The sequence below is a fragment of the Acinetobacter pittii genome (assembly GCF_034067285.1).
Taxonomy (GTDB): domain Bacteria; phylum Pseudomonadota; class Gammaproteobacteria; order Pseudomonadales; family Moraxellaceae; genus Acinetobacter; species Acinetobacter pittii_E.
The window spans coordinates 2,710,565-2,825,907 of the sequence record NZ_CP139286.1 but is presented as its reverse complement, the minus strand read 5'-3'; the positions used below and the strand labels follow the sequence as shown (position 1 = coordinate 2,825,907).

Here is a 115,343-nt window from a genome sequence, read left to right as displayed (position 1 = left end):
CTTGCCGGTGGTTTATATCTGTGTTGGTTGGGTTATCAGATGCTACGGTCAGCTTTTTCAAAAAATCAGCAAGAGGGCAATGTTGCTGTTGAACTTCCCAAAGCACCTTACTTATTTTTTATTAAAGGTTTGATAACCAATCTCTCAAATCCGAAAGCTGTTATTTATTTTGGTAGTGTTTTCTCTTTATTTTTAGCCAATCCTCAACTTGATCAGGTCCACTGGCTACTCTTTATTATTGTCACAGTCGAAACAATTTTATGGTTTTGCTTTGTGACCTTTATTTTCTCGTTACCGAGTTTTAGAGCAGCTTATCGTAATTTTTCAAAATGGATTGATGGTATTTCAGGTGGTATTTTCACCGTATTTGGTATTTTCCTGATCGGTAATCGATAAGTTTAGATAAGAAAAAAGCCTCTTTTAAAGGCTTTTTTAATTGTTAGATTTGAGTATTGTTAAAATGGTAATAATCTAAATTTAAGATCACTTATATAGGAATAATATAGCAAAACTAAAAAGAATCAGCAGCCACATGATAGATCCTATAATAATTAGAATAATTTGAGGTGTATTGAATTTTTCTTGTTCAATTGTCGTTTCTAATTGTTTTTGTGCATAGTTAAGCGCTTTAAATGCTGGTATTAAAAATATAATACTGCAGAGAGAAATGAGCCAGTAAGGATCAGGTAGGCTAACTAATAAGGATGTAATTAGATATGCTAAAAACATCCAACCTGAAGAGAAATTATTAGTATACCCTTGTTCTTTTGCATAGATTTTTATGTGATTAAATAGTGAATATAAAAACAATATAGAAAAAATTGCACGAGCAGCGGGCATAATATTTAAATTATCTTTGATTAGAAAAAATCGCCATGCTTTAAACATCCACCAAATTGGGTATAAGCCAAAGGAAATTATGGATAGAAAGATAAACTTATTAACACTAATAATTTTTAAATTTTCTATATGATTTGATTGGATGGGTTGAGTTTGTTTTAAATTAACAGATTCTGGGTTCATAAATTTATATTTAGAATTAAATGGTGTTGATGACTTTAAGATTATTTGTAATAAATGTAAATAATTTAGGTAATTGAATAAACCACATAATCTATTTCTTAAGTTTTACTAAAATAAATTATGCAGTTTTATTCAATAGAAAAACTAAGCAAACTTTGCCAGAACTTCTAAAAATGGTGCCGATTGACGCGGAAACTTAGCAATTACGTCGTGGATGCGTTGGCCTTCAGGGTCTTTGGCATTAATATCACGTCCGTCTGCAATAAATTGCGTTAATAGACGCTCATAGTCTGTTGGACGCATATGTTTGAAAGCATGGTAGAGCACATGAAAATCTGCATTCACACCACTTGGAGGAAGTTGGTTGAGGTAGGCAAAAACACGCTCATCGGACCATTCTTCATTGAAAGTTGCTGGCTGTGATAATGCCATGACAATCTCCTCATTTTAAAAAAGGCAAAATAACTTGCGTTATTTTGCCTTGATTCTGATTTATTGAATAGTCAGAAATAGAATTATCGTTCTTCAGGTAAATTGATATTCATTTCTAACATTTCAATATTAGCTTCAGAGCGAACCTGCATTTGAATATGCTGTTCACCTACACCGCTAACATAACGACTAACCACTTGCATGATTTCTTTTTTCATCTGATCAATCTTGTCTTGGCTTAAACGACGGCCTAAACCTTGTTCAGAAGCAACAATAACTTTCAAACGATCTTTGGCAGTTTGAGCACTTGATGGTTTTTCTTCACTGCTAAATAATTTACTCCAGAATCCTGCCATATCTACGCTCCAAATAGTCGTGCTAACCAGCCTTTAGGTTGAGCTGTGATGTGTCGATAAGGACGGTCTTCGCCAAGGAAGCGTGCAACCAAATCATCATACCCCTGACCAGCTTTAGTTTCTGAATACAGAATAACTGGCTTACCCTCGTTTGATGCTTGTAATACACTTGGACATTCTGGAATAACACCTAATGTCGGTACGCGTAAAATATCTTTAGAAATATCATCAATTGTCAGCATTTCCTGACGGTCAGCACGTTCCGGGTTAAAACGTGTAATACATAAATGTTTACGTATACGCCCTTCGTTGTGTTCAACTTTCTTGGTTTTGCTATCTAACATACCAATAATACGGTCAGAGTCACGTACTGAAGAGATTTCAGGGTTTGTTACAATGATTGCTTCATCTGCATGATACATGGCTAAAATCGCACCACGTTCGATCCCCGCAGGTGAATCACAAATAATGTAATCAAATTCTTGAGATAGCTCATCAATAACACGAGCAACACCATCGTCGCTCAACGCATCTTTATCACGTGTTTGTGAAGCCGGTAAAATATAAAGGTTTTCGATATCTTTATCGCGAATAAGGGCTTGTTGCAGACGTGCTTCATTATTAATAACATTAACGAAATCATATACAACACGACGCTCACAACCCATAATCAAATCAAGGTTACGTAAGCCTACATCAAAATCAATCACAACAGTTTTATGACCACGAAGGGCTAAACCTGTTGCAAAAGATGCGCTCGTTGTAGTTTTACCTACACCACCTTTGCCTGATGTTACGACAACAATTTTGGCCACCGAATCCACTCCTATTATGGTCATACACCCTTAAAAGGGCTGTTTTTTGGTGATTTGCTTAATAAATTAAAGTTCTAGAGCTTCAAATTCAAGCTCTTGCTTTTCATTTAAATAAATATGTACTGGCTTTTTTACCACATGTTTAGGGATATCATCTGCGACGCAATACGTTCCGGCAATGGAAACGAGCTCAGCCTCTAAAGATTGGCAAAAAATGCGTGCAGCTGCGTGCCCGCCCGCACCAGCAATGACTCTACCACGAACTGTGCCATAAATATGTATATTTCCTGATGCAATCACCTCGGAACCACTATTCATGCCAGCCTTTAAAATAATATCGCCGTTATCTTGTACAAGGGATTGGCCTGTACGCAAAATTTCATCATGATAAGAGGTAATATGAGCGACCGCTATCTTGTTTAGTGGTTTTTTTGTTTCTTCTGAAGACGAGGCAGGGGCGGTAGCAGGTTTTTCCACAATAGCAACTTGTTCAGCTGTCGCTTTAATGCGCTGTAAGGGTTGATCTGCCGGTAAAACAGGGAATTGAATAGCGCGAGCTTCATCTCCTAAAATACCGTCGATTACCGCCATTGGCTGTAAACCTAAGCTCACCAGAAGTTGAATTAATGCAATTAATTCTTGCTCAACTGTACTGTCAATAATCACTAAAGTTCCCTGATAGGAACCTTCATTTAAAATATTTGATAATTGCTGGCGGATCACATCATGATCATTGGTATCGAAGGTTATCCTGCTAAAGTTAACCATTCTGCCGGTAATCCGTATATCAGCCATAAGTCTTCCTTCAAGGCGTTAAACGAGCTGTAATATCGTTAAGTTTATTGTAAATAGGGCAAATGCTAGAACAATTTGTGCCAATTCTCTAGCGTGATTCATAAAAAATTAAATAAATGCTTATTCTTTGATTCGATCATACTCCGCAAGCGTTTGTTGCCACTGTTTGACCTTGACTTGTTTTCGTACAGACTCCAGTGTCTCGAATACGACAGATTCAACCAATTGCTCAAGCTGACGATTATTAATATTTATCTCACTTACTCTTTGAGAAATTAATTGATAAGTAGGGTTCGGATTATTTGGTGATCCCTCAATTAAAGGCTCAATTAGACCTGCGCTAATATTCTCACCCAATCTTTGACCAATGCTTTGGATTTGCTGTTCAATGCGACCGCCGACTAAAGGAATTAAGCGTAATAATTGAGTTAGCTCGGGCGTATCTACTATGGCCTGATCTACAATTTTCCCAACGCCTTTTGTAATGGCAGGCTTTTGTTCTTTTAAAGCAGTCGCTAAAGATTCTTGTAATAATGCTGTTAGGGTAGCAGTAAATTGTTCACGATGATGATTAACTAAGTCGTGAATAATCTGTTTATGGCTAGAACTGGTTTCAAGTTCATATCTAATACCATCAATCACGGTAATTACAACACGGTCGGACAACTCTTCCATTACAACGCGATAGTAAAATAAACCAGTTTTTCGCCAGCTTTCCGGAACAACTGGATAACCTAACTCATGTAAGCGATAGGCAATAATCCCAGCACGGAATAAACGTAAAAAACGGAGCTGAGGAATAATGGCTAAAATTTCATACCAGTGAATAAACGGGAAAAAGAACCAACGCTTATGGTGTTTATTGATGATCGCAATGGCCCAGCGGACAAGCAACTCAACAATTAAAAAACCAATAAACCACGCTTCTGATGTGATCACCCACGGATGGAGTGAAGTACGATAAAAGCTGAGTACTTGGGGCAAGTGAATATGTTCAAAGAACCATGCCCCAATGCTGCTCATTAAAAAGAAATTACTAGCAAGACAGAACAGGTTAAAAATGATAATAAACACCATAAAGATGTCATAGACCAAAAACAGCTTAAAGGACAGGCTGCTTGGGTCTACATGATGGTATTTGGTTTTTTTCCCAGAACTGTTTTGCATAATAACGAGTGCTTTCTTAAATATTTGCAGTGGTATATTGAGATTTCATTTGCTCAATAAGTTGATCTTTTTCGGTCCAAATTTCATGAACCCATTGCTGGAAACGTTCACGATAAGCTGCGTCATCTTCGTAGTTGCCGCCAAGCACCCATTCTGGAATTTCAATTTTACGTAAGTTGACCGCAATTTTTGAAACGTCCCCGAGCCAGAAATCGCTATATCCCGGTACGCCATCAGGATAGACAATAGTCATATCAACCAAGGCATCGATTTTGTCGCCTAAAATATTTAAGGCAAGTGCTAAGCCACCTGCTTTTGGTTTAAGCAAATGCTTATATGGCGATTTTTGTTGGTCGTGTTTTTCTTGGGTAAAGCGCGTACCTTCCAAATAATTTAATAATGTAAATGGCTGACTTAAAAGCTGTTCGCAAGCTTTACGTGCTTCCATCATGTCACGATCTTTAAGTTCAGGATTTTTGGCAATTTGTTCTTTGGTGTGACGCTTCATCATCGGGAAGCCTAAAATTTTAAATGCTTGCCCAACAAAAGGAATAAAGATGAGTTCCCATTTGGTAAAGAAACGGGTGAGGGGCATACGGGTTAAACCAAAATATTGGTTTACAGTCGTGTCTACCCAACTTTGATGATTGCAGGTCATTAGATAACGACCTTGCATATTCAGGTCAAGCCCTTCATCAATGGTAATGTCCCATTTTAGATTTGGTAAAATATGATCAATGAGCCAATTATTTACCCCTAACCAGCTATTTGTAATTTGAATATTAGTTTCGTCTACTTTTGATGACTTTTTTAATAGCTTGGTTAGACCTAGTGCAAGAACAGGTGGGCCATGAAAAAAAGTACTTCCTGTAATGACTGTACCTACAGTGAGTCCACGTGTAATTTTTTTTAGCGCAGATTGCTTATTGGGTGCAGTTGACATATAAATGACCCCGAATGTCTAAAATCCATAGAAAAGTTGTTTAACTATAACTATCGTAATATGAAATACAACGACATCTTAGACAACAATGAAGAAATTGTGATGAGCTGGCATCTGAAAGTGCATCAAAATATTACAAAAAAATAACTAAACTGTTTATTATTAACAAAATATCAATGTTTTATACTCCCTTTTTGTTTCATTATTCATTCAGACAACAAAACACACAAAGTGAGGAGGCATGCAATGCGTGCATTAGTTATTTCAACAGTGGTAGGGGCAGCAGTAGTACTTTCTGGTTGTCAAACAACTGGTAATAATCTTGGTGGCATTGAATACGATAAAGCTGCATTAGGTACTTTAATTGGTGCAGCAGCTGGTTATGGTATTTCTAAATCAAATGCAAACTCTAGCCGTCAAAATAACCGTGCTGCAGCAATTGGTGCAGTTCTTGGTGCGGCTGGTGGTGTATATCTTGATCAAAAAGAGAAAAAACTACGTCAACAAATGGCGGGTACTGGTGTAGACGTTGGCCGTAACCCAGATGGTTCTGTTCAATTGATCATGCCTGGTAGCATCACTTTTGATACAAACAAATCAAACATCAAGCCAAACTTCTATGCAACTTTAGACAAAGTAGCTCAAACATTGGCTGAAGATAACAAGAGCGCGATTTTGGTAACGGGTTATACAGATAATACTGGTAATGACTCTATCAACATTCCATTATCTCAATCACGTGCACAATCAGTTAAAAACTATTTAGCTGGCCGCGGTGTTCCATCTAGCCGTATCGATGCACAAGGTTATGGTTCTTCTAACCCGATCGCAGACAACTCAACTGCATCTGGCCGTGAACAAAACCGCCGTGTAGAAATCAGCATTTATGCTAAACAATAAGATTTAAATTATTGTGTTAAAAACCACCTTCGGGTGGTTTTTTTATGGGTGCAGTACAAGAAATAATCACGACATTCTGCGGCGCACAAATTGCATTATTAGACATCATTTATACATATCCATAGATTTACTATTGGGATTCTAAAACAGAGATGACTATAATCATGCTCGAAAAATTAAGAGGTAATACGCGATGTCATCTGCCAGTCAATTGAACAACAAGCAAGAAGAAGCCATGAAATATACTCAGGGCCCTTTATTGGTGCTTGCTGGCGCTGGTTCAGGTAAAACATCGGTAATTACTCGTAAAATTGCCTATTTGGTGCAACACTGCCGTATTCCAGCGCATCGTATAACCGCGATGACCTTCACAAACAAAGCTGCACGTGAAATGAAAGAGCGTGTGACCAAGCTTTTGTCGCGTGAAGAAGCAAAAGGTTTATCCGTCTCTACTTTCCATACTTTTGGTTTAAACCTTTTACGTTTAGAACTTAAAAATTTACCTTTAAAAGCTAATTTTTCGATTTTGGATGCAGATGACTGTAAACGTATTTTGATGGATTTGATGCATCGCGATAATTTGTCGGGTGCAGAGAGTAAAGAGTTAATTGCCAAGGCAATGAAAAAAATTTCAGATTGGAAAAATGATCTGATTTTGCCAGAACAAGCACACTCAACTTGTGAAACACCAGAAGACGTACAGTTTGCACATCTCTATCAACTTTATGAACGTAATTTACGCGCATACAATGCCGTTGATTTTGATGACTTGATTGTTATGCCAACACGCTTATTGCAAGAAAACGCTGAAGTACGTGATAAATGGCAAAACCGTGTACGCTATTTATTGGTCGATGAATATCAAGATACCAACACGGCTCAGTATATTCTGGTCAAACTGTTAGTTGGGGTAATGGGGCAGTTCACCGCGGTGGGTGACGATGACCAATCGATCTACGCATGGCGTGGTGCTAAGCCTGAAAATATGGCTTTGCTTAAACAGGATTTCCCTAATCTACATATCATTAAATTAGAACAAAATTATCGATCGACCAGTCGTATTTTAAAAGCAGCGAACTGTGTGATTCAAAATAACCCACATATTTTTGATAAGAAATTGTGGAGTGATAAAGGACATGGTGAAGTCATCCGAATCATTACATGTCGTAATGATGACGATGAAGCAGAGCGCGTGGTTAAAGACCTACTGACTCATAAACTGATGAACGGTAAGAACTGGAAAGATTATGCTGTGTTGTATCGCGGGAACTTTCAGGCTCGTGTACTAGAAACCCAACTTCGCCAAATGCAAATTCCATATAAACTTTCTGGCGGTACATCGTTCTTCGCGCGTGCAGAAATTAAAGATGTGATGAGTTATTTACGTCTTATTATTAATCCAGAAGATGATAGTGCTTTCTTACGTATTATTAATACGCCTAAACGTGCAATTGGACCAGTTACTCTTGAGAAGTTAGGTTTATTCTCACAAGAAAATAATTTGTCTTTACTCGGTGCTTCTGCTGACCAGCGTTTAAGCATGGTGCTGCCTAAAAAGGCGGAAACACAACTTCATGAGTTTGCCGATTTTATTGCGACATTTACTCGTGAACTCTTGGAAGATGACGAACCTGTGCCTAAAGTTCGTCAAATGATGAATGAAGCGGGTTATATGGATTACGTTCGTGAACAGTCCGCTACACCTGCACAAGAGAAAAGTAAGCTCGATAACATCGAGAACTTATTTACCAGTATTCAAAATCTGATTAACCGTGCAGAAGATGTTGATGAAAAGAACATTGAAAGCGTTATTCGCAAACTGGTTTTACTTGATCTGTTAGAACAACAGCAGGAAGAAGAAGATACAGACAAAGTTAACCTACTAACTTTGCATGCAGCAAAAGGTCTGGAATTCCCATATGTTTATATTATGGGTCTTGAAGAAGAGCTATTGCCGCATAAAAACTCGATTGCAGCAGAAACCATTGAGGAAGAGCGCCGTCTCATGTACGTGGGAATTACCCGTGCACGCCAAGGTTTAACATTAACCTTGGCCGAGCAGCGTAAAAATGGCGGGCAGATGAAACAGATGACGCCTAGTCGTTTCCTTGATGAACTTCCGCAAGATGAGCTCGAGTGGTTAGGGCGTAAAAAGAAAATTGCGGCTAATGTTGATCCTAAAGAACAGGCTCAACAATATCTGGCAAATTTAAAAGCTTTATTAAAGCGTTAATTTTTTTAATTTTTAGGAAATCCCATGAAAGTTCAAGTGAAATTGCTCGATCCGCGTTTAGGTAAAGAATGGTCTTTACCTTCATATGCTACAGCAGGTTCAGCGGGTTTAGATTTACGTGCCTGTTTAGATGAAGCAATTGATATTGAACCAGGACAAACTGTTTTAGTTAAAACAGGTATGGCAATTTATATTCATGATGTCAATTTTGCTGGTTTAATTTTACCGCGTTCAGGTCTAGGTCATAAACACGGTATCGTGCTTGGTAACTTGGTTGGTTTGATTGATTCGGATTATCAAGGTGAATTGATGGTTTCAGTTTGGAACCGAGGTCAAACGACATTCCGTTTAGAACCTGGTGAGCGCTTGGCACAGTATGTTTTAGTGCCAGTCGTACAAGCTGAATTTGAACAAGTAGAAGAATTTGAAGAAACTTTACGTGGGGCTGGTGGCTTTGGTCACACAGGTAAACAATAAGTTTTTTGAGAATATTAACGAAAATCAAACGCCTGCTGGTCAGGCGTTTCTTTTTGCATCTTGAATGTTACAATAGATTATATTACAACACGCTTTACTAATATTCTTTTAACTTTTTTAGCAAACAAACCTTTCAAAAATTTTGAATAATCTATGTTTTTGCGATAGATCGAATTGATCTTTAAATAGAAGATACGCTATGAATGTAAGACACTCATTTCCTAAAAGTATTTTTCGTGCTTACGATATTAGAGGCAAACTTTCTTATTTAACCACGGACGTTGTCCGTTCAATTGCCTACGGATTGGCACAGCAATACAAACAAGCAAAACAAACTCAATTAGTAATTGGCTATGATGCCCGTCTCACTAGCCCGGCTTATGCGCACTTAATTGAAGAAATTTTAATAGAACAAGGCTTAAACGTTACCAATATCGGCTGCTGCTCATCCCCGATGATGTACTACATTGCTAGAGATTTTGGTGGCAACGGTATTATGGTGACCGCAAGTCATAATCCAAAATCGGATAATGGTATTAAGTGGATTTTAAAAGGTGAACCACCGTCTCCAGAAATGATTCAGCAGGTGGGTGAAGAAGCCCAAACTTATGTACCCAACCATTCAATTTCTGTACTTGAGCTAACCTTACCTCAATTTAAAGCTGAATTTTGCCAAAAATACCAACAAGCTATTTTTAAAGATATTCATTTAAAACGCCCTTTAAAAGTTGTTTTAGATGGTTTACATGGTTCAGCTGGGCATTGTTCAAAGCTAATCTTGGAAAAAATGGGTTGTGAAGTCATTGCTTTACGTACCGATCCAAATGGAGAATTTCCAGATCATGCACCAGATCCGTCACATGCAGCTCATTTAACTAGCTTGCGAAAAGCTGTAGTTGAGCAACAGGCTGATATTGGTATTGCTTTGGATGGTGATGGAGACCGTGTTGTTTTAGTCGATGAAAAAGCCCAAATATTGACAGCAGACCGTTTATTGTCGCTTTTCGCGCAAATGTGCCTTGAGCAGCACCCAGAGCAAGAAATTGTTTTTGATGTGAAATGTTCACGTATGGTTCAAGAGACTGTCGAAAAACTCGGTGGAAAAGCAAAAATGATCCGTACGGGAAGTAGTTTCCTGCGGGCTTATTTGTCTCAGTCGGGTGGACGTGCCATTTTTGGTGGAGAATATGCAGGTCATTATGTGTTTAATGATGGCCGTGGTTTTGGCTACGACGATGGTTTGTATGCTGCATTACGTGTAATGGAATATTTTACCCAATCAAGTGCTACAACCATTTCTGAATTATTTGCCTCATATCCAGAAAGATGTTGTACAGAAGATACTTATATTGGTACGTATCAGTCCGATCCAAAGTATGTATTACAAGATATTGAGATTTTAAGTCATCGTTTAGGGGCACGTATTAGTAAAATCGATGGCGTACGTCTTGATTTTGATGATGGTTTTGGCATTATTCGAGCATCAAATACTGGTGAATACTTCACAGTACGATTTGATGCGGATAATCCTTTACGATTAAAGGAAATCCAGCAAAAATTTGTAGATATGTTACAAGAACACTATCCGCAAATTGCACAAGAACTTTCAGAGGCCTAAGTAAGGAGAGGCGTAATGCCACAACATCAGCATATCGGTGTCGACAAAGCAAAAATCTTGATTGAAGCTTTGCCGTATATTCAACGCTTTACTGGTAAAACGCTGGTGGTGAAATACGGTGGCAACGCAATGACTGATCCGGAGCTCGAAAGTTCATTTGCCCGAGATATCGTTTTACTTAAAACAGTGGGACTAAACCCGATTGTTGTTCACGGTGGTGGACCACAAGTAGACTCATTTTTAAAGCAGTTAGGCCGTGAATCTGACCGTATTGACGGTATGCGTGTAACTGATGCTGCAACCATGGAAGTGGTTGAAATGGTATTGGGCGGTAGCGTAAATAAATCAATTGTTAACCTGATTAATAAACACGGTGGACGTGCAATTGGTTTAACGGGTAAAGATGGCAATTTACTCCGTGCCCGTAAATTGCTTATGGAAAAGCAAGAAGAAGATGGTTCTATCAAACATATCGATTTGGGTATGGTAGGTGAAGTCACTGGTGTGAAAACAGATGTATTGGAAATGTTCACTCAAAGTGACTTTATTCCAGTTATTGCACCACTTGGTGTAGACGAAGAAGGCAATACTTATAATATTAATGCTGATTTAGTTGCAGGTAAGGTTGCAGAAGCACTAGGCGCTGAAAAATTAATTTTGCTTACTAATATTAGTGGTGTGCTTGATGAAAATAAAAAGCTGTTAACTGGCCTTACGACGCAAGAAGTTGATCGCCTCATTGAAACAGGTGTGATCTATGGCGGTATGATTCCTAAAGTAGGCTGTGCGCTTGATGCTGTTAAAGGCGGTGTTGTGAGTGCGCATATTGTTGATGGTCGTGTGCCACATGCATCTTTACTTGAAATCTTCACTGATCATGGCGTGGGAACACTGATTTCTAACCGCACTAAAACATCTTAAGAAATCCGTTATTCTTAATAAAAAGATCACTCTAGGTGGTCTTTTTTTATACTATTTTAATTTGGTCATTTTTTTGTCATGAGCTTTGACTAGTGTAGGGGATGTCACTAGGAGCGTTCATTATGCTGGAAAAATTTAATCAATATCGCCAAACCTGGACTTTACCTTTAAATCGTCATAAAGCAATAAATCAGACGCAATTTCGTTTTGAATGGGTTGATAATTTAAAAGAATTACAAGATGTACAACGGTTTCGTGCACAGCAATTTAGCCAACAATTCGGAATCAAGTTTGAAGATAATTTAGACCAAGATATTTACGATTTTGGTTGTGAACATGCGGTCTTGCGTGAAAAATGGACTGGAGAAATTGTAGCGTATACTCGTTTAAAGCTATTTCAAGGCCACGAAATAGCACAAAGCTACAGTGCCCATGAGTTTGATATTGTTCCTCAGTTATCCCATCTTCCAAATGTGTTAGAAATAGGCCGTACTTGTGTACATCCTCGCTTTCGTAATGGTAAAGCATTGTCAATGTTATGGTTAAACCTTGCACCGAAAGTGCTCTGGTCAATGCGCGCTAAATATTTAATGGGCTGTGTCAGTATTCATTTGCAAGATAATTTAGCTAGAGCGTATTACACACATCGCCAGATTCAACAGTTATCTGAAAACAAAACAATTGATATTCGGTCTAAAAAAATCTATGAACCTGAATATCCGGAGTTTAGTTTTCCACAAGATGAACGTATGCCAAAACTATTTCAAATGTATTTGAGCATGCAGTCAAAACTATCGAAACAGGCATTTTTTGATGAAGAATTTAACTGTTTAGATTATTTTGTATTTCTTGAAGTGAATAAAGTCGCGACCTCATTTGTAATGAATAAAATGGTGCAGCGTTAATCATATTTCCTATTTTGTAATAGCCAGCACATATTGAGATTTGCAAGCCATTTTACTCTCATGCACAATAGAGCAGATGGGGTAATTAAAAGTAGTTTAAAAGCGATATGTGCCAGCTATTAGGAATGAATTGTGCAACACCAACGGATATTACTTTTTCTTTCCGTGGTTTTTCACAACGTGCAGGAATTACCTCAGATCATAGCGATGGATTTGGTATTGCATTTTTCGAAGATAAGGCGTGCCGTTTATTCGTTGATAACCAGTCGGCAGTTGAATCTCCAATTGCCGATCTTATTCGTAATTATCCTATTAAATCACGCAATGTGATTGCACACATTCGCAAAGCTACTCAAGGCAAAATCACTTTAGAAAATTCGCATCCCTTTATTCGTGAGTTGTGGGGGCGACACTGGATTTTTGCTCATAATGGCGATTTACATGACTTTAATCCGCCGTTAAGTGGACGTTTCACACCAGTAGGCAATACGGATAGTGAGCGTGCATTTTGCTACTTGCTCGATCAACTCGTGGAAGTATTTGGTTATGAAGAGCCAAGTCTTGAACAAATCTTTGAAGTATTAGAAAAAATTTCGCCACAAATTGCGGAATACGGCACATTTAATTATTGTCTATCTAATGGCAAAGCATTATTTAGTTATGCCATTACTAAATTACATTGGTTGGTTCGTGAATATCCATTTAATCATGCTCACTTAATTGATTTAGATGTTGAAGTTGACTTTAGTCAGGTAACAACACCTGAAGATCGTGTGGCAGTTATAACGACTGAACCTTTAACACATAATGAAAATTGGACAGCGTATCAACCTGGTGAAATGATTTTATTTCAACATGGTAAACCAATTAAAAAGGCAATTACTTTTGTAGAAAGATTAAAACGTGAACAGGAAAATCCTGAACTTAAACGTATTACGCGTGCAGATCAGTATTAATATAAAATACATTTAAAATATATGAATAAGGAAGTTTATATATTTTAATCAGTTAATAATAAAATATTTTGTTTAAAAAATACTTTATTATTTTAGTTGGTTAATTTTAATTAAAATATATAAAAACAATAACTTGTGTTAAATATAATTTTTATATGCTAAAGCCGACAAAATAGGTTTGTTTTTATTTATATTCTTTAAATATATCATGCAGTTTATGCAACAATCATTAAGCATCATTGGGGAGATGTATGAAAATGAAATGGGCTTCAGAATATAATACGGGTATTGATGTTATTGATGAGCAACATAAACGAATACTTGATTATATTAATGAGATTGATGATGTAAAAGATGAAGAGGATAGACGTCGTATTAAAGATGTTTTAGATAATATTATCGATTATACACAATCACATTTTACTTTCGAAGAAAGTTTGCAAGAGGAAGCTGATTATAAATATCGTGTACCTCATAAACGAGTACATGACTTATTTATTAAAAAAATAGAGTTATATCGTGAACGTTTTGAAATGGGTCACACGATTGAAGCGGAATTACAAGAAATTTTAGCTAAATGGTTAATTAACCATATTCAACATGATGATGCCGATTATGTGGGGGCAGTAAAAGAAAATATGATGGGAATTATTAGAGAAAAAGAAAAAAAGAAAGGGAAAAACTGGTTTGCTCGGTTTTTCTCATAACCTGAAATAAAAATAACTTATAATTTCAGTTAGCGCGGCAAACTATCGATTCGGTAGTTTGCTTTTTTTATTGAGCAAACTTTGATTTTCAAGCATGACACGGGCAAAATATCTATAGTCTTTTTCAAGGAATGCATAATGCAGGACATACCTATGTCACGATGGTTATCGCCCCTGATGGCGTTTTGCTTATCTTTCATCATTATGGCGACATTGGCACCCACAATGGGCATCCAGATTGATCGTCAACTCGATTTCTGGTTATTGTGGTTAGGCACAATGTTGCTATTGGCACTCCCAGTTTGTTATTTGGAAATTGCTTTAGCAAAACGGTCGAAGACTACAGCCTTAAATGCGTTATCAAGTTTAACTCGTGAAGCAGATAGTTCCCCGAAATGGCGTTTGGTTGGCTGGCTTGCAGTTATTTTTATTCCATTTTTAGCGGGTAATGTATTAAGTACCGCTGGCAATTTACTCGCTACACAACTTAATAATAGCGTTTCTGGGCAGCTTGTTTTCGCAGGTCTTGCTGTTGTGAGCTTAATTTTATCCTTTATTCCACGTCAGATTTTAGTTTTGCTCATGACGATTGGGGTAATTGCTTCTCTTGTTTTAGCTAACACACTGGGAACGACTTTACAGCCTTGGCACTGGACAAATGTTGAGTTTAAAGAGTGGGGTAATGCGACTGTTCTTGCGCTTGTTGCGAGTGGGCTAGGTTTAGGGCTTTACTGGCAAAATAGTGTAGGTGCTGTGCAGACGCAAGAAGGCGCAACCAAAACGGTTCTTCCAATCTGGTTAGCTCAGCTCATCGCTGTGATTGCCTTTGGTTTCTTTTCTTTACAAGCGCAGCTCCCTGTTTTTACTTGGATCTTTACCGCAGTCATGACCACAGCGTTATTTGTACAATTGGCTAGAGAACAGCTTGCTCAGCGTCAGCTTATGCCTGTTTTACAGTGGGTGATTATTGTTGTAGCGATTGCGGTTTGGGCTGTACCTGAGCTTCATAGTATCTTTACACTGATTTTGATGCTTTGGGGATTACTCATTTGCCTGATCTATGCCATTTTTGCTGGCTGGATTATGAAAATTAGCCATTTGCGTAAATCGATGAATTTTAGCAATGAGTTATTTTATAACTTATGGCGTATTGCGGTGCGTATTGTATTACCGCTTTCAATTATCATTGCCATGGTTGCGGTAATTGGACAAATGATCTGATGGAAAAAGCTCAGCAAGTGTGGGTTGCTTTTGCAGCCCCAGAGCAACAGTTTTTAGTTGCTATTCCATTTGAAGCTGGTATGACTGCATTACAAGCAGTTGAGGCGAGTGGGTTGCAAGCGCAAGTGAGTTTGCCTGAGCCATTACAACTTGGCATCTTCGGTGCAAAAGTTGAGGCACATGCGATTTTACAAGCGGGTGATCGAGTTGAGGTTTATCGACCTTTAACCATTAATCCTAAAGATATACGCCGTAAACGCGCCGAGAAAAACCCTGTGGGGCGATATATTAAAAGTAATCGCTTTAAGCAATAAGCCCCATAAACAAAACCCCTCAAAGTATTTCACTTGAGGGGTTTATTTTTATTAGAAAAAACGATTATAGTGGTGGTGCAGTTAAAATCGCTTCTTTAGAAGCAGGTAAACCTGGTTGCGATTCTGGAATAGTTTCTAAACCTTCAATTTTAGTTACTGTGCCAGTTCCATCAAAGTAAATTTTTAAATGCTGACCATGTGCTGCGGGGATTTTTGCTTTTTTCGCATAAGTTCCCGGGATATAGTTGTAAATGTAGTCCCAACGTAGAGGATTGAGGGGATCAGTCACAGTTGGACTACCAAGCAAAAAACGCACTTGCTGGAAATTCATGCCGACTTGTACTTGAGAGGCCTGAGCTTTGGTCAATGGAGTCCCTTGAGGAATATCAACCTTATATACACCAAAGATTGAACAACCGGCAAGGAGTGAAGTGACTAATAACGTCAGCACGAGTTTTTGCATTTTGCTACACTATCCCAATAAATTATGATGCATTTGATCAAAGGATAGATCATACTTCATCTAAATTCTATTGCCTATTCCAACTTGAGATTTGTTGAGAGACCTTTTTTCATGCCTATTTCCAATCAAGATTTGCGCAAAGCTGGACTTAAAGTTACCCTTCCACGAATTAAGATTTTGGAATTATTAGAAAATTCAAAACAACATCATCTTAGCGCTGAAGATATTTACAAGACTTTGTTAGAACAAGGGGAAGATGTCGGTCTTGCGACAGTTTACCGTGTGTTAACACAATTTGAAGCTGCAGGTATCATTCAGCGCCATCATTTCGAAAATAATCATTCTGTTTTCGAAATTATGCAAGAAGATCATCACGATCATTTGGTTTGCCATAATTGCAACAAAGTTATTGAATTTACTAATGATATTATCGAGAAGGAACAGCATGCTGTAGCAGAGCAACATGGGTTTACTTTAACGGGTCACTCATTAAACCTCTACGGTTACTGTAACGAACCTGAGTGTCAGGAAGTACTGCGTAAGAAATAATCGTTTTCACACAAAGAAAACAAATAAAAAAGGAAGGTTACGTTTAACCTTCCTTTTTTTATGAAGAAATTACTGTTTGTCGAAGGTTAAATGCTGATTTGTGCCTGCAATTTGATCAGGACCTTCTTCGGCAAGCTTAATTGTTAAACGTAAATCGTTTGGTGAGTCAGCATGTTTTAATGCATCTTTATAGGTAATTTGGCCTGACTTATAAAGATCAAAGAGTGCTTGATCAAAGGTTTGCATACCAAGTTCACGTGAGCGTTTCATTAAATCTTTAATTTCATGAATTTCGCCTTTACGAATATAGTCTGAAATTAATGGTGAGTTAATTAGAATCTCAATTGCGGCACGGCGTGAATTACCATCTGGCGTTGGAATAAGTTGCTGTGCAATCATGGCCTTTAAGTTGAGCGATAAGTCCATGTAAAGCTGGCTATGGCGGTCACTTTCAAAGAAGTGAATAATACGATCAAGTGCTTGGTTGGCGTTGTTGGCATGCATTGTGGCTAAGACCAAATGACCCGTTTCGGCGAAGCCAATTGCATAGTCCATCACTTCACGCGTACGAATCTCACCAATCAAGATTACATCGGGTGCTTGTCGCAAAGTATTCTTTAAAGCTACTTCAAATGAATCAGTATCGATCCCGACTTCGCGTTGGGTAATGATGCAGCCAGCGTGTTCATGAATAAACTCGATAGGGTCTTCAATGGTAATGATGTGACCTTTAGAGTTATGGTTACGATAGCTAATCATTGAAGCCAGCGAGGTTGATTTACCTGTACCTGTTGCACCTACAAAAATAATGATACCGCGTTTGGTCATTGATAAATCTTTAAGTACAGGCGGTAACTGCAAGTCATCAATTGAAGGAATTTTAGTTTCAATTCGACGGAGTACCATACCCGGCATGTCACGTTGCTGAAAAGCACTCACACGAAAGCGGGCAGTTTTATCACGGTTCATAATGGCAAAGTTACATTCACGAGTGTCTGCAAATTCTTCGCGCTGTTTTTCACTCATGATGGAATGTAATAGTTGACCAATAATTTCACCTGAAAGACTATTTTTTGAAATGGGAACAATTTGCCCGTTAATCTTCATCGATGGTGCAACGCCATCTGTAATAAAGAGGTCGGATGATTTTTTTTCAACCATCAGGTTGAGCAGGTCATTAAAATCCATATTTATTCTCTAGTTATTTTTATAGGAATGATTCAGGCTGTTTAGCAGCAGTACGAGCCGTTTGTGGGCTGATTACACCGCGAGCGACTAAACCTTTTAAGCTTTGGTCGAGGGTGGTCATGCCATGATTCGCACCAGTCTGAATAGCTGAGTACATTTGCGCGACTTTATTTTCACGAATTAAGTTACGAATGGCAGGAATACCAATCATGATTTCATGGGCTGCCACACGACCGCCGCCATTCTTTTTAAGCAGAGTTTGTGAAATAACAGCCTGTAAAGATTCTGATAACATGGCACGAACCATGTCTTTTTCTTCGGCTGGGAATACATCAATCACACGGTCAATGGTTTTCGCAGCAGAAGTGGTATGGAGCGTACCAAACACCAAATGGCCTGTTTCGGCAGCAGTAAGCGCTAAACGAATAGTCTCAAGGTCACGCATCTCACCGACCAAAATAATATCTGGGTCTTCACGCAGTGCTGAACGTAGCGCTTCATTAAAGCCGTGTGTATCACGATGCACTTCACGTTGGTTGATGAGACATTTCTTAGACTGGTGTACAAATTCGATAGGGTCTTCAACCGTTAAAATGTGGTCATAACGGTTTTCATTAATGTAGTCCATCATCGCTGCAAGTGTGGTGGATTTACCTGAACCTGTTGGGCCTGTAACCAGTACAATGCCGCGTGGATAGTCACAAATATCTTTAAAGATTTGACCTAAGCCTAAATCTTCCATGGTAAGTACTTTGGAAGGAATGGTACGAAACACTGCACCAGCACCACGGTTTTGATTAAATGCGTTAACACGGAAACGCGCAACATTAGGCACTTCAAAAGAAAAGTCGGTTTCAAGTTTTTCTTCGTAGTCACGACGCTGTTTATCATTCATGATGTCATAGACCAGACGGTGAACATCTTTATGATCTAGAGCTGGTAAGTTAATGCGACGAACCTCACCATCAACGCGAATCATTGGTGGCATGCCAGCAGACAAGTGTAAATCGGACGCGCCATTTTTCACAGAGAAGGCGAGTAGCTCTGTAATATCCATAATTTCCCCAAGTAAATCAAAATATGTCATTATTTTGTAGAATAATATACGGCTTTCACCGAGGCTTACCAACACCTCGCTTTAGGTGAAAAGCAAAAAAGTTTTTTGAAAATGAGAACCTTGTCAATGAATTACCCGCAAGATGCGCGGCAGCACGTATTACAGCAAATCCAAACTGCTTGTGAGAATGCTCAACGTGCGCCTGAAACCGTGCAACTTTTAGCCGTATCAAAAACACATCCAAGTGAAAGTTTGCGTGAAATGTATGCAGCAGGGCAAAGAGCATTTGGCGAAAACTATTTGCAAGAAGCTTTAGAAAAAATTGAAGCTTTACAAGACTTAGACATTGAATGGCATTTTATTGGTCATGTTCAACGTAATAAGACTAAACATTTGGCCGAGAAATTTGATTGGGTACATGGTGTAGATCGTTTAATTATTGCTGAGCGGCTATCTAACCAACGTGGCGATGATCAATCTGCTCTGAATATTTGTTTGCAAGTGAATATTGATGGGCAAGACAGTAAAGATGGTTGTGCACCAGATGAAGTTGCCGAGCTGGTTGCCCAAATCAGTCAATTACCAAAAATCAAATTACGCGGTTTAATGGTCATTCCAGCCCCTGACAATACTGCCGCTTTTGCAGATGCTAAAGCCTTGTTTGATGCGGTGAAAGAAAAGCATGCCCACCCAAAAGATTGGGATACTTTAAGCATGGGAATGTCGAGTGATTTAGAAGCTGCAATTGCTGCTGGTTCAACGATGGTTCGTATAGGAACAGCATTGTTTGGTGCTAGAGACTATTCGCAGAAAGGGTGATGTAAGCTTTATCTTACAGAAATTGCGGCCTTTTGCGGCTATGGCAGACAACGCTTTTTTCGTACTATGAACTCATCAGGAAACAGGATGTTTCTAAGAATAACAATAAACAGTGATGAATGGATGCATACAGGTACGACAGGAGTTATACCAACGCAGAATCTAAAAAAGCCCCGATAGGATGTCGGGGCTTTTTAGTTTTAACCTACCACTTCAATCGTACTTGCACCTGCACCGAGTGGTTTTACCTGAATTTGTACAGGAATACGCTCATGCATTTCTTGAATGTGTGAGATGAGAATGACCTGACGTCCCTGATTTTGCAGTTGATCTAAAGCATTCATGACCATATGCAAAGAAGAAGCATCCAAAGTACCAAAGCCTTCATCAATAAATAGCGATTCAATTTTCATTGAACCCGAAGCCATATTGGCAATCGCTAAAGACAAAGCAAGGGCAGTTAAGAATGACTCACCGCCAGACAAAGAGGCAACAGAGCGAGTTTCTCCATCCATATCGTGGTCAATAATGGCAAGGCTTAAGGACTGATCAAGACGTTTTAGCGTATAACGCTGAGACAGCATCGCCAGTTGCTGGTTTGCATGTTCTACTAAAATATCTAAATGATATTGCTGGGCGTAGTCGCGGAACTCTTTACCTTTAGCATCGCCAATCAAACCTGAAATTTTGCTCCAGCGATGTTCTTCTTGCTGAATATTCTGAATTTGCTCGGCATATTGTTGCTGCTTCGCAAGGTTTTGTTGATGTACTTCGAGCTTAAGTTTAAGCCGATCACGTACTTCAAGTTGTGCTTTAAGCTCTGCAATATTGTCTTGAATAAGGTTAACAAGCTTTTCATATTCAATATCTGGCTGAGTTTGTAAGTGCTCACTCAATTGCTCTTGCATGGTTTTAAGTGCAGACGAGGCTTCACTTAATAAACGCTCGGCATGATTAAGTCGGTTACGAATGTCTTGCTCTTGGGCTGAATTGATCTGTATGAGCGCCGTAAGATCATGTGGCTCAAAATCAGTATGGGTTTTTAACCAGTTTTGAATTTGTTCATCAATCTGCTGCTGATGCCCCGCAGTGTGTTGATGTTGATGCTTAAGCTGATCGAGCGCCTGTTTTTGCTGCTCAAAGTGCTGTCTGGTTTGTTCAAAACGCTGTTTAGCCTCATGATACGCCGTCTGTTGTTGCTGACGTTTAGCGTCATGCTCAATTAGCCATTCGTGCGGTTTAATATCGGCACGGCCCGTCATTTGCTGAATGAGCGACACCGCTTTTTCATTATTTTGTTGGCCTTTGAGCGTAATTTCTTGGAGATTTTGGTCAATCTCATCAATTTGCTTCGCTATTTGTTCAAGGTTAGCAGTCAACATTTTAAGGTCTTGTTGCTGCTGTTCAAAACGTTGTGCAAGCTGTTCTTGTTGCTCAAGCTGCTTAGCGCGTGCATCAAGAATAGTCCAAGTTTGCTTAGCTGTTTGGCTACTCGATTGCTGCCACGCTTGCTGTTCTGTTTCAGATAAGCACTCAACAATATGTTGAACCTGTTGTTGCCATTGCTGTGCAGTATTAAGCAAGCTTTCATTACGCTGAATAGACTGAACGAGTTGACTATGTTGTTTAATCGCTTGGACTAAACGCAAGTTTTCTGAGTCAAATGAACTTATAGCAGTTTGCGCGGCTTGTCTGAGTTCGTTCAGCGTTTGCAAGATCTGCTCAGGAGCTTGATTAAGCTCAATATGTAATTGATTGAGCTTAAACGTTTGCTCAAGCTCTTGCTGCAAGCTTGATTGTTTTGTTTGAAGTTGAGCTAGATATTTGTGAACTTGCTCAAGCTCAGCACGGCACTGGGTAAGTGCATGTTGCTGGGTTTGCCATGCATTAAACTTAGTTTGCTCTAGTGCAACAGCTTGCTGCTCTTGTTGTTGCTGCAAATCGAATAAAGCTTTAGAGACTGCACTGTTGTCAACACGATAGGGGTGATGTGTACTTCCGCATACTAAACACGCATCGCCGTCTTTAAGATTGGCTCGTAATTGTTCAATATTTTCAGTATGTAATAAACGTTGCTGTTGCAGGATGTGCTGTAACTTTTCACGCTCAGTTTTTGCTGTTTGGTATTCTTGTTCAGCTAACTGGCAAACGGTTTTAAGTTGCTGTTCTTGGGCTGATACTTGAGTTTGTTTTTCAGTGAATTGCTGAAGCTCAGCATATAACTCATGATAAATTTTAACTTTCTGTTGAGTCAGATCTAGCTGAGTGATTTGAGCAAGCTTTTGTTCTTTGTCTTTACGTTGCTGTTCAAGCTTTAACTCAATTTGTTCAACTGTGCCGAGTGAAGCTGTCAGTTGTTCGAGTTCACTTTTAGCTTCCGATAATTTTTGGCGAGCAAGGGTAGGATTGCCAAGCTGTTGTTCAATTGCTTCATAGTTTTGAATAAATTGCCCGAGCTGATGTAGATGTGCTGAGAGGCCTTTGTCTAATACAGCGTATTGCTGAGTATGGGTAAGCTGCTGTTGTAGATGAACTTGGTCTTGTTGAAGCTGTGTAATATGCTGCTGCACAATGTTTTGCTGTTGTTGCAATGGACCGAGTTTTTGCTCAAATACATTTTTCTTTTCTTTGCACTTTTTATATTCATCGGCGATAAAGGCACGTTCTTGAATGGACTGTCGAACTTGATTTAAAGCTTGTTGATGCTGCTGCTCAAAATCGAGTGTCTGTTTGAGCTGTTGTTCTGCAAGTTGATATTGTTTTTGACCCGTTTCGAACACTTGCAACAACTCATTAAACTTGCTTTGAGCTTGCTGAATTTGAGGCTCAAGTTGTTGTAGGGTTTGTAAATTTTGGGCTTGCTGAAAAACTTGTGGGCGTATTTCAGAGAAAATTTCGAGTCGTTTTAATTGCTCACGTTCACCAGCCAATTGTTGATGGTGATTTTGCTGGGTTTGAAACTGTTGCTGTTTAGCTTGAACTTCTTGCTCAAGTTTCGCTTTGCGTTCAAACCATTGTTGCTGTTTGTCTAAGACATTTTTATGTTGTTCCAACTTTTGATGGTTTTGTTCGGCCTGCTGATAATGTTCGGTAAATGCCGCAATTTCTTCATCAGACAAAATTTCAATATGGCCTAAGAACTCTTCAAGCTGTTTACGCTGCTTTGCAATATCGGCAGTTTTACGAAAGGCCAATTCACCGATTTTGGCGAAAATGCTGGAGTTGGTCAGGTACTCAAGTAACTCACCGCGTTCGCTGTCTCGTGCTTTTAAAAATGCAGTTACTTCTGACTGGGCAAGTAACACGGCACGAGTAAACTGTTCAAAAGAAAGCTGGGTAATTTGTTTAACTTTTTCATCAACCGCTTTGGCTTTGTCGGCAAGTACGACACCGTCGGTCAGGCATTTTAAATGGCGCTGCACACTTTGTAATTTGCCATTTGGGTTTTCACGTGCACGTTTAATTTCCCAACGTGCCAAATAGCGTTTTTGGTCTTGTGCGACAAAGCAAAGTTCAGCGAAACCATGTCCTGTACCACGGCGTAAGACAGTGAGTGGTGAATTGGTCAGTAACTCAGAACCATCGACATCTTTTAATTTACCATCGCTGTCTTTAAGGCGAGGAACCCGATTAAACAAAGCCAGACACATGGCATCTAAAATGGTCGACTTACCAGCACCAGTTTTCCCTACAATCGCAATGAGACCTGCATGGGCAAGAGGCGCACTTTCAAAATCAATAAAATGTTCATCAGAAAGAGATGCCAGATTTTTTATTCGAATGGATAAAATTTTCATGACATATCCTTAAGGGGTTGCATCATTTTCAAGATGTTTTTGTGCTTCTTGTACTAGGCTTAGAAAATCTTTTAAGACTGCATCATCGGCGTTGTAACCTTGTTTTTCCCAGATATTTTGAAAGAGTTTTTCTGGTGTTGGTGGTTCAAGTGCGATTTTCTGAGTAGTATTTGAGTCGGTCGAGTCTTTATTCACATATTGACGTGAAATACGTACTAAACGATAGCGGTCAGGTGGTAGGGCCGCTTCAAACTGCTGACGTAGATTAGGCTGTGGCGGCGTTAAGCTATAATATTCAATATCGACATATTCACGGTGGTCAATATTTTCAATCACGCCATGAGGCAAGGCTTTAAGTTGTTGTAGCACTTCATTTAACTCACCACGAATGCGGTGCAATTGTATGCAACGCGGAATTTCTACAGCTTCAAACTGCAAACGGCTGTCTGCCTCTTGAGTCGGGTCAATTTTGACCTCAACCACTTGGTGTTTATAGTTAATTTCACTAAAAGACAGTGGAATAGGCGAGCCACTATAACGAATGTGCGGCTGACCCACTTTTTGTGGTTTATGTAAGTGCCCTAAAGCGACATAGTCGACAGCATCTTCAAATAAATTTGTTGAAAGTGCCTCTTCGTTACCAATAATGATTGGGCGTTCAGAGTCAGATGTTTCTCCACCTTGCATATGCGCATGTGACATCAAAATCAATGCTTGGTCTGGCGTTTTACGACGTTTGGCTTCTGCAATGAGTTGCTGGTGCAAATAGGCAATAGCATTTTTGCTATTGGTGGTATGTTCATTAAAGCCCGTAATTTCGGCCGAGCGTAAAAAAGGTAGGGCAAGGCACCACGCCACAATATCCTGATTTTGATTATAAATAGGTAAAAGTAGTCGATCGAAATCTAAAGTTTTATCTTCATTCCAGCGAACTACGCCCACGGTTTTTGCATTGTATTTTTCTAAAAGAGGTTCGACCTGTTCAATACGGTAGCCTGAGTCATGGTTACCCGCAATCATGAGCGTTTGCATGTGCGGTGCGATGCGATGTGCATCTGCTAAAAATTGGTAGAGTTGTTTTTGTGCCTGAGAACCTGGGTTAATGACATCAAAAATATCGCCAGCAATGAGCAGGGCATGCGGTTGTTTTTCTTGGATTTGAGTGAGCAACCAGCTTAAAAATTGTTGGTGTTCATAGTGTCGTGAGTGATTATAAAAAAACTGCCCCAAATGCCAGTCAGAAGTATGTAAAAAATGTACGGACATAGAAACAGACATCAAGCCAAAATAAACACAGATACGTTAGCATAAATTGGCAGGAGATTTTATCAAGACATTTTAAAGTGCTCGTTATTTAAGCCTAAGTTGAAACTTAAATTAATTTTTCACTTTAAACTTTGCTTTGTTACTATCAAGTCAAACAGTGAACTTTGAGAATAAAATGACCCTTCATGAATACGAAGTAAAAATACAGTGGGAAGGCAATACAGGTACAGGCACTTCATCTTATCGTTCATATAAACGAGACTTTAGTATTCAGCATCCGCAAAAAGCCACAATTCAAGGTTCATCAGACCCTGCCTATTTAGGTGATGTGACCAGATGGAACCCAGAAGATTTATTGATCGCATCTGCTTCAGCTTGTCATAAGCTTTGGTATTTACACCTGTGTGCAGTCAATCATATTCACGTTGTGAGTTATGTCGATCACGCACTGGGCTTTATGGAAGATACAGATCCAGTCAAACGTGGTCACTTTACTCAAATTAATTTAAGACCAGAAATTGTTTTAGAAAAAGGTGCCGATCAAGAACTTGCAGCAAAATTACATGAAGAAGCACATCACGAATGCATGATTGCCAATTCGGTGAATTTCCCAATTACATGTGAAGCCACTTTTAGCTTTGCCGAATAATCAATATGAAATAGCCACCGATAAAAAGACGGTGGCTATACATTAAAAAATAAATAGAGTCGTTAAATAAAATCTTTAAGCTGCATTTTCATCGACTTGGAAAATACCAAAAACGTTATGGTCTAAATCGACAAAATAACCATGCCACGCGCGGCCGGGAATGGCGAATTTATCCATCGCGACAATGCCCCCTTGCGCTAAAATTTTTGCAGCCACTTCATCGAAGTTTTCGACTTGAACCGAACAGGTAAATGCATTGGTGCCATATTCCATTGGCGGCGTTTGGGCTGGGCGTTTTAATAGTCCACCCATGATTGAAGGCGTTTCGATACGGTAATATTCAATCGGTAGGCTTTCATCGAGTTTAAATTGCCAGCCAAACACAGCTTGATAAAACTGCGCATCGCGGGCAGGGTTTGAAGACTGGATTTCAAAATAGGCAATATTGTTCATATTATTTAAATCATTTTTATGGTGCAAAAAGTATACGCATAGCCTTTATAGCCACGAAAGAACTATTGTGTATGGTGAGCGTAAAATAAATAAAAGTGCTAAAAAATAAAAACCGACGATTCGAGTGATGAGAGAATCGTCGGTCAAAAGCTTCATCAAGGGTTTCGGCTGCTAACAAAACCTAATCCGAAGGAAGGAAAGAGTCGTAATGAAAGGTCACCGAAACAATTTTGCGGATGCCGTGCAAAGGAAGTATTCGGTTGCTGCGACCTTATTACCCTATATAACGTCAAGAGATCAGGATTGGTTGACAGAAAAATGAAAAAAAATCGAAAAAAATTTATAATTATTTTTTGAACCCATAAATTAGGCAAAAATATGACCAAATTACGTTCTTACTATCTCTGGTTTTTTGCTTTATGCATTGTGCTTACCTTAATTGTAGGTGTGGTTGCAGCAGTATTACCAGCGAGTGTAGGCGGTATTTTAACAGCCGTTCCATATTTAGGCGCAATGATTTTTGTCTTATTTAAATTTTTAAAGAAAGAACGCCGTGCTCCGACTGTACAAGAAAAAAAGAAATTTACTTTAGGTTTTAGTCTGATTTTTTGGGGCTATAACTTGTGTGGTGTTTTATTTGGCCTATTTTTATTTGCCAGAAAAGACCCTGAGATTTTGCAAAACTTTATGCTTTACCTCAAACAGCCTCAGTTCTTAAGTATTATGGTGATCATGCTTTTAATGTTAGCTATTCCGCTTTATTTAATTACTTACTGGTTTTATGGCAAACAGGCACAGCGCATGGCTGACAAAATGTTTAACGTGCAATAGATCACTATGAAAACTCATACGTTTAAATATAAATGAGTCTTATACAATTAAATAAAACTTGAATCCTCAGCCTAGGAGGAAATATGAATAAGAATGTATTAATTACGGGTGCCAGCGGTTTTATTGGCACGCATTTAATTAGGTTCCTACTACAAAAAAATTATAACGTGATTGCTGTGACACGGCAGGCTGGAAAGGAATCTGACCATCCTGCCTTGCAATGGGTACAACAGTTTGAAGATATTTCGACACGTCAAATTGACTATGTGGTGAATTTGGCCGGTGCAAATATTGGCGAAAAACGTTGGACCGAGTCACGTAAAAAACAACTCATTGAAAGCCGAGTAAACACGACCCGAAAACTGTATGCATGGCTCAAGCAGTCTGAAATTTTTCCGGAAGTGATTGTGTCTGGTTCAGCCATTGGTTATTACGGGATTGATGACCAGGAAAAGTGGACAGAAGTGTGCACTGAACAAAGCACGCCACAGCCTATTTTTATGTCCGAGCTTTGCCAAGAGTGGGAACACGCAGCTTTGGCAGATCCTCAGCAAAATACTAAAATTATTCGCTTAGGCGTAGTGTTTGGGCAGGGCGGTGGCATTTTGCCTAAAATGTTGCTTCCGATTCGACTCAATTTAGTGGGTCAAATTGGTCATGGGCGTCAGCCAGTAGTATGGGTACATATTGAAGATGTATTAAACGCTATCGAGTTTATATTTCAGCATCCTCAATCTGCTCAAATTCATAATGTCGTAGCGCCTGAAAACGTGACTCAAAAAGCTTTTGTTGAACAAGCTGGCGCGGTGCTCAATAAGAAACCACTATTGTCGGCACCAAGCACAGTTTTTCGCTGTTTGTTAGGGGAGCAGTCGCAATTGATCTTAAATGGTCAATTTGTTAAGCCCGCAGCCCTGCAAGCAGAAGGATTTGAGTTTGCTTATCCACAATTAAAAATGGCTTTAGAGAATATATTGGCGTCAGGCTAAGATTTTATTTTGCAAACGCTCTGGTGAATATGCTTTGGCATCAACTAAGGTCGGTTGACCCAGCATAAGCTGACGGAGCAATTGCGCAGAGCCTGCGCCCATACATAAGCCATTTCTAAAATGACCAAAGTTTGCCCATAGGTTATCCATTTCAGGCATTTTGCCAATATAGGGAACACCATTTGGTGAACTTGGTCTGAGGCCTGCCCAGCGTTGTACGATCGGGAAATCGGCCAGTTCAGGCACCATTTCCAAACATGCTTCTAAAATATTGTGCTGGGTGGTTTCATCGGTAGAGGTGTCGAAACCACGATGTGCCATGCTTGACCCACAAACAATATGACCGTCCATACGAGGAATAAGATACATCACTCGATTCATGCACATGGTTGGTAGCCAGTGAGCAGGGGTTTTAAATAGCAGCATTTGACCTTGAACAGGTTCGACTGGAATTTCGAGTTGTAATTGTGAGTTCCAGTAATGGCTCCAAGCACCCGAAGTTATTACAAAATGATCTGCTGTATGTTTGCGACCATCCTCGGTTTGTAGAGCTTGTATCACATCACCTTGTTGAATCAGTTTTTTAACAGCCGAGTGCTCAAAAAAATCAACATTTGGATGTTGTTTTAAATAGCTAATGAGGGATTGTAATACGCGCGGGTTGCGAATATTAGACAGTTCAGGGAAATAAATCGCTTCTTGAAACTGATCAGAAATATGCGGGTTGACTTGCTCTAGCGCATCTCGCTGTAAATATTCACAGCGCTGCATCGGTTCTTGATGCTGCTCGGCGTAGGAAAGCCCAACGTCAAAATCTTCTTCATCAAAAATCAGCATACCTGTGTCATGAATTTCAAAATCAATCCCTGTAACAGGGTAGAGCTTTTGGTTCCATGCTTGATAAGAGGCTTTACCAAATTGAGCAAGTTGGTTCACTGCATGCACATAGCGCCACGGATACATCGGAGAGAGAATACCTCCGCCAGCCCAAGAGGCTGCTTGTCCCGCTTGTTGTTGATCAAAAATGCTGACTGTGCAGCCTTGTTCAACCAACTCCAGCGCAGACATTAATCCACTTATGCCCGCGCCAATGATTGCAATATGCATGCAGTGTTATCCTTTCTCTGCGAACTTAGTTCATTTCCTTGAGTTTTTCGGCAGCGGTTTCTGCAAAGTAAGTCCAGATCCCGTCTGCACCTGCGCGGCGGCAGCACATGAGTGATTCTAAAATCACTGAGTCTGATAACCAGCCATTTTGAATTGCGCCCGCTAACATGGCGTATTCGCCACTCACTTGGTAAATGAATGTTGGAATACCAAAGGTATCTTTCACTTCACGTACCACATCCAGATATGGCATGCCCGGTTTTACAATCACCATGTCGGCGCCTTCTTGAATATCAAGTGCGATTTCATGTAACGCCTCGGCACGGTTGGCAAAGTCCATCTGGTAGTTATATTTATTACCACCTTTTAGGTTGGATGCAGAGCCAACAGCATCACGGAACGGACCATAGAAGCTAGATGCATATTTTGCAGAGTAGGCCATGATGTTGGTGTAGATGTGACCATTGGCTTCTAAAGCCTGACGAATTGCGCCAATGCGGCCATCCATCATGTCACTTGGTGCAACTACATCAGCACCTGCTTCTGCATGACTTAAAGCTTGTTTAATCAAGCATTCTACAGTCTCGTCATTAAGCACATAGCCAGTTTCATCAATAATGCCGTCTTGACCATGCGTGGTGTATGGGTCGAGAGCACCATCAGTAATTAACACCATTTCTGGTAATTCTTTTTTAAGCAAACGGCAGGTGGTTTGTACTAAACCATCTTCATACCATGCTGCTTCTGCGGTGAGGCTTTTGTCTTCTTGCGGGGTAACTGGAAAAAGAGCCAGTTTTGATACGCCTAATTCCAGAAGTCTTTCAGCTTTTTTCAGTAACAAATCTGCCGACAAACGCTGAATGTTAGGCATACTTGGAATATCTTGGGTTTGATTTTGTCCCGGTAATACAAATACTGGATAAATCAAGTGATTGGTAGTGAGCTGTGTTTCGCTGACCATCGCACGCAACTGGTCATTTTTACGGATACGGCGCATGCGAGTAGCTGGAAATGCAGGACGATTGAACGTATAAGTCATAACAATCTCGATGTTCGGTATTACACTAGGATAGGTTGGCGGATATTCCATTACTGTCAACCGACTGCTGTATTGTAGCCCCATAATGCTGGATTTGTACAAAATTATGGGTGTTTATCATGCTTTTAAATTGAGCCACGGCGCTTTTTTTAGAGGTTAAAAAGCAGAAATTTTCACAAAAACCTTGAGATAAACATTAATTTAATTAGAACGAACGCATTAGTTATATTTTTTTATTCTCATATCATGAGGTTTTAGCGTTAAAATTAGCTCCTTTGACAATGCGGTATGTCTTGTTCATAGAAAAATAAAAACTCTATAACAAGGTGTAGTGCGAGATTGATGGCAAAGCCAACTCATCTTTAGGAACATACCATGACTGATGCACAAAGCAATGTACAAGAAACAGTGCCAACAACATCTGCCTCGGATGACAACAACCAAAACAAGCGCAAGAAATTTCTTGGTTTTTTTGCGCTGATTTTATTGATTGCCGCTATTTTATATGCAATCTGGGCATTATTTTTAAATCACTCGGTGAGTACGGATAATGCTTATGTCGGTGCAGAAACCGCGCAAATTACCTCAATGGTGAGCGGACAGGTCGCTCAGGTTGCTGTAAAAGATACTCAAACGGTACATCGTGGTGACGTGCTGGTTCGTATTGATGACCGTGATGCCAAAATTGCATTGGCTCAAGCTGAGGCAGAGCTTGCCAAAGCAAAACGCCAATACAAACAAACTGCGGCAAACAGTAGCTCTTTAAACTCTCAAGTTGTGGTTCGTGCTGATGAAATTAACAGTGCCAAAGCACAAGTTGCTCAAGCACAGGCCGACTATGACAAAGCTGCTTTAGAGCTTAACCGCCGTGCGCAACTTGCTGCCTCTGGTGCAGTGTCTAAAGAAGAACTCACTAAAGCACAAAGTGCTGTTGAAACAGCCAAAGCAGGCTTAGAGCTTGCCAAAGCTGGTTTAGCACAAGCGTCTTCAAGTCGTAAAGCTGCTGAAAGTACCTTAGCTGCAAACGAAGCGTTAATTCAAGGTGTAAGCGAAACTTCGACTCCGGATGTACAAGTTGCACAAGCGCATGTTGAACAAGCTCAGCTTGATTTAGAGCGTACCGTGATTCGTGCACCAGTCGATGGTGTGGTTACGCGCCGTAATATTCAAGTCGGTCAACGTGTTGCGCCGGGCACGAGCATGATGATGATTGTGCCGCTTAACGATTTATATGTAGATGCGAACTTTAAAGAAAGTCAGTTGAAAAAAGTCCGTCCGGGTCAGGCTGTCACGCTAACTTCAGATTTATATGGTGATGACGTTGAATATCACGGCAAAGTGATGGGCTTCTCTGGTGGTACAGGCTCTGCCTTTGCCTTAATTCCGGCTCAAAACGCAACAGGTAACTGGATTAAAGTGGTTCAACGCTTACCAGTTCGTATTGCACTTGACCCGAAAGAACTTGCTGAACACCCACTGCGTGTTGGCTTGTCGATGGAAGCAAAAGTCGACTTATCTGCGAAGTAAACGCTTATGAAAACGCAAACACCTTTTGCCGAACTAAGCGGTGGCCGTTTATTACTGGCAGCGTTTGTTATTGCCTTGTCGAACTTTATGGTCGTGCTCGATACGACCATTGCCAACGTATCTGTACCGCATATTACCGGTAACCTTGCTGTTTCAAGTACACAAGGCACATGGGTTGTTACGTCATATGCTGTTGCAGAAGCGATTTGTGTACCTTTAACAGGTTGGCTGGCAGGCCGCTTTGGAACCGTTCGGGTTTTTATTTTTGGCCTGATTGGTTTTACCATTTTTTCTTTTTTGTGCGGTCTAGCAAACTCATTAGGCATGCTGGTGTTTTTCCGTATTGGACAAGGTCTATGCGGTGGCCCCCTCATGCCGCTCAGCCAAACCTTGCTGATGCGTATTTTCCCTCAAGAAAAGCATGCACAGGCGATGGGCCTATGGGCAATGACGACCGTCGTTGGGCCAATTTTAGGGCCAATTTTGGGTGGTCTGATTAGTGATAACCTGTCTTGGCACTGGATTTTCTTTATTAACCTACCTGTTGGGATTATTTGTGTTTTAGCAGCAATGCGCTTATTAAGAGTAGCTGAAACAGAAACAATTTCTTTAAGAATCGACACTGTCGGTTTAGGTCTGTTAATTCTCTGGATTGGTGCGCTACAGCTCATGCTCGACTTAGGGCACGAACGCGACTGGTTTAATAGCACGAGCATTATCGTTTTAGGTTTAACTGCCGCCATTGGTTTTGTGGTGTTCCTCATATGGGAACTCACCGACAAACACCCCGTGGTGGATGTGAAAGTATTCCGGCATAGGGGCTTTGCTATATCGGTACTGGCCTTATCGCTTGGTTTTGGAGCATTCTTTGGCAGCATTGTACTGATTCCGCAGTGGCTGCAAATGAACCTTTCCTATACCGCAACATGGGCCGGATATTTAACCGCAACCATGGGCTTTGGTAGTTTGACCATGTCACCGATTGTGGCAAAGCTTTCGACCAAACATGACCCACGGGCGCTGGCGAGTTTCGGTTTGATCTTGCTCGGTGGTGTGACCTTAATGCGGGCATTCTGGACCACAGATGCTGACTTTATGGCACTGGCTTGGCCGCAAATCCTACAAGGTTTTGCTGTGCCGTTCTTCTTTATTCCACTGTCCAACATTGCACTTGGTTCGGTACTCCAGCAAGAAATTGCCTCTGCTGCGGGTCTCATGAACTTTTTAAGAACCATGGCAGGGGCGATTGGTGCTTCAATTGCAGTGACCGTGTGGGACGATCATGCCAAAGTTGCACGTAGCGAAATGGTGTCAAACTTAAACACAACCGAAGTTCAAAATAACCTGATGCAAAATGGTTTTTCGGCTGACTCGACGCTCGGAATTATTTCAAACCTCGTCGATAAAGAAGCCATTACCATGTCGGCGAACCATGTGTTTTTGCTGTTTGCGATGGTATTTGTCTTTGCGGGGCTGGTGATTTGGCTATGTCCAAAACCCAAAGGAAATACAGGCGGTATGCCATCCCACTAAAGACAAAAAAGCATCTTTTCGAAGGTGCTTTTTTTAGCGCTATTAAAAAATAGGTTAGGATCGTAAATGGTAGATTTTGCCTGTATTTAGTTGAATAAAGCATGCCAGAATCGGGCAGATCAGTTATAAAAGCGTGTGATATCAAGCAAGGAGGCATAATACAGGGCACAGGATAAAACGCCCTCAAACATTTACTATTATAAAATCTTATTTTTATCAAAGATTAAAAAAACTTAATACCTGAAAACTAGAGAAGCTTGCATGGCAATTGCATGGATAGGCAAGCGTATATATTGGAGTTATCACGTGAATATAAAATATTCATTTTTGTTCAGTAGTTTATTAGCAGTCGGTTTATTACAAGGATGTGGAGATGATTCTTCAGATCAACCCAAGGATGACTCAAATACAACTCCGCCCAATTTAATTGTAGATAATGACCCGACCAGTTGTAGCAAACTGGCACAAGACGGTTCAAGCGTGGTGGTGGGCTCAAACCAAAATGGTGACCCAGCCGCGCCTGAAGGTGCATCAGGTTATAGACTTGGTAACACGGTTAAATATTCAGATAAATATATGGTGGTGGCAAACACGCCACTTGCGGTAAAAGCTGGTTGTGATGTTTTAAGAGCAGGCGGTAGTGCAGTCGATGCGGCGGTTGCGGTACAAGCAGTGCTTGGTTTGGTCGAGCCACAGTCGAGTACCATTGCTGGTAGCGGTTTTATGATGTATTACGATGCCAAGACTAAACAGGTCACGGCTTATGATGGTCGTGAAACCGCACCAGCCGCAGCTAATCCATATTATTTAATTCGCCAGAATATGGATGACCCAAATTCACCAGCACCTGTACCAAGTGCGCGACGTAGTGGTCGCTCGATTGGTGTGCCGGGTGTAATGCGTTTGCTTGAACAAGCACAAAAAGAGCATGGTAAACTCAAGTGGAACCAGTTGTTTGATGAAGCCATTGGTTTAGCTGACAACGGTTTCCGCATTCCGGGACGTTTGGCAGATGCGATTGCAAGTAATGCAAATAGCTTGGCGCTCGATGCAAATGCAATGAAAACCTATTTCTATATAGATGGTTCACCACGCAAAGTGGGTGAAATCATGACCAATAAAGAATATGCAAAAACGCTTGAAGCACTTGCTGTACAAGGGGCAAATGCATTGCACACTGGGCCGATTGCCCAAGCGATTGTGGCAAAAGCAGGCCAAACGGTTGGGGATGACCCAGCAAGAACTCCAATTACGCCAAGTTTGATGACCTTACAGGATTTATCAAACTATGAAGTGAAAAAGCGTACTCCAATTTGTACCACTTACCGTGACAGTTTCTATGTATGTACCATGCCACCTCCATCTTCGGGAGGGATAGCAGTTGCTCAAACGCTGGGTATTTTAGAAAACTTTGATATGTCGCTCTATCCACCTAAAAACCCTGAAAATGAAGGCGGTGTGCCAGATGTGATGGGCGTGCATTTAGTGTCTGAAGCAGAGCGTTTGGCCTATGCTGACCGTGACAAATATGTCGCAGACACTGACTTTGTAGCTTTACCAGCACAGGGCATTCCAAGTCTTATTGATAAAAATTACTTAAAACAACGTGCAGCACTGATTAACCCTAACCAAAGTATGGGCGTTGCACCAGCAGGTAATTTCAATACGGCTGCAGGCGTCGACACCACTGTTGAACATGGCACAACGCAGTTCACGATTGTAGATGCCTATGGCAATGTGGTTTCAATGACATCGACTGTTGAATCGAGCATGGGTTCATTCCACATGGTGGATGGTTTCTTGCTATCGAACCAGTTAACTGATTTTAGCGCGAACCCTTATGACAGCACTGGGGCACTGGTTGCTAACCGTGTAGAAGGGGGCAAACGCCCACGTAGTACCATGGCGCCAACCTTAGTGTTTAAAGGCACCACGCCAGATGAGTTTTATATGGCAACAGGTTCACCAGGTGGCGGTACGATCATTCAATATGTAGTTAAAACTTTGGTAGGTGCATTGGACTGGAACTTAAATGCACAGCAGGCTACCTCGCTTGTAAACTTTGGCGCGACCAATAGTAAAAACACCAATGTGGATAGCTCGAATGTACAGCTTTCTTTAGTTGACCTGATTGAAGGTTTAAAAGCAAAAGGGCATGGTATATCGAACACTGCGCAAACCAGCGGTATTTCAACGATTATGAAAGTAAATATTAATAATCAAACTAAATACGCAGGTGGAGTAGACCCACGCCGTGAAGGTATTGTGTTAGGCAATGGAACCTTATAGACCACACTTTAAAAAAAAGCTGTCATTTTTGGCAGCTTTTTTATGTAGCCCTTGAAAAAAGCAAAAGGCTCTCCATTATGTAAATATGTTCATCAGTAGCAGACTGTTGATAAATTGCACAGCATTTTATTTTAGTTATGCTATGATGTTCAGACATTCATGGGGATGTTATTGGCTTCGACGCCGGTGATGAAACTCATAGATGCATGCCGAGAGCGCATTTTCTCTCGTAAATAAAATTTGCATTTTAATAGTCGCAAACGACGAAACTTACGCTCTAGCTGCCTAAGGGCAGTTTGTCCGCTTCCTAGAATACTTGTGGTTTAGGAACCCGACCGTAGCGCACGCACACAAGTCCGTATAGAGTCAAGCCTCGGGGCTTTATACCAAACTTAGAGGATCGCACCTTGTACCCTGTTCGTCGGGTCACTTGGTGTTAAAATAATAGACGATATCTAAGCATGTAGTATTCTCGAGCGTAGTGCTGGCGGACGCGGGTTCAACTCCCGCCATCTCCACCAAGATTCGTGAAAAGCCCTGAAACGAAAGTTTCGGGGTTTTTTCTTTTTAAAATTTAAATTATTAAATCATCTATGCGATGACGAACTACTTAAATCGCGTTTGGATGGAATGGGGCGATTTCTAAATCATCTGAGCGATGAATAAATTGATAACGCATCTAAATGGAAGCTCCCATGTTTTCTAAATCATCTGGGCGATGAGCAACTTTTAGCAGCGTACGCGCCGTTGCACATGCAATTTCTAAATCATCTACGCGATGAGCAACGAAAAAATATAAATCTTCTTGCGCCTCGATCCTTTCTAAATCATCTATACGATGAGCAACCCGAAGATGATCATTGAACGCTTTGGATAGCTTTTCTAAATCATCTATGCGATGAGCAACGAAACACATTTCCCAAGTATCAAAAAACTTGATTTCTAAATCATCTACACGATGAGCAACAGATATGGAGCTTCGCCCCAAACCCCACATAATTTCTAAATCATCTATGCGATGAGCAACACAAGGAAGTGATAAATTTGATGCTTATGTGCTTTCTAAATCATCTATGCGATGAGCAACGAATCTGTCTTTAGACCTACTGGAATCTGACGTTTCTAAATCATCTACGCGATGAGCAACTGGAAGAATACCTCATCCCCGTAAAGCACATTTTTCTAAATCATCTCCGCGATGAGCAACGGCCTAATGTAGTGATCGGTAAAGCGAATAATTTTCTAAATCATCTGAGCGATGACGAACATTGGTTGGATTGTCCATATTATTCAAACGATTTTCTAAATCATCTAGGCGATGAGAAACAAATACAAATACAGACCGAAGTTTGCCGTTGATTTCTAAATCATCTAGGCGATGAGCAACAGTTATATGACGCTGTTCGTAGTGGTAATGCATTTCTAAATCATCTATGCGATGAGTAACGTAAGGACGCAGCAAAATCTGCATACAGATGTTTTCTAAATCATCTACGCGATGACAAATATTAATAATTCAATCACCAAAATGACCATTATTTTCTAAATCATCTATGCGATGAGCAACCTATACGTGGGGCCTTATTTGCCTCCTGTGATTTTCTAAATCATCTGGGCGATGACGAACTTATATGGCGGTCTTTCTATAACTGAATGGATTTTCTAAATTATCTGAGCGATGAATAAATTGATAACGCATCTAAATGGAAGCTCCCATGTTTTCTAAATCATCTAAGTGATGAGCAACATTATCAGGCACGTATTCTGTTTTCATGTTTGTTTCTAAATCATCTGTGCGATGAGAAACATGTGCAAGTTTTACTACTCCTTCAGCTCAATTTTCTAAATCATCTGAGAGATTAGAAACATCCCGTAGTACACCATTACTGTGCAACAAATTTTCTAAGTCATCTATGCGATGACGAACGAGCTAAAATAAATTCAAATTTAAAAAGTTGTTTTCTAAATCATCTATGCGATGAGCAACCGTAGAGCTCAGAAAGAAAACTGGACTACTCCTTTCTAAATCATCTGGGCGATGAGTAACTATTTGGAAAAAAAGTATTAGATACGGATCAATTTCTAAATCATCTGGGCGATGAGTAACCAACAAGCACTGACGAGTTAGAACGGTACTGTTTTCTAAATCATCTGTGCGATGACGAACGCACATAGAGCTTTATACAACATACGAAATAATTTCTAAATCATCTGTGCGATGACGAACTAAAGTAGCAGTACCAAAAATACGGCCATAGTTTTCTAAATCATCTGTGCGATGACGAACGACACTGATGGCGTAATGGGCTTGCCTCCTAATTTCTAAATCATCTGTGCGATGAAAAACCATAACATTCAAGAAGCCGGTGAGTGGATGGTTTTCTAAATCATCTATGCGATGAATAACTCGTACTAACTTTGCCGTCACTATTAAGTACGTTTCTAAATCATCTATGCGATGAATAACTATTGCCTCATCTACATCATCGACAAGTTCTATTTCTAAATCATCTGTGCGATGACGAACCAAGCGCTGACTCTATGGCGGTAACATTGATATTTCTAAATCATCTGTGCGATGACGAACGAACCGCTACAATCTCGTCGGGCAGGCTATCATTTCTAAATCATCTATGCGATGAGCAACAAGCATCAGGACTATGTCCGCGTTCAGGTTGATTTCTAAATCATCTATGCGATGAAGAACCTAGCCACATTTCTCAGATGATTAGAGGGAAATTTCTAAATCATCTGGGCGATGAGCAACAAGTTGGGTGGTGATATACACGTTCTTGACCATTTCTAAATCATCTGAGCGATGAGAAACCTATTAGAACAGTTTGAATCATTGCCACTTATTTTCTAAATCATCTGAGCGATGAGAAACAAAGATCGCAGAAACAATATGGTGCTATTCAGTTTCTAAATCATCTGAGCGATGAGAAACGACATCATCAAGACAAGAAGCCTTAGTTTTGTTTTCTAAATCATCTGAGCGATGAGAAACCCAAAAGATGAAAAACAACCACGTAAAGTCATTTTCTAAATCATCTGAGCGATGAGAAACTAAAACCACTAAAGCTAAACGGAACGGCTTTATTTCTAAATCATCTGTGCGATGAGAAACGCAGTACTCATTTGGCGAACCAAAGATAATGTTTTCTAAATCATCTGAACGATGACGAACTTACATCATCAGAATATGGTTCAACCAACTTTTCTCTAAATCATCTATGCGATGAACAACAAGACGTTATTAATGCGGGTCTGAATTTCGGTTTTCTAAATCATCTGGGCGATGAGCAACTTCAATCAGGGCTTGAAAGAAAGTCGGTTGATTTTCTAAATCATCTGGGCGATGAGCAACTCCATTATTAGATTTTGTGCAAGCGGGGATGTTTTCTAAATCATCTGGGCGATGACGAACATTGGCTGGATTGTCCATATTATTCAAACAATTTTCTAAATCATCTGGGCGATGAACAACAATATGTTAGCTAATTTCTCGTTTGATGCTGCTTTCTAAATCATCTATGTGAGGACGAACAAAAATAAGTGTGAGAGCAATAAGTGCTACAATTTCTAAATCATCTATGCGATGACCAAAGCGCATCACTATCTAATAATATGCCTAACTGCTCATTAAATCATCTGGGCGATGAGCAACCCCATTATTAACTACACATCGTAGTGGTTATTTTTCTAAATCATCTATGCGATGAGCAACTAATTAAGGGCCTAAATGTCCTAGCTAGTAGATTTCTAAATCATCTATGCGATGACGAACACCAGGTTCCTTTTTGCGGTCGAAATACCTTGTTTCTAAATCATCTATGAGATGATGAACTTCGATGTACTGTATGTGAAGCGTGGCGAGATTTTCTAAATCATCTATGCGATGAACAAAGTGAAAAGGCGCTTGAGCCGTCTGCTGGCCATTTTTTAAATCATCTATGTGATGAACAACCCCAAAGACCCAGCCTTGATTAGCGGTGCGGATTTCTAAATCATCTGAGCGATGATGAACAGCAAGCCATCAAAGACCACGAATCAATATACTTTCTAAATCATCTGGGCGATGAGCAAAATTGACGAGGATGATGACTGGACTGATCCGAATTTCTAAATCATCTGGACGATGATGAACAATGAGGAAGGCTCATATGAAAATGCTTTAATTTTCTAAATCATCTGAGCGATGACCAATATATTGGATTAGAGTCCATCATTAGAAGACGTTTTCTAAATCATCTATGCAATGACGAACCAAGCGAAAGTGGAGGAACTGCAAAAGCGGGTTTTCTAAATCATCTGGGCGATGAGCGACGAAGAAAGTGATGGTCATATCTTCAGTGAGATTTTCTAAATCATCTGAGCGATGACCAATATATTGGATTAAAGTCCATCATTAGAAGACGTTTTCTAAATCATCTAAGCGATGAGCAACAATTTTATCGTGACTCAGTTATTATTGGTTTTTTTTTAAATCATCTACACGATGAGCAACGTAAAAAAAATATTGCTGTAGTGGGTGATACTTTTCTAAATCATCTACACGATGAGCAACGTCCGCGTTTAAATGCTGAACTTGCTGCTATGTTTCTAAATCATCTACACGATGAGCAACAAACCTCAGGTATTGCAGTTATCAAACTTGATTTTCTAAATCATCTACACGATGAGCAACGTAAAACGTCTAAAGCATACTGTTTTACAAATTTCTAAATCATCTGTGCGATGACGAACAGTCAGGCATCTATATTCCCTCCATGGCATTTTTTCTAAATCATCTGGGTGATGAGCAACTAAAGGGCTGGTAGCCGCTGCTTGAGCAAGTATTTCTAAATCATCTGGGCGATGAGCAACGCTGAACGTGACCAGACATGACAAACGTGACGTTTCTAAATCATCTGGGCGATGAGCAACGAAGAGTACCGCGATGAAATGGACCTTTTAAATTTCTAAATCATCTGGGCGATGAGCAACATAGCATTTATGGTTTACAAGTCTGGACGTCTTTTCTAAATCATCTGGGCGATGAGCAACTTTGTGATTATCGAAATTTTTTTAATAACTAATTTCTAAATCATCTGGGCGATGAGCAACTTCGTGCTGATGGTCCAATCATCAGCCGCGAATTTCTAAATCATCTGGGCGATGAGCAACTCCATTATTAGATTTTGTGCAAGCGGGGATGTTTTCTAAATCATCTGGGCGATGAGCAACTCCTACTCAAATCAAAGTTATTGAGGGGGATTTTTCTAAATCATCTGGGCGATGAGCAACTCGCATTCGCGGCTGAAACCTTGCCAACAAAATTTCTAAATCATCTGGGCGATGAGCAACATGAGGTTTACAACAAGGAGTCTAAATACAGATTTCTAAATCATCTGGGCGATGAGCAACTTCGTGCTGATGGTCCAATCATCAGCCGCGAATTTCTAAATCATCTGGGCGATGAGCAACTCCATTATTAGATTTTGTGCAAGCGGGGATGTTTTCTAAATCATCTGGGCGATGAGCAACTCCTACTCAAATCAAAGTTATTGAGGGGGATTTTTCTAAATCATCTGGGCGATGAGCAACACTTTGTTTTTCCCACCATTCAATTGTGTCTTTTTCTAAATCATCTGGGCGATGAGCAACGGAGCGTTTGCCGCAAGATAGTCACGTAAAGATTTCTAAATCATCTGGGCGATGAGCAACGAAAAAACAAACTTTTGAAACTTGCTGAAGGATTTCTAAATCATCTGGGCGATGAGCAACATGATGAATTTTATAGAAAAGGTCATGCTTCATTTCTAAATCATCTGGGCGATGAGCAACAGATCAAGGCTTCGCCTGCAAAGTTGCTCCAATTTCTAAATCATCTGGGCGATGAGCAACTTTTTGGCATCCTGGCTCTTGCTGCTTATGCATTTCTAAATCATCTGGGCGATGAGCAACAACTCGCCAGTTGTCGTTACCAATAGCGGTAATTTCTAAATCATCTGGGCGATGAGCAACATCAATCTGCATTATGCGAATTTTGGAAGGTTTTTCTAAATCATCTGGGCGATGAGCAACTGCTTACTAAGCCACCATAAGCATTTAATTTTTTTCTAAATCATCTGGGCGATGAGCAACTTCATAAGTGTTCTTAGTGGGATTAACTACAATTTCTAAATCATCTGGGCGATGAGCAACGGACACCTACTATTAAGTAAAGAAATCTCTTTATTTCTAAATCATCTGGGCGATGAGCAACTTGTACCTGTTGGCAATGTCTCATAGCTGAGTTTTCTAAATCATCTGGGCGATGAGCAACAAACAGCGGGCCCAACCACGGACTATCCTCTATTTCTAAATCATCTGGGCGATGAGCAACGTTCTACATATTGAATGAGGTCTTGATAGGTATTTCTAAATCATCTGGGCGATGAGCAACAACGATGCCACGCATTCACGAATATTCGTTCGTTTCTAAATCATCTGGGCGATGAGCAACTTGGCGAAGGGGGTAGTAATGCGGCCGCAGCGTTTCTAAATCATCTGGGCGATGAGCAACTGATAAACATGTTTAAGCATTTGCTCCCAACCTTTCTAAATCATCTGGGCGATGAGCAACAGGGTTTGACCGCCGCCGGCTCTATTGTGAGCTTTCTAAATCATCTGGGCGATGAGCAACGTCACGGCTGCGCCGGAAACCCCCGCGATTTTTTTCTAAATCATCTGGGCGATGAGCAACTATTTGAAACGCACCGTAAATACTTCACGAAATTTCTAAATCATCTGGGCGATGAGCAACTTAATGCTTGAACCTAACTTATATCCGGTATGTTTCTAAATCATCTGGGCGATGAGCAACGATCGAGGTCCCAATCGCGGCTGACGGTACTTTTTCTAAATCATCTGGGCGATGAGCAACCAATTGCAAAAATGACATAACCAAGCTTTTTATTTCTAAATCATCTGGGCGATGAGCAACTATATCTATAAACTTCCCCATTTTTTGTGACTTTTCTAAATCATCTGGGCGATGAGCAACTTTTACCTGTATCTTCAAAAGCAACTTTATCATTTCTAAATCATCTGGGCGATGAGCAACATTTGACGGGTCCACACCCCATAACAACCATTTTTCTAAATCATCTGGGCGATGAGCAACATTGCTCTAAATCTGAGTATCACGTGCAAGGCTTTCTAAATCATCTGGGCGATGAGCAACCCATGTCCAAAACGTCCGCATTCAATAAACGTTTTCTAAATCATCTGGGCGATGAGCAACTAGAGTTAAGTTAAAACAAAACTCCTAAAATCAATTATATAAGTTTTTAATGAGTGAAAATACTTCGTTATGAGGTACTTGGGTTAAGCGTATGATTTTATTTAATTTTACTACATATGTCAGTAATGAAGCTAAACATGTAATCTAAAATATCTTGGTCTTGGCATGTTTCAATAAGCTGCATTCGGAATTCTTTTTGATTTAATCCTTTTGCTGCACATGTAAAAGCGAGTGGCATCACAAAAGCATCTTTCACTAGATCAGCTAAGTCAAAGACTAGACCTCCGCGTCGTGTTTTACCGTGCAAAATAGGTAGGGCAAAGCTAATTCCCATGCCATTTAAAGCAACCGCCGCATAGCCATAAGCAATATAGTTTCCATGATCGAGGTAGCTGTTGGCTATATCAGCAATAGTGTCATGAGAGTTTTTTCCTTCATCACGAATAAAATCAACTCCTAAGCCTTTAGCAAGTTGCTTGTATAATGTTTTGGCCCAACGTCCTTCGGCTGCGAGTAATTCTTGTTGATTTTCGGAGCGATCAATATCTTGTTTAAACGTATTTAAAGCATTTTCATCAATATAAATACCAGATTGAATCAAATCAAAATTCTTCTTCCATGATTGTGATACGAGGGCAATACGTTCAAGTAATAATATTTTTGCCATGAGTAAACGTGCGTCATCTTCTAACCACGCTCTCATCCAAATTTGCATATATTCAGTGGGGCGGTATTCACTTTGGGGTGCTAAAAATGTTAAGTCTAATGATGAAAATAAAGGGGAACCGCCAGAACCGCAAAACCCAACCATGACATTAGATTCTGCTAAACGTCTGGCAGCTGCATCTGTTAATGAACTGCCTTTGCCAAGGAGTAAAAAGGCTGTGTTTTTCTCTGGAATATTATAAAAATATTCCACAGGCTGTGAGTTCTTCGTCAAGTAAACAATTCGATCATCTTTTAAAACGACACGAACTTTTTCTAAATAAAAAACGCAGGCACGTTTTGAAAGCATAAGTGGGCGGCTGCGTTCTTGACGGAGTTGACTCATATTATATTTCCTTAAAAAACGGGTAGGGCAAAAGGACTTTCCTTACGGGCAAGTCCATAGCTATCGGGCAGCCCGTATCCGGCGTTTTCACTCTCCTGAACATCAATAATGACTGTAAAACCATGACCTGTACTGCTGACTACCTGAAAGAAGGGCATTCCTTTGGCAGTTTTTAAGCGTCTATCTCTTAAAGGTTCATTTTGATGAGAAAGCTTGGTACGTTCAGCTTTCAGGGTTGGAATACGAAACTTTCGATAACTTTTCCAACCAGAAATTTTGGCAGTAGGAACAGGAATTGCGACACCTAAAACGGTATAGTCGCGAATTTTCCAGTGTCCTTTAATTGCCTCGATTAACTCATCTAACTCATCCTGTTTTTCTGCAAAAATTCGCAAAATATCAAAGTTAGATTTAGCCGAACGACCATATTTTTTCTCAAACTGTTCCTGCTTCGCTTTCAATTTATCGGATATTTCTAACGCAAGTGCGTAATGCGCAGGTAGTTTCCGAAATGCACCATGAATCACGGTGTAAATTTGATTACGAATATGACCAAGTTTTAAATCCGTATCATCTGATGATTCAAGAACACGGATATCCAGATAGTAATTGGCATCCATCATTATTCACCCTCGGAGTACACGCCACCACGAATTAAACACGCAATCAAGAACATACCTTTTTCGCTGTTTACATCCAGTTCATCAATTTCTTTCAAAATATCGAATGCAGAAACTTTATCTTTACCTACGCGATAGAAAATCTGTCCCTCTAGGTTTGCACCGTTAGGTTCTACTGCAATTGGCTTTTCATCGTTTTCTTTAAATAGTGGATACCAAGTATCAATTGTTCTTAGTGCATTTCCAATTTTTTGGTCACGTAATGCAGCTTGACCCAGATATTGGTTGTCATTTGCTTTGTGGTCTGGTTTTTTCGGTGTTAATTGATATAGAGATCGAGAGAAACCTTTTGGTTTATCTTCTAAGTAATTTTGAGAAGGGAAAACTTCTACACCGCCCATTCCGAAGTCAACAATTGCTTCAATATGCAATGCAGCACTTGTGGATTCGCCAGTAATTCCTTTTAACAAAATGTCTGCTAATTTTTGTTCTTGTTCAGATGGTTGATCAAAACTTTTAAGATTATAAGAAAGAGCATCAAAGCTAAATGTTTCAGGGTAGTCTTGAGCAGTCACTTGAATGGTAATACTTTCAGCGACAATGCGGTTGCGCCATAACCAACGGCCATTAACAATATTACGTACATAACGACGCACAACTTCTTTTAGTCCATCGCTTTCTTTGGCGCGATTTACAAAATCTAAGAAAGCTTGGCGGAAATTATATTCTTCGGTTTTGTCAGCACCAGCTTTAGACGCACTTGCAAATAGTACATAGCTCAAGTCAATAAAACGGAAATCCCATTTCACCAAAAGTTTCGCTTTAGGTTGTAATTTTGCAGATTCGGTAAGCTGAATATTGGTGACTTCACGAGCAAGTGAGTTGCCTGTTGCAGCCCCTTTTTCTTTGTTTCCTGCTACGTTTTGAGTTCCTCGAATCCCGTGATACATCACATGTAAAGGTTCTTGTTTACCATCTTCAAATAAATTAAAAAATGCCCCGTCACTCACTACTGTGCCACGTTGTAAAGAAAGGCTACCTGGTAATTTCTTAAAAATTGTCATGTGAAAAAATCCTTATGTTTAAAAGTGAGTTATGCATTGATGCAATTTTGTTTTAAAAGAAAAATGTCTTCTTGCGGCCAGTGGTAGGTCCACAATAATTTTTGCAAGTTATGCCAAGAGTCATCCTCAGCCTCAGTATTTTTCCTTAGAATCTCGCCTAAAGAAAAATACTGAACAATGCCAGTCAGCGGTTCTGCATAGGCATGTGCTGTAGTTTCCTGATCTTGTGCTTGGCGAATACCAGCTCGTTGGTCTGTGAGTGGCTCAAGTAGGGCGTACCCCAAATTAGTTGCCGATATCCAACTTAAATTTTGGTCATTAAAGAAAGTTCTAAGCGCATCTGCTTTTAATGCCAACAGTTGGGTAAATGCCTGAACTCGATTAATTTGTTTACGTTGCTGATATTCAATAAGCAAATCTTGTCGATCTAAAATGGCAAATCCAGTTTTGATTTTCTTTAGGGCTACTTCTAATTCATTTTCAGCATGCGTCGTAATTTCTAAAAACTCGATAATTTGTCCGCCAGCAAAACGGCTACGTTTAAGTATGTTTGTTAGTTTTTCAGGACTAATCCGAGAGCTAGAAAATTTGATAACAAGGCTAAACTCTAAGTGACAAGATGCAGTTGGTTGTAAAGACAACGCATATTTATTTTTAGAAGAATAGTCCTTTTTACCAATAAACACGGCACCACGACGTTGAGCAGGAGTGAAGCGGCCATAGGCTTGCCCACCTAAACGCTGTTGGTCATGATGAATATAGATAATGCCTTCTTCTTGAGTGCCTAATTGTCTTGCTAAATGATGTGCAAACATATTGGCTGCAAACAAAGGTACACCACCTAATAAAACGCCATTGGTTTGCATATTTGCATTTTGTACTCGCATACGAGGAATAACGACATAACGACTCATCGAACAATCTCCCGTAAGCGGCGGGCGATATAACCTTCTGAATTACTATCTAGGCTAATTGATACAGTTTCATTATTTATTTCTATATCAAACGTTTCATTGGTAATTTTTCTAGCCAGATAATCTGAGAACTTTATTCTCCAGTTATCATCTCTTAGTTCTGGATCAATCAAACCTTGTAAAACAAACGAAAGGCTCGGATGAACCCAAAATGAAGGGCGCTCAATCTCTTCCATACTTGGTAGAATTGCTTCAGCTTCTTCTAAAATATTTTTTTGGAAAGTCGCTTGTCTTAATACATCTTTAGCAAGGATATTGAGGAAAATAACTTCCTGATCTCGTACATCTCGATTAGTAGAAGGAGCGAAAATCTCGAGATCATGCCAATTTTGAATATTATTCGTTGCAGTAATAACAAGTTGGCGATTTAAAATTTCTGACCACTCTTTAATTGCTTCTTTTGCCCGTTTAGTTCCATTAAGCAGTTTTATTTTGCGGGATAGACGTATCGTAAATCCGTTATAGAAAATCGCTAATGCTTGGCGTACTTTTTCACTTGCTTGAGGAGCGTCAACTGTAATAGGGCGTTGCATTGAACGAACGAGGCTTCCCACATTCTGTGGATTGGCTCCGCCTATGCCAAAAACAGCAGTTTGAATGCGGTTAAACTCACTGTCTTTTTCTTTGCGTAATTCATTTACAGTATCAACTTCTTGGTTCACCAGATAATTTACACCAGCAGCAGTAAGTGGGCTTACTGAAACGTATTCACCATTTTTTGGAATTAAAAGCTGGCGAATACGAATATCAATGTTTTCTGTACCTGCTTGATACGGCTCATTAAAAATAGATGAAATGGATGGCTTGAGCTGTTCCACTTGTTGTTGAAACTCAGCATCTTCTGAACTGATATCATTATCAATCATGGCAGCTTTTACGACTTTAAAAATAGAAGCCGTTTTACCTGCATTTGCCTGATAGTCAGTGGGAATAAGGAAGTCTTCATTTAATAAAGTTCGAGCACTGAGATAGGGTAAATCAAGTGCTTGTTGTTTACTTAAACGAATCCCACCTTTTTCAATATTGGAATTAATCGTCTTTAAACTAAAGTGTACCGATTCTTCTAAAGCGTTTATAAAAATATCAGTTTGTGGTTCAGGCATTATCTTCCCCGTTTTTGTTATCTAGCCAATTTTTAACACATTATTTGAAAAATGAAAGTGTTGAAGCAGAGATCTGCGACAAATTAAGTCGTAGAGACAATTGGAGGGAAATATTATAAGCTCTATAAATTTAGCCTAAGACGATTAGGTTAAATTTTAAAAAATTAGAAAAATTAATGTAATTCAATAGATTATATTTATTCTTCTATTTTGAAGGTTTTTGATTCATTAAAACTTTATATTATTGTTTTTAAGAGTTTTGTTTTTACTTAGCTCTAGTTATTCATCGCATAGATGATTTAGAAATTCCGCCCCGACAGTAGTTGCATTAGCTGCCTGTTATTCATCGCATAGATGATTTAGAAATTAAGCCGGGCACTCAAAAGATGATTAACCCAGTTATTCATCGCATAGATGATTTAGAAAAATCTAGACCTTCAGCTAAATCAATTCCTATAGTTATTCATCGCATAGATGATTTAGAAATGGCTATGAGTATTGTATTCAACTGCCAAAAAGTTATTCATCGCATAGATGATTTAGAAATTGAATAGAAGTGCCAGCCGGTACAGATTGATGTTATTCATCGCATAGATGATTTAGAAAATCAATGCATGGGTCGAAATAACGACTTACTTGTTATTCATCGCATAGATGATTTAGAAAGAAAAGGGGAACAACGAGGCGGCCGTACAAGCGTTATTCATCGCATAGATGATTTAGAAATACATATGCATTAAGGGGTTATATCAAGATTCGTTATTCATCGCATAGATGATTTAGAAATTCCAGACGTCGCGGATTTCGTCCGGTGTAAGGTTATTCATCGCATAGATGATTTAGAAAAATGTAAGATCTATTCAGCCTCATGAAGTGGAGTTATTCATCGCATAGATGATTTAGAAAGCCACAAGTTGCCGGATGCGGTTCGAGTCTGGGTTATTCATCGCATAGATGATTTAGAAAATGCTCCCATGTATATGAATCTGGCTCATCAAGTTATTCATCGCATAGATGATTTAGAAAAAAATGCAAGCTCATAAAACCCGTAGTAAAGTGTTTTTCATCGCCTAGATGATTTAGAAAGTGGTCTTTGATAAATTGGGTGGGTTTCATTGGTTATTCATCGTATAGATGATTTAGAAATTCAAATAAAACTAATGTGCCGGCACTGGTATGTTGTTTATCGCATAGATGATTTAGAAAATCTCAATCACTCACTTTGCAGTTTGGCGAAAGTTATTCATCGCCTAGATGATTTAGAAAAAAGCTCAGGCGGTGCCAGAGGGTTATGTACCATTATTCATCGCATAGATGATTTAGAAAACCGACTCCACGAGGCGTTTAAGCTCATCCATGTTCGTCATCGCCTAGATGATTTAAAAATTTTCCTTTCAAAATTTAAGACGTCGTATTTTGTCGTTAAAAGGCAGTATTAAGCTGATAAAAACTTTCTCTTTTTAAAACAAAAGATTATATTTTTATAACATTTAAACTTTAACAATAAACTATGCATGTCATTTTTATCTCGGCTTGTGAAAAAAGAGCTTTAAAGAAAACAAGAGCAATTTTGGATAGCTATGCTATTCGTACAGGACATTCGTCTTGGCAAGCACCAATGACAATGGACGGCTTAAAAGAAATTCGTAGTGCATTAAAAAAAGTAGCCACCCGACAAACTGCGGTAGCTGCTTACATTAATTTTGGTGTACGAAGAATGAAGCTGGCTTGGGTTGTAGGAGCAAAACATAAATTTGCACACGATGGTGCATATCCAGTGGCTTCAACGAAGAAACAACAAAAACTACTAATGCTAGATGAATGGGTCAAAGTAAGTAGCTTGTTGGCAGGTGCAGCAGGGGACATGCATGATATTGGAAAGGCCTCACAACATTTTCAGAAAAAATTAAGTCCAGACATGGCAGGGCAGAAAATTAGAGATGACATTCGACATGAATGGCTGTCTTTAAAACTATTACAACAACTCAGAAAAAATGGGTGGGACTGGCAGCTGGCTTGGAAGAATTTAGGTAAAGGTTTAGATAAATTTACTTTAGGTGATCGACAAGAAATAGAACAGGGAATCCAAAATGAATTAGAAGCAGTCGATTATTTGGTTGTTACACATCATGGTTTATTAGGAGTTGAAGAAACTTTAAAAAATGATCCATTAGCCTTACCTCACTATGAAAATCATGTCCGGACATTGGTTCCAAGCCGTGAACAAATGAGCTGTGCAGGTGAGTTGCCAGACTCTATTTTTAAAAGCCATCAAAAACGTATGCAGCGTTTAACTGCATTAATATCGAAACAAAAAACAGACCAGCTTTTGTACTGGAAAGCCTTAGCACTACATTCACGAGCAGCTCTGATTCATGCCGATCATATTGTCTCGGCACAACAGTATTCTTTGCAAAAACCTGAAAATGTATCGTTATTTGCAAATACAAAGCTTAAAACTATAGACCAAGACAAGAAAGCCAAATTACAAGATCAGCCACTAGAATGGCATTTACACCAAGTGGGTGATCGGGCTTCACGAATCGCAGTTCAAATGATGATTGATTTGAGTTTATCTGGCTTATCTGAACAAACGGTTGAATACATTTGCCAGCCAACAACTCACCCACGTTTCCAATGGCAAAATATCGCAGCAAATGCATTGCAAAAAAATATACAGAAGCATCCTGAAACGCCAGCATTGGTATTCAACATTGCAGGGACAGGAAGTGGTAAAACCCGCATGAATTTACGAGCTGCGTGTACTTTACGACCAGATGATCCAAGACTAGCGATTGCACTTAATTTGCGCTCTCTAACTTTGCAAACTGGGCATGCACTTAAAACGTCGATGAATTTATCTGAAGATGAAATCGCCGTTATTATTGGAGATACTGTTACTCAGACTTTATTCGATCAAAGTAAAGAGAAAATTGAGTTCGTTGATGAAGATGAAAATCATCCAGAGCCTATTTTTGATGCTTGGGGTGAGGACTGCGATTTACCTGAATGGTTACATCCATTATTTACGGTTGAAAAAAATGGACGTAAAGTTTTAGACCAAAAAGAAACGACCATCCTTGCTTCGCCATTATTAGTTTCAACCATTGATTATCTGATTGCAGCGGGTGAACCACATAGACAAGGACATCACGTTAAAGCATTACTTAGAGTGATGAGTAGCGACTTGATTTTAGATGAAGTTGATGGCTATGAACCTAAAGCATTGATCGCTGTTTTACGTTTAGTTCAGTTAGCTGCAATGTATGGTCGAAACGTTATTTGTTCGTCGGCAACCTTATCACTTACAGTTGCCAAAACAATTCATCGGGCTTTTGAGTCGGGTATGCAGATGCGGGCAGCCCTTTATGGTACCGAAAAAAAATCAATCATTGCGATTATTGATAATGAGCTTAAACCGCAGGTTTGGTTAGAACGATCAAATCAAAAATCAGAATTTAATACAAACTACCAAAAGCATTTAGATAATTTACAAGTTCACTTACTCTCTAAGCCTACTTATCGACTGGCTCAGTTGCTTTCGGTACCTGAAACTACAGTTTTATCGTGGAAACAGTCGGTATTAGAAGCAGTGAAGCAACTTCATCAAGAGCATGCATGGAATTTTAAAAAGACCGAAAAGAAAATTTCTTTGGGGCTTATACGGGTTGCCAATATTAAACATGCAATTCGACTTGCCCAATTTTTATCAGATCATTTACCTGAGGCAAAAGTAGCTTGTTATCATGCGAATGATTGGCTGATCTCAAGATTTTATAAAGAGCAACGTTTAGATCAGCTTTTAACACGTCATAAAGACGGTAAAAAAAGAAAAACTGGTAATGAGCAGATCGAGCAAGATGATGAAATGATTGACCTCATTCAAAAATCTAATTCTCTAAATATTCCATTTATTGTGATTGCAACACCAGTGGAAGAAGTGGGGCGAGATCATGATTTTGATTGGGCTATCATTGATGCATCAAGTGTACAGTCAATTGTACAAACGGCTGGCCGAGTGAATCGTCATCGCTTAGAAAAAGTACAGCAACCCAATATTATGATTCCGCAGTGGAATTATCGTTATTGTGAACGACGTGATATTGAAAAACTTAAGCAACAAAGTAAGCAACGTCGCCCCGTATTTGTATACCCTGGCTATGAAGGATATGGTTCATCTGTAACATCAACTTATTCATCTCAAGACTTAAGCGAGCTTTTACCGTGGGATCAGCAATCCCAATTAGTTATTAACGCCCGACTGCGTTTTGATCAAGTAAATTGTTTATTTGCAAAACATGATGACCAACAAATAGGAAGTTTTTGCCAAAATTTTTTTAATGATCAAGGGGAGCAGTTATTTTCTCGGTCGGATGTAGATGCAAGTATCATGACAGAGAATATTTATAATTTAACGCCTTTACGTGAACGTAATTATCAAGAAACCTATATGTTTGAGTGGACTGATACCTTGATTGTTAAAAAACAAGTTTATGGTTTTGATGAAAAAGCGACTAAAACTTTAAAATATCCAAAATATGGTTTGATATGGGACCAAGTGAAGTTCGAAGAAATTCCTGCTAAATCACAAGCATGGTTAGCTCTCGATCCACAACAAATGAAAGATTATTGTTATGAGTACCAAATTGCCAATGAGCAAGGCTGCCGTATATCTTTAACACCTTATAATAGAGATGAAGTACCTACGTGGTCTTATGATTATGGCTTTGGCGTGATGCTAAAATAAATTACTAAAAATAAGGTTTTCATACACAACGGAAGCTTAGTTTTTATATCGACTTAGAGTAGCCTTCCATCGCAGCTAATTTTATTTTATTTTTATAGTATTGCTATTTCTTCATTAGAATTTTGTTTCTTGATTCGTTAGAAATACCTCAAAATAATATTTAGGTTAAGTGAAATGACTTTTTTATCTTGTAAAGAAATTGATGAGCTCATGACAGAGCTAGGGTATACACAAACTAATACTCGTAAATATGCTCATGAATTTAAATTAAAAAATGGTCAATATGTTTATGTTAAGCAGTTGAAAGATAATCAAAAAAGAAAAAAACAACCTTCGAGGCTTATGATTCATCCATCTTTTCGGAAATTTAAAGAAGATTTAACAAAGCTAGAGAAAGTTGAATTTAGTTTTGAAGAAAAAGGAAATATGAATACAGCATTTGCTCGTTTTCCACAGTCTAGTGAGTCTGAGTGCGCCAACAATCCTACACGGCATGGAATAGGAGTTAACTTTAAAGATAAATTAGCACTAATTAATTTCCTAAAATTTATTGAAAGTAGTAAGTACTAAGAGCTCTAATGAGCTCTTTTTTATTTAGATATCGGCTCTTGAAGGATTGATCTTTCAATCGTTTCACCTTCTACTAAATATGGTTCGTTAATTAAAAGAAACTCTCTAAATATTTGATTTCCCAAAGGCCCCGTGCCACAACAGAACTTTAATTCTCTCTAGAAAAAGCCCTGAATAATCAGGGCTTTTTCTAGCTTAGATCAATTTTTTACATTCAATATCATTTAACGGCGAATCAGTTTTCATAATGATTTTTTCAATTTTGGGTTGAAGTAACAAAGCCTCTTTTGAAAGTTCTTTCGCTTTAGCTGATATCTCACTTCCGCTTTTTTCTTTAAGTTTTATATATTTTTCAATATATTTATTACTTACACATAATGAATCTAATGCATCAATTGACATCTTACTTTTTTGACCCGAAGCCATCAAATCTAGGTCATCATTAAGCTTTATGTCTAAAGAATCGTAAGTTGTATTGACTGCATACATTAAAAAAGTGGCATAACTTAGCAACTGATCATTAGTTTCACTTACCTTGTTAGCTTCATTGTATGCTGCTTTATACAGAAACTTTGTGTAGTAAAGCTGGTTAAATTGGGCATAGAGTGATGCTTCATATGCTTGGGTTATATCTGCTTCAGTAATTCCATGTTTTTGAGGGCGTACTTGGCTACATGCTACCGTTAAAAGAGACAATAAAATAATACAAAGTTTAGATTTCACAATTAATTAACCATTTCTTATTCAGGCAGGGAATAACTAGATTTAGCTATAACTAATTTATAAAATTAGCTATTAAAAGCTCCTTTTAATTGGAGCTTTATATAGTAATATTTAATTAATTTTTAACTATTTACAAACTTGCTGAAAAGTTGCTAGAGATTTGTCTTTGCTATCTCTTAGCTTGATAATTTCATTTCTTGCTTCGTATAGTTGTTTAACACTTTTTTTGGTGTCTTCGGTGATATTGGCTTTATATTGCTCATCCATATTATTTATATAGTTTTGCATGTAGACGGTCAGCCAACAGACATCGTTGAGATCGGTATAGTCAAACTTATTTTTATCTAAGCCAGTTAACCAATTACCATACTCATCATTCAGTAGACTTTGTGCAGTTCTTACCTTTACAAAAGTATTTTTGAAAATAATCTCTTTTAGAGCTGGCTCTTGTTTTACGTCTTTATTGGCTTCCAAAATCAACTTTCTATTATCAGTAACGTAATTCTTAAAGTCCTTTTGAATAAATGTATCTACATCCTCTTTTTCAGATGCTTTACATCCATTGAAGCCAACCAAAAGTAGCGGTGCTAAAAATATTAATATCGTTTTCTTCATATTATTACTCGTGACTAGAAATTACTGAGTGGCGGTGTATATTGATATTGACGTATAAACTGCGATAAGGTGGCACTATCATGAGGATGATCAAATACTTTCTTATACATATTCTCATTAATAGGTATGGTCGATTATTAACATGAATAGGCTAAACTAATTAAAAGATATCTCTTAAAGGAGGAGTCTTTCATAAAGAAATATTCTATTGACATAAAGATGACTTACTCTGAAATTTTAAATAATTTTCTAAGATACTAACCCTATATGGTTACATATAACTTATTTTTTAGTTTAAGTAATTTTTGATATTATTGTATTGAAAATTAGAGCAGGAACTATAATGACAAGTCCTATTTTTTTACAAGACCTTCCTATTGAACAATTAGAAAAGCTTTCAAAAAATGATATTCAACAAATTTCTAAGGCTGAAAAGCTCTATTGGAATAATAAACCTCATACTATTTACTACGTGGCTGTACATGGTGCTAAATCTCAGAATGGTGGTTTAGTTAATGCCTCTTCTAATAATGGGAAAATTAAAGGATTATCTATTGCCCGGGTTGGAGATGAAGTTATTTATGCAGATGGTACAACCTCTAAGATCATCTCTGGTGCTGGTACTGCATGTGTTGTCGAGGGATTATCAGTAGCTCTAGTCGGTAGTCGCTTAGAAAATGGTGATGAAATTATTGATAGTCCGAATACTACTATTGCGATCAGAATTTACAAAGATCAGGCCCTACCTCAAAACTTTTTGAGTCATGACTAATTTTTAAGGGGTAGGCTATGGCTAAAGGTTTTGCGATTCACAACGCTATTACTGATCATGGTGGAGTTATTCCATCTACACAATCGAGAAGTTCTCAGATGGGGAACTTGTTTGTTAGAGCTGGTGATGGTCATATGTGCCCTAAATGCAGGTGTTGGTCTGTAGTTATTAAAAGTCATGACCATGTGATTTTTGATGGTAAGCCAGTAGCATATGCGGGTGATAAGTTATCATGCGGAGCGACTATTCAACCACAACAGTCTCATGTTGTAGGAGAAAGTGGCAGTCCTTATTCTGGAAAGGATAATCAGAGTGAAAAGTTTGATGAACAGTTAAAAATTTCTTTTAATGATGGAACAAATGAATTACTCAAGTATATAGATTGCAGAGTAAAAATTGGTGAAAATTTCAAAAATGGAAATTTAGATATAACTGGAAAAACAGATAGATTTTATACTGAAGGAAAAGAACAAATTACCGAAATTGAATTAATCTTAAAAGATAATATTATTTACTTTGATGAACTATAGGTTAGGCTAATTTATGGCATTATATGAGCAAAAGAAAACACTTTCAGATATTTTCACAAATACAAAAAATGGGAGTGTCAAAGAAGTAAAAATCAGTCTACCTAATCGGCCACTTACTGCTGGTGAGGTGAAACTTGTGCAATCAGTATATAAAAATAGTATTGATTGCTCTAAAATTAAAATATATTTAGGTAGTTATTTTCCGTTTGATGCCCAAGATGTTGATACTTTAGTGACACCTAATGGTAATGTTTATGTAATGCAAAAATTATATAAAAGTGATTATAGTACTGAAACAGATGATTTTAAAAAAATTTTTCTTCATGAAATGGGTCATGTTTGGCAACACCAAAAAAAGCTAAAAGTATTAATTCATGCGGGAGCAGTTCAAGCATGTGCCAGATTAAAGAGTACTAATCCTAATGATTACAATATCTTCGAAACAAAAAAATATCCTTCGAAAATAATGCCTAACTTAGTTGAGACACTTCCGAAAAAGTTTGTTGATTATAACTTAGAACAGCAAGCTGAAATGGTCTCCGATTATTGGGCTATTCAGCATGGTGGTATGGGTTTATTAAGTAAGAATAATAAAGCTAACATTAAAAACCATAATTTAACGCAAGTTATAGAACTTTATAAAACAAAAATTGAGGAAGCTTTAAGCTAGGATATAAATATGGATATTATAAATAGTATTAAGTTGATTTTTATTTCATCTTTAATTTTACTCAGCTCAGGATGTTCTATCTTAAAAAGTGAACCTCAGCTAATTGGTTCAATTGAGTCAAAAAATCTACTATTCAGTTTCAAAAATAAAGATATAGTTATCTTAGCCTATCAAGTTAATAGTTTAGAAGAGTTTGAGAAAGATGGTTTAACTTATAAAAATATTCTTAAATATCAAGATTATGAAGGGTTTAAGAAAATCTCAATTGAAGATTATAAAAAGAAAAATATTCTAGATAATCATGCCTATTATTTAATAGTGACAAAAGAAGGAACAGTCTTACAAACCTTTGGGTTTTGTATTAAAGATAAAACTGTTTATCTTCAAGAGGACAAAAAGGATGATCAAGGTTTTACAAACAAATGCCACAATTTATAAAGATATTTTCTAGTTCATCAAATACTCTTTTATCTTTTTGAAAAGTCTAAGTTTCAGTATTTTTTAAATTTATTTTCTATTATTACAGGAGAAGTAAATAAGAATGAAAATTTACATAAGATATTGATTTTTTAATATATTTTTAAATATAAATAATATAGCTTTCCAAGGCCCCCGTGCCACAACAGAACTTTAATTTTTTGCGCTGATTTAAAGTAATCCACCATTGCGACACAGAGATAAGGGAGCTAAGCCAAACGCTTAGCCCATGTCTTCTTTATCGCACCGCCGCATCACACTAAAAAAAGTAGGGGCAAAGTCCTGTGGGAGAACAGGACTTTGCAAACTGACATGTTCTAGACGTTGCATGAGCTTAGGCGAATACACTTGTTCAAGCCGCTGGTAAATACAGTCGCAACTGGCTTGGGTGTGCCCACCCGACAGGCAAATTTTTTCAAACTCCTGCTGCGTGCGGAGGCCACAACCCGAAACGCTGTAATCGCCGATCATCAAGCCTAAAACCAAAATAGTTTTATAAAATTTCATATTATTCTCGTAATGATTGGGGATATATCAATGAGAAAAAATAAACCGCTATATTTAAAGTTTAAAATCATTTTTAAAGGCAATAGTTAACCCGCCTATAAAAGCAATAAAATAAAATGATTTAAATTTTAAAATAAAAATAATTTATAAATTTAAAACTTTAGATAATAGAAAATCTAAATTTTAAATAAATAAAATTATGAGAGAGGATAGAGGATTAATTTAAAAAAGGTCATGGTTAACTCCTGAAAATTTATGGAGCTCTACCACCAAAAATCACCGTCAATTGATTATGGTGGTAGAACGAAAGGGGGTTAGCAGACTGGGATCCAAGGAACCAGCACGCGCGAGCGCGTCCCCCTCCCGTCCTACCGCAAAGAAAAGGGACGCAAGGGTCTAACGACTTATAGTGGAACTATAACCCGCCATGGATCTACGGTCTGCTAAAACCGACTGGCAATGTAGGCCAGCGGGACCATAATAATCATAAGTTTTTAACAGGTCAATTCAATTTAAATAAAATATTATAAAAATTTTAAATATAAATTTATATTTTAATTAAACTCAAAAGTTAATCTATTTAAAGCCTTAAATTAATAAAAATAATAAAGCTAAACTAAACGTTTAGCCCGATCTTAAAATGTATAATGGTAATTAATAAATACTCGGTGCTGGTCCCAATCTTTCCGAGTTAAACCATTTATTTTTTCACCTAGGTTTGCATTTTCAAACTTCGACTCATAATGTAAAAATGAATAACGCACATCTACGTTTTTCACCCACGGCAAGGCATAACTCACCGTAAAGTCAAAGTAACGCTCTTTACCCTCAATATCACTGCTGATGTTACTTTGGTGAGCGCCAAAGCCATAAATATACTTCGCTTCGGTTTTTAAACCTTTCACATAGTCTTTCCAGTTATATTTCAGCCGAAGGGCAATGACAGTTTCATCGTTATTGGTAAAGTCAGGGCCAATGGTCGCAGAGGTCGGAAACGGGTTGGTGCCGTGGTCTTGCGTTAAAACCGAGTTGCGGGCGGAGTGCACGGCAAAGTTATCTTCAATCCAAAAACCATCAAACTTTGAAACGGCAATGCCGCCTTCGAGGTTGTTTTTGGCCACATTTACATCGACAAAATAGCCATTGCCACGGTTGTTAATGTCTTGGCCTTTAACACAGTCCAGCTCGGTTTCGGCACCACATTTGAACAGCTTGCCATCGTCACGCGAGAAAAAAGCACCTGTGTTAAATGTCCATACAAGGCCATGCAGGGGCAATTTATATTGAGCAATCGCCCCGTACTTTTTTAAATAATCTTTGCTATTTAAATATTCGGCATTCACGCTCCAGTTTTTGTACTGATACTTAGCTCCAAGCAAACCGACATAATCAATGCGCTCGTCATTTTCAGTCACCAGTTTTTCAAAACTATCCATGCTGCGCGGTTTCCAGCGGTCATAGTAAGCAATGTAAGTTTGTAGCTGATCATTGAGTTGAAACTGACCGCTCGCACCCGAAAAAGTGTCAGGCACAGCGCGGTTATTGGTGCTTTTAAGCAAGAGCGAGTCGTGCAACTGGCGGCCTAATTTAATTTCGCCTTTGTCGCCGAGTTTTGCTTTGATGTAGAGCTGCCCTAAGGTCGCAAAGTTTTGATCAAGCTTACCATTATTTTCAACCTCTAAAAGTTGAGAGTTCGGCTTGCCAGAGTCAAATAACTTGGTGACTGCATAGAGTGAGCCATCTACTCCAAGCCAGTCCCACATGTACGGTGACTGATAATTTAACTCAAGCCCTAAGGCACTTTGTTCATATTCACTTGACGAAGGCGAAGGGTTGGCAAGCGTGGGGTGGGCAGCGCCTTCATCGTTCCAGTAGCGGGTGTTGAGTTTTAATTCTAACTTGCCAAATTCTTGAGGAAGCTCTGCATACGCATTGCTCACGCTGCCTAAACCAATACAGCCCCATAGCAAATATTTATTCATTTTAAATTCCTTTTTTAAGCATGAATAAGCCCTTTGCCTAACGCTAAGGTTAGGCAAGCTTTTTATGAAATGGATGAATTAAGGAGAGAGTTTTTCGAGCACTTGGCCTTTGGTTTCAATGGCAAACAAGAATGTCACTAAGCCACCAATGAGTGCCACAACCGCAAGTACACTAAACACATATTGAATACCGTAACCACCAACAACCAGACCGACCATAACAGGCCCAATTGCAGAGCCGGCACGTAACCAAGCGGTACTAAAACCAATGCCCATCGCACGTAGGCGAGTTGGGTAAAGTTCGGCAGCGTAAAGGTATAAAGAGAATGAAATGGTTTGCAAAATGGCATAGCTCAGTGTTGCTAAAATCACAACTTCCATCGCCGATTTTGCACCTAAAATCGAGAGGCTCATGAGTGGAATAATTGCCAAGAAAAATGCTGCACTGTACCAAGGACGGCGGCCGACTTTATCAATCATTAACGCGCAGATAATGGAGGCAATCACACCCACACCCGACGTAATCCAGCCATAACCTAAACTGGTTTGCAGCGATAGGCCAAAGTGCTGTTTGTAGAGAGAAGGCAGCCAAGTCACCATGGCATTGTTCACCATATACACGCAAAACCACATGCCCCATAGCGTAAAGGTACGTTTACGGTAGATGCCACGGAACAGCTCACGCCAGTCGGTTTTTGCCATGCCTTGCGGATTAATTTCTTTAACCACAGGTTCAGCCAAAGTTTTACCGCTTTTGATGGCACTGTCTTCAAAACTTTTGATGACTTTATCTGCTTCTTTAAAACGGCCTTTTGAAGCCAGCCAGCGTGGTGACTCAGGCAAGAAAAACCGTAAAGGAATGACCAGTAACGAAGGAATTAGGCCCACAATAAACATGACTTTCCAGCCGTAAATTGGCATCAGGAAAAATGCTGCCATGCCTGCAAACATCAGGCCGAGCGGGAATAAAACTTCATAGAGCAAGAAAAACTTACCGCGCTTTTCTGCACCAATAAACTCGTTAATATAGGCACTCGCCACAGGCACTTCACCGCCAGTTCCCACACCTTGTAAGAATCGGAAAATTAGCAGCGACATTCCGCTCCACGCAAACAGACAAGAAATGTCCATTGCCACAAACAGTAAAATGGTAAAAGACAGTACTTTTAAACGACCGACTTTTTCGGCAAGAGAACCAAAAAAGATCGCACCGACCAGTTGCCCGACATAGCCCGCAGCAATGATCGCACCGACATAGGCAGGCGTCAGGTGCCATTCGGTAATGAGTTGGGGTAAAGCAAAGGCAATTGCAAGAACAGTATAGGCGTCAAAAAAGGTCGCTATACCAATGGTAATTCGCATAAATTGCATTCGACCAGTGACGGGTAGCCGTTCAAGTCTTGCAATAATTTCCGCATTTTTTTGATGATGACTAATTTGTTCTACATCCGCTAGATTTGTCATCTTATATCTCCTTATCACTACATTCCTCGTAGTTTTGTTGTTCTATTTCGCACTACCTGTTCACCACAGTTTGCATGCTTTTTATTATTATTTTTAAGAGACATGCCCGATGTTTGGCCTCAGGCAGCGTACAGGAAAAAAAGGCTAGCGTACATGCTAGCCCGAATAGAATTTAAGCAACGGCTTGGGTTAAATCGACCTTGCCAATACCGGCTTGACGCATCGCATCATGAATTTCTTGCTCAGCACCATCTGCCAGTGGAAGCAGTGGCGAACGCACAGTGGCATGGTCCAAAATTCCTCGAGCAACCAATGCATGTTTAAGCGCGACCGTACCTTCCATGTGTGAACCGCGGTGATATACATTGCGAGTCACTGGTAATAATTGGTCGTGAATGGCACGCGCTTTAGCGTAATCTTTGGCTTTACCTGCTTTAATCATTTCAATTAACAGTTCAGGGGCAATGTTGCCATAGCCAACCAAAGCACCGTCTACATCAAACATGGTGTGAAGCAAATATTCATCGTGGCACGTCAACACTTGTAAGTCTGGACGTTCACGGCGAATAATCGGAATTTCCACATCCCAACGGCGCATGTTACGTACACCATTTTTCATGGCAAACACGCCTGGCTGTGCAGAAATGTCTAGTAGAGTCTCTAGGTCGTAAGTGGCCTTCGTTGCATCTGGATATTGGAATAAAATAGATGGCAAACCGCTTTCTTCATAAATTGCTTTATAGCGGTCTTGTGGTGCGCCTTTTTGATAACCAAAACGCAACCAACCATGTGAAGGGTAAATCAAACCTGCTGAAGCACCCGCACTCACTGCACGTTTTGCTTCTTCTGCTGCAACTGAAGTACCTTCGAGCGTAATCCCTGCGATTACCGGAATTTTGTCATCTACCGATTTAACAAAGCTTTCGATGACTTGCATTTGTTCTTTTTGCGACAAGAATGTTCCTTCACCTGCATGCCCAAGAACAACCAAGCCTTTCACACCATCAATGCTGCCTAACCATGAACCTAAACGTTGAATCGCATCATGGTCTACTTGTCCGTCACGGGTAAAAGGAGTCACAGGTGCTGGGGTTAATCCACGTAAATCTAAACTCATAATCGTACTTCCTATACAGTGTAATTAAATATTCTCTGGTTCTTAATCTGACTTAAATCGTGTTGTAGAGAACATGATTGGAGTATAGAAATAGGTGAGCTATGTAGGAATTACCAATTCTTGAATTTCAGTTATACTGAAAATGTATAGCTCAAAAGCATCAGTTTACGGTTTAGGAAGAATCGATGAATTATGAATTATGGAAAATATTTTTAGACGCGGTGGAACTCGGTAGCTTAAGCAAAGTCGCCATGCTGCATAACACCAACCAACCGCAAATCAGTCGGCAAATGAACGAGCTTGAAGCGCAATGCGGTGGCCGTTTGTTTAACCGAACTGGGCGCGGTGTCGAACTGACCGATTTAGGCCAGCATTTACTTCCTAAAATTCGTTCATGGCTGAACGTGACTGACCAACTTAATAATGAAATTTTGCACTCGACCGATACCCCAATTGGTACGGTTCGCATTGCCAGTTTGCCGTCTACTTCACATCCGTTGTTATCGACTCTGTATAAGGTGCTTCAGCAAAAATATCCCTTAATTAAACTCTCGGTGCGTGAAGGGCAAGGGGTGCATTTAGAAAAATGGCTTGAAGATGGCAGCGTCGATTTAGCCATACTCTATCGGTTTAACCCGACACCTAAACAGGGAGATGTTTACCTTACCCAAGCCGATACTTACTTAGTCGGCTGTGAAGGCGATGCACTCACTCAGGCAAATGAAGTCGAATTTAAAAAGGTAAGTCAGTTACCACTGGTCACGTTTTGCAGGCCAAGTAACTGGCGGAACTTTTTAGACCATATGGCTTATGAAAATGGGGTAGAGCTGAATATTGTGTTTGAGGCTGACTCGATTAGTTTACAAACCCATTTGGTTGCCGAATCTCGCATGTATACCATGCTGGGGCCGCAAGCGTTAAAGAAGGCCAGCCAATACACCTCAATTCAAGCTGCAAAAATCGTTAACCCTGCACTCAAGCGCTATATTTCTTTGTCTATTTCTAAACACGGCTATTTAACACCTGCGTGTAAGGCGGTGATGGAAGAAATTAGAAATCTTGCCGATTTGCTTTAAGGCATTGGTACATTTAAGAACGGCACTGTTGCATAGTACGCATCATGGTTTTTACAAAGTCACGGGGTACTTCGGGGCTTTGTAAACTTAAACTTCCAAGTTTATTCATAAGCTTAGGAGAGTATTGGCGTTCTAAACGGTGATAAATACATGTGCAGCTTGTACGGCTATGTCCAGCAGCTATGCATTTTGAGTAAAAGTCACGGTGTGCATGACTTTTATAGCCAGCAGAGGCAACCGATACAAATAATAATCCACCCAAAAAAACTAAAAAATTATAAAAAGACATATTCCTTCTCGTCGTTGTTGTTTTCTTTGTCAATCACTTAGCACTACAGCCATTTGTGCAAAATATTGGCGAAACTTGCGGCTTCATCATAGTCAGAACAGTTTTAGAGGTCAAATTGATTTGCGGATGAGAAGCGTTTAGTGTTTTAAAAGTAAACAATCCTTATTGTTGCTGTTTTGAAGACAGTGTTGCGACATTAAACACTCTATGTTTTTACATGCTTTTTTGTTTTTATAAACGCTTTAGTTTTGATTTGTTTTTAAATATTTAAAACATCTTTGTACTGAATTAATGACTTTAAAATAATAGGATGCAGCTTATGCCTGATACCTCAATGCAACAAGAGAAACAAAGTACTTGGGCCATATGTCGAGATCCAGTTTTATTGACGATGGTGGGCGGAGCAATTGACACCATTGGCTTTATTGCATTGTTTGGTTTTTTTACCGCGCATGTGACGGGAAACTTAGTGTTGGCGGGCGCTGCATGGGTTAAAGGTGGCTCAGGTCTATGGATCAAGCTCGCCGCAATCCCGCTATTTATTTTAACAGTGGTGATTACCAAACTGTTAATTGACCGCAGTCAGGTCAAGCACAAAATACTGTCGTATTTATTTTTATTTGAAGCCATTTTTCTATGTGCTTTTATGGTTGCAGGTCTTTATTTCGAGCCATTTAAAAATCCCGATGCATTAACAGTTGCAGTAACAGGCGGGCTGGGTTTAATTGCTTTGGCTATTCGTAATACTTCCAGCAAAACGCTCATTAAAAATATTAGCCCAAGTACCATGATGACCGGCAACACCACGCAGCTTGGTATTGATATTGCCAACTTGCTTAAAAACAATAATGCAGCTAATCGGGCTAGTTTTCTAAAAAGTGCCAGTATTGTGATTGGTTTTGTCATTGGTGCTTTCTTGGGAACGGTACTCTATGTCTATTTTGATTTCTGGAGTGTAGCGCCGTTTATCTTACCCATTTTGTATTTTTCATATTTAGCTTCACAGCAAAAGTTTAACCAAGCTTAATGAGAAAAAAGAATAAATTAGCCTGAATTAAAATGAGTTCAGGCTTTTTTCGCATTAAAGAAAAATGAAAGCTGAGACGAAATTGTTCGTTCACTGCTTTACAGGCATAATGACCAGATGGGGAATACATTCGATTAAGGAAGGCACAATGACAAAGTCTTATCATTATTTAGTGATAACAATAATGGCTTTGCTCAGTGGCTGTCAGGTTATTCATTTAAAAGAAAGTAATTTAAGCAATGCTTTAAAAAGTAAGAATGAAAGTATTCTGACAGATGGCACCTTAAGCCATCAAACTCAAAACTTACTGTATTTGGTCAAAAAAGACGAAAAGTCTTGTCTGCAAAATTTTGATGATTGTTTAAATAAAATTCAAAGCTTGTCTGAAAATAGCAGTCGAGAAGAACGCTATGCTGCGCTGAGTGAAATCTATTTAGCCAAGGCCTTAGATGTTGGGCGTAGTAGCCAGTGTAATGTCATTAGTAAAAGTAGCAGTTGTATTGAGCAAGAGTTAGCGTTGTTTGATAAAAGCTTACGCTATAGTTATGTCTATTTATTCGACTCTGAAGAGTCGCCGTTCGATCGGGTATTTGACCATCGCCAAAATCAGGTGCGTATTTTTTATAACGTTGCCTTGTCGAAGCTCATGACTACGTATTTTAATCATTTAAATACGCATCGTTTTCCACCGTTGCTGAAAGCAGACGGGCATGAGTACCACGTCAATTTTGACCACGCGCTAGATGTACAAAAAATTGAAGTCGATACTTTTCGCTCAAGCTATAACATGAACTTTTCTGGTTTTAATACCGTCAACCGTAAGGATGGTTTAGGCGCAGAGTTTATTGTCGGGCGTAAAGAAAATGATGTAAATCACGGCTTCATTTTAGACCCTGATGCTTTTTATGCTCAGCAGAATAATCCGAACATACATTTACCACGCTTCTTTCCGGTTACGGCTATTGCTTACCCTAAACAAAAAGCCACAGCAGATCAGGTCATTGCTGGGGCAGAGTTAGAAATTGCGATGTTTGATCCATATCGACAAGACCGCGTAAAGGTTGAGGGTGTGGACTATCCGCTCACTGCCAACTATTCGGCGCCTTATGGGCTTTGGCTGTCGAAATATAATTTAGGTGCAGCAGGCTATTGGTCCTTAATTAATAAAGAAGCCAATTTGATTATGCCGCATTTATATATGCTGGAACCTTTTAACCCAAATAAGAAAATTATTGTGTTTATTCATGGTTTAGCGAGTAGTCCAGAGGCTTGGGTGAGCCTAACCAATGATATTATGGGCGATGCTGAATTAAGACAAAATTACCAAGTTTGGCAGGTGTTTTATTCAACCAATATGCCGATTTTTGAAAGTCGTTTTCAGATTTATTCTTTGCTGAATCAAGCTTTTCAAAACGTTGCCAAAGACAGCTATGCCGCACATGATGCCGTGCTGGTTGGGCATAGTATGGGCGGTGTCATTAGCCGTTTATTGGTAAGCGATTCTGATGTTTCAGAGCAAGCCATACAAAAAATGAATGAAGCGCAATTAAACCGTTTAAAAGAAAATCCAGTGATTCGGGAGCGCTTTCAATTCAAAGCTTTGCCATATTTTAATCGGGTTGTTTTTGTTTCTGCGCCGCATCATGGTACAGACTACGCTGACCGATGGTTTACCCAAATTGCCCGCCGTGTTATTCGTTTGCCTGCTGATTTTTTTATTGCTGTTGAAATGAGAGATGAGAAAAACACGAAACTCAGAAAAGGCTTAATTGAAAACGGGGCAAGTAATTTAAGTCGTTCTTCTAACTTTATGCAGTTTACCCAAGCCATTCAACCATCGCCACAAGTGGTCTATCATTCGATTATGGGCAATATTGATGGCACGACTGATAAGTTAAAAAGCAGCGATGGGATTGTGCCGTATCAAAGTTCGCATTTAGGTGGTGAACAGTCGGAGTTGATAATTAAGGGTGGGCATTCGATTCAAACTAGCCCTGAGGCAATTTTAGAACTACGCCGTATTTTGCGATTACACTTAAAGCAGTCGCAGCCTTCAAAATAGAAATTTTTGTTTTTAGAAAACCACTGCTGAACTGAGTCAACAGTGGTTGAAATAATTAATTAAGCTGATTTTGTTTGAGCGATTTTTTGTGCTCAAAATAGCTGATTGAAAAAATAACCAGACCGACTAAATACAACACACCAGACAAGAGTAGTAAGTCTAATCCTGCGGCATAGAGCAACCAAAGTGCATAGATTGAAGCGACGCTTGCAATCGCAATATGCGGCGTGCGTTTGTGGCGAATGGATTCTTTAAGATAAAAAGCCGACACCAGAAAATAAGGCAGTAAAATCATCACCGATGAAATCAATAAAAGCTGGGTGTAGTTTTTATTGAAAAAATATACGGCAATGAGTGAGCCTTGTACCACAAGCGTTGTTAGCCAAAGGGATGAAATAGGTACATTGTTCTGATTATTTTTTAAAAATAATTTAGGAAATGCACCATTTTTTGCAGCCAAAAATGGAATTTCAGTAGCAAATAACGTCCAACTTAAATAAGACGATGCAACGGAAATAATCAGCCCGATAGTAATAATGATGGTACCCGGCAAGCCAATCAGTTGCTGCAAAATAGTTGCCATAGAAGGGTTGTGCATGCCAGCAAGCGCTTCACGACTGACTACACCGTAAGCCAATACCGTCACCATGACGTAAAAACTTAACGCCAGTAACACACCTAAAATGGTCGCTTTACCAATGTCATGACGTTTTTTTGCACGCGATGATAAAACTACTGCACCTTCAATACCGGTAAATACCCAAAGGGTAATGAGCATCAGGTCTTTCACTTGCTGCCAAAGCGGAACTTGCAAAGAAAAATCATGTAGGTTGAGTTTGAACAAATCAAACTTAAAGGCAATAAAGGTAAAGAAGATAAAAACCACCATTGGAATGATTTTGGCAATGGTTGCCAGTAAATTCACAATCGCAGCTTCTTTAATGCCTCGGCTTACTAACCAATGCACCAGCCATACAAAAATGCTTGAACCAATCAGAGAGTAAAGCGTATTACCTTCACCAAAAATAATATGGTCTTTGCTATCGGTAAACATGCCGACGCCGGAAAAGGCAATGACGACATAGCCGACAATACCAATGGTGGTACACAACCAATAGCCCCACGCCGAGCAAAACCCAATCAGGTCTCCAAAGCCTTCGCGCGCATAGTTATAAATACCGCCGTCTAGATCTGGTCGTTGGCGGGTTAAATGTAATAGCGTGAGGGCCAAGAAAATAATGCCGACTCCGGTAATGAGCCATGCAACAAGAAGGGCAGAGCCGTTGGCAACCTGAGCCATATTTTGGGGAAGGCTAAATACGCCTGACCCCACCATAGAGCTAAATACCAGCGCTGTAAGCGACAACAATCCAATTTTGGCAGCAGACATGGTATTTATTCTTTAAAAAATTGAGAAAGTTCAGCAATGTGTTCTGGGCCAATACCGCAGCAACCGCCGACTAGGCTTGCACCTGCTTGCTGCCATTGCTTAGCAAAACCAAGATAAGCAGGCGCATCTAGATCTTTACGAATTTCATCCAGACCATCGTTGGCAGTAGCGCTTTCATCTTGTGGCGGGAAAGCGTTGGCATAGGCACCAATTTGTACAGACTCTGGAATAAGTCCTTTAATTTCATTAATTGCTTGCAAGATCACTTCAGGTTGGCAGCAGTTAAACAATACAGCTTTAGCATTTGATTGTTTGATGAAATCAGCCACTTGTTGCATGTTTTCGCCAGAACGAAGTAGTGCTTGTTCTTGTTTAATTTCATCTTGCAGCGTGAATGATACCCAGTAGTCCTTACCATCTTGAGGTAATAACGCATGGACTGTTTCAACTTCTTTTAAGCATGATTGGGTTTCTGCTAACCAAAAATCTACTTCCGGTGCCAATGTGTTAATAATGGGTTCAGCAAGGTTTTTAGCTTGTTCAGGTTGGAACAAGTCCGCACGGTAAGAACCAAATAATGGGGGTAAACAGCCAGCAATTTTGACATTTTTGCCGCTTTCTTTAACTGCATTTTTTGCTTGTTCGATGGCGACTTTAATTAAGCGCACGCCGTCAGTTTCAAAGCGTTCTTGACCAATATGAAACGGCACAACAGCGTAGTTATTGGTGGTAATCACTTCTGAACCAGCATTAATAAAATCGAGATGTACTTCTTTTACTGTTTCAGGGGCTTCAATGAGTGCAAGTGCAGACCACTCTGGTTGACGAAACGGAGCGCCACGGCGGGCCAATTCACGGCCTAAACCGCCATCTAAAATTTTCATAAATTACAACATAAAGGGAGAAACATAATTCAGCTAATCTAGCGTGTAGATGAATCGTGTTCAATCGCTAATATGCTCGATATATTTCTAAATAAATTAGATTGTTATGAATAATTTTTCTTAAGAGGAATTCTGTAAACGATGTTCAGTTTTACTGATGAACTTCATGTGAAAATGAAAATATTTTTATTTAAAAATACAGAATAAAAAATGATCTTATAGCGCGCCATATTGTTGCCAGCTTTCACCTGTGTGCTGCGTTTTATAATAGGCTTGAAGTTGTTTGAGCTGTGTAAAGTGTATGCTACACCAAATTAATAAACTAAGTAATATTAGAATCTTAGATAGAACGCGAACTTTTTCTAGGCGAGCAAAAGCCAATAAAACAAAAAACAGGGCAGGTAAAAATATAAAGAATTGAACAGGGGAGAAAAATAGATGAGCCGTGCTGAAATATAACGCGGCTGCACTCATCAGCACATTTAAAACAGAACATAGCTTTTGATATTTACCGAGCTTAAATGCATAAGCAGTGATCGTAAGTAATACAGCTGAGCTGACATAAATCGATGTACCGCCAATCATCCACATATAAAACCCGCTTAACAAAAGATAAGCCAACAGCAAAACAAGCATGAGCTTAAAACCAAATGACAAGAGGCGAGATGATGTGTTTAAAGGCGTCATAGCGAATCTAAATATCTCAAGTGAGGGCTTAAAAAACAAAAGGACGAATCGAAATTCATCCTTTTGGTATTTTACTTATACATCGTCAAACTTAGTTTGCTTTTGCAACTGGGGCAGCAACAGTTTCATCGTTTGCAGCTTTGAACGGAGATGTATAGTTCAAGCCAAGCGTAGAACTTGTATATTGACGAACTTTGTCCAGTAACACAGGGTCTTTGCTCAAGTCTTGTTTATAAGACACTACAATTTCATGAAGCTTCTGGTTCCACTTACCTTCAGTTTGCTGAGGGAAAGCTTTTTCAAGTAAGTTAAGCATGATGTATGGAGAAGTCGAAGCACCTGGAGACGCACCTAACAATGCAGTTACAGCACCATCTTTAGACGCAAAGATTTCTGTACCGAATTGAAGCGTTGCTGGTTTACCTGGTTCTTTTTTGATGATCTGAACACGTTGACCACCTTGACTTAAACGCCAGTCTTCAGCTTTCGCATCTGGGTAGTATTTACGAAGTTCATTGAGACGGTCTTCATCCGACATCATTACTTGGCTTACCAAGTATTTAACAAGATCAAGGTTTTCCAAACCAACAGTAGTCATTGGTAAAACGTTGCTTTTGTTTGTTGATGCAAGCAAGTCAAGCTGAGAACCATTTTTCAGGAACTTGTTTGAATACGTTGCAAATGGTCCAAACAATACATATTTTTTACCGTCGATATAACGTGTATCAATATGTGGTACAGACATTGGAGGCGCACCAAGTTCAGCACGACCATATACTTTCGCTGTATGTTCTGCAGTAATTTTTGGATTGTCAGTAATTAAGAACTCACCACCAACAGGGAAGCCAGCATATTGTTTCGCTTCTGGTAAACCAGTAAGTTGCAATAATTTAACTGCTGCACCACCTGCACCGATAAATACAAAACGTGTTTTAACGTGATCTACTTTACCAGTTTTCAAATTTTTGAAAGCCACCGTCCAAGTTTTGTCATCATTTTGGCTGATGCCAGTCACTTCAGTTGAAGTCTGTAATTTGAAATTAGGATTTTGATTTAAATGACTCACTAATTGTTTAGTGATTGAACCATAGTTAACGTCAGAGCCAACGTCCATACGAGTTGCTGCAACTTTTTGACTAGGGTCACGGTCATTCATCACTAAAGGTGCCCATTGTTTAATTACAGCTGGGTCTTCAGTAAATTTCATGCCTTTGAACAGCGGGCTTTGAATCATGGCAGCATAACGTTTTTCTAAGAATTGAACGTTATCGCCCCAAACGAAAGCAATGTGCGGAACTGGGTTAATGAATGATTTTGGTTCAGCTAAAACGCCTTGTTTTACCTGATGTGACCAGAACTGTTTAGCAACTTCAAATTGAGAAGCAACTTTTTCAGCTTTGGCAATTTCCATCTTACCGTTTTTCTCTTCGGTATAGTTCATTTCCATAAAGCCAGAGTGGCCTGTTCCGGCATTGTTAAAGCCGTTTGAACTTTCTTGAGCAACTTGGTCAAGACGCTCATACATACGAATTTGCCAGTTTGGTTCAAGCTCAGTGAAATAAGTACCGAGAGTGGCACTCATGATGCCGCCGCCAACAAGAACAGCATCAACAACTGGCTCATCTTTTGCAGTTTCTACTTGTTTTGACGCAGTTGGTCTAAACAAGAAAACAATACCTGCAATTAAAATAAGAATGATTAATACCAGAAGGTATTTCAAAAACTTTTTCATGTAAGGGGGACCTTAAAATAAGTTATTTGAGTCACTTAAGGTGTGAGGAAACCTAGACAGCGTATCCAGACAAAATGGATATAAATGCGAAAGTGAATTCTCAAAATTCGAGAACTTCGAAAAAAATAAAAATGACTGGGCATTATCGCAAACACACTATATTTTAGACTAATTTTGCATTGACAAGACAATTTTTATAATAAATGGGGTTCATCAAAATCATAAATATGATTTATATTTAACCAAATTGAGTTTTAATAAGATAATTTAAGTTAGATGTTTTTGTTTAAGTATTTGAAAGTAAAACAATAATTTTAATTTGATTAAAGTTAAATCACTTGAGGGAAATTTGCCTATAAAAATAGATTAATTTTTATTACATGCCATATTTATGTAAACAAGCTGCTCATAAATGCTTATTTTCTGTCATACATCGTTCTTATTAATATTGGCTCTATAGATTTAAATTAAGGGCATATCTCTGTATAAGAAATATGCCCTTTAAAGTTTTATGACGCTACATAGAACGGTGCAGTTGAACGTGGTAACGCTTCACGTCCACGAATTTGGTCTGCAATTTTCTCGGCAATCATAATAGTGGTTGCGTTTAAGTTACCGGTAATAATGAGCGGCATGATAGAGGCATCGACAACGCGTAAACCATGCATACCGTGTACGCGACCTTGACCATCTACAACAGCCATTTCATCTTCACCCATCTTACAACTACAAGACGGATGGTAAGCTGTTTCTGCATGGTTACGAACAAAGTCGTCAAGTTCTGCATCAGATTGTAGATGTTTACCCGGGCTAATTTCTTCACCACGATATGGGTCAAGTGCAGGTTGCTGCATGATTTCACGAGTGATACGAATTGCATCACGGAATTCGCGCCAGTCTTGCTCAGTCGACATGTAGTTAAACAAGATACTTGGATGCTCAAACGGATCCTTCGATTTAAGTTTGATTCGACCGCGTGAAGGCGAACGCATTGAACCAACGTGAGCTTGGAAACCATGTTCTTTCACTGCATTACTACCGTTGTAGTTAATGGCAACCGGCAAGAAATGGTACTGAATGTTTGGCCATGTAAACTCATCCGAACTACGGATAAATCCGCCTGCTTCAAACTGGTTACTTGCACCAATACCTGTACCATTAAATAACCACTCGGCACCAATCGCAGGTTGGTTATACCATTTCAAAGCAGGGTATAAAGAAACGGGCTGCTTACATTTATATTGTAAGTACATTTCCAAGTGGTCTTGCAGGTTTTCACCTACACCCGGCAAATCATGAACCACATCAATGTCCATTGATTTTAAGAAGGTACTTTGACCTACACCCGAGCGCTGTAAAATTTGTGGTGATGCAATTGCGCCCGCACATAGTAATACTTCGCGTTTAACTAATGCGCGTTGTAAATTGTTTTGGTCAGCACCGATAATGTATTCAACACCAACCGCTTGTTTTTGATTAAACAAGATTTTGTTGGTTGTCGCGTGAGTCAAAATAGTCAGATTTGGACGACCTTTTGCCATATCCAAATAGCCACGTGCAGTGCTTGAGCGGCGACCTTTTGGGGTAACCGTACGGTCCATTGGACCAAAGCCTTCTTGTTGATAACCATTTAAGTCATCAGTACGTGGGTAACCTGCTTGTACACCTGCTTCAACCATGGCATGGAACAGCACGTTGTTGCCATTTTTAGGTGTCGCAACGGATACTGGACCATTGCCGCCATGGTAGTCATTTTCACCAATGTCACGCGTTTCAGCTTTTTTGTAGTAAGGCAAACAGTCAGCATAAGACCAGTTTTCGAGGCCTTTATGAGTTGACCATTGCTCTAAATCCATTGCGTTACCACGGATATAGCACATGCCATTAATTAAAGATGAGCCACCTAAACCTTTACCACGACCACATTCCATACGGCGGTTATTCATGTGCGGTTCTGGGTCAGTTAAATAAGCCCAGTTATAGCGACGACCTTGCAGAGGGTAGGCCAAAGCTGCCGGCATTTGTGTACGGAAATCCAAGCGATAATCGGGGCCACCCGCTTCTAATAATAAAACGGTGGTATCTTTGTCCTCAGTAAGACGCGCAGCGAGTACATTTCCGGCAGATCCTGCACCAATAATAATATAATCATATTCTTTAATATTCATAACTATCCTTTTTTTACTAACAGTTTGCCTGAGCAATCTATAAAGACTGCTCGGCATATGTGATTTAGGTTGAAGGTTTTAGACCGATTGAGGCATTAAAAAATGCTTTGATAATCGCCAAGTTCAACTTGAATAGATTTGATACGGGTATAGTGCCCAAGTGTGGTCAAGCCATTTTCGCGGCCTACGCCAGATTGTTTGTAGCCACCCACTGGCATTTCGGCAGGCGATTCACCCCAAGTATTAATCCAGCAAATACCAGCTTCAATTTGGTGAATAATGCGATGAGCGCGGCTAATGTCTTGAGTGACAACGCCAGCAGCTAAACCAAAGGTAGTGTCGTTAGCGCGACGGATGACTTCTTCTTCGGTTTCATAGCTTAAAATGCTCATGACAGGTCCAAAAATTTCTTCTTGAACAATTGCCATCTGGTCAGTGCAGTCGCTAAATACTGTCGGTAATACATAAGCGCCTTTGGCAAGTTCGCCTTCAGTCGCACGCCCACCACCGATTAGCACTTTAGCGCCTTGTTGTTTGCCTGACTCAATGAAAGACAACACTTTTTCCATATGAGGAAAGCTAGTGAGTGGACCAAAGTTCGTGTCTTCAGCCATTGGGTCGCCAATGCGAATACGTTGTACACGCTCTACAACAGCTTTTTCAAAATCTGCTAAACGTGATTTTGGAACAAATACGCGTGTACCGTTGGTACATACCTGACCTGAGCTAAAGAAGTTCGCCATAACTGCAATATCTGCGGCACGGTTAAGGTCGGCATCTTCACAAATAATCAGTGGAGATTTACCACCGAGTTCCATGGTTACTTCTTTCAGCGTAGAGCCAGCAGCGCTTGCCATAACTTTTTTGCCGGTTTCCACACCGCCAGTGAATGAGATTTTTTCAATCACAGGATGTTCAGTGAGCCACTGACCAATTTCACGGCCAGCACCTTGTACAACGTTAAATACGCCGTCTGGTAAGCCAGCTTCGGTATAGATTTCTGCAAGTTTAAATGCAGTAAGTGGAGTGGTTTCACTTGGTTTGAAAATCATGGCATTGCCGGCAGCAAGGGCAGGGGCAGATTTCCATAAAGCGATTTGAATTGGATAGTTCCAAGCACCAATACCGGCAACCACGCCTAAAGGTTCACGGCGTGTATAAAAGAAACTAGATTCGCGAAGCGGAACTTGTTCACCTTGAATGGCTGTTGCAAGACCTGCGTAGTATTCGAGTACATCTGCACCAGTCACAATATCAACTGTCGATGTTTCGCTATAGGCTTTACCTGTGTCGAGAGTTTCAAGACGGGCAAGCTCATCATTTCGTTCACGAAGAATGTCGACAGCACGACGTAAAATACGTGAACGCTCCATAGCAGTCATGGCAGCCCAGATTTTTTGTCCTTGTTGGGCACTTTGTACAGCAGCTTCAATATCTTGTTCAGAAGCTTGCTGAAGAGTCGCGATTGTCTCGCCGTTGGCAGGGTTAATACTATTAAATGTTTTACCACTGGTTGCTTTAACGTAGCGTCCATGGATATACAACTGATGAACTTGTACATCACTCATTTTGTCTCTCCTGCAAAGGCTTGTTCGCAAATTGCAATTGCGTTTGTACATAATCGTAAGCAATGGAACGAGCAAGGTTGCTGTCAAATTCGTTATGACGGCTTAAACTGCCTCGTAACCATAATCCATCAATCAATGCTGCCAACCCTCTAGCGGCAACACTGGCCTGTTGTTCATTCATTAACTTGAGGAAATAAAACTTCAAGTTGGAGTACAGGCGTTGATCATTAATCTTTTGTAAGCGGCTTAAGTCTGGTACATGCATACTTGCTGACCAAAAGTCTAACCAGACCCGCATTGCTTTTTCATTAACCTGACTAATGTCAAAGTTAGAGTCGATAATGGCCTTAATCTGGCTCTCTGGATGCGAATCTGCTTCTGCTCTGTACTGTTCGGTTTTACGACGCAGAACATTTAACATTTCTTGCATACAGGTATTTATCAACCCTTGTTTGTCACCAAAATAATGGCTGACAATGCCGGTCGACAACTCGGCTTTTTTTGCAATTTGTGCAATGGTGGTATTGGATAACCCCACTTCATAAATTACGTCGAGTGCAGCGTTCATGATTTCTTCACGTCGCACATGTTCTGGTTTTACTCTGCGTTTTGTCATGGTTGTCCACATCAGCACTTTTTAGGGGTGCTTAAAATTCAACATGTTAACTTGCAGAGCATCATAGCACTTTTTTATCATACTTGTTATTGATTGAACGTTCAATCAATAACAAGTATGATATGTAAAAATCAATGAATTTTTGAAGATAACTTCTGGAATAAAGAGGTGAAATCAAAGGTTCTTAAGGATAGGATGATGCGCATAAGTACAGTACTTATCACGTTATTTTGAGAAAAATACACCGATTGCAAGGAGCAATAAGATGGTGTTGAAAAGTGATAGATATTCTTCAGACCATATTCGGTTAAATCGTTTTGTATTTTGGAGTTCAGCCATCAGTATTGGCATTTTTGGCCTACTTTTTGTGCTGTTTCCAGAAAAAAGTCAGTTTTGGTTGACCTATGTACAAGAGCAGGTAAATCACTTTTTTGGGTGGTATTACATGCTGGTTATTGTGCTGTGTTTGGGCTTTGTTGCTTGGCTCGCTTTTTCAAAAGTAGGGCACATTCCTCTAGGTAAAGATGACGATAAACCTGAGTTCACTTATCTGGCTTGGACTTCAATGTTGTTCTCGGCAGGGATTGGTATTGCGCTACTTTATTATGGCGTGGCCGAACCTGTTGACCATTTTTTAAGACCACCAGAAGGCGAGGCAGGAACGATTCAGGCAGCCCGTAATGCGATGACTTATAGCTTTTTGCATTGGGGGATTCATGGCTGGGTACTTTATGCATTGCTCGGAGTTACTTTAGGTTACTTCGCTTTCAGACAAAACTTGCCATTAGCACTGCGTTCAGCGCTTTACCCAATTTTTGGAGAGCGAGTGCATGGCTTGGTGGGTGATTTTGTCGATGGCTTTGGAATTTTAGCGACAGTTATTTCCTTGGTCACCAATTTGGGAATTGGAGCTTTGGTGCTCGTATCGGGTATTTGTTATTTACTTCCTCAAATTCCAGATAACTCTGCAACTTTAATTACTGCTGTGCTCATCATGATGTTCGTTGCCACGATCACGACAGTGGTGGGTATTGAAAAAGGTTTAGCGTGGTTGTCGCGTATTAATTTACGTTTGCTGTATGCCTTACTTTTATTTGTATTCTTGACAGGTCCGACAAACCATTTATTAAATGGTCTTGTGCAAAATACGGGCGATTACCTTAATAATTTTATGGGTAAAAGCTTTGATATGTATTTATACAACCAAAAAGCCAGTGGTTGGTTAGGTTCGTGGACCGTATTTTATTGGGCTTGGTGGATTGCTTGGGCGCCTTTTGTCGGCATGTTTATTGCCCGCATTTCAAAAGGTCGTACCATTCGCGAAGTTGTATTGGGTGTATGCCTGATTCCACTTGGTTTTACATTGGCTTGGATTTCGGTTTTTGGAAATACTGCAATTTATTTAATTTTGCAGCAAAAACAGAAAGTTTTAGGCGATATGGTTTTAACTGATCCGGCATTATCTTTATTTAAATTACTTGAATATCTGCCGTTTAATCCTTACGTTGCTGGTATTGTTGTTGTAATTTGTTTCGTTTTATTTTTGACACCAGTTGGCTCTGGTACACTAATGATCGCTAATTTGTCCTCAAAAGGGGGCACCAATGATAGTGATTCACCGATCTGGTTACGCGTCTTTTGGTCTGTGGTAATTACCATTGTAAGTATTGGCTTGCTTTTAGCCGGTAGTTTTAACTCCATGCAAAGTGCTGTGGTGTTATGTGGTTTACCATTTTCAGTCATTATTTTGCTCTATATGTTTGGTTTAGCTAAAGCATTAAAGCAAGATGATTTTGACCCTCAATTAGTGAAAAAACAGTTAGCTGTTTCAAAAGACATTTCGGTCCCATCGGATTGTGACCAGAATAAAGTGACTGAGGTTTTATAACCTCACCCAATCACATCTATATATTATTTTTTTGCGTTTAAAGTCGTCTTTTCACTGTTTTAAATAAGAGTGAAAAGACGAAATTAAATATTTTGTTTTTATTTTATTCCTTGAGGATTGTATGGCAACAGATAATCCAAGAGCAGTTGATGATTTAACATTATCTAAATCTAAAAAAGACCCGCTCAACCGTGTGGTTTTTTATTTTTCAGCTCTACTTATTTTAATTTTCTCTCTCGTCACGTTTTTGTTCAACGATTTTGCAAATCGAGTCATGAACACGGTACTACAGTGGGTAACTTCAACCTTTGGTTGGTATTATCTGCTTGCCGCAACGCTCTATATGGTTTTCGTGATTTTTATTGCCTGTTCAAGATATGGCGGTATCAAATTAGGACCTAAGCATTCAAAGCCTGAGTTTAGTTTACTCAGTTGGTCTGCGATGCTGTTTTCGGCTGGTATCGGTATCGACCTGATGTTCTTCTCGGTCGCTGAACCACTATCTCATTATATGCAACCTCCGGTCGGAGCAGGTCAGACCTATGAAGCAGCACGCCAAAGTATGGTTTGGACATTGTTTCACTATGGCTTAACTGGCTGGTGTATGTATGCCTTGATTGGTATGTCATTGGGATATTTCAGTTATCGTTATAACTTACCGCTTACCATTCGTTCTGCACTTTACCCAATTTTTGGGAACAGAATTAATGGTGCGATTGGACATAGTGTAGATACGGCTGCCGTGATCGGGACAATTTTCGGTATTGCGACAACCTGCGGGATTGGAGTGGTACAGCTGAATTACGGCCTACATGTGTTATTGGGATTACCAGAAAATATCTGGATGCAATTTATCCTGATTGCTGTTGCAGTCGGCATTAGTGTTATTTCGGTAACATCTGGGGTCAATAAAGGCCTGCGGATTTTATCTGAAATCAATATTTATGTTTCGATCGGGCTATTACTGTTTATTTTGTTCTTGGGAAATACCGAGTTTTTACTCAATGCCCTTGTCCAAAATATTGGTGACTATTTAACCCGTTTCCCAACTTTAGCCTTACAAAGTTTCGCTTTTGAACAGCCTAAAGAGTGGATGAGTAGTTGGACTTTCTTCTTCTGGGCATGGTGGATTGCTTGGTCTCCATTTGTTGGACTCTTTCTGGCACGTATCTCAAGAGGACGTACCATCCGTGAGTTTGTGTGCGGTACCTTAATTATTCCACTTCTATTTACGCTTACGTGGTTATCTATTTTTGGTAATAGCGCATTACACAGCGTTATTTTTGAAGGTAATCAAACCTTAGCCGCAACAGTGTTGGCAAACCCGGCACATGGTTTTTATGACCTGTTAGCACAATACCCGGGCTTTACCTTTATTGCTTCAATTGCCACTGTGACAGGACTTTTGTTCTACGTGACTTCGGCCGATTCGGGGGCACTGGTTTTAGGTAACTTCACCACAAAACTGACTCATATTGATAATGATGCTCCTCGTTGGTTAAGTGTGTTTTGGGCGGTGGCAATTGGTTTGCTCACATTAGCCATGTTGATGACCAACGGCATTACCGCTTTGCAAAATGCAACGATTATTATGGGACTGCCGTTTAGTTTTGTGATGTTCCTTGTGATGGCTGGGCTTTATAAATCGCTCAGACTTGAAGATTACAGGCATGCTAGTCGAAGTATGAATGCTGCTCCAGTCGTAGGGAACGTGGATATTCTCAACTGGAAACAACGTTTAACTCGAGTCATGCATCATCCGGGAACCACTGAAACACAGCGCATGCTAGATACAGTTTGTTTGCCAGCCGTTCAGGCTGTTGCCGATGAGCTTGTTAAGCAGGGCATGAATGTAGATGTGCAGCAAACACCATTAGAAGATGAAGACACGCTTTACCATCTAGATCTCACCATTCATTTGGAAGAAGAGCAAAACTTTGTTTATCAGATCTGGCCTGTACGCTATAGCGCACCGAATTTCAGTCAACGTGTGAAACGAGGTAAACAGTTCTATTACCGTCTTGAAACCTATCTTTATGATGGCTCTCAAGATAACGATCTGGTTGGTTACAGTAAAGAACAGGTTATTAATGACATTTTAGATAAATATGAAAGACATATGACGTTCTTACATATTAATCGTATTAGCCCAGGGAATCGTCCATTGTTCCCAGATCCACAAGCTTAAGAGGAAAATGCATGGCTTCTCCTTATCTACATTCTTTTGCTTTATTTTTCTCGTTGCTCAATCCATTTCTAATGAGCATCTACATGATTGGCCTGATCCGTCATTCAGAAGCCAAGGTGTTTAATAAAGCACTGATTCAGGGAAGTTTGATTGCTTTTGTCGTGTTCATGCTATTTGCATGGGGCGGTGAAACAATTTTTAGTAAATATCTGAATGTACGTTTTGAAGCCTTTCAGATATTTGGAGGCCTTATCTTTTTGGTGATTGGCTATCGCTATGTTTTTCAGGGTGCCGATACGATTGGTGAAATGCGCGGTGCACCAGAGCATCTGGCAGGCACCATTGCCATGCCGTTTATGATCGGTCCGGGCACCATTAGTGCTGCTGTGGTCACAGGGATTGAAATGTCAATTGGTGAGGCAGCCCTAGTGATTGCCTTTACCTTGTTCTTAACATGCAGTATTTTGATTTTGATGAAATTTTCACATGATCATTTACGCTATAAACATGCCAAGCATATCGACCGCTATTTTGATATTGTTGGGCGTTTATCTGCTTTATTAATCGGTACGATCGCCATTGATATGATCATTAATGGTGTGACAGGCGTCATTAATAAAGTATAGCAAGTCACTCATAAGAACCTGCTATGTCATGAACATGGAATAAAATGGCATAGCATCTTCTAAAAAACTCTAAGATAAATAAAACAGCTTTAAAAAATAACTTTAAAAATAATGTCTTAAAAAATTAAATTTTAAAAAACAATCAAAGATATTAAAAAATACAATGCCATGTTGTGGATTTAAGCATGTTTTTTTTGTGAATTATCAACCATAATGTTGTCTGAGCTTGTTTTAAGACCCAGAGTTTAGCTATGCCTACATTAGATGAAATAACCCCAGCAACTGATGACCAGTCTGAATTGACGATGTCAGTTTTGATGACGCCTGATATGGCAAATTTTTCAGGTAATGTTCATGGTGGTACGATTCTAAAACTACTCGACCAAGTCGCTTACGCTTGCGCAAGTCGTTATTCGGGTGGCTATGTAGTGACTTTATCTGTAGATAAGGTGAATTTTAAAGAACCGATTTATGTAGGTGAGCTGGTAACGTTCTTGGCAAGTGTGAACCATGTAGGCCGTACTTCAATGGAAGTAGGCATTCGTGTTGAAGCCCAAAATATCCAGAAGCGTACAGTACGCCATACCAATAGCTGTTATTTCACGATGGTCGCTGTTGATGAACAGGGCAAGCCATGTGAAGTACCTCAATTAAATCTCAATACTGAGTGGAAACGTTGCCGCTTTGAAGCAGCTGAGCACCGTAAGGTTTTACGTTTGCAAGAAAACCATAATCCATCTTGTAGCATGTATAAGAAAACTTCTTAAAAAAACAAATTGAATTAAAAAAGGACCGAACCGCAGCATGGTTCGATCCTTTCTTTTCTTTACTAAAATTCAGCGTCCATATTTCCTTTCAGTAAAATTATCTCTGAGCTTGGAGGAGAGTGCTTAGAGAATTAACGAGTTGCAGGAGCAGCTTCAGAAGCAGAACCTACAGCATCAGATGCAGCATTTGCAGTGTTTGCTTGTTCTTGAGTTGAAACAACAACTTTTTCTTCACCAGCAGTGTTATGTGCTTGGTCGTGCTTAGAAGCAGCGAAAGTTGAAGCAGCAGTTAAAGCAAGTGTAGTAGCGAGTAAAGTTTTAGCTAATTTCATTTTATGGCATCCTTAAATTTCATTTAAAAATAAATTAAACCTAATCGTTCATACCTACATGAAACCTGTATGGCTGAATGACTAAGCTAGGACACATGCTAAGCTGAGCTTCGAATTACATCAATTAACTTAACAATCTATTACGGCTATCTTAACAATATGAAATATACGGGTCGTTTATGTGAGCAATCTGTAAAATAAAGGGGCTTAAATACACCTTAAAATGTGAAAAAATATTTCTTTTTGAGTGAAAAAAAACCAAATTGTTTACGTAAACCTAACACTTTGGCATGAATTGTGAATATGCTTGAATAGGATATTTCGTTTGAATTATAAATATCAAAAGTTAATTTAGATAATTGATGAGATGCCTGTCACATATTTGGGGCTTTAGCCCAATAATTGAAAAGTATATCTTCAAAGTGAAAAATCATTTTCATGCTACTTAAACAGTGATATACCTTTCTTAGTTTTTTAAACCTTGTTGATTTGAGCCGCTTGTGAAACTGATTGCCCAAAAAACTGTTCCTACCCATATTATCTCTGGTTTTTTAGGGGCAGGAAAAACCACATTATTACAGCATTTATTAAGTCAGAAGCCTAAAGATGAGGTTTGGGCGGTATTAATGAATGAGTTTGGGCAAATTGGAGTAGACCAACAACTCTTACCTCAAGACGAAGGATATGCAGTCAAAGAACTATTAGGTGGTTGTCTATGTTGCAGCAGTCAGTTGCCTATGCATATTGCTTTAGCTCGACTGTTAAGTGAACAGAAACCAGATAGACTCTTTATTGAGCCGACTGGACTTGGGCATCCTTCTCAGTTATTTGACCAACTGACTGAACCTCATTGGCAAAGTAGTTTAGCCATGCGAGCGTTGATTACGGTGGTTGATGGTAGCCGTTTGCATGATACCAATTGGGTTAAACAAAACCTTTATGAAGATCAGTTAAAAGCTGCCCAGATTGTGGTGGTGTCACATACGGATGTAATGACTTTTGAAGATGATCAGGCGCTTGAGTTATTAAAAGATGAATACCAGCCTTATCACCAAGAGTGGATTAAAACTGAACATGGTCAGTTAGCCTTAAATAAAATTGATGTGGCTGCTCGTTTAACTGAACGATCTATACAACCTTTACTTAAACTTCAAAAGCAAATGAGCGAGAGCGAGATCGTAAAGGAAATTCAGCAATTACCTTATCATTATGTTGAGTCGGCACAAGGTTATATTGTGGCAGGTTGGAAATTACCTAAACGCTGGAAATTCGATTTTTATGCATTGCTAGACGTATTATGTGCGCAGCAGGATTGGCTAAGAATCAAGGGAATTTTTAATACAGATCAAGGTTGGAAAGTTTTTAACTTTAACCCTGATCAGTTTAATTATAAGACAGGCGAAGAGGGTATTGATAACCGGATTGAGATCATTAGCGAACATCATCACGATTGGTTAGCTTTTGAAACAGCGTTACTTGCTTGTCAGCTTGAAGAATAGAGAACATTGAGCAAAAGAAGAGCCAATGTTCTCTATGAATAGTTTTAAGGCTTAGCTTCTAACACAGCTTTAGCTTGGGCATGATCAATATCTTTTTCCCAGTGAGCAATCACTACGGTCGCCACACAGTTACCGATTAAGTTGGTACAGGCACGAATAATTCCAATAAACCAATCGACTGAAAGTAGCAGCACTAAGCCAATTGCAGGGAGACTTGGAATAACTGAAAGTGTTGCTGCAAGAATAACTAAAGCTGAGCCGGGAATGCCGTGCGCCCCTTTAGATGTGATGAGTGAAACCAGTAAGATTGCTAGCAAGTCATGCATAGACAAATCAATATTGCAGGCTTGCGCAATAAAAATTACACCTAACGTTAAGTAAATTGAAAACCCATCCAAATTAAATGAATAACCAGTGGGAATAACCAAACCCACAGTTGAGTCTTTAATTCCTAGATTTTTGAGCTTTTTCATAATTTGAGGAAGAACAGAGTCTGAAGAGGCTGTACCTAAAACAATGGCAAGTTCATCTTTAAAATAGCCCACAAATTTGAAAATATTGAGACCAGCGAGTTTTAAAATCGAACCTAAAACAATAACGACAAATAAAATGCAGGTTGCATAAAACAGTAAAACCAAATAACCCAATTGTAAGAGCGAATCTAAACCAAACTTAGCAGTGGTGTAGGCGACTGAACCAAATACACCAATTGGGGCTAAACGTATAATAAGTCCCATAATTTTAAAGAAGACTTCCGAAAAAGCTTCCAACGCTTGGCGTACCAGCTCTGCTAAATGTTTAGGAATTAAAAGTAGAGAAATGCCAAATAAAATAGCGATGAGTAAAACCTGTAAAATATCGCCGTTTGCAAAAGCGGCAGTGAAGGTTTTTGGAATAATATTGAGTAGAAATTCCGAACCTGTATGCATTTCATGGGCACGTTCGGTGTAGGTACTTAAATCTTTTGCATCTAAATGGCTAATATCGATATTCATACCGACGCCCGGTTTAAATACATAGGCCACAATAATGCCTAAAACTAAAGCAATACTGGTCACCACTTCAAAATAAAGAATGGTTTTTGCACCGACTTTGCCCATTTTTTTGATGTCATTTGCACCATAGATTCCCAGTACAACCACACAAAACACAATGGGGGCAATCAGCATTTTAATTAAAGAAATAAAACCATCACCTAATGGTTTTAGAGATAGGGAGAAATCATGAAAACCAATTCCAACTGCAACCCCAAGAAAGAGAGCACAAAGAACCTGTAAAAATAAACTACGCTTGAGCTTTTGCCACATAAGTCATCAATTTTAGCAAGAGGAGAATATTTCTCTTTCAAGCAAAAAGTCGGCCAACTATAAAATAAGCTGAGCGTTTTGGAAGAATATGCAAATTTCGCATGACTAGGCTTTGCATTGTTCAGTTTTTTTATAATTTTTTACCCAAAATCGAGTATCCTTAGCGCCAAATTTTTGGACATATTAATCATGGCGCTTAAAGCAACAATTTATAAGGCAGACTTGAATATTGCTAATATGGATGACCATATTTATGGTGATTACCAGCTGACGCTTGCCCTACATCCTTCGGAAACTTTAGAACGTTTAATGGTTCGTCTAATGGCTTTTGCCCGTTTCGCAAGTGATGAGCTTGAGTTTACTAAAGACCTTTTTGAAACTGACGAGCCAGCATTATGGCAAAAAGATTTAACTGGTCAGCTAGAAACATGGATTGAAGTCGGTTTGCCGTCTGAAGATAAAGTCAAAAAAGCCAGTGCGCGTTGTAAAACGGTTGCGATTGTTGTTTATGGCACACAAGTCGAAGACTGGTGGAAGAGAAATAGTAAAATTAAAACATTAAATAACGTTCAAGTGTGGCAAATTGCCCCTCAAAGCACCGCTGAGCTTGAGCAACTTTGCGAACGTACGATGCAGCTTCAATTAAATGTCATGGACAATGAATGGACGCTTTTAGGTGAAAAGGGTCAGGCAAGTGTTGTGTGGACACAGTTACAGTAACATAGAAAAGCGCAACAAATTCTACAGATTCAGTTGGTACACTAAGTACTAATTTTGATTTAGAGTTCCAGTTTAAGGGGTATACCATGTCAAATGAATTAGAAATTATTGATTTAAAAGTGGGTGAAGGCAAAGAAGCGGTTAAAGGCGCTTTGATTACAACTCACTATACAGGTTGGTTAGAAGACGGCACAAAATTTGATTCTTCAATTGACCGCGGTAATTATTTTGAATGTGTAATTGGCACCGGCCGTGTAATTAAAGGCTGGGATCAAGGCATTATGGGAATGAAAGTTGGCGGCAAACGTAAACTCATCGTGCCTGCTCATTTAGCTTATGGTGAGCGTAAAATGGGTAAGATTATTCCCGCTAATTCTAATTTAATTTTTGAAATTGAATTATTCGATGTCAAAACTCGTGACGAGTGAAAACTTAAAGCCCTTTAGGGGGCTTTCTTATTTATATGAGCTTTAAATATAAATACATTATTAATTTATATTTTAGCTTTTTGAATATTTAAGATTATTTTCAGATTATTTGATTATAAATGCTGACTGAAAAACTGTTCATTTGCAGGCAGTGTGATATTAAGACCAAATTTCAAAAAATTTGTGCCTTAACATCAAATTTCACATAAATAATCTATATTGATATTGAGACGCTATTTCATGACTATCCGCTTTGCATCTCCTTTGTTGAACATATCACTTGGCTTGGCCTTGGCAGGTTTGTCAGGCATGGCATTAGCTAAACCACCTAAACTGGACGCTTCAACACTTACGGTGATTGGTTATCATGAAATTACCGATACTAAAAATGCCTTAATTCCTCAATATGCAGTGACCACTCAACAATTTACACAGCACGTTGAATGGCTACAAAAAAACGGATTCCATTTTATTACGGTTGATCAGTTGATCCGTGCTCATCAGGGTAAGGCTCAACTGCCTACAAAACCGGTTTTGTTAACTGTAGATGATGGTTATCAATCTTTCTATCAAAATGCTTATCCAGTCATTAAAGCTAAAAAAATTCCGGTTGTTCTAGCTGTTGTAGGTTCATGGTTAGAACCAAAAGCAGGGCAGAAAGTTGATTTTTCAGGGGAAGAAATCCCACGTGACAAAATCTTAAGCTGGGGTGAGCTCAAAGAGATGCAAGATAGTGGTTTTGTAGAAATTGCAAGCCATAGCTATCATTTACACCGCGGTATTACAGGCAACCCGCAAGGGAATTCTGAACCTGCTGCAACAACTCGTTTTTATGATGTTAAAACTCAAACCTACGAGAACGATCAACAATATCAATCACGTATCTATAATGATTTAAAGAAAAATAACGAGCTACTTAAAGCACATGGCTTACGTTCGCCACGTATTATGGTGTGGCCATATGGTCGCTATAATATGCAAACTGTCCAAATTGCGAAAAAATTGGGTATGCCAGTCACTATTACATTGGATGATGGGGCCGATCACGCAAAACAATCTCTACAAAATATGAGCCGTATTTTGGTAGAAGGCGATATGACGACTGATGATTTGGCTCAAGAAATCAAAAATCGTGAATTGAATTTAACGGATAACAACCGTCCGCAAAAAATTATGCATGTCGATCTGGACTATATTTATGACCCAGACCCGAAACAGCAAGAGCGTAATCTAGGTCACTTGTTAGACCGAATTAATGCGATGGGTGTAAATACAGTCTATTTGCAAGCTTTTTCAGACCCAGATGCTAATGGTTCTGCCGATATGGTTTATTTCCCGAACCGTCACATTCCAATGCGTGCTGACTTATTTAACCGTGTAGCATGGCAAATTCAAACCCGTACGCCTGTAAGTCGTATTTATGCATGGATGCCTTTATTGGCATGGGAACTACCAAAAACTGATCCTGTTTCTAAGGATTTGGTTGTGACAGAGCAAGCAAAAGCTGGTGAACACCTCAACATGGGGTATATCCGTTTAAGTCCGTTCTCATCTGACGCACGCCAAACTATTCGTGAGATTTATCAAGACTTGGCTAAGTCATCTTCATTTAACGGAATTTTATTCCATGACGATGTCACCTTATCTGACTATGAAGATGCAAGCCCAGATGCCTTAAAAGCTTATGCGAAACAAGGTTTACCAACAGATTTAGCAAAAATTCGTGATAACGATCAAAATTTGCAAAAATGGACTGCGTATAAGACAAAATATCTAGATGATTTTGCCATGCAACTCGTTGATGACGTGCGACAATATGAACCGTTCTTGCTTACCGCACGTAACTTATACGCGCAAGTTGCTTTAAAACCATATGCAGAAAACTGGTATTCACAATCGCTTGAAGAGTCGTTAAAACGTTATGACTTTACGGCTATTATGGCAATGCCTTATATGGAACAGGTCGATAACTCTGATCAATTCTATAAAGATATGATTGATCGTGTGAAACAATATCCAAATGGCATTAAGAAAACTGTTTTTGAATTACAGGCAACCGACTGGCGTAAAAACGAAAAGGTACCATCGGCTGAAATGGCTGCAACAATTCATTCTCTTTATCAGCAAGGTGTCATGCATGTTGGATATTACCCAGATGACCCAATTAAAGATCATCCGGATGTGAACACGATGAATAAAGCATTTGCTGAAAAATCATCTCGTCTTGTGCCGTAGTTGGGGCTAAAACATGACAATCTTTGCTGCAATATGGTCGCATGCCTTAAAATTCGTTTTCTATTATCCATTATTCATGTCGTATTTATGGATGATTGGCGCGATCATTTTCTATTGGAAAGAACGTCAGGCTCCGCCTTACGATCAACCTGCTCCATTAGAGAGTTATCCGAAAGTCGCTGTGTTAATTCCTTGTTTTAATGAAGGAGATAATGCAGAGGAAACGATCAGCCATGCTTTAAAACTGGACTATCCTCATTTTGAGGTCATTGCGATTAATGATGGTAGCTCAGACAATACCGGCGAAGTACTCGACCGCTTAGCAGCACAACATGAAAAACTACGTGTTGTTCATTTGGCTCAAAACCAAGGTAAAGCCATGGGGTTGCAAGCTGGAAGCTTAATGACCGATGCCGAGTTTTTAATTGGTATTGATGGGGATGCTTTACTCGATCCACACGCAGCAAAGTGGATGATTCGTCATTTTCTGGAAAATCCAACGGTGGCAGCTGTTACGGGCAACCCGCGTATTCGTACTCGCTCAACTTTACTGGGGCGTATTCAGGTCGGTGAGTTTTCATCGATTGTCGGCATGATTAAACGTGCACAACGTACCTTTGGTCGCTTGTTTACCGTATCGGGTGTAATTACTGCTTTTCGTAAGAGTGCTGTTCACCAAGTCGACTATTGGTCACCCAATATGTTGACTGAAGATATCGATATTACTTGGAAATTGCAGCGCGCAGGCTGGGACATACGTTTTGAACCGAATGCCTTGGTCTGGATTTTAATGCCTGAAACTCTAAACGGTTTGTGGAAACAGCGTTTACGTTGGGCTATGGGTGGGGCACAGGTATTAATTAAAAATATTGATGTGTTCACCAAACCGAAATTAAACTTTTTATGGCCTTTAATGTTTGAGCTTTGCTTAACTTTAGTCTGGTCCTATTTAATGCTCGCGATGGCTTTATTATGGCTGGTACATTTTATTTTACCTGTACCTGCTTTAGCCGTTGTGAGCTCTCCATTTTTACCGTATGGTAGCGGTATTTTATTGGGGGCAACCTGTCTCATTCAGTTTGCTTTAAGCAAATGGATGGATAGTCGTTATGAACCACATCTAGGAAAAAACTATTTCTGGATGATCTGGTATCCATTGGTCTTTTGGCTAATCACCATCTCGGCAACTATCGTGGCATTTCCAAAAGTTTTAAAACGTGGGGATGAGAAACGTGCGCGTTGGGTGAGCCCGGATCGGGGCATTCGTGGATGAAATGCAAGAGTCATGAGATTTTAAAGATCGTGCTGTATTGATGTCTGGGGAAAACCACAGCACTTCGTTAGGTAAAGAGAGAAATGAAGACAAATTCGTTGATTATTGATTTACGCCGTCAATTACCATGGCATAAACGCTATGCTTCTACAACAAGCACAGCCATGATGTGGGCGGTCTGGTTGTTGTTGTGGCGTCCGTTTGTACTGATCTGGGTATTGGCTGAGCTTCAAAAAACACATTTGGTTCATCGTTTATTTAATGCCTTTGGTGTAGGTATTGAACATGGCATTACAGCATTAATTGGTTGTGCAATTTGTTTATTGTTATGGAGCCATGTGCTACCAGAGCGCCGTGTCGGTGGCAGTGCGCTTAAAGCAAAACAGACTGATGATTATGCGCGCTATTTTGATTTACCTGAACATGAGATTGAGCAGGGACGTAGCCAGAAAATTACAGTCGTTCACCATGATGAATTAGGTAAAATCGTTAGAGTTGAATAACGATTACCCATAAAAGGAAGCCCACGTTAAGTGGGCTTTTTTCTAAGCTAATTTAGGTCTAACCTTAGTTTTTAAACTGTAGAGCACAGTGCTTGAGTAGGTATCATTTACCTTTAAAAACAGGAGGTCTTTTTTGCAACATGGCAAAAACACCTTCTTGAGCATCTTCTGTGGTGAGCAAAGGTTGAAGATGACTCTGTAGTTGGCTAAATGCCGTTTCATAACCCTCATTCATGGCTTCACGAGCAGAAGCGAGCGTCGCTTTTACCGCAAGTGGTGCAGCTTGAGCGATGTGTTCAGCAATTTCTATTGCACGGTTGAGCTGAGAGCCTTCTGGACATATTTCTGTAATCAGGTTCATATCAAAAGCTGCTTGGGCATCAAAAGAGTCGCCAGTGAGTAAATAACGCATGGCTTTTGCCCAACCCGCGGCTTGAGTAAATCGTGCAGTAGCTCCGCCAAAAGGTAAGATGCCACGTTGAACTTCCATCTGTGCAAACTGAGTATTTTCACTTGCTAAAGCAATGTCTGCATTGAGAAAGAGTTCGATACCAGCGGTATAACAATAGCCTTGTACTGCAACAATCAAAGGTTTACTCAGTTTTTGCCCAACTGTACCCCATGGGTTAATCTCATCATCTTTAAAATCAAAAACACCCGTAGCAAGTTTAGGCTGTAACTCAACTAAATCTAAACCAGCAGTAAAATGGTCCCCATGAGCAAAAATAACTGCACAGCGAAGCGCATCATTATTTTCATATTCTGTCAGGGCTTGAGATAGGTCTTTAATCATGTGGCTATCAAAGGCATTACGTTTTGCTGCCCGATCTAAACCAATTAAAAAAATATGTCCGCGAGTTTCACGGCTGACTTTTCCTTCTTGATTTGACATATTTTCACGCTCTTTTATTTGTCTTTAATTATCTTTTAAACATTCATTTAAAAACGATCAAATACAATTTGTTGATGAATTGATAAGAGTTTCTTTTATCTATGTATCGAAATAAATTGATGTGATTTAAAAAATATAAATCCTCATGCCATGTGAATTTCCATGATTTATTTAAATTAGCAGTTTGCTTAACTGCATATTTTTCTCATAATACCTTGTCAAATTGATCTCAATAAGCAGCTTCTTTTATGTCACCTCTAGAAATTTTCGCGGTCTTGATTAGCCTGATTGGAGTCGGATTAACTGTCATCCGTAATATGTGGTGTTGGCTGTTTAATTTCTTTGCTTTTGTTTTATATGCCTATTTGTTTTACGAATTTAAGCTATATGGCGAAACAATTTTGCAGTTCTTTTTTATGGTCGTCAATTTTTATGGCTTTTACTACTGGCTTAAGGGAAAGCAGCAAGATCATGACATTCGAATTGAACCTATTGCGGTTCAAACCGCTATCATCCAAATGGTCATTGCCGCGGTAGGGGGCTTACTGTTTGGTTTAATTCTTAAAAACTTTACCGATGCAGCGGTGCCGATGCTCGACTCACAGCTTGCAGCATTTAGTTTGCTCGCAACCTATTGGACGAGTCGAAAGCATATTGCGACTTGGATGCTTTGGGTATTTGTCGATATTATTTATGTCGGGATGTTTATCTATAAAGATTTATTTTTAACAGCCGCTTTGTATGCAGCATTTGTATTGATGGCAGCTTATGGTTGGTATCAATGGGAAAAGGTTAAAAAGAAACAGCTTTTGGCCTCAAACCAGCTTTAATTTGGAGAGCGATCATGCTGTTAAGCTTAGATATTTATAAACAACAACAGTTTGATCAAATTGCTGCAAAAATAATGGCAGAGCCAAAACAGTATTGTGAATTTAATTCGGTATCTGATTTTTATAATGCCGCGTGGCTCACAGATTTTCCACAAGGCAGCCAGATTTCTGCCACTGGCTTAGATGATGGTGCTGAAGAGTTTTATGCAATTATTCAGTTTAAAAAGCAGTATTTAAAGTTTGATATTAAAGAGCATCATTTGATACTTGTTTTTCAGGATATGAATGGGAAAGTATTTGAAAGTAACTTCTAATTTATAAAATAAACTTTCATAAAAAAGCGACTTAACGTCGCTTTTTTTAATAAATAAATTTGGAAATTTTATTTGCGGTTTCAATAACAAGACTTGCAATATCTTCTTTGAATGTTCTTTCATCGTAAGTGGTAATTGGGCAACTTACAGAAATAACAGCGACCATTTTACCATTTGACTGTTTAAAAATAGGCGCCGCGCAAGCTGCCATATCATGATTATAATGACCCCAACTCACCATGGTTTTTTGAGTTTTTACGTACGACAGCCTTTGCAATAAAGCTTTTAAATTGGTTGGCGTCAGGTCAGAGAAACTATCCCAATCGCTAAAGTTACGGTAACGCTGACGTACTTCTGTTTCAGGTAAATCAGACAGTAACATTTGACCAATCACGGTGGCATGAGCAGGCCAGCGGGTGCCTAAGCTAATGTTACTCGTAAATGTTCCCATCGACTGAATGTTATTTACAAAGACAATATGAGTACCTTCTAAAATTGAAAGATGCACCGCAAGTTTGGTTTGATCACGTAGTTCTTTCATTAAAGGTGTCGATAAATCGAGTAATGAAAGTTTAGATAAACTGTTAAAACCAAGTTCCATCACTTTAGAATCGAGAGCATAAGTTTTTTGAGATGCTTTTCTTAAATAACCACAAGATTCCAGTGTATAGATCAGACGAAATGCACTAGAACGGTTCACTTCTAAAATTTCAGCGATTTCTGTAATTGTCATTTCTTGCGCTTGTTGGTTAAATGCTTGCAAGATAGCTAAACCCCGCACAAGTCCGGGTACTAAATATCGATCATCATTTTTTGTTGTTTCTGATTCTTGAGAATCTTCTTCAATCGCTAGGCTCATTCGTGTCTTTTTCCTATAAATAAAACAAGGTTCAATTTGGGGCATGCTGCTTTATTTTATAACCATTGTAATTGTTAAAAATGCATAAAACAATTTTTATATTTAAAACTTTGTTTCCAGTTTGAAACGTAACAAAATATTTAAAATTTACTAAATTAATGAATTTTATATTTATTTTTACTTTGACAAAAAATGATCAAGAGGATTATGCTTAGCTTGTGTTTTGAAAATCAAATTATGTTTTGTATATAAAACAAAATGAGGACGCAAGGTATGAGTTGGATCTCAGTTTGTCAGCAGGGTGACGTTAGCGAAGATGAGCCGAAAGCCATCGAAATTGAAGGGAAAAAAATAGGCGTATTTTTTGTCGATGAAAATTACTTTGCTATCGAAAATGTTTGCCCTCATGCGTATGCCTTATTAACCGAAGGATTTATCGAAGATCAGACTGTTGAATGTCCATTGCATGAAGCAATTTTTGACATTCAGACAGGTGAGCTAAAAAGTGGACCAGGGTGTAGAAACCTATGTACGTACCCAGTTCGTGTTGAAGGACAGGATATTCAAATTCAACTCTAGTCCTCACATGTACAAGGAAGCAGAACAATGAAGACATTTAATGAAAAGTTGGCAAGCTGGATTCATGCAACGCCAGCAACCGAAGCAGGTATCAACAATATTCAAGTTCCAGGTCAATCTGAATTGTTGGTTTGGCAGACACGTTATAAAGAGCCAACTCTTTACGAACAAGATTTTGTAAAGAACTTGATTCAGGCATTTTCTGCGGGCGCAACTGAGTTAGATGATGTTGTTTCTGCACTTAATCAACAGGGTTTCCGCTGTGAATCTGGTGATGAATGGACTTCTGCAAGCTTTACAGAAGAAATGCAACGTTTAGGTTATTGATTCAGGGAAGAATAAAATGAACGCAATCGTATCAACTTCACAAAGCGCTGAAGAATATTTAGAACTTGGTTTACGTGACCAATGGCACCCGGTTTTAGCAAGTTGGGAAGTCGCAGCTAATCCAGTTGGAATTACCCGTTTAGGCGAAAATATTGTGGTTTGGCGTGATGCCGAAGGTCAAGTTCATGCGCTTGAAGATCGCTGTCCACACCGCGGTGCTCGTCTTTCACTGGGTTGGAACTTGGGTGACCGAGTTGCTTGCTGGTATCACGGCGTTGAAGTTCGTGCTGACGGTGTAGTTGCTGATGTACCAGCCGTTCATGAATGTCCAATGACTGGTACTAAATGTTTAAAGAGCTATCCGGTCATTGAGCAACATGGTGCAATTTTCATTTGGTTTGGTATTGATGCAAATGAACAGCCAAAACCGCTTGAGTTTCCAGAGCAACTTGCAAGCGAAGAGTGGAGTTCATTCCTTTGCCAAGCAGATTGGAAAGTAAACCATCAATACGCGATTGATAACGTGATGGACCCAATGCATGGGACCTATTTGCACTGTACTTCACACTCTATGGCAGACGGCGAACGTACTGCAGAGATGAAGCATCGTACAACCGATAATGGCTTTGTTTTCGAAAAAGAAGGCCAAACAGGTGTGAACTTCGACTGGGTTGAATATGGTTCAACTGGTGCAAGCTGGTTACGTCTTTCAATTCCTTATCGTAAACAATTTGGTCCGGGTGGCGAATTCTGGATTGTGGGTTATGCAACCCCAATTGATGCCAACAATACCCGCGTATTTTTCTGGCGCTGCCGTAAGGTTAGTGGCTGGCAACGTAATGTATGGCGTTTCTTATATCGCAATCATTTAGAACAGTTGCATTGGGATGTATTGGAACAAGATCGCATTATTTTAGAAAACCTTGCGCCAAATGCCCGTGCGCGAGAATTCTTATATCAACATGACGTTGGTCTTGCACGTTTACGCCGTTTAATGAAAAAAGAAGCTGAGAAGCAATTAAAGAAAATTGCTGCACTAAATGCATCAAACCGTATCGAGATGCAGGAAGAAGCTCATGGCTAATGTAGCGTTGTTGCAAGGCAAAAAAGTTTTAGTGACTGGTGCTGCGCGTGGTTTAGGCCGAGATTTTGCTCAAGCCATTGCCGAGGCTGGTGCTGAAGTTGTAATGGCAGATATTTTAACTGACTTGGTACAACAAGAAGCACAAGCGTTACAGAAACAGGGGTTCAATGTTCATGCTGTCACTGTTGACCTTGCCAATGCAGACTCTATTGAAAATGCGGTTGCAAAAAGCGTGGAAGTATTACAAGGACTAGACGGACTTGTGAACTGTGCGGCACTGGCAACCAATGTCGGTGGAAAAAATATGATTGATTATGATCCTGAGCTTTGGGATCGGGTCATGAATATTAATGTGAAAGGCACATGGCTAATTAGTAAGGCATGCGTTCCCCATTTAAAGCAATCGGCTGCTGGCAAAATTATTAATGTTGCTTCCGATACAGCACTTTGGGGTGCACCGAACCTAATGGCTTATGTGGCAAGTAAAGGCGCAATTCTTGCCATGACACGTTCAATGGCAAGAGAGTTGGGACAGTTCAATATCTGTGTTAACACCTTGTCACCCGGCCTTACTCTGGTTGAAGCAACTGAGTATGTGCCACAGGAACGTCACGATTTATATGTAAACGGAAGAGCGATTCAACGTCAGCAACTTCCACAAGATTTAAATGGAACAGCATTGTATCTACTGTCGGATTTGTCCTCTTTTGTGACAGGTCAAAATATTCCGGTCAATGGCGGTTTTGTCTTTAACTAAGGAGTAGTCAAATGATTACAGGGATCGAGATTTTAAAGTTTGGAGTTGAAGATAGAGCCGCTTCAAACAAGTTTTTAGCAGATTTTGGTTTAAGCCAAAGTACTTCGGATATTGAAGGCGCTGATCTTTACCAGACTCAAAACGGTAGCAAAATTTATTTATTTAATTGTGATGATGACCGTTTGCCTGCTGCCATTGAACAAGGTTCAACTTTACGTGAAGTCACGTGGGGTGTTGAAAGCACACAAGACCTCGAAGACTTATCAGCACGTTTGGCCGATGTAGAAGGTTTTAAACGTTCTGAAAGTACAGTTCAGTGTCTTGACCCAAATGGCATGACCATTCGTTTTGAACAAAGTTTTGTAAAAGAAGTACCAGAACTTAAAACGGAAGGTATTAACCAATACGGCAATATTCAACGTGTGAATGCAGCAAGTCCTGTCTATGAAAAAGGTCAACCTGTTGCGATTGGACATGTGGTGTTCTTCACACCAGATTTGGCAACAACTGAAAACTTCTATATTGAAAAAGTAGGCTTTCATTTATCTGATGCTTACAAAAATCGTGGTGCATTCTTACGTTGCCGCGGTGAAGGTTATCACCATGATTTATTCTTGCTCAGTGTTCCAAATAAACCTGCTGGCTTAAATCACGTTGCGTTTGTTGTTCGTGATATCCATGAAGTAATTGGGGGCGGTTTAAATATGAATCGCTCGGAATGGTCAACTTTCATTGGGCCGGGACGTCATCCAATTTCTTCTGCTTATTTCTGGTACGTCAACTCACCATTAGGTGGTGCATTTGAATATTACACCAACGATGATTATTTGACAGAAGAATGGCAACCTCGTGTAGAAGAACATCGTCTAGAGCTTTTCACCGAATGGGCGATTGAAGGTGGTCTTGATGACACAACCCGCCGTCAAGTGAAGCCTGTTTAACAGGGATTGCTTTACAAGGAAGATGGCTATGGAAAAGATCGTAATTGTAGGTGCCGGACAGGCAGCGGGTTGGGCAGTAAGTACCTTACGTCAAAATGGGTATGTGGGCGAAATTCACGTGGTTTCAAATGAAGATCAAGTGTTTTATGAGCGTCCGCCACTGTCTAAGCAAGTACTTTCAAAAGAAGCAACTTATGAAAGTTTGAATCTATTCTCTCCTGAACAGGTTCAAGAGTTCAACGTTCAATGGCATAAACCGGAAATTGCAACAAAAGTCGACCGTGAGCAAAAACAGGTTCATTTAGAAAGTGGCCAGATTTTGCCATATGACAAATTGCTGATTGCAACCGGAAGCCGTGCACGTGTACCGGTCAATACATGGCAGTTTATTCCTAATGTTGTGACCTTACGCAATGTGCATGACTGTGAACGTTTGGCTGAAATTTTAAAGAATGCAAAAAATGTCGCTGTGATCGGCGGTGGCTGGATTGGTTTAGAAATTGCTGCAACTGCACGTAAGCAAGGTAAAGATGTTCATATTTTTGAATATGGTGACCGTTTATGCGCAAGAAGTGTGAGTCCGGAAGTTTCTGCATTTTTAAAAAATATGCATGAGACCCAAGGCACAAAAATTCACTTAGACAGTAAGAGCCTTCATTTGGTTGAAGCGCCTAATCAAAAAGTTGAAGTGGTGAATCATCCTCAAAATAGTCAGTTATTTGACTGTGTTGTAGTAGGTGCGGGCGCCGAAATTGCCAAAGAGTTAGGTGTACACGCTGGTCTCGATGTGAAAGATGGCATTGTGGTGAATTGTTTTGGGCAAACCTCAGATCAAAACATCTATGCCGCAGGTGATGTCGCGATTCATCCGGGTTTGGGTTATTGCATTCAGTCTTGGGCAAATGCACAAAATCAGGCGATTGCCGCAGCAAAATCGATGCTCGGAATTGAAACTGAATATAGCGATATTCCATGGCTTTGGTCTGATCAATATCACTTCAATATTCAAATTTTAGGGACTTATCAGCCTGAAAAAACCAAAGAATTGGTGATTCGCCAAGGCGGTGAAGATCAGGTGAGCTATTTATATCTGGATCATGAAAATCGTTTGCTCAATATGATTGCCATTAATGATTCTAAACTGATCAAACTGGCAAAACGTTGGATGCAAGCCAACACCGTTTTAGATCCAAAACTGTTAGCAGATTCTGAATTTAATGTCATGAAGTTAAAACCGTAAACATTAAATCTGGTTCTCATTACCAAATCGAAGGAATGACACATGAGTAATGAAGAAAAAAGTGGATTGAAGCATTGGGTACCTGCTTTTGTCCTTATGGTGTGTGTGGTACTGGCATTTTTTGACAAGATTAGTATTGCGGTTTTATTTTCAGATCCTCATTTTCAAAGTGCAATGGGAATTGCTGAAGATAAGGCCAAGCTCGGATGGCTCATGACAAGTTTCTTACTTGCTTATGGTTTTTCGTCAGTCTTTCTAAGCTTTTTGGGTGACATCTTTAACCCAAAGAAAATGCTGTTCTGGAGCGTAACATCGTGGGGCTTACTCATGTTTTGCATGGGGTTCACCACCAGTTATTCAGGCATGTTGATTTTACGTGTACTGCTCGGTTTAGCAGAAGGTCCGTTATTTGCCTTGGCTTACACCATTGTTAAGCAGACTTACACTGACCGTCAGCAGGCACGTGCTTCAACCATGTTCTTACTTGGAACGCCGATTGGTGCATTCCTTGGGTTCCCGATCACTGCAAATGTTTTAGCACACCATGACTGGCATACCACTTTCTTTGTGATGGCTGGATTAACGCTAATCGCGATTTTCAGCATTGTTTTCGGTTTGCGTAACTTACAACTCAAGAAAACTGTCGAAATTGAGGGCGAGAGTAAACGTACCAATTTCAAAGGCCACATTGCCAATACTAAATTGCTGCTCAGCAACAGCGCATTCTGGTTGGTGTGTCTATTTAACATTGCATTGATGACGTATTTGTGGGGCTTAAATAGCTGGGTTCCTTCTTATCTTATGCAAGACAAAGGATTCAATCTCAAAGAGTTTGGGATGTATTCAAGCTTTCCATTCATTGCCATGTTAATTGGCGAAGTGGTGGGTGCATTTTTATCTGACAAGTTAGGCCGCCGAGCAATTCAAGTATTTAGCGGTTTATTACTCGCGGGCATCTTCATGTATGTGATGGTCATTATGACCAAGCCATTATTGATTATTGCTGCCATGTCTTTAAGCGCGATGGCGTGGGGTTTTGGAGTAGCAGCTGTATTTGCTCTGCTTGCAAGAGTGACGACCTCAAATGTAGGGGCGACTGCAGGTGGAATATTTAACGGGTTAGGTAATTTTGCAAGTGCAATTGCGCCTGTTCTTATCGGTTACATCGTGATGCAAACACATAGTTTTAATTTAGGAATTACCTTCTTGGCTGCCGTCGCTGTCATTGGGTCGTTGTTCTTGGTTCCTCTTTTAAAACGTTATTAATTCACTGTATAGGAGTTTAAAAAATGACTACACAACAATTCGAATCATGGGCACAACCAGAAGGTACTTCTTTAGAAGATTGGTTAAACACACGTATTGCTCGCTTTGAGACACGTAAATATGACTTCGATGCTTTGAAGTTCCAAGCAGATTACGACCCGAAATATCGCCGTGCACAAATGCGTTATATGGGTACGGGTGCAACAGGTGTCGTAAATGACGGTAACACCGTTCCGGCAGAAAACTTCACGTTTTCAACCATGGTTCTGCCACCACAGTGTGAAGGCCCTTTACATATTCACCACGATGTTGAAGAAGTGTTCTTTATGCTCCGCGGCGAAATTGATTTGTTCATTGAACACAACGGCGAAAAATTTGAGACTCGTTTAAAAGAGCGTGACCTGATTTCAATTCCACCGGGTATTTACCGCGGTTTATTTAACCCAGGTCAAGAAGATGCCTTGATGTGTGTGATGTTGGGAGCAGGTAAACCAACCATTCCGAACTATCCACCAGAGCATCCATTGTCTCAAATCAAACGTTAATTGTTTGATGAAGTGAATGAAAGGAAAGAATTGAAAATGATGACACTCATTGAAAAGTTAGCAGAATTTCCGGTGAAAACCGTGACTGTTCAAGGTCAGCAACAAGCCTATCGGGAAGCTGGTCAGGGCGAGTACCTTGTGCTGTTGCACGGCATTAGTTCAGGTTCTGCTTCATGGGTGAACCAACTTGAAGTGTTGTCTCATCATTTTCATGTCATTGCCTGGGACGCACCGGGCTATGGCAAATCAGATGAACTTTTAACGGATCAACCCAATGCGACCGACTACGCAAAGCGTTTAGCAGCATTGTTCGATGTTTTAAAAATTGAAAAAGCCATTGTGGTCGGACACTCATTAGGTGCCTTACAGGCGAGTGCATTTGCTGCACTTTACCCAGAGCGAGTGGAACACTTGGTCGTCGCTAATTTAGCGCAAGGCTACCAACGCCACGATGAACAGACACAAATTCAGGTTTTTGAAAAAAGACCAAAAATGTTGAAAGAGTTAGGTGCTAAAGGAATGGCCGAAAGCCGTGGACCTCATTTGATTTATAAACAAGAGCCACAAGCCTTAGCTTTAGTTTCAGAGGTGATGCAACAGTTGACTCTACAGGGTTTCACACATGCATCTTACTTACTGGCATATGACGAAATACGTAATTATTTAACCGATTTAAAAGTCCCATGCACAGTAATTGCAGGGCAGCAAGATCAAATCACTCCTGCGTTAGGTATACAAGAGCTTGCTCAGGAATTGCAGTTGGAACAGCGCTTCGTCATAGAAGACGCAGGACATTTAAGTTATGTCGACCAACCGCAAGCATTTAACCAAATTATGTTGACGATTCAGGAACAATCGTAAGAGAGATTAAGGATTATGAGCTTCCAAGTTGAAGGAAAAGTTGCAGTTGTTACCGGTGGCTCATCTGGGATTGGGCTGGCTGCTGTTGAAATACTGGTTGCAGAGGGTGCAAAAGTAGCTTGGTGTGGTCGCGATGAAGAACGTTTAAATGCTTCTAAGCACTATATTTTAGAAAAATTTCCGCATGCCAATATTTTTACTAAAGCATGCAATGTATTGAAAAAAGAAGAAGTTCAGCAATTTGCCAAAGACGTCAAACTCAATTTGGGCAATGTGGACATGCTCATTAACAATGCTGGGCAAGGCCGTGTTTCAAATTTTGAAAATACGCAAGATGAAGACTGGATGAAAGAAATCGAGCTGAAATATTTCAGTGTTCTACATCCGGTACGGGCTTTTCTTGACGACTTAAAACAGTCGGCAAATGCCTCAATTACCAATGTGAACTCGTTACTTGCGTTGCAACCGGAACCGCACATGATTGCGACTTCATCTGCACGCGCTGCACTGTTGAATTTAACCCATTCTTTAGCGCATGAGTTTACTCAATATGGTGTTCGTGTGAACTCGATTTTACTCGGTATGGTCGAATCTGCGCAGTGGAAACGCCGTTATGAAACCCGTTCAGATTTAAATCTGTCATGGGAAGAGTGGACAGGCAATATCGCAAAAAACCGTGGCATTCCTATGCAGCGTTTAGGCCGACCAGAAGAGCCTGCACGTGCTTTAGTTTTCTTGGCATCACCATTGGCATCTTACACCACAGGTTCGGCAATAGATGTCTCGGGTGGTTTTAATAAACATTTATAAATATTAGGTGCTGTCATGAAAAAGTTGATGATGATTGGTTTTGGCGCAATGGCAGCAGAAGTGTATGCCCACTTGCCTCAAGATCTGCAACTCAAATGGATTGTCGTGCCATCTCGCAGTATTGAAAAAGTGCAGTCACAAGTCTCTTCCGAGATTCAGGTGATTTCCGATATTGAGCAATGTGATGGTACGCCAGACTATGTCATTGAGGTGGCAGGTCAAGCAGCTGTGAAAGAGCATGCTCAAAAAGTTTTAGCGAAAGGCTGGACCATTGGTTTGATCTCGGTGGGTACTTTAGCTGATAACGAGTTTTTGGTTCAGCTTAAGCAAACTGCCGAAAAAAATGATGCCCATCTGCATTTACTGGCAGGCGCTATCGCAGGTATTGACGGTATTTCTGCGGCTAAAGAAGGTGGCCTGCAAAAAGTCACTTACAAAGGCTGTAAAAGTCCAAAAAGCTGGAAGGGTAGTTATGCAGAGCAATTGGTCGATTTAGATCATGTTTCTGAAGCTACGGTCTTTTTCACAGGAACTGCGCGTGAAGCTGCGACCAAATTTCCAGCCAATGCCAACGTTGCAGCAACCATTGCGCTTGCAGGGCTTGGAATGGATGAAACCATGGTCGAATTAACTGTTGATCCAACCATCAACAAAAACAAACACACCATTGTGGCAGAAGGTGGCTTTGGACAAATGACCATCGAACTGGTGGGTGTGCCGCTGCCAAGTAACCCGAAAACATCAACTTTGGCTGCGCTTAGCGTGATTCGTGCTTGTCGCAACAGTGTAGAAGCAATACAGATTTAAGAAGGATTTGATCATGGCAAAGGAAATTTATATTGCAGGTGAATGGCGATTAGGCCGTGGTGCAGTCATTCAAAGCCTGTTTCCGGCAGATCAGTCGGTAAACGCTGAGCTTTCAACAGCAACGCTTGAAGATGTAAATGAAGCAATTGAAAAAGCAGATCAGGCTTGGCGCCAACCGAACTGGAGAAACAGCTTGCCGCATGAGCGCGCACGTATTCTCTACAAAGTTGCAGACATTATTGAAGCGCGTGTAGATGAATTAGCAAAATTACAAACACGCGATAATGGTAAGCCTTTAACCGAAACTCGTGGCTTGGTCATGAGCGCTGCGGCGACTGCACGTTATGTTGCGGCGGCTTGTGAAACAATGAATGATGAGCTCACCACTCAGCGTGCTCCAGACTTTATGACCATGAGTGTGCATGAACCTGTAGGCGTTGTGGCAGCAATTACCCCTTGGAACTCTCCAATCGCAAGTGAAGTTCAAAAGCTTGCTCCAGCTTTAGTAGCAGGAAATGCAGTGGTGTTAAAACCAGCAGAAGCAACTTCACTGATTGCTTTAGAGCTTGCCAAAATTTTTGAAGAGGCAGGTTTACCAAAAGGTTTGCTGAGTGTGTTGGTTGGGCGTGGTTCGATCATTGGTGATGCAATTGCTCAGCACCCATTGGTTCGTAAAATTTCTTTTACAGGTGGAACAACCACAGGGCGTCATTTGGCACACATTGCCGCTGACAAACTGATTACCACTTCACTTGAGTTGGGTGGAAAGTCACCAACCATCGTTTTACCTGATGCAGACGTCGAACTGGCAGCTAAAGGTGTCGCGTACGGTATTTTTAGCTCGGCAGGCCAAGCGTGTATCGCAGGTTCTCGCTTGTTTATTCATAGCAGTCTTTACGATCAGTTTTTAACACGTTTGGTTGAAATTACCAAAGGCTTACGTGTGGGCCATCCGGAACAGGCAGGTGTGCATTTAGGGCCACTGGTCAATGACAAGCATTTGCAGTCAGTTGATCGCTATGTGCAGCTTGCCAAAAGCGAAGGTGGTCAGGTTCTGATTGGTGGTGAAGCGCTTACCACTGGTGACTATGCCAAAGGAAGCTATTACTTACCGACCATTATCACGGGCTTAAATAACAGTGCTCAAACTTGTCAGGAAGAAATTTTTGGCCCTGTTTTAGTCGTTATGAAATATGACAACGAGCAAGATTTAATTGCTCAAGCCAATGACAGTTGTTTTGGTCTTGCCGCAGGTATCTGGACTGAAAGCTATCGTAAAGCTTGGCGCATCGCACGTGCGTTAGAAGTGGGTACGGTATGGATTAATACCTATAAAAAGTTCTCGATTAGTGCGCCGTTTGGTGGCTTTAAGGACAGTGGAATTGGACGCGAGAAAGGCCGTTTGGGCATTTTATCGTACATGCAACAAAAGAGTATTTATATGGGGCTGAATGAACAGCCTAACCCTTGGTGCGATTAATAAATTCAAGGACTGAAAACAAATTTTGAGGAACAGACATGACTGAACGTGTAAATGTAGGCGAAGCAATCGCAAGAGTTTTAGAAGCGCACCAAGTTGATAGTATTTATGGTGTTATTTCCATTCACAATTTACCTATTGCTGATGCAGTAGGACGCCGTGAAAAAATGCGCTTTGTCGCAGCGCGTGGTGAGGCAGGTGCAGTCACCATGGCAGATGCGCACTCGCGTTTTAAAGGCCTAGGTGTGGCGTTGACCAGTACCGGTGCTGGGGCTGGTAATGCGGTGGGTTCACTCATTGAAGCAATGAATGCGGGTAGCCCTGTATTGCATTTAACAGGTCAAGTTGAGCGTGAATATCTCGACCGTGATGCAAGTTTCATTCATGAAACTAAAGACCAACTTACGTTTTTACGTGCATCAAGCAAAGCGGCATTTCGCATTACTAGTCCAGACAATGCTGTTGGGGTGATTCGTGAAGCCATTCGTGTGGCAACGACTGTTCCAATGGGACCTGTCAGTGTTGAGTTACCAATTGATGTACAAGCAGCAGAAATTGATTTGCCACTTAATTTAGGCCCAGTGAAAGCACTTGAATTGCCACAGGCAGAACAAGCTGAAATTGATCTTCTTGTGAATGAAATCAAAAAAGCAAAACGCCCGATTTTCTGGATTGGTGGTGGAACTTTAAATAGTATTGCCGAAGTTAAAGCAATTGCAGATTTAGGTATTCCAGTTGTTTCATCTACACACGGCCGCGGTGTGCTGGCAGATGATCATCCACGTAGTTTAGGTGCATTCCATAACTCGGCAGGTGTTGAGCAACTATTAAAAGATGCTGACTTAATGGTTGTGGTGGGTTCCCGTTTACGTAGTAATGAAACTAAAACCTATTCGGTTGAGTTTCCTGAAAATATTATTCAGGTTGATGCTAACCCTGTGGCTCAGCAACGTAATTACAAAATCCGCAACTTCATTTGTGGCGATGCTAAAGATGTCTTAACACGTGTGTTAGAACAGCTTCAAGGGACTTCAAAAGTTGATGCTGACTACGATGCTGCTGTAGTGGCTGCTAAACAGGCTGCAATTGATGCACTGCGCAAGCAAATCGACCAATACGCTCTGATTTGTGATCACTTACGTGCAGCTTTACCGCAAGACGGTATTTTTGTACGAGACATCACCATGTCGGGCAGTACATGGGGCAGCCGTTTATTCCCTGTACAAGCACCCAACCAAAATATCCATTCACTCGCAGGTGCAATTGGTCTAGGTCTTGCAACAGCAATCGGTGCCTCAGTTGCTAACCCTGACAAAAAAGTAATTGGTTTAGTCGGCGATGGCGGCTTAATGCTTGGTATTGGCGAGATTGCAACCATGGTGCAAGAAAACACCAACATGGTCCTCATGATTATGAATGATGGTGGTTATGGTGTAATGCGTGGCATTCAAAATAACTACTTTGGTGGTCGTCAGTATTTCAATGAATTACATACACCTGACTACAAACTTCTTGGCGAATCAATGGGTGTGAAGAGCTGGAAAGTGGGTAGTGCAGATGAGTTTAAAACGGTTATTCAAGAGGCTGTCGCTTTTGAAGGACCAACTGTGATTGAGCTCGATATGAACTCGATTGGGCCGTTAAACTTTGCGGGTCCACCGCAAAAGAAACTGTATTAACCAGTTTGGATGGTTTAGTACATATGCGATGGGAGCTGCTAAGCCATCCTTTTTTTAGATAAATTTTTTTGTCTAAAAAACAATAAAAACGAAGTTTTACAGGTAAAACAAATAAAGTTCCAGCAGGACGCTGGAACTCAATCAAGGATGTAGAGATGAAAAAGACTTCATTGATCATGGCATTCATTGCGCAGCTTACGCTGGGGGTAAGTGTCAATGCTTTTGCAAAAGATTCATTGCTTGAATGGAAAAGTGATGATGGCACCGACTCATTAAAGTTAGGTGGGGTGGTTCGCTTAAATCAACGCTATGAAGATTGGGAAGGGCCAAACCGCGGTTTTGGTAAGCTCTATTTTGATATTTTCAGGGTAGATCTCAAAGGTAAGTTTGATGATGCATACCTCAACGCCAGCTATCTGTTTCAAGACCAACAGAAAACGTCCATTGAAAAAGCATATGTGGGTTATAACCTTGATGCTAATAACAGCATTGAAGCAGGACTGGTTTATAAACCATTTACGATTTATCCCTATCCGCAAAATGGCTGGACTTACCACATTCCATTCTTTCTAGGTTATGGCAACAACATTGCGCCAGGCGTCAACTGGAATTATCACGATAAAGATTGGGATGTAAAACTCGGCTATTATCCGCAAATGCTAGAGACGAACTTGCGTTACTCCCCTGAAAGTGCAACTTATGATGACTTGGAAGAAAACGCATTTCCATCTCAAAAAGCTTATCAGAATGAAAAACGTCATCAGTTTAATACTCGCATTGTGCGCAAGTTAGAGACCGATTTTGGTAAGCAAGAGTTTGGTGTTTCGGGGGCAATTGCTCAGCTACATAATAAAATGACCGATAAAGACGGTAAATATTATGCAGTCGGTTTGCATACCGAAAATAACTACAAACGTTTTAACTTACAAAGTTCGGTTATTCACTATCAATACGATGCTAAAAATCCGGATGGTGTAAGTAATGATGTGACTTTAATGGGCAATAATGGTTTTACACCTGCTTACTTTATTGCTTCAGAAGGGACCATTGCCAGTTTAAACCTTGCCTATACGTTGCCTGTCACCAATATGGGTAAGCTAAAAGCCATTAAGTTTTATAATGATTATAGTTATCTCGATAAAAAACGTGATGATTGGTCTGATTCGCAAATGAACACCACAGGTATGATGTTTATTGCTTCACCATTTATGGTTTGGGCGGATTATACGTGGGGTAAAAACTCAAATATTATTGGTGGTTCGACCAACTCAACGGGTTATACCTCTGCAACTTCGCCAAATAGTGATAAATGGCTATATCGTTTAAACTTTAATATTGGGTTTACTTTCTAAACTGAACTGCATTAAAAAACCACGCAATTGGCGTGGTTTTTTATTTCACATATTGAGGCTTTTAATATCTGTTTTTTTCAAACTTATTCCAAAATACAAAAGCAGTTACAAAGGCCAAAATGGTCAGCGCGAAAATATAATACATCGCACCAATATCACTATATTGACTGAGCCAATGCACTAAAGGCAGTGTCATACCGCCCACAATTGCATAAGACAAATTATAAGAAAATGAAATACCTGAAAAACGCACAGGCGCGGGGAACATTTTGACCATACTGCTCGACACCATGCCGACAGTACCTGAACATAGCCCCAACAACATATATAAACCAAAAATGGTTGAATGTGCCGCGTGCCCCAAACTGTTATAAAAAACTGCTGCTGTGAGTGCGACGGCAAGTGCGCCGACCATCATGACTTTGCCACAACCGAAACGGTCAGCAAAATAACCTGCCAAAATACAGCCGACCATTTGCATGACAATAGCTGCGCTTTGCATTTCAAAAGTTTGTGCGCGTTCAAAACCAAATGAACCAATCAGTAGGTTGGGCATGGCTAAAATCACCACCACCACACAGCCCGTTAAAAACCATGTAAATAACATGCCAATCGCAACGGCTGTTTTATGCGTTTTTAAGACTTGTTTTACAGGCATTTCTTTTGAAATTTCTTTACGTGCCTGCATGGCTTTAAACACAGGTGTTTCTTTTAAATAGGTCCGTAAATAAAGTGCAATCAGACCAAAAATACCACCTGCAATAAAAGGAATCCGCCATGCCCAGTCATGAATTTGTCCTTCACTAAAGTTTAGCGAAATCCATAAAGACATGAGCGCACCTAGTAAAATTCCTAAAGACAGTCCGGCAGTTAATAAACCATTTGCCAGTCCAATTTTTCTTTCAGGCACGTGTTCAGACACAAAGGTCCACGCGGCCGGAATTTCCCCCCCAATCGCAATACCTTGCACCACACGCATGAGCAATAACAGTAGGGGGGCCAAATACCCAATATTTTCAAAGGTAGGCAAAATCCCGATAAACAGAGTAGGCAATGCCATCAGCAAAATAGAAAGTGAAAATAACTTTTTACGCCCGACCAAGTCACCAAAATGGGCCATGACGACCCCGCCTAAAGGCCTAAAAAAGTAACCTGCTGCAAAAATACCGTAAGTATTAAGCATGGCCCAAAACGGACTAAGCGTGCTGGGGAAAAAGAGGTCGGAAATGATTTTGGCGTAAAACACATAAATCACAAAATCGTAAAATTCTAAAGCTCCACCCAGTGAAGAAAGGGCAAGGGTTCGTTTATCTTCTTTATTAAGATAGTTCGCATCCTGCAAAGTTAAGTCCTGATCCATTTTTTACTTAATTGTTGTAATTGAAGTTTGGATATTAATGGAAAAGTGAAGTAAAAGTAAATGGAGGAAATTTGTTCTATAGGACGATGTAGATTGGACTTACTCAGAACAAAAAGCTTTAAAACGAAAAACGCTTTAGATGAAATAAAAACAGATGTAGGAATGACTTTTCTTTTGAGTCATTCAGCGACACAATAAAACTTGTCATAGCCAGTTTAATGAGAGATTCAAAGGATGAGTGTAGTTCTACCTGTCGCGAAGCGTGGCGAAGATATTTTAAAACTAATTGCGGCTCCCGTTTCGGTAAATGAGTTAAACAGTAATTGGCTTTATCAGCTTGCTGACGCTATGCATGCAACAATGCTTGAGCGTAATGGAGTAGGGATTGCTGCACCGCAAGTTTATATCTCTAAACGCGTTATTATTGTGGCGTCTCGACCAAATCCACGCTATCCAGATGCACCCGAAATGGAAGCAGTGGTCATGGTAAATCCTGAAATTTTAGAGTTCTCAAACGAAGTTTGTTTAGGTGAAGAAGGCTGTTTAAGTGTGCCGGATGAGCGTGGACAAGTTGAACGTGCAGAAATGGTGAAGGTTAAATATTTAACACTACAAGGTGAAATGGTTGAGACAGTTTTTCATGGTTTTCCTGCTCGTATTGTTCAACATGAAGTCGATCATTTAAATGGGATCTTGTTTGTAGAAAGAATAAGCTAATCTTCAGTTTAGAGTTTTGAAAAACCTATAATGAGCTTGAAATAAATAAGACAACGGAATTAAAATACTTATATCGTGATTTTTAACTCATTACAAAAGATATAATTTTAATATTATCAGCAGGTTGTGCTGAAATTTTGCGCGATGTTGTAAATCTCCTCATTTAAGGTTACTAACCATGAAAACCCCTCTCCCAGAATATTTGGCAAATGTTATTGAAGCCTGTGACATCGATAACAGCGGTCATCTCGCCGATTATATTCCTGAGTTGGCAAATGCAAACCCAGATCGATTAGCTTTAGCAATGTCTACGGTAGATGGTGAAATTTATTCGGTTGGCGATGATGATGTTGAATTCACCATACAATCGATTTCTAAACCATTCGTATATGCTTATGTTTTACAACAGCTTGGTATTGATGCAGTACTTGCGAAAGTAGGAGTGGAGCCTTCAGGGGAAGCATTCAATGAAATTTCATTGGGTAAAGATGGCCGTCCAAAAAACCCGATGATCAACTCTGGCGCAATTACGACACACTCCTTAATTCAGGTCAAACATGGTTTACATAGTGCAGAAATTCTACGCCGCTTTATGAGCGAGCTTGCAGGTCGCGAATTAAGTTTTGATGAGTCTGTATATGATTCGGAAGTCAAAACTGCTTACCGTAATCTTTCGATCGGTTATATGTTACGAACTGTCGGAATTTTAGAAACCGATCCAGTTGATATTGTGAATGGGTATATTCGTCAATGTGCGATTTTGGTGACGGTTAAAGATCTGGTACGTATGGGCAGTGTACTTGCCAATGGTGGGGTTGACCCTAAAACTGGAAAACGCCTCTTGAACCGATCGGTGGTTAGACAAGTGCTTAGTGTCATGATGAGCTGTGGTATGTACGATGCGGCGGGTGACTGGCTTTCAACTGTCGGTATTCCTGCTAAAAGTGGTGTAGCAGGCGGTATCTTGGGGGTGCTGCCAGGTCAGGTCAGTATTGCTGCTTTTTCACCTCGACTAGATGAGCATGGTCACAGTGTTCGAGGTATCGATATTTTAGAACGGTTATCTCGTGACATGGGACTACATCTCATGGAAGGTACGCCTTCTGCACAAACTATTGTCCAAAGCCATTATCGTACAGGTAAGGATGCATCCTTAAGTGTGTATGTGCTTCGCGGTGTATTGAAATTTACCGAAGCTGAAATGTTGTTGCGTATTTTGCAAGAAGAGACGACTGACCAAAGCACAATCGTGATTGATTTAACCCAGATTTCACTTATCCATGATGTGGGTAAACGTATGTTCTTAGAAGGGGTAGATCGACTGATTGATGATGGTCATACCCTTGTTTTGGTTGACCCTGAACAACGTTTAGATCATGCGAGAACCGCTAAAGATCGTGAACTTCATGTCTATCATGATTTCGATGATTTATTAGAAAAGCATGAGATCCGCACTAAAAAAAAGACTTATAGCGACATCGCGGCACTTCTAAACTGTTGAGGTGTTTTTCCTAGATGTCGCTTAAACATCGCACTGAACGCGCTGGGGTTTGTATACCCCAGTGATTCTGAAATTTGAGCAATAGATTCGCCATTCGCTATTTTACTCAAGGCGAGTGCAATATGCATTTGCTGTACCCATGCCCGATAAGATAGCCCCGTTTCTTTTTGGAACATACGCATTAAAGTTCTAGAGCTCGCGCCAATATCATCAGCCCAATCTGTTAAATCTTTTGAATGGTCAGGCGTATGTAATAACTCTTGGCAAATTTTTAATAATCGTTTGTCTTTCGGCCACGGTATCTGGATAGGCAACAAATTGGCCCGATGAATTTCTTCAAAAATCAAAATTTGTAAAGAACGTGAAAGCTCTTGGGAAGTCGCAGTATTTGGAGCGTCTTCTCGCTCAATTTCATTTAAACGAATCAAAAGTTCATGCAACAGATTACTGACTCGAATAATAAAACAATGTTGTCCCATTAGAGCGGCTGCATTTACTTCAACCAACGCCGTATTTAACTTAACGTGACTTAGTGAAATCACGCTGTGCTCAACATGTGCTGGAATCCATAACGCGCACATGGGCGGTACAATCCACACATGATTGGGTGTAAAAACCTGAATATTTCCAGTGGATGCATATAAAAACTGTGCACGTGTATGCGTGTGAGTAGGCGTGATTTCTCGGTAAGAATGTTCAGAAGAGAGTCCAATCACAAGTTCAGACAAATCAGACTGAATAAGAGAATCGGACATAAATTATCCTAAAAATTGTCACTTATGCGACGATTATTGGAAGATAACTTTATAAGCGACAATTTACAATAAGCATCTCATTTAAAAATATTGGAGTTTTTCAGGTATGACGTCTTCAATACAATTGAAAGATGGTATTGCCAATACCGTTGCAAATGATCAGCCTCAGGGAATGATTATTAAAATTGTAGGCGCCGTGGCGGTCGCACATTTACTGAACGATTTAATTCAGGCAGTGCTACCAGCTATCTATCCAATGCTAAAAGCAAACTTTTCGCTGAGTTTTGCTCAGGTCGGCCTGATCTCGTTTGTATATCAAATTACAGGGTCACTGCTACAGCCTTGGATTGGACTTTATACCGATAAACATCCAAAACCGTATCTTCTCCCACTCGGAATGATGGTTACATTCTGCGGCATTATCTTATTGGCATTTTCACCAAGTTTTGCTGTGTTGTTATGTGCATCTGCGCTAATTGGGGTAGGCTCTGCAACTTTTCATCCAGAAGCTTCGCGGGTGGCGCGAATGGCATCGGGCGGGCGCTTCGGTACAGCTCAGTCCACTTTCCAAGTGGGCGGGAACACCGGTACTGCCATTGGCCCGTTATTAGCAGCGTTATTGATTGTACCGTTTGGGCAGCATGCAGTTGCGGGCTTAGTGATATTTGCACTTTTAGCGATTTGGGTTCTATTTGGGGTAAGCCGTTGGACGGTGAATCATGCTAAAAATCAGGTAGCTGCACGTGCAACGCAAGCACATACTAAATTGCATGGTCGTAAGCTCATTATTGCTTTGAGCACAATTAGTGTGTTGATGTTTGCCAAATTTACCTACATTGCCAGCATTAGTAATTACTTTACTTTTTATCTTATTCAAAAGTTCCATATCAGCATCCAGACCGCTCAATTGCATTTGTTTGCCTTCTTGGCAGCCGTTGCTTTAGGCACATTTGCAGGTGGCCCAATTGGCGACAAAATTGGCCGTAAAGCTGTGATCTGGGTTTCATTTGTTGGCATGGCGCCGTTTGCATTAATGATGCCGTATGCAAACTTATTTTGGACAACCGTTTTCTCAATTATTGCAGGTTTGGTGTTGTCATCTGCTTTTGCAGCAATGGTGGTCTACGCACAAGAAGCTGTTCCAGGCCGTGTAGGCATGATTGCAGGTTTAATGTTTGGCCTTATGTTTGGGGTAAGTGGTATTGCCGCAGCGGGGCTAGGGCATTTAGCGGATATTAACGGCATTGAATGGGTATTTGGTTTATGTTCATTGTTGCCATTACTTGGTTTTGCAACAGCACTTTTACCAAACACAAAAGTTAAATAAATGAAAAGACTCTCAGTCATATTTGGTTGAGAGTCTTTTTTAGATAAAAATAGTTCCAGTTCAAAAGACTATTTTTGAATACCAAATTTAAATACGGTAACACTATTATAAGTTTGATTTGGGTTCAAACGTGTAGATGGGAAAGATGGTTGATTCGGGCTGTCTGGAAAATGTTGTGTTTCTAGTGCTAGTGCGTCTGCTTGTCGATAGAGCACACCATTTGCGCCAACAATATTTCCTAGCAAATGATTCGCCGTATACATTTGAACACTTGGTTCAGTGGTTAAAACCTGCATGGTTCGTTTAGATTTTGGATCAACCACAACAGCTGCAAGATTTAATTTCCCTTGAGACTTTTGATTAATTACCCAAGTTTGGTCATAGCCATATCCATAGGCCAATTGCTGATTATTCGCTCGAATATCTTTCACAATGGCTTTAGGCGTCCGAAAATCAAAAGGTGTACCTGCAACTGAAGCAATTTCACCTGTTGGTAAAGAGTTTTGATCGGTTACCAATATACGGTCTGCATTGAGTTGTACCACATGATCTAGTACACCATAAGGGTTATTGCCAGCGCCTGATAAATTGAAATAACTGTGGTTGGTGAGATTAACGACTGTAGGCTGATCAGTTTTGGCCTTATATTCAATTTGGAATTCATTTCGATCTGAAAGACTATAGATCACTTCTACATCTAATTTTCCGGGAAAACCTTGATCACCATTTGGACTGGTTAACTTCAGAGAAGCTTTAACAGTTTCACCTTTAGAAATGAGGGGTTTAACTTGCCAAACACGTTTATCAAAACCAGGATTCCCGCTATGTAATGAATTCGGCCCATTATTTTTTTCAAGGTTATACGTTTTTCCATCTAAGCTAAATTTAGCATTACCAATACGGTTCGCATAACGGCCAATCAATCCACCAAAATGAATACCTGCCTTGGTGTCAGTAACTTCATAACCTTTTAGGTCATCAAAGCCCAAAACGATATTGTTTTTTTTACCTTGAGCATCAGGAGTCAAAATCTGGGTAATTACACCACCGAAACTGATAAATGATACGGAGACACCATTGTTATTACTCATGGTGTATAGATCAACTTTTTGACCGTCTTGAGTTGTACCATATGGCTTAACATTTAATGTTGCTGCATTTGCAAGTTGTGCAAAGCTATAAATCGTAACACCTAAAATTGCTAATTTTTTCATGCTTATACTCTATTTTGTAATAGTTGGACTGGATGAATATAAAATTGATTTTTCATCTTTTTAAAGAGGTTTTTATTATAGATAGTGTTAATAATAATGGAGCTGTGAATGTTAAATATTGAAAAACTGGTTCAATTTACGCTTATAAAGAAATTAATCTTATGAGCAATGTTTTTACCTACTTTGTATTTGTTCGAGAGATGATGCATCACTTAAGAGTTGAGGAAATTCAAATAAGGGAAAGTTTCAAAGATACCTATAAATAAAAAAATCCCCTCAATTGAGGGGATTTTTTTATTACTTAAATTTAAACAATCGAATCATCTAAATTCGGCGCTAACCAACGCTTCGCTTCATCCAGTGTCCAACCTTTACGTTTCGCATAATCTTCAAGTTGGTCTTGAGAGATTTTACCCACGTTAAAGTATTCACTTTGAGGGTGCGAATAATAGAAACCACTTACCGAAGATGGCGGCATCATTGCAAAGTGTTCAGTCAGTTTGGTACCGATTTTGTCGGTAGAACCTAACCAATCAAACAACACTGCTTTTTCAGAGTGCTCTGGGCAAGCAGGGTAACCCGGTGCAGGGCGAATACCGACATATTTCTCTTTAATCAGCTCTTCATTGCTAAGCTGTTCATCAGCTTTATAGCCCCAGAACTCTTTACGAATGCGTTCATGCAAGTGTTCTGCAAAGGCTTCAGCAAAACGGTCGGCTAGTGACTGAACTAAAATTGCAGAGTAGTCATCACCTTTGGCTTTGTACTCATTTGCCAGTTCTTCTGCACCAAAAATCGATACAGTGAATCCGCCTAAGTAGTCCTGTTGCTCACGGTCAGCACGAATGTAATCTGCTAAAGACAAGTTTGGCTTACCTGTTACTTTGTCAGATTGTTGACGTAAATGCTCAAACGTATGGGTAACAGTTTGACCAGCTTCATCAAATACACTCACTGTGTCAGCATCTGTGCGCTGAGCAGGGAACATACCAAATACAGCACGTGCATCAAAACGATTATTGCCGATAATATCTTTCAACATCGCTTGAGCTTGATTGTACAAATCTGTTGCAGCTTCACCAACCACTTCATCTTCTAAAATTTTCGGGAATTTACCTGCCAAGCTCCAAGAAATAAAGAATGGTGTCCAGTCAAAATACTCGACGAGTGTAGCAAGGGGGTAGTTCGTTAAAACTTGTGTTCCCAAAAGGTTTGGTTTTGGTGGTACATAGCTTTGGTCAATTTTGAAACCGTTTTCAACTGACTCGCTATAAGTCAATTTTGCAGCTTTTGGCTGTTTGTTGGCTAGGCGTTCACGGATCTTGGCATATTCAGCACGGTGCTCTGCAATAAAGTTTCCACGCATTTCTTTCGAAAGTAGGGTCGTTGCAACACCTACCGCACGCGAAGCATCGGCAACATAAATTACCGCATCGTTTTGATACTGAGGATCAATTTTTACTGCTGTGTGTGCTTTTGATGTAGTCGCGCCACCAATTAATAAAGGAATGTTAAAGCCTTTACGTTGCATTTCTTTCGCAACAAAGACCATCTCATCTAAAGATGGGGTAATCAGACCTGACAAACCGATGATGTCACATTTTTCATCAATTGCAGTTTGCAAGATTTTCTCGCAAGGTACCATCACGCCAAGGTCAACAATGTCATAACCATTACAACCCAGTACTACGCCTACAATATTTTTACCAATATCATGTACGTCACCTTTAACAGTTGCCATCAAGACCTTACCTTTAGATTGGCTACCTGTCTTTTCTGCTTCAATGTACGGGTTGAGCCAAGCTACAGCTTGCTTCATAACACGTGCAGATTTCACAACCTGTGGTAAGAACATTTTGCCCGAACCGAACAAGTCACCAACGACATTCATGCCATCCATCAAAGCGCCTTCGATTACATCTAAAGGACGTTTAGCTTTGAGGCGAGCTTCTTCGGTATCTTCATCAATATAAGTCGTGATACCTTTAACTAAGGCATATTCAAGACGCTTTTCTACAGACTCATTACGCCATTCAAGGTTCTCAGCTTCTTTTGCCGCACCGCCTTGTCCACGATATTTTTCAGCGACTTCAAGTAATTTTTCAGTCGCAGCTTGACCAGACTCACCTTGGTTTTTGTTTAGGATGACATCTTCAACTGCTTCTTTAAGTTCGGTTGGAATATCATCATAAATTGCCATTTGGCCGGCATTTACAATACCCATGGTCATGCCTTGTTTAATGGCATGGTACAAAAACACAGAGTGAATCGCTTCACGAACAGGTTCATTACCACGGAATGAGAACGAAACGTTCGATACACCACCAGAAATCATGGCGTGAGGTAAGTTTTGTTTAATCCAACCTGTAGCGTCAATAAAATCGACGCCATAATTATTATGTTCTTCAATACCTGTTGCTACCGCGAACACGTTCGGGTCAAATATAATATCTTCAGCAGGGAAGCCTACATCATTAACCAATACATCATAAGAACGTTTACAGATTTCACGTTTGCGCTCAGCAGTGTCGGCCTGACCTGTTTCGTCAAATGCCATGACAATAATCGCAGCACCATATTGGCGGCACAGGCGAGCTTTTTCGACAAACTCGTCATAACCTTCTTTTAATGAAATCGAGTTAACAACGGGTTTACCTTGTACGCATTTTAAGCCAGCTTCAATGATTTCCCATTTTGATGAGTCAATCATAATTGGCACACGTGAAATATCTGGCTCAGAAGCTACAAGGTTTAAGAAATGCACCATCGCATTTTGCGAATCGAGCATCCCTTCATCCATATTAATGTCGATAATCTGTGCGCCAGCTTCAACTTGCTGCTGTGCCACTTCTAAAGCTTCGGCAAAGTTTTCTTCACGAATTAAGCGTAAGAATTTTTTTGAACCTGTAACGTTGGTACGTTCACCCACGTTTACGAAAAGTGAGTCATCATAAATATTAAATGGTTCTAAACCACTTAAACGACAAGC

102 protein-coding genes, 1 other RNA gene, 1 pseudogene and 1 CRISPR repeat array (2 of these 105 running past the window's edge) are annotated in these 115,343 nt (G+C 39.8%); of the genes and pseudogenes, 61 read left to right on the top strand and 43 right to left on the bottom strand.

What is annotated here, in order from left to right; translation table 11 throughout:
• Positions 1 to 396, top strand: the 3' portion of a protein-coding gene (gene rhtC, locus SOI81_RS13310) for a threonine export protein RhtC (RefSeq protein WP_016142002.1). 225 nt of this gene lie to the left of the window's left edge; only the last 396 of its 621 coding nucleotides appear in the window; its start codon lies beyond the left edge, outside the window; its stop codon occupies positions 394 to 396.
• An 87-nt stretch (positions 397 to 483) separates the two neighbouring features.
• Here rhtC and SOI81_RS13305 read toward each other — a convergent pair whose 3' ends face one another.
• The 7 genes from SOI81_RS13305 to yihG form a co-directional block, all read right to left on the bottom strand.
• A complete protein-coding gene (locus SOI81_RS13305) occupies positions 484 to 1,023 on the bottom strand; it encodes a hypothetical protein (protein WP_239976167.1) in 540 nt (179 codons plus the stop codon).
• A 144-nt stretch (positions 1,024 to 1,167) separates the two neighbouring features.
• A complete protein-coding gene (locus tag SOI81_RS13300; RefSeq protein ID WP_002121755.1) occupies positions 1,168 to 1,455 on the bottom strand; it encodes a PA4642 family protein in 288 nt (95 codons plus the stop codon).
• 83 nt (positions 1,456 to 1,538) lie between these two features.
• The gene (gene minE / locus SOI81_RS13295) at positions 1,539 to 1,811 is read right to left on the bottom strand and encodes a cell division topological specificity factor MinE (RefSeq protein WP_000896934.1); all 273 of its coding nucleotides are present in this window, start codon (positions 1,809 to 1,811) and stop codon (positions 1,539 to 1,541) included.
• Between the two features lie 2 nt (positions 1,812 to 1,813).
• A complete protein-coding gene (minD, locus tag SOI81_RS13290; protein WP_016142001.1) occupies positions 1,814 to 2,626 on the bottom strand; it encodes a septum site-determining protein MinD in 813 nt (270 codons plus the stop codon).
• A gap of 66 nt (positions 2,627 to 2,692) precedes the next feature.
• Positions 2,693 to 3,421: a septum site-determining protein MinC gene (gene minC, locus SOI81_RS13285; RefSeq protein WP_239976166.1), complete on the bottom strand. Its 729-nt coding sequence runs from the start codon at positions 3,419 to 3,421 to the stop codon at positions 2,693 to 2,695.
• Between the two features lie 120 nt (positions 3,422 to 3,541).
• Positions 3,542 to 4,588 (bottom strand): hypothetical protein, encoded by a 1,047-nt coding sequence (locus tag SOI81_RS13280; protein WP_016141999.1) that lies wholly within the window; start codon positions 4,586 to 4,588, stop codon positions 3,542 to 3,544.
• 16 nt (positions 4,589 to 4,604) lie between these two features.
• On the bottom strand, positions 4,605 to 5,531 hold the full coding sequence (gene yihG / locus SOI81_RS13275) for an acyltransferase (protein ID WP_239976165.1): 927 nt from the start codon (positions 5,529 to 5,531) through the stop codon (positions 4,605 to 4,607).
• 246 nt (positions 5,532 to 5,777) lie between these two features.
• Between yihG and yiaD the strand changes: the two genes are divergently transcribed.
• The 10 genes from yiaD to SOI81_RS13225 all read left to right on the top strand — a co-directional run bounded on the left by yiaD (position 5,778) and on the right by SOI81_RS13225 (position 15,783).
• Positions 5,778 to 6,431 carry an OmpA family protein gene (gene yiaD, locus SOI81_RS13270; RefSeq protein ID WP_016141997.1) on the top strand — a complete coding sequence of 218 codons (654 nt, stop codon included), beginning with the start codon at positions 5,778 to 5,780 and terminating at the stop codon, positions 6,429 to 6,431.
• Between the two features lie 193 nt (positions 6,432 to 6,624).
• The gene (rep, locus tag SOI81_RS13265) at positions 6,625 to 8,664 is read left to right on the top strand and encodes a UvrD-helicase domain-containing protein (RefSeq protein WP_005070868.1); all 2,040 of its coding nucleotides are present in this window, start codon (positions 6,625 to 6,627) and stop codon (positions 8,662 to 8,664) included.
• Positions 8,665 to 8,688: 24 nt separating this feature from the next.
• Positions 8,689 to 9,141 (top strand): dUTP diphosphatase, encoded by a 453-nt coding sequence (gene dut / locus SOI81_RS13260; protein WP_239976164.1) that lies wholly within the window; start codon positions 8,689 to 8,691, stop codon positions 9,139 to 9,141.
• A gap of 199 nt (positions 9,142 to 9,340) precedes the next feature.
• Positions 9,341 to 10,759, top strand: coding sequence for a phosphomannomutase/phosphoglucomutase (algC, locus tag SOI81_RS13255; RefSeq protein ID WP_224993000.1), 1,419 nt, complete (start codon positions 9,341 to 9,343; stop codon positions 10,757 to 10,759).
• Positions 10,760 to 10,774: 15 nt separating this feature from the next.
• The gene (gene argB, locus SOI81_RS13250; RefSeq protein WP_320540901.1) at positions 10,775 to 11,680 is read left to right on the top strand and encodes an acetylglutamate kinase; all 906 of its coding nucleotides are present in this window, start codon (positions 10,775 to 10,777) and stop codon (positions 11,678 to 11,680) included.
• Between the two features lie 122 nt (positions 11,681 to 11,802).
• Complete coding sequence (locus SOI81_RS13245) at positions 11,803 to 12,585, top strand: GNAT family N-acetyltransferase (RefSeq protein ID WP_320148599.1); 783 nt, start codon at positions 11,803 to 11,805, stop codon at positions 12,583 to 12,585.
• Positions 12,586 to 12,692: 107 nt separating this feature from the next.
• Positions 12,693 to 13,541 (top strand): class II glutamine amidotransferase, encoded by an 849-nt coding sequence (locus SOI81_RS13240; RefSeq protein ID WP_202744698.1) that lies wholly within the window; start codon positions 12,693 to 12,695, stop codon positions 13,539 to 13,541.
• A gap of 251 nt (positions 13,542 to 13,792) precedes the next feature.
• Positions 13,793 to 14,248: a bacteriohemerythrin gene (locus SOI81_RS13235; RefSeq protein ID WP_002121698.1), complete on the top strand. Its 456-nt coding sequence runs from the start codon at positions 13,793 to 13,795 to the stop codon at positions 14,246 to 14,248.
• Between the two features lie 153 nt (positions 14,249 to 14,401).
• Positions 14,402 to 15,469 (top strand): hypothetical protein, encoded by a 1,068-nt coding sequence (locus tag SOI81_RS13230; protein WP_320540900.1) that lies wholly within the window; start codon positions 14,402 to 14,404, stop codon positions 15,467 to 15,469.
• On the top strand, positions 15,469 to 15,783 hold the full coding sequence (locus SOI81_RS13225; RefSeq protein ID WP_174755593.1) for an RnfH family protein: 315 nt from the start codon (positions 15,469 to 15,471) through the stop codon (positions 15,781 to 15,783). The genes SOI81_RS13230 and SOI81_RS13225 overlap by 1 nt, the downstream gene beginning before the upstream one ends.
• Before the next feature lie 64 nt (positions 15,784 to 15,847).
• On the opposite strand, the gene omlA is transcribed toward SOI81_RS13225, so the two are convergent.
• A complete protein-coding gene (gene omlA / locus SOI81_RS13220) occupies positions 15,848 to 16,246 on the bottom strand; it encodes an outer membrane protein assembly factor BamE (protein WP_002121740.1) in 399 nt (132 codons plus the stop codon).
• A gap of 111 nt (positions 16,247 to 16,357) precedes the next feature.
• Between omlA and fur the strand changes: the two genes are divergently transcribed.
• Entirely contained in the window at positions 16,358 to 16,795 is a 438-nt protein-coding gene (fur, locus tag SOI81_RS13215) for a ferric iron uptake transcriptional regulator (RefSeq protein WP_016141990.1), read from the top strand.
• A 69-nt stretch (positions 16,796 to 16,864) separates the two neighbouring features.
• Here fur and pilU read toward each other — a convergent pair whose 3' ends face one another.
• Both pilU and pilT read right to left on the bottom strand, forming a co-directional pair.
• A complete protein-coding gene (gene pilU, locus SOI81_RS13210) occupies positions 16,865 to 17,983 on the bottom strand; it encodes a PilT/PilU family type 4a pilus ATPase (protein ID WP_320540899.1) in 1,119 nt (372 codons plus the stop codon).
• Between the two features lie 19 nt (positions 17,984 to 18,002).
• The gene (gene pilT, locus SOI81_RS13205) at positions 18,003 to 19,040 is read right to left on the bottom strand and encodes a type IV pilus twitching motility protein PilT (protein WP_025470368.1); all 1,038 of its coding nucleotides are present in this window, start codon (positions 19,038 to 19,040) and stop codon (positions 18,003 to 18,005) included.
• Positions 19,041 to 19,166: 126 nt separating this feature from the next.
• On the opposite strand from pilT, the gene yggS reads away from it, so the two are divergent.
• Entirely contained in the window at positions 19,167 to 19,859 is a 693-nt protein-coding gene (gene yggS / locus SOI81_RS13200; RefSeq protein WP_320540898.1) for a YggS family pyridoxal phosphate-dependent enzyme, read from the top strand.
• Between the two features lie 200 nt (positions 19,860 to 20,059).
• Here yggS and sbcC read toward each other — a convergent pair whose 3' ends face one another.
• Together sbcC and sbcD are read right to left on the bottom strand one after the other, a co-directional pair.
• Entirely contained in the window at positions 20,060 to 23,656 is a 3,597-nt protein-coding gene (sbcC, locus tag SOI81_RS13195; RefSeq protein WP_320540897.1) for an AAA family ATPase, read from the bottom strand.
• Between the two features lie 9 nt (positions 23,657 to 23,665).
• Complete coding sequence (gene sbcD, locus SOI81_RS13190; RefSeq protein WP_320540896.1) at positions 23,666 to 24,934, bottom strand: exonuclease SbcCD subunit D; 1,269 nt, start codon at positions 24,932 to 24,934, stop codon at positions 23,666 to 23,668.
• Between the two features lie 163 nt (positions 24,935 to 25,097).
• On the opposite strand from sbcD, the gene SOI81_RS13185 reads away from it, so the two are divergent.
• Positions 25,098 to 25,571: an OsmC family protein gene (locus SOI81_RS13185; RefSeq protein WP_320540895.1), complete on the top strand. Its 474-nt coding sequence runs from the start codon at positions 25,098 to 25,100 to the stop codon at positions 25,569 to 25,571.
• A gap of 75 nt (positions 25,572 to 25,646) precedes the next feature.
• On the opposite strand, the gene SOI81_RS13180 is transcribed toward SOI81_RS13185, so the two are convergent.
• Positions 25,647 to 26,024 carry a VOC family protein gene (locus SOI81_RS13180; protein WP_001059437.1) on the bottom strand — a complete coding sequence of 126 codons (378 nt, stop codon included), beginning with the start codon at positions 26,022 to 26,024 and terminating at the stop codon, positions 25,647 to 25,649.
• A gap of 378 nt (positions 26,025 to 26,402) precedes the next feature.
• Here SOI81_RS13180 and SOI81_RS13175 point away from each other — a divergent pair, with 378 nt between their 5' ends.
• The gene (locus SOI81_RS13175; RefSeq protein ID WP_174765932.1) at positions 26,403 to 26,855 is read left to right on the top strand and encodes an ABZJ_00895 family protein; all 453 of its coding nucleotides are present in this window, start codon (positions 26,403 to 26,405) and stop codon (positions 26,853 to 26,855) included.
• Between the two features lie 83 nt (positions 26,856 to 26,938).
• A complete protein-coding gene (gene yfcH, locus SOI81_RS13170; protein WP_239976159.1) occupies positions 26,939 to 27,844 on the top strand; it encodes a TIGR01777 family oxidoreductase in 906 nt (301 codons plus the stop codon).
• On the opposite strand, the gene SOI81_RS13165 is transcribed toward yfcH, so the two are convergent.
• A complete protein-coding gene (locus tag SOI81_RS13165) occupies positions 27,836 to 28,951 on the bottom strand; it encodes an NAD(P)/FAD-dependent oxidoreductase (RefSeq protein ID WP_174765930.1) in 1,116 nt (371 codons plus the stop codon). The two genes, yfcH and SOI81_RS13165, sit on opposite strands and share 9 nt — an antisense overlap.
• A gap of 25 nt (positions 28,952 to 28,976) precedes the next feature.
• A complete protein-coding gene (hemB, locus tag SOI81_RS13160; protein ID WP_239976173.1) occupies positions 28,977 to 29,990 on the bottom strand; it encodes a porphobilinogen synthase in 1,014 nt (337 codons plus the stop codon).
• A 375-nt stretch (positions 29,991 to 30,365) separates the two neighbouring features.
• Here hemB and SOI81_RS13155 point away from each other — a divergent pair, with 375 nt between their 5' ends.
• The 4 genes from SOI81_RS13155 to ssrA all read left to right on the top strand — a co-directional run bounded on the left by SOI81_RS13155 (position 30,366) and on the right by ssrA (position 35,860).
• Complete coding sequence (locus tag SOI81_RS13155; protein ID WP_016141979.1) at positions 30,366 to 31,517, top strand: EmrA/EmrK family multidrug efflux transporter periplasmic adaptor subunit; 1,152 nt, start codon at positions 30,366 to 30,368, stop codon at positions 31,515 to 31,517.
• Between the two features lie 6 nt (positions 31,518 to 31,523).
• Entirely contained in the window at positions 31,524 to 33,050 is a 1,527-nt protein-coding gene (locus SOI81_RS13150; protein WP_016141978.1) for a DHA2 family efflux MFS transporter permease subunit, read from the top strand.
• 306 nt (positions 33,051 to 33,356) lie between these two features.
• Positions 33,357 to 35,339, top strand: coding sequence for a gamma-glutamyltransferase family protein (ggt, locus tag SOI81_RS13145; RefSeq protein ID WP_320540894.1), 1,983 nt, complete (start codon positions 33,357 to 33,359; stop codon positions 35,337 to 35,339).
• Between the two features lie 161 nt (positions 35,340 to 35,500).
• Positions 35,501 to 35,860: a transfer-messenger RNA gene (gene ssrA / locus SOI81_RS13140) on the top strand.
• A 2,390-nt stretch (positions 35,861 to 38,250) separates the two neighbouring features.
• Here the strand turns inward: ssrA and SOI81_RS17490 are convergent.
• Entirely contained in the window at positions 38,251 to 38,415 is a 165-nt protein-coding gene (locus tag SOI81_RS17490; RefSeq protein ID WP_414017389.1) for a hypothetical protein, read from the bottom strand.
• Between the two features lie 1,451 nt (positions 38,416 to 39,866).
• Here SOI81_RS17490 and SOI81_RS17485 point away from each other — a divergent pair.
• Both SOI81_RS17485 and SOI81_RS17480 read left to right on the top strand, forming a co-directional pair.
• Positions 39,867 to 40,064, top strand: a complete 198-nt coding sequence (locus tag SOI81_RS17485) for a hypothetical protein (RefSeq protein WP_414017388.1) — start codon at positions 39,867 to 39,869, stop codon at positions 40,062 to 40,064.
• Between the two features lie 1,830 nt (positions 40,065 to 41,894).
• Positions 41,895 to 42,137: a hypothetical protein gene (locus SOI81_RS17480; protein WP_414017387.1), complete on the top strand. Its 243-nt coding sequence runs from the start codon at positions 41,895 to 41,897 to the stop codon at positions 42,135 to 42,137.
• Positions 42,138 to 42,703: 566 nt separating this feature from the next.
• On the opposite strand, the gene cas1f is transcribed toward SOI81_RS17480, so the two are convergent.
• Genes cas1f through SOI81_RS13115 form a run of 5 tightly spaced genes read right to left on the bottom strand, consistent with a single transcriptional unit; the run spans position 42,704 to position 47,418 of the window.
• On the bottom strand, positions 42,704 to 43,657 hold the full coding sequence (gene cas1f / locus SOI81_RS13135; protein ID WP_239976156.1) for a type I-F CRISPR-associated endonuclease Cas1f: 954 nt from the start codon (positions 43,655 to 43,657) through the stop codon (positions 42,704 to 42,706).
• 11 nt (positions 43,658 to 43,668) lie between these two features.
• On the bottom strand, positions 43,669 to 44,277 hold the full coding sequence (locus SOI81_RS13130; RefSeq protein ID WP_239976155.1) for a type I-F CRISPR-associated endoribonuclease Cas6/Csy4: 609 nt from the start codon (positions 44,275 to 44,277) through the stop codon (positions 43,669 to 43,671).
• 2 nt (positions 44,278 to 44,279) lie between these two features.
• Positions 44,280 to 45,341 (bottom strand): type I-F CRISPR-associated protein Csy3, encoded by a 1,062-nt coding sequence (gene csy3, locus SOI81_RS13125; protein ID WP_239976154.1) that lies wholly within the window; start codon positions 45,339 to 45,341, stop codon positions 44,280 to 44,282.
• 29 nt (positions 45,342 to 45,370) lie between these two features.
• Entirely contained in the window at positions 45,371 to 46,255 is an 885-nt protein-coding gene (csy2, locus tag SOI81_RS13120; protein WP_239976153.1) for a type I-F CRISPR-associated protein Csy2, read from the bottom strand.
• Complete coding sequence (locus SOI81_RS13115) at positions 46,252 to 47,418, bottom strand: hypothetical protein (RefSeq protein ID WP_239976152.1); 1,167 nt, start codon at positions 47,416 to 47,418, stop codon at positions 46,252 to 46,254. Before SOI81_RS13115 ends, csy2 begins: the two co-directional genes overlap by 4 nt.
• 278 nt (positions 47,419 to 47,696) lie before the next feature.
• A CRISPR array of direct repeats spans positions 47,697 to 48,804; the repeat unit is 28 nt; unit sequence GTTATTCATCGCATAGATGATTTAGAAA.
• A 124-nt stretch (positions 48,805 to 48,928) separates the two neighbouring features.
• Here SOI81_RS13115 and cas3f point away from each other — a divergent pair.
• Positions 48,929 to 52,165 carry a type I-F CRISPR-associated helicase Cas3f gene (gene cas3f, locus SOI81_RS13110; protein WP_239976151.1) on the top strand — a complete coding sequence of 1,079 codons (3,237 nt, stop codon included), beginning with the start codon at positions 48,929 to 48,931 and terminating at the stop codon, positions 52,163 to 52,165.
• A 174-nt stretch (positions 52,166 to 52,339) separates the two neighbouring features.
• Positions 52,340 to 52,735, top strand: coding sequence for a hypothetical protein (locus SOI81_RS13105; protein WP_239976150.1), 396 nt, complete (start codon positions 52,340 to 52,342; stop codon positions 52,733 to 52,735).
• A 195-nt stretch (positions 52,736 to 52,930) separates the two neighbouring features.
• On the opposite strand, the gene SOI81_RS13100 is transcribed toward SOI81_RS13105, so the two are convergent.
• Both SOI81_RS13100 and SOI81_RS13095 read right to left on the bottom strand, forming a co-directional pair.
• Positions 52,931 to 53,458: a hypothetical protein gene (locus SOI81_RS13100; RefSeq protein WP_239976149.1), complete on the bottom strand. Its 528-nt coding sequence runs from the start codon at positions 53,456 to 53,458 to the stop codon at positions 52,931 to 52,933.
• A gap of 126 nt (positions 53,459 to 53,584) precedes the next feature.
• Positions 53,585 to 54,073, bottom strand: a complete 489-nt coding sequence (locus SOI81_RS13095; protein ID WP_239976148.1) for a hypothetical protein — start codon at positions 54,071 to 54,073, stop codon at positions 53,585 to 53,587.
• A gap of 343 nt (positions 54,074 to 54,416) precedes the next feature.
• Here SOI81_RS13095 and SOI81_RS13090 point away from each other — a divergent pair, with 343 nt between their 5' ends.
• The 4 genes from SOI81_RS13090 to SOI81_RS13075 are packed head-to-tail and all read left to right on the top strand — an operon-like array spanning position 54,417 to position 56,483.
• Positions 54,417 to 54,845 (top strand): PAAR domain-containing protein, encoded by a 429-nt coding sequence (locus SOI81_RS13090; protein WP_239976147.1) that lies wholly within the window; start codon positions 54,417 to 54,419, stop codon positions 54,843 to 54,845.
• A 17-nt stretch (positions 54,846 to 54,862) separates the two neighbouring features.
• Positions 54,863 to 55,375, top strand: coding sequence for a PAAR domain-containing protein (locus SOI81_RS13085; protein ID WP_239976146.1), 513 nt, complete (start codon positions 54,863 to 54,865; stop codon positions 55,373 to 55,375).
• 13 nt (positions 55,376 to 55,388) lie between these two features.
• Positions 55,389 to 56,045, top strand: coding sequence for a hypothetical protein (locus SOI81_RS13080; RefSeq protein WP_239976145.1), 657 nt, complete (start codon positions 55,389 to 55,391; stop codon positions 56,043 to 56,045).
• 9 nt (positions 56,046 to 56,054) lie between these two features.
• Complete coding sequence (locus SOI81_RS13075; protein WP_239976144.1) at positions 56,055 to 56,483, top strand: hypothetical protein; 429 nt, start codon at positions 56,055 to 56,057, stop codon at positions 56,481 to 56,483.
• Between the two features lie 261 nt (positions 56,484 to 56,744).
• On the opposite strand, the gene SOI81_RS13070 is transcribed toward SOI81_RS13075, so the two are convergent.
• From SOI81_RS13070 to SOI81_RS13055, 4 genes are all read right to left on the bottom strand, one after another.
• Positions 56,745 to 57,029 carry a hypothetical protein gene (locus SOI81_RS13070; protein ID WP_320540893.1) on the bottom strand — a complete coding sequence of 95 codons (285 nt, stop codon included), beginning with the start codon at positions 57,027 to 57,029 and terminating at the stop codon, positions 56,745 to 56,747.
• A 635-nt stretch (positions 57,030 to 57,664) separates the two neighbouring features.
• Positions 57,665 to 59,011: an OprD family outer membrane porin gene (locus tag SOI81_RS13065; RefSeq protein ID WP_320540892.1), complete on the bottom strand. Its 1,347-nt coding sequence runs from the start codon at positions 59,009 to 59,011 to the stop codon at positions 57,665 to 57,667.
• Positions 59,012 to 59,089: 78 nt separating this feature from the next.
• On the bottom strand, positions 59,090 to 60,475 hold the full coding sequence (locus SOI81_RS13060) for an MFS transporter (protein WP_320540891.1): 1,386 nt from the start codon (positions 60,473 to 60,475) through the stop codon (positions 59,090 to 59,092).
• Positions 60,476 to 60,647: 172 nt separating this feature from the next.
• The gene (locus tag SOI81_RS13055) at positions 60,648 to 61,592 is read right to left on the bottom strand and encodes a dihydrodipicolinate synthase family protein (protein ID WP_000050874.1); all 945 of its coding nucleotides are present in this window, start codon (positions 61,590 to 61,592) and stop codon (positions 60,648 to 60,650) included.
• Between the two features lie 185 nt (positions 61,593 to 61,777).
• On the opposite strand from SOI81_RS13055, the gene cynR reads away from it, so the two are divergent.
• Positions 61,778 to 62,668: a LysR family transcriptional regulator gene (gene cynR / locus SOI81_RS13050; RefSeq protein ID WP_320540890.1), complete on the top strand. Its 891-nt coding sequence runs from the start codon at positions 61,778 to 61,780 to the stop codon at positions 62,666 to 62,668.
• A gap of 13 nt (positions 62,669 to 62,681) precedes the next feature.
• On the opposite strand, the gene SOI81_RS13045 is transcribed toward cynR, so the two are convergent.
• Positions 62,682 to 62,957 (bottom strand): hypothetical protein, encoded by a 276-nt coding sequence (locus SOI81_RS13045; protein ID WP_224993057.1) that lies wholly within the window; start codon positions 62,955 to 62,957, stop codon positions 62,682 to 62,684.
• Positions 62,958 to 63,276: 319 nt separating this feature from the next.
• On the opposite strand from SOI81_RS13045, the gene SOI81_RS13040 reads away from it, so the two are divergent.
• Both SOI81_RS13040 and SOI81_RS13035 read left to right on the top strand, forming a co-directional pair.
• The gene (locus tag SOI81_RS13040; RefSeq protein WP_320540889.1) at positions 63,277 to 63,984 is read left to right on the top strand and encodes a YoaK family protein; all 708 of its coding nucleotides are present in this window, start codon (positions 63,277 to 63,279) and stop codon (positions 63,982 to 63,984) included.
• Between the two features lie 148 nt (positions 63,985 to 64,132).
• The gene (locus SOI81_RS13035; RefSeq protein ID WP_320540888.1) at positions 64,133 to 66,046 is read left to right on the top strand and encodes an esterase/lipase family protein; all 1,914 of its coding nucleotides are present in this window, start codon (positions 64,133 to 64,135) and stop codon (positions 66,044 to 66,046) included.
• A 55-nt stretch (positions 66,047 to 66,101) separates the two neighbouring features.
• On the opposite strand, the gene arcD is transcribed toward SOI81_RS13035, so the two are convergent.
• From arcD to betI, 7 genes are all read right to left on the bottom strand, one after another.
• Positions 66,102 to 67,436, bottom strand: coding sequence for a basic amino acid/polyamine antiporter (gene arcD / locus SOI81_RS13030; RefSeq protein ID WP_216966990.1), 1,335 nt, complete (start codon positions 67,434 to 67,436; stop codon positions 66,102 to 66,104).
• 5 nt (positions 67,437 to 67,441) lie between these two features.
• Positions 67,442 to 68,320 (bottom strand): homocysteine S-methyltransferase family protein, encoded by an 879-nt coding sequence (locus tag SOI81_RS13025; protein WP_032055118.1) that lies wholly within the window; start codon positions 68,318 to 68,320, stop codon positions 67,442 to 67,444.
• Between the two features lie 216 nt (positions 68,321 to 68,536).
• Positions 68,537 to 69,007, bottom strand: coding sequence for a hypothetical protein (locus SOI81_RS13020; RefSeq protein ID WP_320540887.1), 471 nt, complete (start codon positions 69,005 to 69,007; stop codon positions 68,537 to 68,539).
• Between the two features lie 91 nt (positions 69,008 to 69,098).
• A complete protein-coding gene (gene mqo / locus SOI81_RS13015) occupies positions 69,099 to 70,739 on the bottom strand; it encodes a malate dehydrogenase (quinone) (protein ID WP_320540886.1) in 1,641 nt (546 codons plus the stop codon).
• 509 nt (positions 70,740 to 71,248) lie between these two features.
• Complete coding sequence (betA, locus tag SOI81_RS13010; protein ID WP_320137467.1) at positions 71,249 to 72,907, bottom strand: choline dehydrogenase; 1,659 nt, start codon at positions 72,905 to 72,907, stop codon at positions 71,249 to 71,251.
• A 95-nt stretch (positions 72,908 to 73,002) separates the two neighbouring features.
• Complete coding sequence (gene betB, locus SOI81_RS13005) at positions 73,003 to 74,475, bottom strand: betaine-aldehyde dehydrogenase (protein ID WP_239967604.1); 1,473 nt, start codon at positions 74,473 to 74,475, stop codon at positions 73,003 to 73,005.
• Positions 74,468 to 75,091 carry a transcriptional regulator BetI gene (betI, locus tag SOI81_RS13000; protein ID WP_016141953.1) on the bottom strand — a complete coding sequence of 208 codons (624 nt, stop codon included), beginning with the start codon at positions 75,089 to 75,091 and terminating at the stop codon, positions 74,468 to 74,470. The genes betB and betI overlap by 8 nt, the downstream gene beginning before the upstream one ends.
• Before the next feature lie 265 nt (positions 75,092 to 75,356).
• Here betI and SOI81_RS12995 point away from each other — a divergent pair, with 265 nt between their 5' ends.
• The 4 genes from SOI81_RS12995 (at position 75,357) to vdlD (ending at position 80,560) form a co-directional block, all read left to right on the top strand.
• A complete protein-coding gene (locus tag SOI81_RS12995) occupies positions 75,357 to 76,979 on the top strand; it encodes a BCCT family transporter (protein WP_239975536.1) in 1,623 nt (540 codons plus the stop codon).
• Between the two features lie 121 nt (positions 76,980 to 77,100).
• A complete protein-coding gene (locus SOI81_RS12990; RefSeq protein ID WP_320540885.1) occupies positions 77,101 to 79,167 on the top strand; it encodes a choline transporter in 2,067 nt (688 codons plus the stop codon).
• A gap of 11 nt (positions 79,168 to 79,178) precedes the next feature.
• Positions 79,179 to 79,793: a MarC family protein gene (locus SOI81_RS12985; protein WP_002117499.1), complete on the top strand. Its 615-nt coding sequence runs from the start codon at positions 79,179 to 79,181 to the stop codon at positions 79,791 to 79,793.
• A 251-nt stretch (positions 79,794 to 80,044) separates the two neighbouring features.
• Entirely contained in the window at positions 80,045 to 80,560 is a 516-nt protein-coding gene (vdlD, locus tag SOI81_RS12980) for an acyl-CoA thioesterase (RefSeq protein WP_016141949.1), read from the top strand.
• 131 nt (positions 80,561 to 80,691) lie between these two features.
• Here vdlD and SOI81_RS12975 read toward each other — a convergent pair whose 3' ends face one another.
• A complete protein-coding gene (locus SOI81_RS12975; RefSeq protein ID WP_000761577.1) occupies positions 80,692 to 80,892 on the bottom strand; it encodes a hypothetical protein in 201 nt (66 codons plus the stop codon).
• A gap of 500 nt (positions 80,893 to 81,392) precedes the next feature.
• On the opposite strand from SOI81_RS12975, the gene SOI81_RS12970 reads away from it, so the two are divergent.
• Positions 81,393 to 82,391 carry a CobW family GTP-binding protein gene (locus tag SOI81_RS12970; RefSeq protein ID WP_239975538.1) on the top strand — a complete coding sequence of 333 codons (999 nt, stop codon included), beginning with the start codon at positions 81,393 to 81,395 and terminating at the stop codon, positions 82,389 to 82,391.
• 44 nt (positions 82,392 to 82,435) lie between these two features.
• Here the strand turns inward: SOI81_RS12970 and dctA are convergent, their stop codons facing one another.
• Positions 82,436 to 83,698: a C4-dicarboxylate transporter DctA gene (gene dctA, locus SOI81_RS12965; protein ID WP_239975539.1), complete on the bottom strand. Its 1,263-nt coding sequence runs from the start codon at positions 83,696 to 83,698 to the stop codon at positions 82,436 to 82,438.
• Positions 83,699 to 83,887: 189 nt separating this feature from the next.
• Between dctA and yaeQ the strand changes: the two genes are divergently transcribed.
• The 5 genes from yaeQ to pgaD all read left to right on the top strand — a co-directional run bounded on the left by yaeQ (position 83,888) and on the right by pgaD (position 88,857).
• Positions 83,888 to 84,418, top strand: coding sequence for a YaeQ family protein (yaeQ, locus tag SOI81_RS12960; RefSeq protein WP_224993075.1), 531 nt, complete (start codon positions 83,888 to 83,890; stop codon positions 84,416 to 84,418).
• Between the two features lie 86 nt (positions 84,419 to 84,504).
• Positions 84,505 to 84,846: an FKBP-type peptidyl-prolyl cis-trans isomerase gene (gene fbp / locus SOI81_RS12955; protein ID WP_224993076.1), complete on the top strand. Its 342-nt coding sequence runs from the start codon at positions 84,505 to 84,507 to the stop codon at positions 84,844 to 84,846.
• A gap of 240 nt (positions 84,847 to 85,086) precedes the next feature.
• Positions 85,087 to 87,081, top strand: a complete 1,995-nt coding sequence (gene pgaB / locus SOI81_RS12950) for a poly-beta-1,6-N-acetyl-D-glucosamine N-deacetylase PgaB (protein WP_320540884.1) — start codon at positions 85,087 to 85,089, stop codon at positions 87,079 to 87,081.
• 13 nt (positions 87,082 to 87,094) lie between these two features.
• Complete coding sequence (pgaC, locus tag SOI81_RS12945) at positions 87,095 to 88,354, top strand: poly-beta-1,6-N-acetyl-D-glucosamine synthase (RefSeq protein WP_016141944.1); 1,260 nt, start codon at positions 87,095 to 87,097, stop codon at positions 88,352 to 88,354.
• Positions 88,355 to 88,437: 83 nt separating this feature from the next.
• Positions 88,438 to 88,857: a poly-beta-1,6-N-acetyl-D-glucosamine biosynthesis protein PgaD gene (gene pgaD, locus SOI81_RS12940; protein WP_224993095.1), complete on the top strand. Its 420-nt coding sequence runs from the start codon at positions 88,438 to 88,440 to the stop codon at positions 88,855 to 88,857.
• Between the two features lie 103 nt (positions 88,858 to 88,960).
• Here pgaD and SOI81_RS12935 read toward each other — a convergent pair whose 3' ends face one another.
• The gene (locus tag SOI81_RS12935) at positions 88,961 to 89,749 is read right to left on the bottom strand and encodes a crotonase/enoyl-CoA hydratase family protein (RefSeq protein ID WP_320540883.1); all 789 of its coding nucleotides are present in this window, start codon (positions 89,747 to 89,749) and stop codon (positions 88,961 to 88,963) included.
• A gap of 248 nt (positions 89,750 to 89,997) precedes the next feature.
• Between SOI81_RS12935 and pnuC the strand changes: the two genes are divergently transcribed.
• A complete protein-coding gene (pnuC, locus tag SOI81_RS12930) occupies positions 89,998 to 90,579 on the top strand; it encodes a nicotinamide riboside transporter PnuC (RefSeq protein ID WP_320540882.1) in 582 nt (193 codons plus the stop codon).
• A gap of 14 nt (positions 90,580 to 90,593) precedes the next feature.
• A complete protein-coding gene (locus tag SOI81_RS12925) occupies positions 90,594 to 90,893 on the top strand; it encodes a hypothetical protein (protein ID WP_320540881.1) in 300 nt (99 codons plus the stop codon).
• Between the two features lie 46 nt (positions 90,894 to 90,939).
• Here SOI81_RS12925 and SOI81_RS12920 read toward each other — a convergent pair whose 3' ends face one another.
• Positions 90,940 to 91,752 carry an IclR family transcriptional regulator gene (locus SOI81_RS12920; protein ID WP_004794038.1) on the bottom strand — a complete coding sequence of 271 codons (813 nt, stop codon included), beginning with the start codon at positions 91,750 to 91,752 and terminating at the stop codon, positions 90,940 to 90,942.
• A 273-nt stretch (positions 91,753 to 92,025) separates the two neighbouring features.
• Between SOI81_RS12920 and ndoA the strand changes: the two genes are divergently transcribed.
• From ndoA to SOI81_RS12850, 14 genes are all read left to right on the top strand, one after another.
• Positions 92,026 to 92,331 carry a non-heme iron oxygenase ferredoxin subunit gene (gene ndoA, locus SOI81_RS12915; protein ID WP_002117586.1) on the top strand — a complete coding sequence of 102 codons (306 nt, stop codon included), beginning with the start codon at positions 92,026 to 92,028 and terminating at the stop codon, positions 92,329 to 92,331.
• A gap of 27 nt (positions 92,332 to 92,358) precedes the next feature.
• Entirely contained in the window at positions 92,359 to 92,658 is a 300-nt protein-coding gene (locus tag SOI81_RS12910) for a recombinase-like helix-turn-helix domain-containing protein (protein ID WP_016141937.1), read from the top strand.
• 16 nt (positions 92,659 to 92,674) lie between these two features.
• The gene (locus SOI81_RS12905) at positions 92,675 to 93,742 is read left to right on the top strand and encodes an aromatic ring-hydroxylating oxygenase subunit alpha (RefSeq protein ID WP_174752793.1); all 1,068 of its coding nucleotides are present in this window, start codon (positions 92,675 to 92,677) and stop codon (positions 93,740 to 93,742) included.
• A complete protein-coding gene (locus tag SOI81_RS12900; RefSeq protein WP_320540880.1) occupies positions 93,735 to 94,499 on the top strand; it encodes an SDR family oxidoreductase in 765 nt (254 codons plus the stop codon). The genes SOI81_RS12905 and SOI81_RS12900 overlap by 8 nt, the downstream gene beginning before the upstream one ends.
• 11 nt (positions 94,500 to 94,510) lie before the next feature.
• Positions 94,511 to 95,440 carry a VOC family protein gene (gene mcpII / locus SOI81_RS12895; RefSeq protein ID WP_320540879.1) on the top strand — a complete coding sequence of 310 codons (930 nt, stop codon included), beginning with the start codon at positions 94,511 to 94,513 and terminating at the stop codon, positions 95,438 to 95,440.
• A 28-nt stretch (positions 95,441 to 95,468) separates the two neighbouring features.
• A complete protein-coding gene (gene thcD / locus SOI81_RS12890; protein WP_262445186.1) occupies positions 95,469 to 96,680 on the top strand; it encodes an NAD(P)/FAD-dependent oxidoreductase in 1,212 nt (403 codons plus the stop codon).
• A 42-nt stretch (positions 96,681 to 96,722) separates the two neighbouring features.
• Entirely contained in the window at positions 96,723 to 97,946 is a 1,224-nt protein-coding gene (locus SOI81_RS12885; RefSeq protein ID WP_016141932.1) for an MFS transporter, read from the top strand.
• A gap of 23 nt (positions 97,947 to 97,969) precedes the next feature.
• Complete coding sequence (locus SOI81_RS12880; protein ID WP_320540878.1) at positions 97,970 to 98,491, top strand: cupin domain-containing protein; 522 nt, start codon at positions 97,970 to 97,972, stop codon at positions 98,489 to 98,491.
• A gap of 36 nt (positions 98,492 to 98,527) precedes the next feature.
• Positions 98,528 to 99,352 (top strand): alpha/beta fold hydrolase, encoded by an 825-nt coding sequence (locus tag SOI81_RS12875; RefSeq protein ID WP_016141931.1) that lies wholly within the window; start codon positions 98,528 to 98,530, stop codon positions 99,350 to 99,352.
• Between the two features lie 15 nt (positions 99,353 to 99,367).
• Positions 99,368 to 100,162, top strand: a complete 795-nt coding sequence (locus SOI81_RS12870; protein WP_004703156.1) for an SDR family oxidoreductase — start codon at positions 99,368 to 99,370, stop codon at positions 100,160 to 100,162.
• 15 nt (positions 100,163 to 100,177) lie between these two features.
• Positions 100,178 to 100,969: an aspartate dehydrogenase gene (gene nadX, locus SOI81_RS12865; protein WP_061875613.1), complete on the top strand. Its 792-nt coding sequence runs from the start codon at positions 100,178 to 100,180 to the stop codon at positions 100,967 to 100,969.
• Between the two features lie 13 nt (positions 100,970 to 100,982).
• Positions 100,983 to 102,449 carry an aldehyde dehydrogenase gene (locus SOI81_RS12860; protein WP_320540877.1) on the top strand — a complete coding sequence of 489 codons (1,467 nt, stop codon included), beginning with the start codon at positions 100,983 to 100,985 and terminating at the stop codon, positions 102,447 to 102,449.
• A 38-nt stretch (positions 102,450 to 102,487) separates the two neighbouring features.
• Positions 102,488 to 104,128, top strand: a complete 1,641-nt coding sequence (locus tag SOI81_RS12855; protein WP_239975547.1) for a thiamine pyrophosphate-binding protein — start codon at positions 102,488 to 102,490, stop codon at positions 104,126 to 104,128.
• A 155-nt stretch (positions 104,129 to 104,283) separates the two neighbouring features.
• Complete coding sequence (locus SOI81_RS12850) at positions 104,284 to 105,480, top strand: hypothetical protein (RefSeq protein ID WP_239975548.1); 1,197 nt, start codon at positions 104,284 to 104,286, stop codon at positions 105,478 to 105,480.
• Between the two features lie 61 nt (positions 105,481 to 105,541).
• On the opposite strand, the gene proP is transcribed toward SOI81_RS12850, so the two are convergent.
• A complete protein-coding gene (proP, locus tag SOI81_RS12845) occupies positions 105,542 to 106,840 on the bottom strand; it encodes an MFS transporter (protein WP_125739169.1) in 1,299 nt (432 codons plus the stop codon).
• Between the two features lie 234 nt (positions 106,841 to 107,074).
• Here proP and def point away from each other — a divergent pair, with 234 nt between their 5' ends.
• Positions 107,075 to 107,557 carry a peptide deformylase gene (def, locus tag SOI81_RS12840; protein WP_016141925.1) on the top strand — a complete coding sequence of 161 codons (483 nt, stop codon included), beginning with the start codon at positions 107,075 to 107,077 and terminating at the stop codon, positions 107,555 to 107,557.
• 178 nt (positions 107,558 to 107,735) lie between these two features.
• Positions 107,736 to 109,058, top strand: coding sequence for a glutaminase (gene glsA / locus SOI81_RS12835; RefSeq protein WP_016141924.1), 1,323 nt, complete (start codon positions 107,736 to 107,738; stop codon positions 109,056 to 109,058).
• Here glsA and SOI81_RS12830 read toward each other — a convergent pair.
• Positions 109,025 to 109,813 (bottom strand): AraC family transcriptional regulator, encoded by a 789-nt coding sequence (locus tag SOI81_RS12830; protein WP_062849265.1) that lies wholly within the window; start codon positions 109,811 to 109,813, stop codon positions 109,025 to 109,027. The two genes, glsA and SOI81_RS12830, sit on opposite strands and share 34 nt — an antisense overlap.
• A 106-nt stretch (positions 109,814 to 109,919) precedes the next feature.
• On the opposite strand from SOI81_RS12830, the gene fsr reads away from it, so the two are divergent.
• Entirely contained in the window at positions 109,920 to 111,140 is a 1,221-nt protein-coding gene (gene fsr / locus SOI81_RS12825) for an MFS transporter (protein WP_320137510.1), read from the top strand.
• A gap of 68 nt (positions 111,141 to 111,208) precedes the next feature.
• Here the strand turns inward: fsr and mro are convergent, their stop codons facing one another.
• Positions 111,209 to 112,354 carry an aldose epimerase family protein gene (gene mro / locus SOI81_RS12820; RefSeq protein WP_320540876.1) on the bottom strand — a complete coding sequence of 382 codons (1,146 nt, stop codon included), beginning with the start codon at positions 112,352 to 112,354 and terminating at the stop codon, positions 111,209 to 111,211.
• 170 nt (positions 112,355 to 112,524) lie between these two features.
• Here mro and SOI81_RS12815 point away from each other — a divergent pair.
• Positions 112,525 to 112,620 (top strand): annotated as a pseudogene (locus SOI81_RS12815) (hypothetical protein); the annotation flags it as partial.
• Between the two features lie 41 nt (positions 112,621 to 112,661).
• Here the strand turns inward: SOI81_RS12815 and metH are convergent.
• On the bottom strand, positions 112,662 to 115,343 hold the 3' portion of the coding sequence (gene metH, locus SOI81_RS12810; protein WP_239975552.1) for a methionine synthase. 1,005 nt of this gene lie beyond the right edge of the window; the window shows 2,682 of its 3,687 coding nt (coding positions 1,006–3,687); its start codon lies off the right edge, out of view — the gene reads right to left on this strand; the stop codon is at positions 112,662 to 112,664.

Bases quoted from the DNA above. Each gene is read 5' to 3' on its own strand.
- glsA (WP_016141924.1), top strand. From the start codon at position 107,736: ATGAAAACCCCTCTCCCAGAATATTTGGCAAATGTTATTGAAGCCTGT.
- cas3f (WP_239976151.1), top strand. From the start codon at position 48,929: ATGCATGTCATTTTTATCTCGGCTTGTGAAAAAAGAGCTTTAAAGAAA.
- SOI81_RS12910 (WP_016141937.1), top strand. From the start codon at position 92,359: ATGAAGACATTTAATGAAAAGTTGGCAAGCTGGATTCATGCAACGCCA.
- dctA (WP_239975539.1), bottom strand. From the start codon at position 83,698: ATGTGGCAAAAGCTCAAGCGTAGTTTATTTTTACAGGTTCTTTGTGCT.
- pgaD (WP_224993095.1), top strand. From the start codon at position 88,438: ATGAAGACAAATTCGTTGATTATTGATTTACGCCGTCAATTACCATGG.
- yiaD (WP_016141997.1), top strand. From the start codon at position 5,778: ATGCGTGCATTAGTTATTTCAACAGTGGTAGGGGCAGCAGTAGTACTT.
- mcpII (WP_320540879.1), top strand. From the start codon at position 94,511: ATGATTACAGGGATCGAGATTTTAAAGTTTGGAGTTGAAGATAGAGCC.
- SOI81_RS12920 (WP_004794038.1), bottom strand. From the start codon at position 91,752: ATGAGCCTAGCGATTGAAGAAGATTCTCAAGAATCAGAAACAACAAAA.
- algC (WP_224993000.1), top strand. From the start codon at position 9,341: ATGAATGTAAGACACTCATTTCCTAAAAGTATTTTTCGTGCTTACGAT.
- pilU (WP_320540899.1), bottom strand. From the start codon at position 17,983: ATGGATTTTAATGACCTGCTCAACCTGATGGTTGAAAAAAAATCATCC.
- SOI81_RS12830 (WP_062849265.1), bottom strand. From the start codon at position 109,813: ATGTCCGATTCTCTTATTCAGTCTGATTTGTCTGAACTTGTGATTGGA.
- SOI81_RS12860 (WP_320540877.1), top strand. From the start codon at position 100,983: ATGGCAAAGGAAATTTATATTGCAGGTGAATGGCGATTAGGCCGTGGT.
- SOI81_RS13055 (WP_000050874.1), bottom strand. From the start codon at position 61,592: ATGAGTTTAGATTTACGTGGATTAACCCCAGCACCTGTGACTCCTTTT.
- fbp (WP_224993076.1), top strand. From the start codon at position 84,505: ATGTCAAATGAATTAGAAATTATTGATTTAAAAGTGGGTGAAGGCAAA.
- yggS (WP_320540898.1), top strand. From the start codon at position 19,167: ATGAATTACCCGCAAGATGCGCGGCAGCACGTATTACAGCAAATCCAA.
- SOI81_RS13225 (WP_174755593.1), top strand. From the start codon at position 15,469: ATGGAAAAAGCTCAGCAAGTGTGGGTTGCTTTTGCAGCCCCAGAGCAA.
- SOI81_RS12990 (WP_320540885.1), top strand. From the start codon at position 77,101: ATGGCAACAGATAATCCAAGAGCAGTTGATGATTTAACATTATCTAAA.
- betI (WP_016141953.1), bottom strand. From the start codon at position 75,091: ATGACAAAACGCAGAGTAAAACCAGAACATGTGCGACGTGAAGAAATC.
- fsr (WP_320137510.1), top strand. From the start codon at position 109,920: ATGACGTCTTCAATACAATTGAAAGATGGTATTGCCAATACCGTTGCA.
- SOI81_RS13085 (WP_239976146.1), top strand. From the start codon at position 54,863: ATGGCTAAAGGTTTTGCGATTCACAACGCTATTACTGATCATGGTGGA.
- SOI81_RS13020 (WP_320540887.1), bottom strand. From the start codon at position 69,007: ATGACGCCTTTAAACACATCATCTCGCCTCTTGTCATTTGGTTTTAAG.
- sbcC (WP_320540897.1), bottom strand. From the start codon at position 23,656: ATGAAAATTTTATCCATTCGAATAAAAAATCTGGCATCTCTTTCTGAT.
- pilT (WP_025470368.1), bottom strand. From the start codon at position 19,040: ATGGATATTACAGAGCTACTCGCCTTCTCTGTGAAAAATGGCGCGTCC.
- SOI81_RS12870 (WP_004703156.1), top strand. From the start codon at position 99,368: ATGAGCTTCCAAGTTGAAGGAAAAGTTGCAGTTGTTACCGGTGGCTCA.
- dut (WP_239976164.1), top strand. From the start codon at position 8,689: ATGAAAGTTCAAGTGAAATTGCTCGATCCGCGTTTAGGTAAAGAATGG.
- SOI81_RS13115 (WP_239976152.1), bottom strand. From the start codon at position 47,418: ATGCCTGAACCACAAACTGATATTTTTATAAACGCTTTAGAAGAATCG.
- rep (WP_005070868.1), top strand. From the start codon at position 6,625: ATGTCATCTGCCAGTCAATTGAACAACAAGCAAGAAGAAGCCATGAAA.
- SOI81_RS12935 (WP_320540883.1), bottom strand. From the start codon at position 89,749: ATGTCAAATCAAGAAGGAAAAGTCAGCCGTGAAACTCGCGGACATATT.
- SOI81_RS13070 (WP_320540893.1), bottom strand. From the start codon at position 57,029: ATGAAATTTTATAAAACTATTTTGGTTTTAGGCTTGATGATCGGCGAT.
- SOI81_RS13150 (WP_016141978.1), top strand. From the start codon at position 31,524: ATGAAAACGCAAACACCTTTTGCCGAACTAAGCGGTGGCCGTTTATTA.
- ndoA (WP_002117586.1), top strand. From the start codon at position 92,026: ATGAGTTGGATCTCAGTTTGTCAGCAGGGTGACGTTAGCGAAGATGAG.
- betA (WP_320137467.1), bottom strand. From the start codon at position 72,907: ATGAATATTAAAGAATATGATTATATTATTATTGGTGCAGGATCTGCC.
- SOI81_RS12875 (WP_016141931.1), top strand. From the start codon at position 98,528: ATGATGACACTCATTGAAAAGTTAGCAGAATTTCCGGTGAAAACCGTG.
- vdlD (WP_016141949.1), top strand. From the start codon at position 80,045: ATGCCTACATTAGATGAAATAACCCCAGCAACTGATGACCAGTCTGAA.
- SOI81_RS12855 (WP_239975547.1), top strand. From the start codon at position 102,488: ATGACTGAACGTGTAAATGTAGGCGAAGCAATCGCAAGAGTTTTAGAA.
- SOI81_RS13240 (WP_202744698.1), top strand. From the start codon at position 12,693: ATGTGCCAGCTATTAGGAATGAATTGTGCAACACCAACGGATATTACT.
- def (WP_016141925.1), top strand. From the start codon at position 107,075: ATGAGTGTAGTTCTACCTGTCGCGAAGCGTGGCGAAGATATTTTAAAA.
- SOI81_RS13245 (WP_320148599.1), top strand. From the start codon at position 11,803: ATGCTGGAAAAATTTAATCAATATCGCCAAACCTGGACTTTACCTTTA.
- SOI81_RS13090 (WP_239976147.1), top strand. From the start codon at position 54,417: ATGACAAGTCCTATTTTTTTACAAGACCTTCCTATTGAACAATTAGAA.
- nadX (WP_061875613.1), top strand. From the start codon at position 100,178: ATGAAAAAGTTGATGATGATTGGTTTTGGCGCAATGGCAGCAGAAGTG.
- SOI81_RS13155 (WP_016141979.1), top strand. From the start codon at position 30,366: ATGACTGATGCACAAAGCAATGTACAAGAAACAGTGCCAACAACATCT.
- SOI81_RS13065 (WP_320540892.1), bottom strand. From the start codon at position 59,011: ATGAATAAATATTTGCTATGGGGCTGTATTGGTTTAGGCAGCGTGAGC.
- SOI81_RS13300 (WP_002121755.1), bottom strand. From the start codon at position 1,455: ATGGCATTATCACAGCCAGCAACTTTCAATGAAGAATGGTCCGATGAG.
- SOI81_RS13025 (WP_032055118.1), bottom strand. From the start codon at position 68,320: ATGAAAATTTTAGATGGCGGTTTAGGCCGTGAATTGGCCCGCCGTGGC.
- minE (WP_000896934.1), bottom strand. From the start codon at position 1,811: ATGGCAGGATTCTGGAGTAAATTATTTAGCAGTGAAGAAAAACCATCA.
- SOI81_RS12850 (WP_239975548.1), top strand. From the start codon at position 104,284: ATGAAAAAGACTTCATTGATCATGGCATTCATTGCGCAGCTTACGCTG.
- SOI81_RS13040 (WP_320540889.1), top strand. From the start codon at position 63,277: ATGCCTGATACCTCAATGCAACAAGAGAAACAAAGTACTTGGGCCATA.
- SOI81_RS12905 (WP_174752793.1), top strand. From the start codon at position 92,675: ATGAACGCAATCGTATCAACTTCACAAAGCGCTGAAGAATATTTAGAA.
- SOI81_RS13305 (WP_239976167.1), bottom strand. From the start codon at position 1,023: ATGAACCCAGAATCTGTTAATTTAAAACAAACTCAACCCATCCAATCA.
- csy3 (WP_239976154.1), bottom strand. From the start codon at position 45,341: ATGACAATTTTTAAGAAATTACCAGGTAGCCTTTCTTTACAACGTGGC.
- SOI81_RS12975 (WP_000761577.1), bottom strand. From the start codon at position 80,892: ATGAAATTAGCTAAAACTTTACTCGCTACTACACTTGCTTTAACTGCT.
- SOI81_RS12885 (WP_016141932.1), top strand. From the start codon at position 96,723: ATGAGTAATGAAGAAAAAAGTGGATTGAAGCATTGGGTACCTGCTTTT.
- yihG (WP_239976165.1), bottom strand. From the start codon at position 5,531: ATGTCAACTGCACCCAATAAGCAATCTGCGCTAAAAAAAATTACACGT.
- SOI81_RS13165 (WP_174765930.1), bottom strand. From the start codon at position 28,951: ATGCATATTGCAATCATTGGCGCGGGCATAAGTGGATTAATGTCTGCG.
- csy2 (WP_239976153.1), bottom strand. From the start codon at position 46,255: ATGAGTCGTTATGTCGTTATTCCTCGTATGCGAGTACAAAATGCAAAT.
- SOI81_RS12925 (WP_320540881.1), top strand. From the start codon at position 90,594: ATGCTGTTAAGCTTAGATATTTATAAACAACAACAGTTTGATCAAATT.
- SOI81_RS13045 (WP_224993057.1), bottom strand. From the start codon at position 62,957: ATGTCTTTTTATAATTTTTTAGTTTTTTTGGGTGGATTATTATTTGTA.
- sbcD (WP_320540896.1), bottom strand. From the start codon at position 24,934: ATGTCTGTTTCTATGTCCGTACATTTTTTACATACTTCTGACTGGCAT.
- SOI81_RS17480 (WP_414017387.1), top strand. From the start codon at position 41,895: ATGTTTAAGCATTTGCTCCCAACCTTTCTAAATCATCTGGGCGATGAG.
- SOI81_RS12900 (WP_320540880.1), top strand. From the start codon at position 93,735: ATGGCTAATGTAGCGTTGTTGCAAGGCAAAAAAGTTTTAGTGACTGGT.
- SOI81_RS13280 (WP_016141999.1), bottom strand. From the start codon at position 4,588: ATGCAAAACAGTTCTGGGAAAAAAACCAAATACCATCATGTAGACCCA.
- SOI81_RS13175 (WP_174765932.1), top strand. From the start codon at position 26,403: ATGACCAAATTACGTTCTTACTATCTCTGGTTTTTTGCTTTATGCATT.
- arcD (WP_216966990.1), bottom strand. From the start codon at position 67,436: ATGTCTGCTGCCAAAATTGGATTGTTGTCGCTTACAGCGCTGGTATTT.
- betB (WP_239967604.1), bottom strand. From the start codon at position 74,475: ATGAGTGATGTACAAGTTCATCAGTTGTATATCCATGGACGCTACGTT.
- omlA (WP_002121740.1), bottom strand. From the start codon at position 16,246: ATGCAAAAACTCGTGCTGACGTTATTAGTCACTTCACTCCTTGCCGGT.
- SOI81_RS13180 (WP_001059437.1), bottom strand. From the start codon at position 26,024: ATGAACAATATTGCCTATTTTGAAATCCAGTCTTCAAACCCTGCCCGC.
- pnuC (WP_320540882.1), top strand. From the start codon at position 89,998: ATGTCACCTCTAGAAATTTTCGCGGTCTTGATTAGCCTGATTGGAGTC.
- SOI81_RS13185 (WP_320540895.1), top strand. From the start codon at position 25,098: ATGACCCTTCATGAATACGAAGTAAAAATACAGTGGGAAGGCAATACA.
- yaeQ (WP_224993075.1), top strand. From the start codon at position 83,888: ATGGCGCTTAAAGCAACAATTTATAAGGCAGACTTGAATATTGCTAAT.
- mro (WP_320540876.1), bottom strand. From the start codon at position 112,354: ATGAAAAAATTAGCAATTTTAGGTGTTACGATTTATAGCTTTGCACAA.
- fur (WP_016141990.1), top strand. From the start codon at position 16,358: ATGCCTATTTCCAATCAAGATTTGCGCAAAGCTGGACTTAAAGTTACC.
- SOI81_RS13235 (WP_002121698.1), top strand. From the start codon at position 13,793: ATGAAAATGAAATGGGCTTCAGAATATAATACGGGTATTGATGTTATT.
- SOI81_RS13075 (WP_239976144.1), top strand. From the start codon at position 56,055: ATGGATATTATAAATAGTATTAAGTTGATTTTTATTTCATCTTTAATT.
- cynR (WP_320540890.1), top strand. From the start codon at position 61,778: ATGAATTATGAATTATGGAAAATATTTTTAGACGCGGTGGAACTCGGT.
- SOI81_RS13080 (WP_239976145.1), top strand. From the start codon at position 55,389: ATGGCATTATATGAGCAAAAGAAAACACTTTCAGATATTTTCACAAAT.
- SOI81_RS13095 (WP_239976148.1), bottom strand. From the start codon at position 54,073: ATGAAGAAAACGATATTAATATTTTTAGCACCGCTACTTTTGGTTGGC.
- SOI81_RS12985 (WP_002117499.1), top strand. From the start codon at position 79,179: ATGGCTTCTCCTTATCTACATTCTTTTGCTTTATTTTTCTCGTTGCTC.
- pgaC (WP_016141944.1), top strand. From the start codon at position 87,095: ATGACAATCTTTGCTGCAATATGGTCGCATGCCTTAAAATTCGTTTTC.
- SOI81_RS13035 (WP_320540888.1), top strand. From the start codon at position 64,133: ATGACAAAGTCTTATCATTATTTAGTGATAACAATAATGGCTTTGCTC.
- minC (WP_239976166.1), bottom strand. From the start codon at position 3,421: ATGGCTGATATACGGATTACCGGCAGAATGGTTAACTTTAGCAGGATA.
- SOI81_RS13105 (WP_239976150.1), top strand. From the start codon at position 52,340: ATGACTTTTTTATCTTGTAAAGAAATTGATGAGCTCATGACAGAGCTA.
- SOI81_RS13130 (WP_239976155.1), bottom strand. From the start codon at position 44,277: ATGGATGCCAATTACTATCTGGATATCCGTGTTCTTGAATCATCAGAT.
- SOI81_RS12880 (WP_320540878.1), top strand. From the start codon at position 97,970: ATGACTACACAACAATTCGAATCATGGGCACAACCAGAAGGTACTTCT.
- cas1f (WP_239976156.1), bottom strand. From the start codon at position 43,657: ATGAGTCAACTCCGTCAAGAACGCAGCCGCCCACTTATGCTTTCAAAA.
- argB (WP_320540901.1), top strand. From the start codon at position 10,775: ATGCCACAACATCAGCATATCGGTGTCGACAAAGCAAAAATCTTGATT.
- yfcH (WP_239976159.1), top strand. From the start codon at position 26,939: ATGAATAAGAATGTATTAATTACGGGTGCCAGCGGTTTTATTGGCACG.
- proP (WP_125739169.1), bottom strand. From the start codon at position 106,840: ATGGATCAGGACTTAACTTTGCAGGATGCGAACTATCTTAATAAAGAA.
- hemB (WP_239976173.1), bottom strand. From the start codon at position 29,990: ATGACTTATACGTTCAATCGTCCTGCATTTCCAGCTACTCGCATGCGC.
- SOI81_RS13230 (WP_320540900.1), top strand. From the start codon at position 14,402: ATGTCACGATGGTTATCGCCCCTGATGGCGTTTTGCTTATCTTTCATC.
- mqo (WP_320540886.1), bottom strand. From the start codon at position 70,739: ATGAAAAAGTTTTTGAAATACCTTCTGGTATTAATCATTCTTATTTTA.
- SOI81_RS12995 (WP_239975536.1), top strand. From the start codon at position 75,357: ATGGTGTTGAAAAGTGATAGATATTCTTCAGACCATATTCGGTTAAAT.
- SOI81_RS13060 (WP_320540891.1), bottom strand. From the start codon at position 60,475: ATGACAAATCTAGCGGATGTAGAACAAATTAGTCATCATCAAAAAAAT.
- thcD (WP_262445186.1), top strand. From the start codon at position 95,469: ATGGAAAAGATCGTAATTGTAGGTGCCGGACAGGCAGCGGGTTGGGCA.
- pgaB (WP_320540884.1), top strand. From the start codon at position 85,087: ATGACTATCCGCTTTGCATCTCCTTTGTTGAACATATCACTTGGCTTG.